This window comes from Vibrio coralliilyticus ATCC BAA-450 (assembly GCF_000176135.1).
GTDB lineage: Bacteria > Pseudomonadota > Gammaproteobacteria > Enterobacterales > Vibrionaceae > Vibrio > Vibrio coralliilyticus.
This window is the reverse complement of record NZ_ACZN01000018.1, coordinates 230,687-346,029: the sequence shown is the minus strand read 5'-3', so window position 1 is coordinate 346,029 and position 115,343 is coordinate 230,687. Positions and strand designations below refer to the sequence as shown.

The 115,343-nt window shown below is 44.4% G+C and carries 100 protein-coding genes and 2 pseudogenes (1 of these 102 cut by a window edge); 65 read left to right on the top strand and 37 right to left on the bottom strand.

Annotated elements, in window-relative coordinates; all coding sequences use genetic code 11:
* Positions 1-15 precede the first annotated feature (15 nt).
* From VIC_RS20980 to cobB, 9 genes and pseudogenes are all read left to right on the top strand, one after another.
* The gene (locus VIC_RS20980) at positions 16-1,677 is read left to right on the top strand and encodes a 4Fe-4S dicluster domain-containing protein (RefSeq protein ID WP_006962297.1); all 1,662 of its coding nucleotides are present in this window, start codon (positions 16-18) and stop codon (positions 1,675-1,677) included.
* 3 nt (positions 1,678-1,680) lie between these two features.
* Positions 1,681-2,319: a TorD/DmsD family molecular chaperone gene (locus VIC_RS20975; protein ID WP_039952427.1), complete on the top strand. Its 639-nt coding sequence runs from the start codon at positions 1,681-1,683 to the stop codon at positions 2,317-2,319.
* Between the two features lie 60 nt (positions 2,320-2,379).
* Positions 2,380-2,580, top strand: coding sequence for a twin-arginine translocation signal domain-containing protein (locus VIC_RS20970; RefSeq protein WP_006962295.1), 201 nt, complete (start codon positions 2,380-2,382; stop codon positions 2,578-2,580).
* Between the two features lie 11 nt (positions 2,581-2,591).
* Positions 2,592-5,447, top strand: coding sequence for a formate dehydrogenase subunit alpha (locus VIC_RS20965; RefSeq protein WP_006962294.1), 2,856 nt, complete (start codon positions 2,592-2,594; stop codon positions 5,445-5,447).
* A gap of 11 nt (positions 5,448-5,458) precedes the next feature.
* On the top strand, positions 5,459-6,067 hold the full coding sequence (fdh3B, locus tag VIC_RS20960; RefSeq protein WP_006962293.1) for a formate dehydrogenase FDH3 subunit beta: 609 nt from the start codon (positions 5,459-5,461) through the stop codon (positions 6,065-6,067).
* A gap of 71 nt (positions 6,068-6,138) precedes the next feature.
* A complete protein-coding gene (locus tag VIC_RS20955) occupies positions 6,139-7,128 on the top strand; it encodes a formate dehydrogenase subunit gamma (RefSeq protein WP_413788338.1) in 990 nt (329 codons plus the stop codon).
* The gene (locus VIC_RS20950) at positions 7,112-7,528 is read left to right on the top strand and encodes a hypothetical protein (protein WP_006962291.1); all 417 of its coding nucleotides are present in this window, start codon (positions 7,112-7,114) and stop codon (positions 7,526-7,528) included. Before VIC_RS20955 ends, VIC_RS20950 begins: the two co-directional genes overlap by 17 nt.
* Positions 7,529-7,820: 292 nt before the next feature.
* Positions 7,821-9,041, top strand: a complete 1,221-nt coding sequence (locus VIC_RS20945; protein WP_006962290.1) for an ammonium transporter — start codon at positions 7,821-7,823, stop codon at positions 9,039-9,041.
* 156 nt (positions 9,042-9,197) lie between these two features.
* Positions 9,198-9,941 (top strand): annotated as a pseudogene (gene cobB / locus VIC_RS20940) (Sir2 family NAD+-dependent deacetylase); the annotation flags it as partial.
* Position 9,942: 1 nt separating this feature from the next.
* Here cobB and VIC_RS20935 read toward each other — a convergent pair.
* The 6 genes from VIC_RS20935 to potA form a co-directional block, all read right to left on the bottom strand.
* Positions 9,943-10,737, bottom strand: coding sequence for a GGDEF domain-containing protein (locus VIC_RS20935; RefSeq protein WP_019274975.1), 795 nt, complete (start codon positions 10,735-10,737; stop codon positions 9,943-9,945).
* 81 nt (positions 10,738-10,818) lie between these two features.
* Positions 10,819-11,856 (bottom strand): extracellular solute-binding protein, encoded by a 1,038-nt coding sequence (locus VIC_RS20930; protein WP_006962287.1) that lies wholly within the window; start codon positions 11,854-11,856, stop codon positions 10,819-10,821.
* Positions 11,857-12,029: 173 nt separating this feature from the next.
* Positions 12,030-13,064, bottom strand: a complete 1,035-nt coding sequence (locus tag VIC_RS20925) for an extracellular solute-binding protein (protein WP_006962286.1) — start codon at positions 13,062-13,064, stop codon at positions 12,030-12,032.
* Between the two features lie 122 nt (positions 13,065-13,186).
* Positions 13,187-13,957 carry a spermidine/putrescine ABC transporter permease PotC gene (gene potC / locus VIC_RS20920; protein ID WP_006962284.1) on the bottom strand — a complete coding sequence of 257 codons (771 nt, stop codon included), beginning with the start codon at positions 13,955-13,957 and terminating at the stop codon, positions 13,187-13,189.
* Positions 13,957-14,817 (bottom strand): spermidine/putrescine ABC transporter permease PotB, encoded by an 861-nt coding sequence (gene potB / locus VIC_RS20915; RefSeq protein ID WP_006962283.1) that lies wholly within the window; start codon positions 14,815-14,817, stop codon positions 13,957-13,959. Before potB ends, potC begins: the two co-directional genes overlap by 1 nt.
* Positions 14,798-15,931: a spermidine/putrescine ABC transporter ATP-binding protein PotA gene (gene potA / locus VIC_RS20910; protein WP_080555960.1), complete on the bottom strand. Its 1,134-nt coding sequence runs from the start codon at positions 15,929-15,931 to the stop codon at positions 14,798-14,800. The genes potB and potA overlap by 20 nt, the downstream gene beginning before the upstream one ends.
* A gap of 366 nt (positions 15,932-16,297) precedes the next feature.
* Between potA and VIC_RS20905 the strand changes: the two genes are divergently transcribed.
* The 3 genes from VIC_RS20905 to VIC_RS20895 are packed head-to-tail and all read left to right on the top strand — an operon-like array spanning position 16,298 to position 18,611.
* Entirely contained in the window at positions 16,298-17,101 is an 804-nt protein-coding gene (locus VIC_RS20905; protein ID WP_006962279.1) for a DUF2189 domain-containing protein, read from the top strand.
* Entirely contained in the window at positions 17,094-17,939 is an 846-nt protein-coding gene (locus VIC_RS20900; protein WP_039952422.1) for a glucosaminidase domain-containing protein, read from the top strand. The genes VIC_RS20905 and VIC_RS20900 overlap by 8 nt, the downstream gene beginning before the upstream one ends.
* A 12-nt stretch (positions 17,940-17,951) precedes the next feature.
* On the top strand, positions 17,952-18,611 hold the full coding sequence (locus VIC_RS20895) for a DUF2987 domain-containing protein (protein WP_006962274.1): 660 nt from the start codon (positions 17,952-17,954) through the stop codon (positions 18,609-18,611).
* A 63-nt stretch (positions 18,612-18,674) separates the two neighbouring features.
* On the opposite strand, the gene ttcA is transcribed toward VIC_RS20895, so the two are convergent.
* The 11 genes from ttcA to ccoN form a co-directional block, all read right to left on the bottom strand.
* Positions 18,675-19,607: a tRNA 2-thiocytidine(32) synthetase TtcA gene (gene ttcA / locus VIC_RS20890; protein ID WP_006962272.1), complete on the bottom strand. Its 933-nt coding sequence runs from the start codon at positions 19,605-19,607 to the stop codon at positions 18,675-18,677.
* A 137-nt stretch (positions 19,608-19,744) separates the two neighbouring features.
* The gene (gene uspE, locus VIC_RS20885; protein WP_006962270.1) at positions 19,745-20,692 is read right to left on the bottom strand and encodes a universal stress protein UspE; all 948 of its coding nucleotides are present in this window, start codon (positions 20,690-20,692) and stop codon (positions 19,745-19,747) included.
* Positions 20,693-20,821: 129 nt separating this feature from the next.
* Positions 20,822-21,571 carry an FNR family transcription factor gene (locus tag VIC_RS20880; protein ID WP_006962268.1) on the bottom strand — a complete coding sequence of 250 codons (750 nt, stop codon included), beginning with the start codon at positions 21,569-21,571 and terminating at the stop codon, positions 20,822-20,824.
* 91 nt (positions 21,572-21,662) lie between these two features.
* Positions 21,663-22,334, bottom strand: coding sequence for a sulfite exporter TauE/SafE family protein (locus tag VIC_RS20875; protein ID WP_006962266.1), 672 nt, complete (start codon positions 22,332-22,334; stop codon positions 21,663-21,665).
* Positions 22,331-22,495: a cbb3-type cytochrome oxidase assembly protein CcoS gene (ccoS, locus tag VIC_RS20870; RefSeq protein WP_006962265.1), complete on the bottom strand. Its 165-nt coding sequence runs from the start codon at positions 22,493-22,495 to the stop codon at positions 22,331-22,333. The genes VIC_RS20875 and ccoS overlap by 4 nt, the downstream gene beginning before the upstream one ends.
* Position 22,496: 1 nt before the next feature.
* The gene (locus VIC_RS20865; RefSeq protein ID WP_006962263.1) at positions 22,497-24,869 is read right to left on the bottom strand and encodes a heavy metal translocating P-type ATPase; all 2,373 of its coding nucleotides are present in this window, start codon (positions 24,867-24,869) and stop codon (positions 22,497-22,499) included.
* Positions 24,870-24,878: 9 nt separating this feature from the next.
* The gene (locus VIC_RS20860) at positions 24,879-25,358 is read right to left on the bottom strand and encodes a FixH family protein (protein WP_006962262.1); all 480 of its coding nucleotides are present in this window, start codon (positions 25,356-25,358) and stop codon (positions 24,879-24,881) included.
* Positions 25,359-25,447: 89 nt separating this feature from the next.
* Positions 25,448-26,428, bottom strand: coding sequence for a cytochrome-c oxidase, cbb3-type subunit III (gene ccoP / locus VIC_RS20855; RefSeq protein ID WP_006962261.1), 981 nt, complete (start codon positions 26,426-26,428; stop codon positions 25,448-25,450).
* A complete protein-coding gene (locus VIC_RS20850) occupies positions 26,425-26,601 on the bottom strand; it encodes a CcoQ/FixQ family Cbb3-type cytochrome c oxidase assembly chaperone (RefSeq protein WP_006962260.1) in 177 nt (58 codons plus the stop codon). Before VIC_RS20850 ends, ccoP begins: the two co-directional genes overlap by 4 nt.
* Positions 26,602-26,616: 15 nt before the next feature.
* A complete protein-coding gene (gene ccoO / locus VIC_RS20845; protein WP_006962259.1) occupies positions 26,617-27,237 on the bottom strand; it encodes a cytochrome-c oxidase, cbb3-type subunit II in 621 nt (206 codons plus the stop codon).
* A gap of 13 nt (positions 27,238-27,250) precedes the next feature.
* Positions 27,251-28,678, bottom strand: coding sequence for a cytochrome-c oxidase, cbb3-type subunit I (gene ccoN, locus VIC_RS20840; RefSeq protein WP_006962258.1), 1,428 nt, complete (start codon positions 28,676-28,678; stop codon positions 27,251-27,253).
* 258 nt (positions 28,679-28,936) lie between these two features.
* Here ccoN and VIC_RS20835 point away from each other — a divergent pair, with 258 nt between their 5' ends.
* On the top strand, positions 28,937-29,299 hold the full coding sequence (locus tag VIC_RS20835) for a hypothetical protein (protein WP_006962257.1): 363 nt from the start codon (positions 28,937-28,939) through the stop codon (positions 29,297-29,299).
* A gap of 131 nt (positions 29,300-29,430) precedes the next feature.
* On the opposite strand, the gene VIC_RS20830 is transcribed toward VIC_RS20835, so the two are convergent.
* Complete coding sequence (locus VIC_RS20830; protein WP_006962256.1) at positions 29,431-32,256, bottom strand: hypothetical protein; 2,826 nt, start codon at positions 32,254-32,256, stop codon at positions 29,431-29,433.
* A 188-nt stretch (positions 32,257-32,444) separates the two neighbouring features.
* On the opposite strand from VIC_RS20830, the gene sctR reads away from it, so the two are divergent.
* The 5 genes from sctR to VIC_RS20805 all read left to right on the top strand — a co-directional run bounded on the left by sctR (position 32,445) and on the right by VIC_RS20805 (position 36,013).
* On the top strand, positions 32,445-33,095 hold the full coding sequence (gene sctR, locus VIC_RS20825; protein ID WP_006962255.1) for a type III secretion system export apparatus subunit SctR: 651 nt from the start codon (positions 32,445-32,447) through the stop codon (positions 33,093-33,095).
* Positions 33,092-33,361, top strand: coding sequence for an EscS/YscS/HrcS family type III secretion system export apparatus protein (locus VIC_RS20820; protein WP_006962254.1), 270 nt, complete (start codon positions 33,092-33,094; stop codon positions 33,359-33,361). Before sctR ends, VIC_RS20820 begins: the two co-directional genes overlap by 4 nt.
* The gene (gene sctT / locus VIC_RS20815) at positions 33,362-34,144 is read left to right on the top strand and encodes a type III secretion system export apparatus subunit SctT (protein ID WP_039952418.1); all 783 of its coding nucleotides are present in this window, start codon (positions 33,362-33,364) and stop codon (positions 34,142-34,144) included.
* 2 nt (positions 34,145-34,146) lie between these two features.
* Positions 34,147-35,199 carry an EscU/YscU/HrcU family type III secretion system export apparatus switch protein gene (locus VIC_RS20810; protein WP_006962252.1) on the top strand — a complete coding sequence of 351 codons (1,053 nt, stop codon included), beginning with the start codon at positions 34,147-34,149 and terminating at the stop codon, positions 35,197-35,199.
* 139 nt (positions 35,200-35,338) lie between these two features.
* On the top strand, positions 35,339-36,013 hold the full coding sequence (locus VIC_RS20805; protein WP_236612199.1) for a two component system response regulator: 675 nt from the start codon (positions 35,339-35,341) through the stop codon (positions 36,011-36,013).
* Positions 36,014-36,082: 69 nt separating this feature from the next.
* Here the strand turns inward: VIC_RS20805 and VIC_RS20800 are convergent, their stop codons facing one another.
* Positions 36,083-36,523, bottom strand: coding sequence for a membrane protein (locus tag VIC_RS20800; RefSeq protein WP_039952411.1), 441 nt, complete (start codon positions 36,521-36,523; stop codon positions 36,083-36,085).
* Between the two features lie 14 nt (positions 36,524-36,537).
* Positions 36,538-39,318, bottom strand: a complete 2,781-nt coding sequence (locus tag VIC_RS20795) for a two component system sensor kinase (protein WP_006962250.1) — start codon at positions 39,316-39,318, stop codon at positions 36,538-36,540.
* Positions 39,319-39,524: 206 nt separating this feature from the next.
* On the opposite strand from VIC_RS20795, the gene VIC_RS20790 reads away from it, so the two are divergent.
* The 15 genes from VIC_RS20790 (at position 39,525) to VIC_RS20720 (ending at position 54,529) form a co-directional block, all read left to right on the top strand.
* Entirely contained in the window at positions 39,525-39,908 is a 384-nt protein-coding gene (locus tag VIC_RS20790; protein WP_006962249.1) for a hypothetical protein, read from the top strand.
* A complete protein-coding gene (locus VIC_RS20785; protein ID WP_006962248.1) occupies positions 39,905-41,359 on the top strand; it encodes an EscC/YscC/HrcC family type III secretion system outer membrane ring protein in 1,455 nt (484 codons plus the stop codon). The genes VIC_RS20790 and VIC_RS20785 overlap by 4 nt, the downstream gene beginning before the upstream one ends.
* A gap of 12 nt (positions 41,360-41,371) precedes the next feature.
* Positions 41,372-42,577, top strand: coding sequence for a type III secretion system inner membrane ring subunit SctD (sctD, locus tag VIC_RS20780; RefSeq protein ID WP_039952405.1), 1,206 nt, complete (start codon positions 41,372-41,374; stop codon positions 42,575-42,577).
* Positions 42,578-42,585: 8 nt separating this feature from the next.
* The gene (locus tag VIC_RS20775; RefSeq protein ID WP_006962246.1) at positions 42,586-42,774 is read left to right on the top strand and encodes an EscE/YscE/SsaE family type III secretion system needle protein co-chaperone; all 189 of its coding nucleotides are present in this window, start codon (positions 42,586-42,588) and stop codon (positions 42,772-42,774) included.
* Positions 42,775-42,830: 56 nt separating this feature from the next.
* Complete coding sequence (locus VIC_RS20770; protein ID WP_006962245.1) at positions 42,831-43,175, top strand: hypothetical protein; 345 nt, start codon at positions 42,831-42,833, stop codon at positions 43,173-43,175.
* Between the two features lie 271 nt (positions 43,176-43,446).
* A complete protein-coding gene (gene sseB / locus VIC_RS20765; RefSeq protein WP_006962244.1) occupies positions 43,447-44,022 on the top strand; it encodes a type III secretion system translocon protein SseB in 576 nt (191 codons plus the stop codon).
* 48 nt (positions 44,023-44,070) lie between these two features.
* Complete coding sequence (locus VIC_RS20760) at positions 44,071-44,862, top strand: secretion protein EspA (protein ID WP_006962243.1); 792 nt, start codon at positions 44,071-44,073, stop codon at positions 44,860-44,862.
* A 9-nt stretch (positions 44,863-44,871) separates the two neighbouring features.
* Entirely contained in the window at positions 44,872-45,345 is a 474-nt protein-coding gene (locus VIC_RS20755; protein WP_006962242.1) for a SycD/LcrH family type III secretion system chaperone, read from the top strand.
* Positions 45,338-46,777, top strand: coding sequence for a type III secretion system translocon protein (locus VIC_RS20750; protein ID WP_006962241.1), 1,440 nt, complete (start codon positions 45,338-45,340; stop codon positions 46,775-46,777). Before VIC_RS20755 ends, VIC_RS20750 begins: the two co-directional genes overlap by 8 nt.
* A 14-nt stretch (positions 46,778-46,791) precedes the next feature.
* The gene (gene sseD, locus VIC_RS20745; RefSeq protein ID WP_006962240.1) at positions 46,792-47,382 is read left to right on the top strand and encodes a type III secretion system translocon protein SseD; all 591 of its coding nucleotides are present in this window, start codon (positions 46,792-46,794) and stop codon (positions 47,380-47,382) included.
* Between the two features lie 68 nt (positions 47,383-47,450).
* Positions 47,451-47,930, top strand: coding sequence for a hypothetical protein (locus VIC_RS20740; RefSeq protein ID WP_006962239.1), 480 nt, complete (start codon positions 47,451-47,453; stop codon positions 47,928-47,930).
* Positions 47,931-47,950: 20 nt separating this feature from the next.
* Entirely contained in the window at positions 47,951-49,129 is a 1,179-nt protein-coding gene (locus VIC_RS20735; protein WP_006962238.1) for a hypothetical protein, read from the top strand.
* A 309-nt stretch (positions 49,130-49,438) separates the two neighbouring features.
* Positions 49,439-51,076 carry an ABC transporter transmembrane domain-containing protein gene (locus VIC_RS20730; RefSeq protein ID WP_039952400.1) on the top strand — a complete coding sequence of 546 codons (1,638 nt, stop codon included), beginning with the start codon at positions 49,439-49,441 and terminating at the stop codon, positions 51,074-51,076.
* Positions 51,073-53,223, top strand: coding sequence for a peptidase domain-containing ABC transporter (locus VIC_RS20725; protein ID WP_006962236.1), 2,151 nt, complete (start codon positions 51,073-51,075; stop codon positions 53,221-53,223). The genes VIC_RS20730 and VIC_RS20725 overlap by 4 nt, the downstream gene beginning before the upstream one ends.
* On the top strand, positions 53,216-54,529 hold the full coding sequence (locus VIC_RS20720) for an HlyD family type I secretion periplasmic adaptor subunit (RefSeq protein ID WP_006962235.1): 1,314 nt from the start codon (positions 53,216-53,218) through the stop codon (positions 54,527-54,529). The genes VIC_RS20725 and VIC_RS20720 overlap by 8 nt, the downstream gene beginning before the upstream one ends.
* Before the next feature lie 113 nt (positions 54,530-54,642).
* Here the strand turns inward: VIC_RS20720 and VIC_RS20715 are convergent, their stop codons facing one another.
* Positions 54,643-65,481, bottom strand: coding sequence for a VCBS domain-containing protein (locus VIC_RS20715; RefSeq protein ID WP_006962234.1), 10,839 nt, complete (start codon positions 65,479-65,481; stop codon positions 54,643-54,645).
* 530 nt (positions 65,482-66,011) lie between these two features.
* On the opposite strand from VIC_RS20715, the gene VIC_RS20710 reads away from it, so the two are divergent.
* Positions 66,012-66,521 (top strand): HDOD domain-containing protein, encoded by a 510-nt coding sequence (locus VIC_RS20710; protein WP_050778646.1) that lies wholly within the window; start codon positions 66,012-66,014, stop codon positions 66,519-66,521.
* A gap of 110 nt (positions 66,522-66,631) precedes the next feature.
* On the opposite strand, the gene VIC_RS20705 is transcribed toward VIC_RS20710, so the two are convergent.
* Positions 66,632-67,774, bottom strand: a complete 1,143-nt coding sequence (locus VIC_RS20705) for a gamma-glutamyl-gamma-aminobutyrate hydrolase family protein (RefSeq protein WP_006962231.1) — start codon at positions 67,772-67,774, stop codon at positions 66,632-66,634.
* Between the two features lie 529 nt (positions 67,775-68,303).
* Here VIC_RS20705 and VIC_RS20700 point away from each other — a divergent pair.
* The 3 genes from VIC_RS20700 (at position 68,304) to VIC_RS20690 (ending at position 71,278) form a co-directional block, all read left to right on the top strand.
* Positions 68,304-69,155, top strand: a complete 852-nt coding sequence (locus tag VIC_RS20700; RefSeq protein WP_006962230.1) for an MBL fold metallo-hydrolase — start codon at positions 68,304-68,306, stop codon at positions 69,153-69,155.
* Between the two features lie 70 nt (positions 69,156-69,225).
* Complete coding sequence (locus VIC_RS20695; protein ID WP_006962229.1) at positions 69,226-70,227, top strand: metal-dependent hydrolase; 1,002 nt, start codon at positions 69,226-69,228, stop codon at positions 70,225-70,227.
* A gap of 172 nt (positions 70,228-70,399) precedes the next feature.
* Positions 70,400-71,278 (top strand): S41 family peptidase, encoded by an 879-nt coding sequence (locus tag VIC_RS20690; RefSeq protein WP_006962228.1) that lies wholly within the window; start codon positions 70,400-70,402, stop codon positions 71,276-71,278.
* 417 nt (positions 71,279-71,695) lie between these two features.
* On the opposite strand, the gene VIC_RS20685 is transcribed toward VIC_RS20690, so the two are convergent.
* Together VIC_RS20685 and VIC_RS20680 are read right to left on the bottom strand one after the other, a co-directional pair.
* A complete protein-coding gene (locus tag VIC_RS20685) occupies positions 71,696-72,739 on the bottom strand; it encodes a type III polyketide synthase (protein WP_006962227.1) in 1,044 nt (347 codons plus the stop codon).
* A 203-nt stretch (positions 72,740-72,942) separates the two neighbouring features.
* Positions 72,943-73,290 carry a winged helix-turn-helix transcriptional regulator gene (locus VIC_RS20680; protein ID WP_412179186.1) on the bottom strand — a complete coding sequence of 116 codons (348 nt, stop codon included), beginning with the start codon at positions 73,288-73,290 and terminating at the stop codon, positions 72,943-72,945.
* Positions 73,291-73,487: 197 nt separating this feature from the next.
* Between VIC_RS20680 and VIC_RS20675 the strand changes: the two genes are divergently transcribed.
* The 18 genes from VIC_RS20675 to VIC_RS20590 all read left to right on the top strand — a co-directional run bounded on the left by VIC_RS20675 (position 73,488) and on the right by VIC_RS20590 (position 89,764).
* Entirely contained in the window at positions 73,488-73,898 is a 411-nt protein-coding gene (locus VIC_RS20675) for a YybH family protein (protein ID WP_006962225.1), read from the top strand.
* 242 nt (positions 73,899-74,140) lie between these two features.
* On the top strand, positions 74,141-74,845 hold the full coding sequence (locus tag VIC_RS20670) for a helix-turn-helix transcriptional regulator (RefSeq protein WP_006962224.1): 705 nt from the start codon (positions 74,141-74,143) through the stop codon (positions 74,843-74,845).
* Positions 74,846-74,854: 9 nt separating this feature from the next.
* Complete coding sequence (gene sctF / locus VIC_RS20665) at positions 74,855-75,070, top strand: type III secretion system needle filament subunit SctF (RefSeq protein ID WP_006962223.1); 216 nt, start codon at positions 74,855-74,857, stop codon at positions 75,068-75,070.
* Positions 75,067-75,384 (top strand): EscG/YscG/SsaH family type III secretion system needle protein co-chaperone, encoded by a 318-nt coding sequence (locus VIC_RS20660; RefSeq protein WP_006962222.1) that lies wholly within the window; start codon positions 75,067-75,069, stop codon positions 75,382-75,384. Before sctF ends, VIC_RS20660 begins: the two co-directional genes overlap by 4 nt.
* On the top strand, positions 75,362-75,667 hold the full coding sequence (gene sctI / locus VIC_RS20655; RefSeq protein WP_006962221.1) for a type III secretion system inner rod subunit SctI: 306 nt from the start codon (positions 75,362-75,364) through the stop codon (positions 75,665-75,667). Before VIC_RS20660 ends, sctI begins: the two co-directional genes overlap by 23 nt.
* Complete coding sequence (gene sctJ / locus VIC_RS20650) at positions 75,664-76,392, top strand: type III secretion system inner membrane ring lipoprotein SctJ (RefSeq protein WP_006962220.1); 729 nt, start codon at positions 75,664-75,666, stop codon at positions 76,390-76,392. Before sctI ends, sctJ begins: the two co-directional genes overlap by 4 nt.
* Before the next feature lie 2 nt (positions 76,393-76,394).
* The gene (locus VIC_RS20645) at positions 76,395-76,973 is read left to right on the top strand and encodes a type III secretion system domain-containing protein (RefSeq protein WP_006962219.1); all 579 of its coding nucleotides are present in this window, start codon (positions 76,395-76,397) and stop codon (positions 76,971-76,973) included.
* On the top strand, positions 76,970-77,620 hold the full coding sequence (locus VIC_RS20640) for a hypothetical protein (protein WP_006962218.1): 651 nt from the start codon (positions 76,970-76,972) through the stop codon (positions 77,618-77,620). The genes VIC_RS20645 and VIC_RS20640 overlap by 4 nt, the downstream gene beginning before the upstream one ends.
* Before the next feature lie 15 nt (positions 77,621-77,635).
* On the top strand, positions 77,636-78,649 hold the full coding sequence (locus VIC_RS20635) for an HrpJ domain-containing protein (protein WP_039952397.1): 1,014 nt from the start codon (positions 77,636-77,638) through the stop codon (positions 78,647-78,649).
* 25 nt (positions 78,650-78,674) lie between these two features.
* Positions 78,675-79,106 carry a chaperone SicP gene (gene sicP, locus VIC_RS20630; RefSeq protein WP_006962216.1) on the top strand — a complete coding sequence of 144 codons (432 nt, stop codon included), beginning with the start codon at positions 78,675-78,677 and terminating at the stop codon, positions 79,104-79,106.
* Entirely contained in the window at positions 79,096-82,821 is a 3,726-nt protein-coding gene (locus tag VIC_RS20625; protein ID WP_006962214.1) for a type III secretion system effector BopA family protein, read from the top strand. Before sicP ends, VIC_RS20625 begins: the two co-directional genes overlap by 11 nt.
* Before the next feature lie 108 nt (positions 82,822-82,929).
* A complete protein-coding gene (locus VIC_RS20620; RefSeq protein WP_006962213.1) occupies positions 82,930-83,286 on the top strand; it encodes a hypothetical protein in 357 nt (118 codons plus the stop codon).
* Between the two features lie 2 nt (positions 83,287-83,288).
* Positions 83,289-85,334, top strand: coding sequence for an EscV/YscV/HrcV family type III secretion system export apparatus protein (locus VIC_RS20615; RefSeq protein WP_006962212.1), 2,046 nt, complete (start codon positions 83,289-83,291; stop codon positions 85,332-85,334).
* On the top strand, positions 85,318-86,637 hold the full coding sequence (locus VIC_RS20610) for an EscN/YscN/HrcN family type III secretion system ATPase (RefSeq protein ID WP_006962211.1): 1,320 nt from the start codon (positions 85,318-85,320) through the stop codon (positions 86,635-86,637). The genes VIC_RS20615 and VIC_RS20610 overlap by 17 nt, the downstream gene beginning before the upstream one ends.
* 4 nt (positions 86,638-86,641) lie before the next feature.
* Positions 86,642-87,034: a hypothetical protein gene (locus VIC_RS20605; protein ID WP_006962210.1), complete on the top strand. Its 393-nt coding sequence runs from the start codon at positions 86,642-86,644 to the stop codon at positions 87,032-87,034.
* Positions 87,027-87,473: a hypothetical protein gene (locus VIC_RS20600; protein WP_006962209.1), complete on the top strand. Its 447-nt coding sequence runs from the start codon at positions 87,027-87,029 to the stop codon at positions 87,471-87,473. The genes VIC_RS20605 and VIC_RS20600 overlap by 8 nt, the downstream gene beginning before the upstream one ends.
* The gene (locus VIC_RS20595) at positions 87,466-88,299 is read left to right on the top strand and encodes a hypothetical protein (protein WP_006962208.1); all 834 of its coding nucleotides are present in this window, start codon (positions 87,466-87,468) and stop codon (positions 88,297-88,299) included. The genes VIC_RS20600 and VIC_RS20595 overlap by 8 nt, the downstream gene beginning before the upstream one ends.
* Positions 88,300-88,525: 226 nt before the next feature.
* The gene (locus VIC_RS20590) at positions 88,526-89,764 is read left to right on the top strand and encodes a hypothetical protein (RefSeq protein WP_006962207.1); all 1,239 of its coding nucleotides are present in this window, start codon (positions 88,526-88,528) and stop codon (positions 89,762-89,764) included.
* 92 nt (positions 89,765-89,856) lie between these two features.
* Here VIC_RS20590 and VIC_RS20585 read toward each other — a convergent pair whose 3' ends face one another.
* From VIC_RS20585 to VIC_RS20555, 7 genes are all read right to left on the bottom strand, one after another.
* A complete protein-coding gene (locus tag VIC_RS20585) occupies positions 89,857-91,212 on the bottom strand; it encodes a hypothetical protein (protein ID WP_006962206.1) in 1,356 nt (451 codons plus the stop codon).
* 3 nt (positions 91,213-91,215) lie between these two features.
* A complete protein-coding gene (locus tag VIC_RS20580; RefSeq protein WP_006962205.1) occupies positions 91,216-91,665 on the bottom strand; it encodes an InvB/SpaK family type III secretion system chaperone in 450 nt (149 codons plus the stop codon).
* Positions 91,666-91,862: 197 nt separating this feature from the next.
* Entirely contained in the window at positions 91,863-93,278 is a 1,416-nt protein-coding gene (locus tag VIC_RS20575) for a leukocidin family pore-forming toxin (protein WP_006962204.1), read from the bottom strand.
* A gap of 1 nt (position 93,279) precedes the next feature.
* Complete coding sequence (locus VIC_RS20570; RefSeq protein WP_006962203.1) at positions 93,280-93,786, bottom strand: hypothetical protein; 507 nt, start codon at positions 93,784-93,786, stop codon at positions 93,280-93,282.
* Between the two features lie 893 nt (positions 93,787-94,679).
* The gene (locus VIC_RS20565) at positions 94,680-95,735 is read right to left on the bottom strand and encodes a hypothetical protein (RefSeq protein WP_006962202.1); all 1,056 of its coding nucleotides are present in this window, start codon (positions 95,733-95,735) and stop codon (positions 94,680-94,682) included.
* A gap of 101 nt (positions 95,736-95,836) precedes the next feature.
* Positions 95,837-97,447, bottom strand: coding sequence for a D-arabinono-1,4-lactone oxidase (locus VIC_RS20560; RefSeq protein WP_006962201.1), 1,611 nt, complete (start codon positions 97,445-97,447; stop codon positions 95,837-95,839).
* 65 nt (positions 97,448-97,512) lie between these two features.
* Positions 97,513-99,354, bottom strand: a complete 1,842-nt coding sequence (locus VIC_RS20555; RefSeq protein WP_006962200.1) for a carotenoid oxygenase family protein — start codon at positions 99,352-99,354, stop codon at positions 97,513-97,515.
* Positions 99,355-99,782: 428 nt separating this feature from the next.
* On the opposite strand from VIC_RS20555, the gene VIC_RS20550 reads away from it, so the two are divergent.
* The 8 genes from VIC_RS20550 (at position 99,783) to VIC_RS20505 (ending at position 108,685) form a co-directional block, all read left to right on the top strand.
* Entirely contained in the window at positions 99,783-101,414 is a 1,632-nt protein-coding gene (locus VIC_RS20550) for a methyl-accepting chemotaxis protein (RefSeq protein WP_006962199.1), read from the top strand.
* Between the two features lie 37 nt (positions 101,415-101,451).
* Positions 101,452-102,669 (top strand): alanine racemase, encoded by a 1,218-nt coding sequence (alr, locus tag VIC_RS20545; RefSeq protein ID WP_006962198.1) that lies wholly within the window; start codon positions 101,452-101,454, stop codon positions 102,667-102,669.
* Between the two features lie 189 nt (positions 102,670-102,858).
* On the top strand, positions 102,859-103,146 hold the full coding sequence (locus VIC_RS20540; RefSeq protein WP_006962197.1) for a hypothetical protein: 288 nt from the start codon (positions 102,859-102,861) through the stop codon (positions 103,144-103,146).
* A gap of 86 nt (positions 103,147-103,232) precedes the next feature.
* A complete protein-coding gene (locus VIC_RS20535) occupies positions 103,233-105,629 on the top strand; it encodes a hypothetical protein (RefSeq protein ID WP_006962196.1) in 2,397 nt (798 codons plus the stop codon).
* Between the two features lie 207 nt (positions 105,630-105,836).
* Positions 105,837-106,352 carry a P-loop NTPase family protein gene (locus tag VIC_RS20530; protein WP_039952395.1) on the top strand — a complete coding sequence of 172 codons (516 nt, stop codon included), beginning with the start codon at positions 105,837-105,839 and terminating at the stop codon, positions 106,350-106,352.
* Positions 106,353-106,770: 418 nt separating this feature from the next.
* Positions 106,771-106,899, top strand: a complete 129-nt coding sequence (locus tag VIC_RS27160; RefSeq protein WP_006962195.1) for a hypothetical protein — start codon at positions 106,771-106,773, stop codon at positions 106,897-106,899.
* Between the two features lie 535 nt (positions 106,900-107,434).
* Positions 107,435-107,797, top strand: coding sequence for a hypothetical protein (locus VIC_RS20515; protein WP_236612198.1), 363 nt, complete (start codon positions 107,435-107,437; stop codon positions 107,795-107,797).
* 414 nt (positions 107,798-108,211) lie between these two features.
* On the top strand, positions 108,212-108,685 hold the full coding sequence (locus VIC_RS20505; protein ID WP_155759870.1) for a hypothetical protein: 474 nt from the start codon (positions 108,212-108,214) through the stop codon (positions 108,683-108,685).
* 44 nt (positions 108,686-108,729) lie between these two features.
* Here the strand turns inward: VIC_RS20505 and VIC_RS20500 are convergent, their stop codons facing one another.
* The 6 genes and pseudogenes from VIC_RS20500 to VIC_RS20480 form a co-directional block, all read right to left on the bottom strand.
* Positions 108,730-110,343: a coiled-coil domain-containing protein gene (locus tag VIC_RS20500; RefSeq protein WP_006962191.1), complete on the bottom strand. Its 1,614-nt coding sequence runs from the start codon at positions 110,341-110,343 to the stop codon at positions 108,730-108,732.
* Positions 110,333-111,355 (bottom strand): hypothetical protein, encoded by a 1,023-nt coding sequence (locus VIC_RS20495; protein ID WP_006962190.1) that lies wholly within the window; start codon positions 111,353-111,355, stop codon positions 110,333-110,335. The genes VIC_RS20500 and VIC_RS20495 overlap by 11 nt, the downstream gene beginning before the upstream one ends.
* Positions 111,356-111,391: 36 nt before the next feature.
* On the bottom strand, positions 111,392-112,609 hold the full coding sequence (dgt, locus tag VIC_RS20490; protein WP_006962189.1) for a dGTP triphosphohydrolase: 1,218 nt from the start codon (positions 112,607-112,609) through the stop codon (positions 111,392-111,394).
* A gap of 333 nt (positions 112,610-112,942) precedes the next feature.
* The gene (locus VIC_RS26900) at positions 112,943-113,098 is read right to left on the bottom strand and encodes a hypothetical protein (RefSeq protein WP_004742751.1); all 156 of its coding nucleotides are present in this window, start codon (positions 113,096-113,098) and stop codon (positions 112,943-112,945) included.
* Positions 113,098-113,376 (bottom strand): annotated as a pseudogene (locus VIC_RS27095) (hypothetical protein); the annotation flags it as partial. The gene VIC_RS26900 and the pseudogene VIC_RS27095, both read right to left, overlap by 1 nt.
* A 48-nt stretch (positions 113,377-113,424) precedes the next feature.
* Complete coding sequence (locus VIC_RS20480; RefSeq protein ID WP_006962186.1) at positions 113,425-114,435, bottom strand: substrate-binding domain-containing protein; 1,011 nt, start codon at positions 114,433-114,435, stop codon at positions 113,425-113,427.
* 254 nt (positions 114,436-114,689) lie between these two features.
* On the opposite strand from VIC_RS20480, the gene VIC_RS20475 reads away from it, so the two are divergent.
* Both VIC_RS20475 and VIC_RS20470 read left to right on the top strand, forming a co-directional pair.
* Positions 114,690-115,022, top strand: a complete 333-nt coding sequence (locus tag VIC_RS20475) for a hypothetical protein (RefSeq protein WP_006962185.1) — start codon at positions 114,690-114,692, stop codon at positions 115,020-115,022.
* A gap of 106 nt (positions 115,023-115,128) precedes the next feature.
* On the top strand, positions 115,129-115,343 hold the 5' portion of the coding sequence (locus VIC_RS20470; RefSeq protein ID WP_006962184.1) for a MerR family transcriptional regulator. 130 nt of this gene lie beyond the right edge of the window; the window shows 215 of its 345 coding nt (coding positions 1-215); the start codon lies at positions 115,129-115,131; its stop codon lies beyond the right edge, outside the window.

Here is a 115,343-nt window from a genome sequence, read left to right as displayed (position 1 = left end):
TGCTGGAACAGAGCAATGCTAAAACAACTATTACAACAATCTCAGTCAGTGAATGGTAAAGCGCGTCTTTATGCGTTTGAGAATACCGTTGAACTGACAAACCTTATTCCTCCCACGGTCAGTTATGAGAGTGGGGGACATACACTTGTCATCGGGCCGACTTCAATTATTGAAAGCGCCGCAGAGCAGTTGTCTCAAATGGGAAGCTTAACACTGCTATCTACTGATGGTGAGCCTGGCAGCCATGGCAATATTTATTACGCCAATCAGGTTCAAGTCTCAGGGTTTCTCGGCGCATTTGATGTGCATACACAAAACCATGGCTTGAGGAGCAATCTGGCTCAGGTCGCCATCAATCAACAATGCTTCGATATCGTATTAGATCTTTGCCTCAATAGCTGTATGGATGAAGAGGTACCCGCTCCGGGTTACTTCCCTGTAGGCAGAGGTTATCCAAAGCTTGCGGATGCTCTGGAAGAGATCCCAAACTTAATGGGGACGTTCGATAAACCGAAGTTTTTTCGATTGGATACCGCTCTCTGCGCGCATAGCTCACGAGGGGTTAAAGGCTGTGAGCGCTGTGTTGACGCTTGCCCCGCAGGTGCTTTGTCTAGTGAAGGGAGTGACAAAACGGGTCATCGAATCGAAATCAACCCGTATTTGTGTCAGGGCGTAGGTACTTGTGCAACGGCTTGCCCGACAGAAGCTATCCACTATGCATTGCCGAACCCTCAAGAGACTCAGAAATTTATTGAGCGTACTTTGGCGAATTATCACCAAGCTGGAGGAGTTGCTCCGGTTGTACTGATATGCAGTGAGCGTCACGAAAACTTTAACGTTATGGCGCTAAATGTGTTGCCGGATAATGTTGTTCCTATTGTGGTTGAAGATCTTCCGTCGGTAGGTATCGACTCTTGGTTTGCAGCTTTGGTCAATGGAGCAACACAAGTGTTGTTTGCCGCAAGCAAGCGTATGCCAGCGACGATATTACGCGTTTTGCAAAATGAAGTTGCCACAGCGCAGGAGTTATTGTCTCAAATCGGCATTGACCGAGACACTATCGATATTCTCTACATGGAATCGCTAAGTGAGAGTCGCCCACAATTGCGTGTTGACTCGTTTGATTTGTCACTGGGTGACTTACAAGGCAATAAAAGGCAGCGACTTTTTACCGCTCTTGATTCGCTTGCCCAGACTCGAACTCCTATTGAAACCCTTGTTGAGCTTCCTGCTAATGCGCCTTACGGCAATATCTCTTGCGAAAGTAAAGACTGCACATTGTGCATGAGCTGTGTTGCTGTTTGTCCGAGCAGAGCACTTCATACTGACGGCCAATCACCATCGCTTAAATTTGTTGAGCAAGACTGTGTTCAATGTGGGCTATGTACCAAAGCCTGCCCTGAAAACGCTCTTACTATGACGCCTCGAATGAACTGGGATGCGGCTGCTCGGCAGTCAGTTACGACGATTCACGAAGAAAAGGCGGCGGAATGTATACGCTGCCACAAACCTTTCGCGCCTCAATCTATGATCGATATGCTTCAGAATAAGTTACGTGGTCACTCTCACTTTAATGATGACAGTGCGCTCAACCGTATCGCGATGTGCGAGGACTGCCGAGTCATCGATATGTTTGAAGCGATGGCTGACGATCCGACCAAACAGCTGAACTATTAGGAGATGAAAGTGGAAGAACAACTTACTTTAAGAGCTGACATCTACTTGATGTTATCAGCGTTGTATCGCCAATGTCCTACCGTGGATTTAGTGCAATTTTTGGCTGATTTGGAAATTGAAAACGCGCCTAGTGATATGCAGTCGGCATGGCAGGCTCTCAAGCAGGCGGCGCTTGACGTAAATGCCTCAGAACTTGAAGACGAATATCACGAGCTGTTTATTGGTATAGGCCGTGGCGAAGTCGTTCCGTTTGCATCGTGGCATCGTACTGGTTCTTTGATGGAGAAGCCGCTTGCCAACATCCGCCATGATCTGAAGTTGTTAGGTCTGGAGAGAGAAGACAGCATCAAAGAACCAGAAGACCATATTTCAGCCTTGTGTGAAGTGATGGCGGTGCTTGTACGCGAGCAAGATTCTCAGCAACAACATTTCTTCAATACTCACATTTCGCCTTGGTTCACCTCTTTTGTTCGTCAGGTTAAGCAGGCTCAGCACGCACGTTTTTACCTTTCTGTGGCTCAGCTATGCGGAGCGTTCTTAACACTAGAACAGGTGCGGTTCAGCGCAAAGGTGAAAGGCGGTAAAGCTCATTCAAGCATTGATATGAAAAACGCCGCTGAATACGAGCAGACTCAGCGATAAAGCATTCACGTCGAGAAGAGAGACAACAGTCTCCAGATACCTTATTGGTAAGGAAGCAAAATGAAAGACAATAAAGATGTTAATACCAGCCGTCGAGACCTTTTAAAGGGGCTGACTACCGCTGCTGTTGCCGGGGCTGTCGTTGCAGGAACAGCCAATGCTGCGACAGCGGCTGAAGCTGTACAGCCGGAGAAAGAAAACGCGAAATCAAAAGGTTATCGCGAAACCCAACATATTCGTGATTTCTACGACACGCTGTAAGGAGCAGAGCAATGAAATTAGTTAAACGCTCAGACAGCGTGAGCAAAGAACGGAACCCGCTTGGCGTATCGCGTCGTGCATTCATGAGAAACTCTTCGTTGGCGGCGGGTGGCGCTGTTGTAGGCGCTGGATTGTTTGCTCCAGGGATGATTAGAAAAGCAGAAGCAAAGTCTGTGGACCCTCAAGCGAAAACCGAAGTTAAGCGGACGATTTGTTCTCACTGTTCTGTTGGTTGCGGTATTTACGCCGAAGTTCAAGATGGTGTCTGGACAGGGCAGGAGCCTGCATTCGACCACCCATTTAACGCTGGTGGGCATTGTGCGAAAGGTGCCGCTTTGCGTGAACACGGCCACGGCGAGCGCCGTTTGAAATACCCGATGAAATTGGAAGGCGGTAAGTGGAAGAAGCTTTCTTGGGATCAGGCTATCGAAGAAATTGGCGATAAGATTCTGGATATCCGAAAAGACTCCGGACCAGATTCTGTCTACTGGCTAGGTAGCGCGAAACACAGTAATGAACAGGCTTACATGTTCCGTAAAATGGCCTCATTGTGGGGAACAAACAATGTCGACCATCAGGCTCGTATTTGTCACTCGACCACGGTTGCCGGGGTAGCGAACACTTGGGGCTATGGAGCGATGACCAACTCGTTCAATGACATGCACAACTGCAAATCGATGCTGTTCATTGGTTCTAACCCCGCAGAGGCTCACCCTGTGGCGATGCAGCATATCTTAATCGCCAAAGAAAAGAACAACTGTAAGATCGTTGTCGCTGACCCTCGCCGAACACGCACTGCAGCCAAATCTGACCATTACGTGTCACTTCGTCCGGGATCAGATGTGGCGTTTATCTGGGGCATCCTTTGGCATGTGTTTGCCAATCAATGGGAAGACAAAGAATTCATTCGTCAGCGCGTTTTTGGTATGGATGAAATCCGTCAGGAAGTCGCGAAATGGACGCCAGCAGAAGTAGAGCGTGTGACGGGGGTGACTGAAGCGGATGTATACCAAGCTGCGAAGCTGCTTTCTGAAAATCGACCGGGTTGTGTTGTCTGGTGTATGGGTGGTACTCAGCATACGACAGGGAACAACAATACGCGTGCATATTGCGTGTTGGAACTCGCATTGGGCAACATGGGTAAATCCGGCGGTGGTGCAAACATTTTCCGTGGTCACGACAATGTTCAGGGCGCAACCGACCTTGGTGTTTTGTCGCATACTTTGCCCGGCTATTACGGCTTGTCAGATGGTGCTTGGAAGCATTGGTCGAAAGTGTGGGGGCTCGATCACGAATGGGTTCAGAAGCGTTTCGATCAAAATGAATACCGCGGCAAAAAGCCAATGAACAATATGGGGATTCCTGTTTCGCGATGGATTGATGGTGTTCTTGAAAACAAAGACAACATCGAGCAAAAAGATAATATCCGCGCAATGTTTTACTGGGGACACGCGGTGAACTCTCAGACTCGTGGTGTTGAAATGCGCACTGCGATGAAGAAACTGGAGATGATGGTCATTGTTGACCCTTACCCAACAGTGGCTGCGGTCATGAACGATCGCACCGATGGCGTGTACCTTCTTCCCGCGACTACGCAGTTCGAAACTCACGGCAGTGTGACGGCATCAAACCGCTCGATTCAGTGGCGAGACCAAGTCGTAGAACCACTTTTCGACTCTAAGCCTGATCACGAAATCATGTACCTGCTGACCAAGAAACTCGGTTTTGCAGAGCAGCTATTTAAGAATGTTAAAGTCGAAAACAACCAGCCAGTCATCGAAGATATCACACGTGAGTTCAACCGCGGGATGTGGACTATCGGTTATACCGGGCAAAGCCCAGAGCGTTTGAAGTCTCATCAGCAAAACTGGCACACCTTCCATAAAACCTCGTTGGAGGCAGAAGGTGGCCCAGCGCATGGTGATACTTATGGGCTTCCTTGGCCGTGTTGGGGCACCCCAGAAATGAAACACCCAGGGACACACATCCTCTACGATACGTCTAAACCGGTTGCGAAGGGAGGTGGTAATTTCCGCGCAAGATACGGTGTTGAGTACGAAGGTCACAATCTTCTGGCGGAAGACAGCTACTCAAAAGGCAGTGAGATTGAAGATGGCTACCCTGAATTCAGCGATAAGTTATTGAAGTCTCTCGGTTGGTGGGATGACCTAACTGCTGAAGAAAAAGCCGCGGCAGAAGGCAAAAACTGGAAGACGGATTTGTCTGGCGGCATTCAGCGGGTTGCGATTAAGCACGGATGTATCCCTTTTGGTAACGCGAAAGCTCGTGCCATCGTCTGGACATTCCCTGACCGCGTACCTTTACACCGTGAGCCGTTGTATACGCCACGTCGAGATTTAGTGGCGGATTATCCGACTTGGGATGACAGTGAATCTATCTATCGACTGCCAACCATGTACAAATCAATTCAGGATCAGGATAAATCTGGTGAGTATCCGATCATCCTGACTTCAGGCCGCTTGGTTGAATATGAAGGTGGCGGTGAAGAAACTCGTTCAAACCCTTGGCTTGCTGAACTTCAACAAGAAATGTTTGTTGAGGTGAACCCGAAAGACGCCAACGACCTTGGTTTCCGCGACGGAGACATGGTTTGGGTTGAAGGTGCAGAGAAAGGCCGCATTCACGTCAAAGCAATGGTGACACGTCGAGTGAAGCCGGGCATGGCATTTATCCCATTCCACTTTGGTGGCAAGTTCCAGGGCGAAGATTTGCGAGATAAATACCCAGAAGGGACGGACCCTTACGTCATTGGTGATTCCGCCAATATTGCCACTACCTATGGCTATGATCCTGTCACTCAGATGCAGGAAACCAAAGTCACCCTCTGTAACATTCGTAAAGCGTAAGGAGTTAACCAATGGCTAGAATGAAATTCCTATGTGATACCAAGCGCTGCATCGAATGTAACGGCTGTGTCACTGCGTGTAAGAACGAAAATGATGATGCGCTTGAGTGGGGTATTCAGCGTCGTCGCGTGGTCACACTAAATGATGGTGAACCGGGCGAGAACTCAATCTCAGTAGCGTGCATGCACTGTACTGATGCACCTTGTATGGCGGTGTGCCCGGCAGACTGCTTTGAACACACCGAAGATGGCATTGTGCTTCATAACAAAGATCTTTGTATCGGTTGTGGTTACTGTTTGTTTGCCTGTCCTTTTGGTGCACCTCAGTTTCCTAAGCAGGAAGCGTTTGGCGAGCGTGGAAAAATGGACAAATGCACTTTCTGTGCTGGTGGCCCTGAAACCGAAGCAGGGTCAGTGGAAGAGCGTCAGAAGTACGGTGCAAACCGCATTGCTGAAGGTAAGCTGCCTATGTGTGCATCTTTGTGTTCGACGAAAGCTTTGCTAGCGGGTGATGCAGAGAAAGTCTCGGACATTTTCCGTCAGCGTGTAGTTGAGCGCGGCGCGAAGGGCGCAGGCTGGACGAACGGTAATGACCTGTCTTACGACGCCACCAAAAGCTAACGTTGGAGATGGTCATGTTTTCAATGTTTAAACGTGCATCTCTTTTAATGCTGTCGATCATGGCAGCATTAATGTTTGCTTTTTCATTGCCTGCTCAGGCAGAGCAAAAAAAAGCTGATGTTGCACAACGAGAAATGTCTCAATTGGCTGGCGCGGATTTCTGGCGTCAGGTTCGTCAGGGAGAAGAGGGCTACACTACTTCTCAATTCCCAGAGCATGGGATGCTGATCAGTGCTCCCGGCCAGACTTGGTACATTCTCAAAGAAAAGTGGATGTCTCCGGCAGGCGCAGTCGCCATCTTTGGCAGTATTGCGTTCGTGACACTGATGTACATCGTGATTGGCCCTCTGATGCTCAGTGCGCCAAGAACAGGTAAAAAAATCAAGCGTTGGTCTCGATTTGATCGAGCATTGCACTGGAGTATGGCGTTTACGTTCTTAACATTAGCCTTTAGTGGATTGATGTTGGTTTACGGTAAACACTTCCTTAAGCCGTACATTCCATCAGAGTTGTGGGGTTTCATCATTATGTTGGCCAAGCAATACCACAACTACATTGGGCCAATCTTCTATGTGCTGCTGATTTGCGTACTAGTGAAATGGTGGCGCAAGTCGATCTTCAAGAAAGTCGACCTTGTTTGGTTTATGAAATTGGGTGGCATGGTCGGTAAACACAAGGGCTCTCATCCTTCTGCTGAGTTTTCCAATGCAGGTGAAAAGGCTCTGTTCTGGCTACTTATCGTAGTTGGAACCGCGGTTGCGCTGAGTGGCTTAGTTCTGGACTTCCCGATCTTCGGACAAACGCGACGTGATATGGAGATGTCGAATCTCGTCCATATGGTTGCTGCTCTGATCCTGATTTGTGGCTTTATTTTCCATATCTACATTGGTTTGTTTGGAATGGAAGGCGCACTGGAAGGCATGGTGACGGGCGAAGTCGATGAAACTTGGGCAAAAGAACATCATGACCTGTGGTACGAGGAAATGAAGGCGAAAGAGCACCAAGGAGCTTCGGAGCATGATAGCGTAAAAGGAGTGCAAACCAATGAACAAATCTCATAAAGGAATTTGGATAGCGTACATCCTAAGTATTTTTACGCCACTTACTTGCTTGATTTCAGGTGTTGTAGCGATTGTCTATGCGGGTTACAGGCTGGATAAAGGTCAGGATGGAGAAGTAATTGATTCACACTATTATGGTTTGATTCGTACTTTCTTTCTCAATCTGATCTATTTCGTTGTTCTTATCATCACTGTCGCAACGTCTAATGGGGTTTTGAAAGGCGTGAATGATTACTGGTATCAGAACCATATTATTGATGATATCGCTTACTACATTCCCTATGTAGGTATCCTCTTTGGGGCAATAGCTATTGCTGTCTGGTTTGTACGTATGTATCAAGGTATGACCAAACTACGGGCGAATCAGCCGTTTTCATTCAATAAAGGGCCGAACCTTTAAATGTACATAGCCCTGTTATCTCAGGGCTTTTTTTGCACCAAGTTAACGCGCTACAGCATGGTGCTCTGTCACCATCTTAGTGCGATTAATTTTAAATCTATCATTTACTATGGGCGTGCTGTAATTATTAAATTTATACCTATCAACTAGATAGGTGCTCTCGACTTCCCGTTGATTTGCTGGCACGGTCGTTGCTCCACATTCGCTTTTCAAATTGATGTCACCACTTTGGTGATTTTATTGTGCTAGTGCACAGGATAAGTGCGTAGCGAATTGATGGAGACACTTTACAATGAGCGTAACTGCCAGTCAGGTTCACGGAGCGGTTCAAACCTTGACCCAGAGTTCCGATACTCTTTTCCTTCTACTCGGCGCCATTATGGTATTTTTAATGCACGCTGGGTTTGCCTTCCTTGAAGTTGGAACGGTGCGACACAAAAATCAGGTTAACGCACTGGTTAAAATACTCGCTGACTTTGGTATTTCTGCAATTGCTTATTTCTTTATCGGCTATTGGGTTGCGTATGGTGCTAACTTTTTTGCTGATGCCCAAACTTTGTCTCAAGGTAACGGTTATGAATTGGTCAAATTCTTCTTTTTACTGACGTTTGCTGCCGCAATACCAGCGATTGTATCAGGGGGAATTGCAGAGAGAGCTCGTTTTTACCCGGTACTTGTTGCGACCTTTTTCACCGTTGGGCTCGTATATCCTGTATTTGAAGGCATGATATGGAACGGAAACTTTGGTCTGCAATCCTGGTTTGAAGACCACTTTGGTTACGGATTCCACGATTTTGCAGGGTCCGTTGTTGTCCATGGTGTAGGGGGCTGGATCGCATTAGTTGCGGTAGTGTTCCTTGGTATGAGGAAAGGTCGAATTCGCGCCGGAAAGCACACTAACTTTGCTCCTTCCAATATTCCATTTCTCGCGCTTGGCGCTTGGATTTTGTGTGTGGGCTGGTTTGGGTTTAACGTCATGTCAGCACAAACACTTAATGGAATCAGCGGCCTTGTTGCAATGAACTCTCTAATGGCGATGGTAGGAGGCATTGTTGTGTCTTTGATTGCGGGTAAAAATGACCCCGGCTTCATTCACAATGGCCCACTTGCTGGTTTGGTTGCTGTATGTGCTGGCTCAGATCTGATGCATCCTATTGGTGCTCTAATTACAGGTGGTATTGCGGGTGCCTTGTTTGTTTACCTGTTTACGTACTTGCAAAATAAAACCAAGATTGATGATGTACTGGGGGTTTGGCCTTTACATGGCGTATGTGGCGCGTGGGGCGGCATTGCCGCAGGGATATTTGGCCAAAGCGCACTAGGCGGTTTGGGAGGCGTGAGTGTCAGTGTACAGGTGCTTGGTACTTTAGCTGGCATCACAGTTGCTCTTGTCGGTGCGTTAATCGTCTATGGGGTCATCCATAAAGTATCAGGGCTACGCTTATCAGAAGAAGACGAGTACAACGGTGCAGATCTAGCTATCCATAAGATTTCTTCTACCAGTGAAGACTAAACAAACAATATTCTAAAGCGGCCTTTGGGCCGCTTTTTTGTTTCACTTCACATAAATACAGTAGAACTTGAATGGGTGCGACCATGGTCTAATTCCAACCGCTTCTGATGCTTAACTCTAAGTGCTAAGCTAGCAAAAAAGCATAAGAGAAAGGAATGTCGTATGAAATTTCCGTATCGAAACGTCGTTGTACTTACTGGGGCAGGTATTTCGGCTGAGTCAGGGATTCAGACTTTTAGAGCTCAGGATGGTTTATGGGAAGATCATCGCATTGAAGATGTGGCTACGCCCGAGGGTTTTGATCGCAATCCAGACCTCGTGCAGGACTTCTACAATCAGCGTCGTTTAAAGCTTCAGGAAGAGGGTATAGAACCCAATGCCGCACATTTAGCTTTGGCGCGCCTTGAGAAAGAACTCGAGGGTACAGTAACCATCATCACGCAAAATATTGATAACCTTCATGAGCGCGGTGGAAGTGTGAATGTGATTCATATGCATGGAGAGCTACTGAAAGCACGATGCAGTGAATCTAATCAGGTTGTTGAAGAGAAGGGTGAAGTTAAGACAGGAGACCTTTGTCACTGCTGTCAAATTCCTTCTCAGATGCGACCTCACGTTGTCTGGTTCGGAGAGATGCCTTTGCGAATGGGCGATATCTACGAATCATTAGAAAAAGCCGATTTGTTTATCTCGATTGGTACGTCTGGGGTGGTATATCCAGCCGCAGGGTTTGTACATGATGCAAAAATGCACGGAGCGCATACGCTTGAAATCAATCTTGAACCTAGTGCGGTTGAGAGTGAGTTTGAAGAAAAACGCTATGGTAAAGCAAGTATCGAGGTACCTAAGCTGGTCGAAGAAATCTTAGCGTTGCAAGAGCCAAACGTTAAACACGCTTAATTCAGTCACTCTCGGCGCCTTTGCGCTGAGAGTTTTTCATTTCATACATAGCTTTATCCGTTTTTATCAGGTTCTCTTTTAAGGTTTCAGGTGTAGAGGCCTCAATGCCGTAGCTGAATAGGATTTGTTCTTCGACCAAGTCTTTTTTGATTCTATCGATGAAGGCTTCACCTTCTCCCGGGCCAACCACAATTACAAACTCATCTCCGCCGATGCGAAATGCTTTATCCGTAGGGCTTACCGATGCATTGACGGCTTGCGCGAAACGGATGATGGCTAAATCGCCACTGGCGTGCCCTTGAGTGTCGTTGATTTGCTTGAGGCCATCTAAGTCGATGTAGATTAAATCAAACTGTTTACGTGCGATCGAGAACAGCTTCTTACGGTTAAAAAGCCCTGTTAGCTCATCTGTATACGCATGCTCGCTCATTTGGCGAAACAACCGGGTCACACCGAAAGCAATTAATAGATAGGCAATTTGGATTCCCCCATCTTCAATCAATGTATGGGTGAATTCGTTATTGTCTGTCCATTGATCTAAAACGGGAATTTCCGTCAAGATATCATAAGCTTGATTGACGACTAGGAGTATCAACCCCCATTTTATGAAGGTGTTGTTGCGGTATAATTCACGCGATACGAAGTATATGAAAAGAAGAACGAATAGAGTATTGGCCTCAAAAAGAAGGTCACTATAGGATTCAGGGTTGGTTTGATAACTGATTGTCGTAACCAGTATCGCAAGCCCAGACAGCACGCAGAAGCCAGACAGGAATCTTTTGTACCTTACAATCATAGCGTCCTCGATCCATGAGAAAACAAATAAAGCGGCTTGAGCCGCTTTATTAAGTATATAACTGAAAACAAGTTTACGTTTTTAGTTGTCAACTTTTAACTTTTGGAAGTACTCGTCGTATAGCACGCTTGCTTCACCAACTTCGTCTTGCCAGGTTCCACTGTCCATCACTTCTTGAGGCGGGAAGATGCTTGGATCGTTTGCAAATTCTTCAGGTAGCAACTTATGCGCTGTTGCAACAGGAGTTGGATAGCCGATTTCTAGAGCGATTTTCGCTGCATTTTCTGGGCGTAGAAGGAAATCGATCATCTTATGAGCTGCATCCACATTCTTCGCTTCTGCAGGAATCGCTAGGCTATCCATCCAGAAGATAGTGCCTTTTTCTGGCCAGATAATGTCAATGGATGCGCCTTCCTGACGAGCCATGTAAGCAGAGCCGTTCCAAAGCATACCTAGAGATACTTCACCAGCTAAGTACGGGTTTGCAGGGAAGTCTGAGTTGAACACCAGTACATTTGGCATTAGCTTCTTCAGTTCTTCGTAGGCTGCTTTAATCTCGTCTGGGTTCGTTGTGTTTGGTGAGTAACCCAGTTTAGTTAATGCGATATGGAAAACTTCACGTGAGTCATCCATGAGCATCAACTGGCCTTCCCATTTGCTGTCCCAGAAGTCGTCCCATTTGGTGACAGAAGACTTGTCCAGCATGTCAGAGTTAATACCAATGCCTGTCGCACCCCAGATATAAGGGATAGAATAATTGTTGTTCGGGTCGAAAGGCTTGTTCAGGAAGTTTGTATCAAGATCAGCGAAGTGCGACAGTTTTTTCTTGTCGATTTCTTGCAGCATACCTTCTTTACGCATCTTAGAAACGAAATAAGTAGACGGTACTACTAAATCGTAACCCGATCCTTGAGTCTTAAGCTTGGCATACATGCTTTCATTTGACTCGTAGGTAGAGTAAATAACCTTGATTCCAGTTTCTTTCGTAAAGTCTTCAAGAACTTCATTTGGAATGTATTCAGACCAGTTGTAGAAGTAGAGTTCTTGATCAGCAGCCATTGCAGGTGAAGCGATCAGAGACGCTGCGCAAAGTGCACTTGCATAGAATTTACTTTTCATTCTTTTTCCGTTTTGTTTTTGCTGAATCAGTAAACCGTCAGCCCTGACGATGTTTGGAGATAAAGCCGTGAGTAAAGATGTTTATCGTAACGACAAACCATACAGAAAAGAATTATATCAGCCAATAACGAAAATAGGCAGCTAATGCTGCCTATTTCGAAGAAAATGAATGCTTATTGACCTGCTTTGAGCTTCATGAAGTAATCTTCATATTTCATCGTCAGATCACCAACCGCATCTTGCCATTCAACACGATCTAGATCTTCTTGAGAAGGGAAGAGCGGGGCAACATCTTTAAACTTCGCGTTCGACGCTTCAACGGCGGTTAGGTAGCCAGTGTCACGAGAGATTTGCTCCGCTATTTCAGGCCTTAGAAGGAAGTCGATCATCTTATGCGCTGCGTCTACGTTTGCTGCACCGGATGAAATCGCAAAGTTATCCACCCAACCAATTCCTCCCTCTTTAGGGAATACCAGTTTAAGGTTCATACCTTCACTTTGAGCCGCCGCTGCACTGCCATTCCAAAGCATGCCTACGCCAACTTCACCTGACATATAAGGCGCACCCGGATTATCAGAGTTAAACACTAGAACGTTAGGCATTAACTTTTGCAGCTCAGCGTAAGCTTCGTCGATTTGTTTCGCATCAGTTGAATTGCCCGAATAACCTAATTTTCGTAGCGCAATATGGAACACTTCACGTGTGTCATCCATCAGCATGACCTGACCTTCAAGCTCCGGATTCCACAAATCTGCCCAGCTCTGAAAGTCATTAGGGTCATACATATCGGCGTTAACCGCTAGACCGGTAATCGCAACTACGTGGGGGATAGAGTAGTCATTGTTAGGGTCATAAGGTTTATCTAGATAGTTTTTATCCAGATTATTGAAGTTGCTTAGTTTAGATTTATCGATTTTTTGCAACATACCTTCATCGCGCATTTTGGCGACGAAATATGTCGAGGGTACAACCAAATCGTACCCTTGATTGTGTGTCTTTAGCTTGGCATACAAGGTTTCATTTGACTCATAAGTCGAGTAAATAACCTTAATACCTGTCTCCTTGGTAAATTGCTCCAGAAGGCTGCTACTGATGTATGGCCCCCAGTTCATAAATACCAATTCTTTGTTTTCATCGGCGAGCACTGAACTTGAGAACAGTGAAAGCGCGTATGCACTACCAGCTAAAAAAGTAGCCCATTTTTTCATTGACGTTAGCTCCAAACCAAACGTTGCCGAATGCTATTGAGTAATCGCGTAAGCATAAACGGCGGTCGATAGAAAAACAGAATGGCATCAAGCCATTCTGTTTCATGAAAAAAGATTCAAATCTATTTAACTTTTTCTCTCGCCAGTAACTGAGAAATCACGACTAAGATCAGTGAAACAATCAGCATGACAGTGGCCAGCGCATTCACCTCAGGAGAGATTCCCACTTTAACCATTGAGTAGATCTTGAGTGGCAATATCTCATAGGTTGGCCCGGTCACGAACGAGCTGATGATGACATCGTCCAGAGAAAGCGTAAAACTTAGCAACCAACCTGCGGCCACTGCAGGTTTCGCCAGTGGCAGAATGATTTGTTTGAGAATCACCCATTCGCTAGCACCAAGGTCTTTAGCGGCTTCAAGCATTTTCACATCAAAGCCATTTAAGCGGCTGTAAACCGTAACCACAACAAACGGTAAACAGAAGGTGATGTGTGCAATCAACAAGGTGAAAAAACCCAGTTGTGCACCTAATACCAAGAACAGCGCGAGCAGAGAGATAGCCATAACAATGTCTGGTGACATCATAACAACGAATAACATGCCATTGACTGCACCTTTTCCTTTAAACGTATAGCGGAACAGGGCAACGGCCGTTAGGCTGCCGATCACAGTCGCTGCTGTCGCAGAAAAAATAGCGACATTCAGTGAGTGCCAAGCGGCTTGCATCAAGCTGTCATTGTTAACTAATGTTTCGTACCATTTAGTGGTAAAGCCTCCCCATTTCATGCCGAATTTATTGGCGTTAAACGAGTTAACGATCAATACGATGATTGGCAGGTACAAGAACGCATACACCAACGCCATAAAGCTAAATCTAACTGTACGTCCCATCAGTCTAGCTCCACTTTCTTGTTCAATAACTTGCCTGCTCGATAGTAGGCATAAAGCATGATCGCCATGGCAATAGTGAGCGCGATACTTGTCGCCGCTCCAAACGGCCAGTCTCTGGCATTGAGAACCTGACTTTTAATCACGTTACCAATAAGCAGGTTTTTCGCCCCGCCGAGTAGATCAGCAATGTAGAACATGCCTAACGCAGGAAGAAGCACTAATAAACATCCGCCGATGATACCTGGCATGGTGAGCGGCAGAATGACTTTAGTGATTGTCTGAAACTTGTTTGCTCCAAGATCCTTCGCTGCTTCAATGTATGTATTATCGAGCTTCTCAATAGCAGAGTAGAGCGGCAAAATCATAAATGGCAATAGGATATAGACTAGGCCGATCATCACCGCCGTCTCTGTGTACATCAAACGAATAGGCTTATCGATGATTTCCATTGCCATGAGTGATTTGTTCAACACACCTTGCGTCCCAAGCACAATCTTAAGACCATACGTTCGGATGAGTGAGTTGGTCCAAAAAGGCACTATGACCAAAAACAGCATGATAGGTCGCCATTTCTCAGGCATCTTCGCAACGATATAAGCAAAAGGATAACCAATCACCAAACACAATAGAGTTGCAATGATTGCCATATAGAAAGAGTGCCAAAGCACCTTCGCATACAGCGGATCCATCAGACGAATGTAGTTGTCGAACGTGAAAGTGAGTTCAATTAGATTCGCTTCATCACGAGTCAGAAAACTGGTACCAATAATCATTAGGTTGGGTACAAGCACAAACAGCGCTAGCCAACCGACGACCAGTGTGATGATGGCGTTCTGCAGATTAAGCTTCTTGCTTATCATTGAGAACGACCTCCCAGCTTTCAACCCAAGTAATCGCCACTTTCTGTCCCAATGAATGGTCCACATCAGGATCATCTTCGTTAAAGAACTCGCTGACCATGACGCGCATGCCTGATTCCAATTCAATCACAGAATCTAGAGTCATACCTTTATAAGTACGTTCTGTTACGTGGCCAACAATCCCTTTTTGCTCGGACTCTTTGATTTCTTCTAGGCGAAGATCTTCTGGGCGGAGCAGAACTTGTAGCTTGTCACCGGTTAGTGCTTCTTTATCGTAGTAAACGATCGATTCTACACCTTCGATTTCAGCGCGAATTCGTTTGTCATCCATGCGTTTAATCATGGTTGCATCGAATACGTTAATTTCACCAATGAAGCGAGCAACGAACAAGTTCTTAGGTTCTTCGTAAATCTCTCGTGGAGAGCCATCTTGTTCAATAACGCCATCACGCATAACTATAATGCGATCTGACATGGACAAAGCTTCTTCCTGATCGTGTGTCACGAAGATAAAGGTGATGCCAAGCTGGCGCTGAAGCTGTTTAAGCTCAATTTGCATCTGTTTACGGAGTTTGTAATCCAGTGCAGACAGAGACTCATCAAGCAGTAACACCTTAGGTTTATTGACGACAGCGCGTGCGATGGCGATACGCTGCTGTTGACCACCTGAAAGCTGGTGTGGTTTGCGCTGAGCCATTTTCTCAAGACGAACCATTTTCAATGCTTCCATAACACGCGGTTCGATGTCAGCTGCCGGCACTTTTTGCATACGCAAGCCAAAAGCAACGTTTTCAAACACGGTCATGTGTGGAAACAGGGCGTAACTTTGAAATACAGTGTTGACGTGCCTTTGTTCAGCAGGGACTTGAGTAACATTCTGGTTATCAAGAATGATGTCGCCATTATCAGCGGCCTCAAAACCAGCAATCATCCTCAATACCGTAGTTTTACCACAACCGGATGGGCCTAAAATCGTTAGGAATTCACCGTGGTTCACATCGAGGTTAAGATTTCCGATAATTTCTTTACCATCGAAACTTTTGCTAATGCCAGTTAAACGGATAACTGGTTGTCCTGCTTTTGGTTTAGCGTTCAACGTCTGTTTTTCTCCCACTCCGGCCAACAGAAAATGACCTGTAATTACACAATTTCGAGGCGCGCATCATAATCACCAAAAGTGTGAAATCAAAGCATTTTCTTACCTTGAAACACAAAAAATTTTGCAGGTAAAAGTAAACATTCCTTACCATACTGTTTTTAGACAAATTTAATGCCTGAAACATAGAAAATCTAAGGCAACTTTTGGCTTTACTTACGCATTTAATGGTCAATTATCAACCATGTAGGCAATAAAGCAAGCGGATGAGCGTGAATCGATTTTGGACTTGGAAAGGATTCAGTATAATGTCGGGATATCGCAACATAACTCTTAATCAACAAGTTAGCTTAGTGAAAGATTCATTAAGCACCGGATTCAATAATGAATAATGACATTGAAAAAGATTTCAATTTAGGTGGAAGTGTCGAACGTGCTCTTTCCGGTAACTACGAAATAAAAGCAGGTGAAGTTTTCAGAGAAGCGTGGGGTCATACGATCAAAAACTTCTTGTCGTTTTCTCCCGCTATTATCATTCTGCTTATCGTCCAACTCGCGATTTTCTATGTTGCATTAAAACTGCAACTTGGTGACCCTTCAATCATTCTTGATGCTGTGACAAACCCTGAAGGTATTGATCCAAGAATCATCCAGGCAATATTTGTCGCAAACTTCAGTTATGAAGTAGTGAGCGCACCTATCTATGCAGGTATTAGCTTAATGGCAATGAGCCATGCCGCTGGCTTATCAACAAAGCCTCGCCATATTGGCAAAGGGCTTCAATATACGGTTCCTGTTATTTTGGCGACCTTGTTTAGCTTATTGCTTCAAGGAATTGCAGGCATGCTCCTGCCGTTTCTGTCTATGTATTTGTCTCTTGCATTCAGCAACTCCATCCTTCTCATTTGTGAGAAGCAGATCCCACCAATGCAATCTTTATTACTGTCTTTACGTGCGGTGAATAAAAAGATTTTTGTTTTGGCAGGGATCTATTCATTGGTTATGTTAATGTTCGTGGCAGGAGCCATGTTCTATGGTCTGGGGTTAATCTTTGTTTTACCGTTCTTCTTCCACGTGAAGGGCATCATCTATCGCAATATGTTCGGTATCAAACTCAAGGTTGTCGCAACGGACAGACCGAAAGATGAGGATGACAATGACGACGATTCACAAGTGTTCAATGCGTAAAAGTGAATTCATTGCTATCGCTGCAGCTGGCCTAATCGCCAGCTGTAGTTTTTATAGCTATGAGAAAAATGAAGCTCAGGAACGCGAGCGTAGAAAGCAGGCCCAAACGACAGAGCAATCTATATCGTTTGATGGTCATTCTGTAGGTCAAGCGCCTGACTTTTCAGCTATCACCAATGTGACGGAAAAGAAACAAACGTTTTTCGACTATCTGCGCCCGGGCATTGCTTTGGAAAATCAACGCATTCTTAATGAGAGAAGTCGATTAGATAAAATACAAGCTAACTTCAAATCTGATCAGCTTTCCAATGATGACACGAGTTACGCAAAGCGATTAGGAAAACTTTATAACGTGGAGCTGCTGGGCTCCAAGGGAATTAGCCAGCAATGGCTTGATCAAATGTTTCATCGTGTAGATGTTATTCCAGAAGCGTTAGTACTAGTGCAGGGTGCGAATGAGTCTGCTTGGGGGACATCGCGATTTGCCACCCAAGCCAACAATTATTTCGGCCAATGGTGCTATAGCTCGGGTTGTGGTCTCATTCCGTTACAGCGGGGAGAGGGTATGACACATGAAGTCGCAAAATTCAGTTCTGTACAGCAGTCCATACAGGGCTACTTTATGAACGTTAACCGTAATCGTGCTTACGAAGAATTGCGTGAAATTCGCTACCAACGCCATCTAAGAGGTGAAAGCCTGACAGACACTGATGCCGCTATTGCTTTGACTAATGGCTTGCTGAAATACTCTGAGCGAGGTGAGGCATACGTCAAGGACTTACAAGCGATGATCAGGCACAATCAGGCGTTCTGGGAAGACACCCTTACTAAAAAATAAGTATTACATTCAATGAAAAAATTATCGTTAGCCCTTTTAACTGCCGCGGTGACTTCTGCTGCGGCGTTACCTGTCTCTGCGCAAGAATACATGTTTACCTATTCAAAGCTCTTCACTCATATGAAGCAGAATGTGAAAGAAGGGCATGAAGATGTAAAAGTCGGTTTCTTCTTCCTTAATGCCGATACAAAGCAAAACTGTGTTATTGAGAAAGCATGGATGGAAAAAGAAGAACACTATGAAGAGCTGAAATCTTCGCCATACCATGAGTTGATTGTTCCACTGGACAACAACCTTAAATCAGCTAACCCACTTGTTTTTGTTCAAACGCCAATGGATCAGCGATGTGACTTCTCTATGGTTGTGATGACGAAAGAACCCTTTAACGGTGAGATCGCGTACGCTGATGTAGAAAAGCTGATGCCGCAGATGCAGGCCATGCTTGAAGATTTGGGGGGCATGTTTGCAAGCTGGTTTACTCCAGATGTAGAAGGGGTGACGCTTGAGTTTGCTAACAAATTGAATTCAAAAGTAGAATTCTCTAACGGTTCGAGCAAAGACATCGTTGATGGAAAAGTGCAGGTCGCACTATCAGATATCGGTGAAGGCGGCAAGATGACACTGCCTCAAGAAACAGCTCGTGTCCTGCCTTACCTGCCTAAAGCTAACTAATCCGCTGGGTGTTTATGCAAAAAGGGTCGCTGTTGCGACCCTTTTTTTTAATTCTAAATGCGTTTAGATGTTGGTGACATCAAGTTGTAAGCTAGGATCAAATTCCTGAACCATATCTTCATCAACAATAGGCTGCTTTGGCATTTCTTCTTTGTCGAAACCGATATCGCCACCGTTAATAACACCTGAGTCTTTGTCGATCGATTTAAAATCGAAAAGCTCATGGTCCGCTAAGTGACTTGGAACAACGTTTTGCATTGCACGGAACATACTTTCAATTCGGCCTGGGAAGCGCTTATCCCAGTCGTTTAGCATTTGTTTGATATTCTGACGCTGCAGGTTTGGCTGAGAACCACAAAGGTTACATGGAATGATAGGGTAACCTCGCATGTCAGAGAATTTAATGATGTCCTTCTCACGACAGTAAGCTAGTGGGCGAATCACCACATGCTCACCGTTATCTGATACCAGCTTAGGCGGCATGCCTTTCATCTTTCCGCCGTGGAACATGTTTAGGAACAGTGTTTCCAAAATATCGTCACGGTGGTGACCTAGAGCAATCTTAGTTGCACCAAGTTCGTTCGCGGTACGGTATAGAATGCCGCGACGTAGGCGAGAACATAGAGAACAAGTCGTCTTACCTTCAGGGATCTTATCCTGAACAATCGAGTAAGTATCTTCCTCTACGATTTTGTATTCAACACCTAAAGATTCTAGGTATTCAGGAAGAATATGGCCCGGAAACCCCGGCTGTTTTTGGTCTAGATTAACTGCAATTAGCGAGAAATTAATTGGCGCGCTTTTCTGCAAACTCATCAGAATATCAAGCATAGTAAAGCTATCTTTACCGCCAGACAGGCACACCATGATGCGATCGCCTTCTTCAATCATGTTGAAGTCTTGAATCGCTTGGCCTGTATTACGACGAATACGCTTTTGTAACTTGTTGAAGTTGTATTGTTGAGCTTTTGTTAGCTCTTGAGTTTGCTCAGTCATTCGCTTGCAGTCTTAATCAATCATGAAACCAAAATGAAGTGCGTATAATACGGATAAATGAGTCAGATGCCAGTTCTAATAATAGAAGACTATAAAAAATCCCCTCAAGTTGCCTTGAGGGGATTCGAAGTCCTAAGTTATACCGCTGTTTTAGGGTCTAATGGGCTGATATACCCTTTAGGTTTCAGAGCCAGAACGTCACAGTTGATCTTATCAATGACGTGCTCCGCGGTATTACCGATAAACACAGCAGACAAACCTGTACGGCCTGTTGTGCCGACGATAACCATTGCTGCATTAAGCTTTTCAGCGGATTCTGGAATGACGTCTTCAGGAAGGCCTTGCTCTACAATGGTTTGTTGCTCGTCGTAACCATGCTTTTGGCGCAGTGCTTTCATTGCGGTTAGGTGGTGGCCGCGTACTGCATCGCTATAGGTTGTCGGATCGAACTCAGGCAGTTCGATTGTAATGTTAGCAGGAGTCACAGGGTAGGCGTTAACCAGGTAAGGTTGGGCTCCTAAGCGTTCGGTGAGGCTTTTAAGCTGTTCGACCATACTGTCGTTTAAGCCTAAGTGGGTGTCATTTTCAGAGCCAACATGGACAGAGGCGAGAATGCTGGCATCTTCAGGCCAATCGGCATTTTTCACCAATAACACCGGGCAAGGGCATTTACGTAGCAAGTGCCAGTCCGTTGGCGTGAAAATCACTGACTCTAGAACATCGTGCTTACGCGTGCCTTTAATCACGATGTCATGGCTACCCGCGAATGTCTCAGCGACGATGGCTTCATAAGGGCGATTGTGCCACACGACTTTTACTTCAAAATCAATGTCTTCGTTAATGTAGGGTTTAGCGACGTTTTGCATCCATTGCTCACGTTGGCCAATGACACCACGGCGCATTGCGTCACGCTCATCGATAGAGAGCATTGACGTCATGTCATAAGAAAAGTCGTAGATGGATAGGAAGAAAGTCACGTGACTACGAGAACGACTTTTCGCAGCAAGCTGCATGGCACGGGCTAAAGCGGGTTGTTCATCTTTATTGATGTCAGCAACAACTAGTATTTTGTTATAGATACTCATAGTAACTCCTTGGGAGTGGGAGAGTTATATGATTAATGTAGCCTAGCTAGATGAAGATTTTTAGAAAAACAGTGAGGAAGGTGAAAAAAGTATGACGTAGCTCAGTTTTGAGCTACGTCATTGAAGTTATTAAGATTCTGTCGAAACGCCAGCCAGTTCCATGAGGGTATCATGATCAAGAATCGTGATGTACTTGCCCTTAACGCTGAGGATTTCTGATTTCTGGAAACGACCTAACAAACGAGAAATGGTTTCAACTGTTAGACCTAGGTAGTTACCAATGTCACCACGCGTCATGGTTAAACGGAACTCACGAGGGCTGAAGCCGCGTTGAGAGAATCGAGTTGACAGGTTGTATAGGAATGCCGCCAAGCGCTCTTCTGCATTCTTCTTAGATAGAAGCAGGATCATTTCTTGGTCGCCTTTGATTTCGTTACTCATCAAACGCATGATTTGCTGACGAAGTTTAGGCATTTTACCTGAAAGGTCATCTAAGATTTCGTATGGAATTTCGCATACCATCGAAGTTTCAAGTGCTTGCGCGAAACTTGGGTGTAGGTCGCCAGTAATGGCGTCAAAACCAACCAAATCGCCAGCTAAGTGGAAAGCGGTAATTTGCTCGTCACCTTGTTCTGTGATGGTGTAGCTTTTGATTGTGCCAGAACGAATCGCGTATAAAGACTTAAGATCATCGCCCGCTTTAAAAAGCTCTTGTCCTTTTTGGATTGGCTTTTTGCGTTCAATAATCTGATCTAATTGGTCAAGCTCAGACTCATTCAGTGTAAATGGAATACACAGTTGGCTGATACTACAGTCTTGACAGTGAATAGCACATCCGCCGGATTGGATGCGTTTTGTTGCAGGCTTTTCAGAAATCATAACAACCTTTCACGATTTGATATACATCAATATTTTAGCACTCATTAATACTAAAGGGTAGCTAAAAAAGCCGCAGAAAAACAGGGGTATATCATGTTAGTGATAATATAGTTACCGCACCGTAAGCCGTGTAGATCCCGTAAGATAAGATCAATAACGCCCCGAAGTTACGAAATATCGACGATTGTTGCAACTTGTGTAAATAGGTTGCGCCAAAACCCATGAGCAGCATAGCAGGTAGAGTACCAGCGCCAAACGCTAACATGATTAGAGCGCCATTCAACGCGCTCCCCGATACCGCAGACCAAGTTAATGTGGAGTACACTAACCCACATGGTAACCAACCCCAGATAAAGCCAAAAGGAAGTGCATGGAGCGGGGATTTTAATGGCAGTAAGGATTTACCTGCTGGCGAGATGAACTTCCACAGCTTCTGGCCTATCTTCTCAACATAAAGTAGCCCTTGCCACCATCGCCCAATATAAAAAGCCAATAGAATCATAAACACAGCGGCAGCTAACCTTAGCCATGTTAGCGCATTGTTCATTGTACTGACTTCAGCGATGGAAGAGATGGCGCCACCAACAATAGCACCTATGATGGCATAGCTTATTAGTCTACCGAGGTTGTAGAAGACAGGGACTAGCTTCGAGCTATTGGTTTGACCCATAGTAAGCATGGAGGCAATACCTCCACACATCCCCATACAGTGACCTGCGCCGATGACACCGATTAGCAAGGCACCTAACCAGTCTGGCGTCATTTGGTCTTGCTCTCGTTTTTCTCGTCTTCGTCGAACAAAATATTGTGACCCTGTCGCTCCAAATCCTCAAACTGATCGCTTTTTACCGCCCAGAGGAAGATTGCAATGGCGACACAAACCAAAACGATAGCAATTGGGATAAGAATATAAAGGCTTTCCATCTTATTTACCTTGTTCTTTGAGCAAGCGTAGAGAGTTAGATACTACAATAATTGAGCTTGCAGACATACCAACAACTGCAAAATAAGGAGCGACAAATCCTGCAACGGCCAATGGCAAGATCAAAATGTTGTAACCAAGTGACCAAGCGAGGTTTTCGCGGATAATCTTACGTGTTTGCAGAGCGAGCTTACGAGCTTCAAGAATGCGGTCCAATTGGTCGCCGAGCAGGACCATATCAGCAGACGCTTTAGCCACATCAGCACCGCCGCCCATCGCGACAGATAGATGGGCACCCGCGAGGGTAGGGGCGTCGTTGATTCCATCTCCAATCATCATGGTCACATCGTTGTCGTCGACGTTTTGCAAGTATTCCAGTTTGTCTTGAGGTTTTGCGCCTGCAACCACTGTTTCGATACCGATCTCTTTGGCGACTACGTCTGCGTTAGATTGGGAATCCCCAGTGAGCAAAGTGACTTTGATACCCGCCTGCTTAAAGCGCTCGATGAATGTCTTAGATTCTGCACGAATTGGGTCTTGGTAAATGAAGGTGGCGACATGTTGACCATCCAAGGACAGATACACGGAGTTAGGTTCCGCTTCTGATTGCTCCCCCAAGATGAAGCTTGCACTGCCGATCTTAACGCTTTGGCCTTGGTAAGTACCTTGAATGCCAGAGCCAATAATGTTTTCTACATCATTTACCTGAACTTCCAAGCTTTGATATGACTTAAAAGCTCTCGCGATTGGGTGGTTTGCGTGGGATTCAAGTGAGGCCGCAATCGCTAAGGCTTCTTCTTTTGAGGTATCAGAGAAGGTGTTTACTTCGCTGATCATTATGTCGCCATGAGTCAGCGTGCCAGTCTTATCAACGATAAGGTGGTTAATCTTACAGAGTGTTTCGAATACGTGCCCTTTACGCAGAAGAATGCCTAGGTTACCCATTCGAGAGGTAGCACAGGTTAATGCTGTTGGTGTTGCTAGAGATAACGCACAAGGGCAGGTAGCCACTAAGACTGAAAGCATGATCCAAAATGCGTCATCCGGCTTAGTCTGGTGCCAGAAAACCCACGTACCTGCTGCAATTACTAAAATAATCGCGACAAAGTAACGGGCGACAACGTCTGCAATTTGAGCGATTTTTGGCTTCGACAACTGAGCTTCGTCTTGTAAGCGGACAATGTTGGAAATCATCGAGTCTGCTTTAGTTGAAGTTACTTCTAGCTCGAACGACTCTTCGCCATTTAATGTGCCAGCATATACGTAATCATCGACATTCTTGACCACTGGCACTGACTCACCAGTTAACATGGATTCATCAATATGGACACGTCCTTTGATGATCTTCCCGTCTGCAGGAACATGCTCGCCCGGAAGAACGCGAATTTGGTCGCCGAGTTTAAGCGTTTTAACAGGAACCTGATCGCCATCTAACTTAGTCGCAATGGCTGGGATGAGCTTGAGCAAGTTTCCGCTTGCCGCTGCAGCTTTGCGTCTAGCACGCATCTCAAGAAAGCGACCTACGAGGAGGAAGAACGCAAACATAGAGATGGATTCAAAGAAGACTTCACCTTGCTCGGTGACTGTTGCTACCAAACTGGCAAAGTAAGCGAAGATCATGGCCAATGAGACAGGCACATCCATGCCTAGCGTTCGACTGCGAATACTACGCCATGCATTGAGGTAGAATGGAAGGGCAGAGTATAGCATCACCGGCGTTGCGAAGATTAAACTCACCCAGCGAAAGTAGCTTTTAAATTCAGGCTCCAAGTCACCAAATACTTCAAGATATAGTGCAACAGCCAGCATCATTACTTGCATTGTTGCTAAGCCAGCAATACCTAGTCGATATAGGTATTGCTTCATGGACTCATGATAAGCGGCTTCTTGTTTGTCTGCTTCAAAAGGTGCAGCTTTGTAACCGAGTTGATGAATGCTAGAGAGCAGTTCGCTAAGTTTAGTTTGGGTTTTATCCCATGCCAGAATTGCTCGGTTTGTCGTGGTATTGACTCGAATAGAAAGAACACCAGTGCGAGTGGAAACTTGTTTCTCTATCAACCATGCACACGCGGCACATGATACACCTTCTAGTGACAAGGTAACTTCGGCTTTGTCTTCGGCGTTTCTAACAAACTCGGACTGGACTTCTTCGTTGTCATAATGAATAAGTGCCTGAAGTTGCTCAGGCACTAAATCGGCTTTTTCTGCAGGGGCTGTTCGATATTGGTAGTAGGAAACCAGTCCGCTATCGACGATAGTCTGAGCTACTGTCTCACAGCCTGGGCAACACATATCTCGTGTTTGACCCAAAATTTCGACTTTGAAATCCGTGTTGGCTGGTACATCTTCACCACAGTGATAACAGGATTTGCACATAGACGCTTCTTAATTGGTTAGTTGTACTGCTGACGATGTTGGGAACTCTACACGGCCTTGGATTAGCCACTTCTCGTCGTGCGGGGTTAGCTCTATAAACCATGGACCTTGAAGCTCACTATCAAGCTTAAGTCGGTACTGACCACTTGCGTCTGATGTAACAAGCTTCGTGAAATCATGGTCAGGAAGGGTTCGGTGAGCAAACATAGCGGTAATTGCTGGGTAATGCTTTAGCTGGCCTTTATCAAACTGAATCACCACAGTGTCGCCTTCGGAGCGAACCGTAGCGTCAAGGCCTAACTCTTTAGTGACTTTGACTCTAGTGATATCGACGTTAATACCTTTACCTTTCTTGTAATAATCCTCAGTCACTAAGTGAATTGAGTGGTTGGTAAGTATTGCGACTCGAACCAAAGTTAATATAGACACTCCGACCGTTAAGGAGAGTATAAACCAGGGCCAAAACTGCTTATACCAAGGCTTTTCCATACAAAAGTTCTCAATAAAAAAATTAAATAAATTAGGGCTTTAACTGTAAAGGAAAGACGGCCCCTTCAAAAGGGGCCGTTATTGAAATGTTACTTATTATCTGAGTTGCTTAAGCTCCAGACATAAGCTGAAACAAGTTGGACTTTATCTTCGCCCAGAATGTCCTTCCATGCTGGCATTACACCGGAACGGCCATTCATTACAGTTTCAGTTACGTCAGCGCGCGAACCGCCGAACAACCAGTCCTGATCGGTCAGGTCTGGTGCACCAACAGCAGGGTTACCCTTACCATCAGTACCGTGACACGCAGCACACACAACGAAGCGAGCTTTACCAGCTTCGGCTTCACGTGCGTTAACAGAACGTCCAGAAAGGCTTAGCGTGTAGCTAACCACTTCTTTAACGCCTTGTTCGCCTAGCGCGTCTTTCCATGCTGGCATCTGACCGATACGACCTTGCATTACAGTCGTTACGATTGCTTCAGGCTCACCGCCGTATAGCCATGCGTCATCAGTTAGGTTAGGGAAACCTCTCTGACCACGAGCATCAGAGCCGTGACACTGAGAACAGTTCTGTAGGAACAAGCGTTGACCTACTTTTACTGCTTCTTCATCAGCGGCAATTTCTGGAATAGGGCGTAGTTCAGAAGAACCATCAACATACGCTAGACGCTTGAAAGCTTCACCGAAGTAAGTTTCTGCATCGTCTAGTTCTTTCGCGTATTGCACAAGTTCTTTGTTCTCTTGAGCTCTAGCGATAGACGCTTTTGATTCTTCAAGCGTTGTTACCAACTGGTCAGAACTCTGCCAGCCAAGTACACCTTTGAAACTACCCATACCTGGATAAAGTGTGAAGTAAACTGCTGCAAATACGAAAGTACTTACAAACAGATACGTCCACCACTTTGGCAGTGGGTTGTTTAGCTCACGAATACCATCGTATTCGTGACCCATATCTGCACCTTCTTCAACGCCCATTTTATCTTTAAGGCACCAAAACAGTAGTGCAGCACAGCCGACCAGTGTACCGACTGTGATGATGATTATCCAAAGACTCCAAAATGTAGTCATTGCTTAGTCACTCCTTGTTCTTTTGAGGGTGCTTGCTCTTCATCGGCAAAAACAAGGTTCGCAGCTTCATCGAAGCGAGCTTTGCGGTTTTTACCGTAGGCCCACCAAACTACACCTATAAAGCACACGAAAAGCACTATGGTCCAAATACCATGAATAGTACCGATATCCATAATTTCACCCCTTTATTACTTCATTGCGTGACCAAGAGACTGAAGGTAAGCGATGATGGCATCCATCTCAGTTTTACCTTCTACATCTTTAGACGCGTTTGCGATTTGCTCATCAGTGTATGGAACGCCAAACTGATCGCGGAAGATTGTTAACTTCTTCTCTGTGTTCTTACCATCAAGAACATTGTCAGCCAGCCATGGGAAACCAGGCATGTTTGACTCAGGAACAAGCTCACGCGGGTCAATTAGGTGAACGCGGTGCCACTCATCAGAGTAACGACCACCAACGCGTGCTAGGTCTGGACCAGTACGCTTAGAACCCCATAGGAATGGGTGTTCCCAAACACTTTCACCAGCAACAGAGTAGTGACCGTAACGCTCAGTTTCAGAACGGAATGGACGAATCATCTGGCTATGACATACGTTACAACCTTCACGGATGTAAACGTCACGACCTTCCAGCTCAAGAGCTGTGTATGGGCGTAGGTTGTCAACAGGCTCAGTGGTTTGTTTTTGGAAAATAAGCGGGGTGATCTCTACAAGAGCACCCAAGCTGATTGCAAAAACAATAAGAATCGCTAGCAAACCGACATTGCGCTCAACAATTTCGTGGCGATTGTTAGAATTAGAACTCATTCTTTTAATCTCCTTATGCCGGCTGCGGGATAGCTTTTAGGCTATCTTTTGGCGCTGTTACAGTCTTGTACGTGTTGTATGCCATTAAGAACATACCAGTTAGGAAGATGAAACCACCTAGGAAACGTACGAAGTAGAACGGGTAAGAAGCCTGTACAGATTCAACGAAGCTGTAAGTCAACGTACCGTCAGAGTTAACTGCACGCCACATCAGACCTTGCATTACGCCAGAGATCCACATTGCAACGATGTATAGAACCGTACCGATTGTTGCCAACCAGAAGTGCGCGTTGATCATGCTCACAGAGTACATACGCTCTTGACCAAACAGGCGAGGAACTAGGTGGTATACAGAACCGATAGAAACCATTGCAACCCAACCAAGTGCACCAGAGTGTACGTGGCCGATAGTCCAGTCAGTGTAGTGAGACAGTGCGTTAACTGTCTTAATTGACATCATTGGACCTTCAAACGTAGACATACCGTAGAACGATAGAGATACGATTAGGAAACGAAGAATTGGGTCATAACGAAGCTTATGCCAAGCACCAGATAGCGTCATGATACCGTTGATCATACCACCCCAAGAAGGAGCGAACAGTACCAAAGACATCACCATACCAATTGACTGCGTCCAATCTGGTAGAGCAGTGTAGTGTAGGTGGTGAGGGCCGGCCCAAATGTATAGAGATACAAGCGCCCAGAAGTGAACGATAGATAGACGGTAAGAATAAACAGGACGTTCAGCTTGCTTAGGAACAAAGTAGTACATCATACCTAGGAAACCCGCAGTTAGTAGGAAACCTACCGCGTTGTGTCCGTACCACCATTGAACCATCGCATCCACCGCACCTGAATAAATCGAGTACGATTTACCCATAGACACAGGGATAGCCATGCTGTTAACGATATGAAGAACCGCTACTGTGATGATGAAGGCTCCGAAGAACCAGTTCGCTACGTAGATGTGAGACGTATTACGCTTGATCAATGTCCCGAAGAACACGACAGCGTAAGAGACCCAGACTACCGCGATAGCGATGTCGATCGGCCATTCCAGTTCAGCGTACTCTTTGCCTGAGGTCATACCTAAAGGCAGAGTGATAGCTGCTGCTAAGATGATTGCTTGCCAACCCCAAAAGGTGAAGGCAACAAGAGGGCCACCAAATAAACGAGTTTGACAGGTACGCTGCACAACGTAGTAAGACGTTGCGAACAGAGCACTTGTACCAAACGCAAAAATAACCGCATTAGTATGCAGAGGACGTAAACGACTGTACGTCAACCACGGCGTATCAAAGTTTAGCTGTGGCCAAACTAATTGAGCGGCAATCAAAACACCAACGCCCATACCGACAATACCCCATAGAATGGTTACTAGGGTGAACTGACGGACGACCGTATAGTTGTAGTTTTGTTCAAGCTGCTTTTCTTGGCTCATTTGCATGCTTCCAATTTCTAATTAACTACACTTTACTTCCAACACGACACATGTCGTAATGCCACCCAAACCATAAAGAAAATGACGCCGAAACAGTCGGTTAAACTTTCTTGCCGATTTTAATAAAAAAGTGGCATTTTCAGCCGCCAACTATACTGCATTTAACAATTCAATGACAGGGTAGTAACCTTACAGTCGGTCAGGTTTTGACCTTTTATTTTAAAACTTTGAAGTTTGTTACACGGAGAACCGTACCGAATGGCAGCCGAAAAACTCACACGTGGTCGTTTTGCTCAAATAATCATCATGTTAACCCTTTTAATTACTGCGTTTATTTGGCGAACAATGGCCTACAAAGAGCAAGGAAATGTGGAATGTGAGTTGAAACCAAGTTGTACTTTTAATGTTAAAAATAGTTCTATCAATGCCGTTTTGGAAGGCTCAAAACTGGTAGTGGAAAAACCGACAGGAAATTGGCAGTTAACCAGTGAAAATTCCCTGCTAAAAGTCGAAAGTAAAGAGAAAAGTTGGGAGGTTGAACTCTCATCAAAAGAAGATTTTGAACTAACACTTCAAGATCTCGAAGAAGCAAATATTATTGGTGTTAAGTTCCGCCTTTAAATTTTATATCAATCTAATATACCTAGATTGTCTTTTTGTTTAGATATATTTACTGTTTCTATTTATGGCCATTCGCCCTCTATATAAGAGCGAATGGCCTTTTCTTTGAGGATTTCTAAGTCAGCAAATTATTATTCACTTTGTGTGATTTTTTCACTGAAATTATCGTAGCTAACGTTAGCTGGTTGATTGGAATGAAAAGCCACCTTTAAGTTCTGTGTTGAGTTATACGGAATAGTGATCAGTGTTGATTCGGCCTCATACTTTATGTCTATAGCGTTAACGAACGATTGGATTGCGTGACTGTTTCTTAATGGCAGTATCAAAGAGACAATTTTAAATGACTCGCTTGTGCCAAGTGATTTTGAAGCGCTAAACCATTCCCTTTCTTCATTGTCCCAAATGTTTCTGCTCAGTTTCACCTCAACGTCTTCATCGGAAGCTTCAAACACCAATAAGGTATCGAGTTGCTGTAGCTCTCCTGAGGGTAAGTCTGTTGGTAGCATTTTTTGTTGCCCTTTAAGAAGAACCCAGTTGTTACCTTGTGACGATTTTAGTTGCGGTAATACCTGATAAAGGGCGCCGCCGATATGATCTCCTGAGTAGGTTGGTGTAGTAGATAGCGTGTCCAATACCACTAAAACGCCATTGTGGAGTAACACGGTTTCACGCTTAGCAACTACATCTTCGTATTGGTAGCGGCGATATTTAACTACGCCATAGGCTGCGTCATCAGAGAGTTGTTGTGCACTATATTCTTCAATCTCATAGCCAGATGAAGGTTCATAGTTCATGACTTGCTTAAACCGTTCATTATCTCCGGGTGCTGATACTTCCTTTGAAGGATAAGGTGCTGAGGGATATTCATATTGAGTAGGATTGATGTATATCCCATTGGTTTTATTGGCTTCAGCCCACCGTTTCATTCTGGTTACAGTATGAGCACCATTGAAGTTGTGATTATCGATACCAGAACGATGGTCATGTGCGGCTTTATGTTGGGTATAGCTCAAATCCATCAACATATAAGGTGCTCTTGGGTGATGCCCAGTTGAAAGTACCAGCTTATCTTGGACATCTACGTAGTTTGTATCACCGCGGCCAAGTAATAGTCCGTCATACTCACAACAAGAGGTTATGCGAGGAGTAGTACGAGACAGTACGTCTCCAGTGTTTGGTTTAGCTAACTCGATATTGAATGCATCAATGCCCGCCGGCCAAAGATCTGGTGAATAGTCACTGCCTGAAAATGGACCATGGTCTTGATAAAGAAAAGCCTGGTATTTGCGCGCCATGTAAAGGTAATGAGGATGATGCCACAAGCGGTAGCTCATTTTTAAAACCCACGGAAGGTTAGCCCCAGCAGATATTTTTATCTGACCGGAAGAAATACTCTCCATCGATTTTCCCCATTTCGCAGATTGACCACTCGGCATCACTGTTCTCGAAATACGATCTATGATTCTTAGCAGATGCTCAGACTGAATTACATCCTGTTCAAGGCCATGCCTTAACGCCATATTCAAAATGATTTGGAAGCCGGTGCTGTTGTCGTAGTGTGGTGAGTTGTCACCGTCGTATGACATTTGGGTGACGTTGTGCCAGAAGGAATGAAAAGCTTCTTTCATATTTGGAAACTTGCTCGTGCTTTTGTAGAGCAAAGCTACGGTTGATGCTACGTCCATGGCAAACACTTCTTTATTGTAACCAGTGGTGTAATACGCCCCCTTATAGTAGGGATCGATCCCTTCAAGATAGCGAGTAACGAAGTCCTCGAATTGGGTACGGAAGCGTATTGATTCTTCGGTATTATCATGAAATGCTCCAAGCATATAGAGTCCCCAAGCGTAGTCCATGTATCGACGAATGGGAGTGACTTGCTTAAGGTCGTTGACTTTGCCGTCACTCTCAACAATGACTCGCTCAGCTTCAACGCGCGCAAGTTCCCCCTCTGCATAGAGTCGACTAACTGTGTCACCTCTCCAATGGGGGAAAAAAGATTCATCAGTTATCAACATGATTAGAGTTCGAAGCGCAGATTTTGAATCATCCTGTTCGTTATTCTTGGCGATCAGCGCATCGATCAGTTGTTGGCTATGACCAAGCCTGTCTTGCTCAAATAAGTAAGCAATATATTGATTACGAATATTCTTGAGCTTTACTTCACGTGCGAGGATCTCTTCATCGCTTTCGAAATGAGGTACATAGTCCATTGGAAATAGGTGGGGGACAGATTCTGGTTTCTGCTTTGGCGAATTTACTAACTCATCAAGTTGATTTCGATCACCATCTTTTGGCGTTTCTTCCATATCTAAATCGTGGTCGAGGCTGAAGATAAAGCGATCAAGTGCGAAACCTTTTTCCCGGTCTCGGATTGAAAACGTAAGAACCCTTCCTACGTCTTGCTGAGTGACGGTGAAATCATTGTTGACTCGATACCAAAAGAATTTTCCCTCAGAAGGGTTGCTCTCTGGATTGGATTCACCATCACTATCCTGAGATTGACGGCTGCCATGTTGAACAAAACCTCCTCCATCAAATTCGTTCGCGTAGAAAAATGAATCTTCTCCGCCGTAGGAAGACCCATTGTCTTTTTCAAACATAGAGCGTCGGTAATAAAGGCGATAAGTTCCGGGTGTTTGAAAAACGACTTGGTACTCAACGGTTGATTGGTTCATGTCATACTCGTAGCGAAAATCGGCTAGCAAAGCGCGGTTTTCTGAAGCGGGATAGGCTGAATTTTCGGGTAAGACTGAAGTGCCAAATTCGGAGGTGAATTCGTCGATTGAGACAACGTTGAAACCGTCATTGTCTCCGTTGTGCCGAATAATGTTGTGGTAGTCCTCCGCTTCGAAAGCGAGGTAGTGCGTGTCAGTATCCTGATAAGAAGGGCTTGCATTGGTCAACCACGCCATGGTGGTTGCGACTAGCCCTAGACTAAGCGTACGTATATTCATCTTCATATGTCCTCTAAGGTTTACTTAGCTTTAAAGGATATGTCGAAGATTCAGAAGTGATTGATTATAAAAACTTATATCTCCATTTTTATTCAATTCCATGTCACTTATATCTCAGGTCCTGACCTGATACTAAGCAATGGCTATCTAGTGCAAACTCACCATGTAACCATCGTTGGGAGGTGTTTATGGCCTTACTGGATAATCCAATTCAACTGATCGCAGTATTATTTTTCATGTCACTTTTGCCATTGTTTGCGGTCATGGGCACATCATTTTTAAAACTTTCGATCGTGCTGTCCATGTTGCGAAATGCTCTGGGTATTCAGCAAATCCCGCCTAATATGGCAATTTATGGTTTAGCGCTAATTCTGACGATGTTTACGATGGCGCCTGTTGGTTTAGCTATACGAGATAATTTGGCCGCGCATCCTGTGGATTGGGCGTCACCGGAAGTGTTTAGCCAAATCAGTGATCAGATCATCGCGCCATATCATCAATTTCTCAGCCACAACACTAGTGATACCCAAATTCAGTTCTTCTCTGAGATTGGGCACAAAATCTGGCCTGAACAATACCAAAGCGAGCTATCCAAAGATTCACTGCTGGTCATGGTCCCGGCGTTTACCATGAGCCAATTGATTGAAGCGTTCAAAATTGGTTTCTTGCTTTATTTGCCGTTTGTCGCCATCGACTTGATCGTTTCTAACATCTTACTAGCGATGGGCATGATGATGGTATCGCCAATGACGATTGCTTTACCGTTCAAGCTATTGATTTTCATACTAATGGGTGGTTGGGACAAACTGATTGGTCAACTGATGGGGTCTTTCTCATGAACGAAGCGGTGATTATCCATTTTACGTCTGAGTTGCTTTGGTTAGTACTGATCCTTTCTTTACCTGTGGTCGTCGTGGCTTCTGCGGTGGGGATTCTGGTGAGTTTGTTTCAGGCACTGACGCAGATACAAGACCAGTCTTTACAATTCCTTATCAAGTTGGTGGCTGTCTGCATCACACTTGCTGTGAGCTATCACTGGATGGGGAGCACTCTACTTAACTACGCTGGATTGGCTTTCGATCAGATTGGATACATAGGGGGCTAAATGGCAACCCTGATGCAATATGTTCCGATTCTTGCACTTTGCATGATGCGACCACTGGGCATGATGATAATGCTACCGCTTTTCAAAGGTGGAGCGATGGGAAGCGGGTTGATTCGCAATACACTGGTACTGATGTTCGCACTGCCCATCATCCCGATGATGCAAGCTCACCCAGTTAACTTTGCAGCTAAACCATTAACAGAACTAATATTCATTTACGGTGAAGAGCTCTTAATTGGCCTGATTGTTGGTTTCTGTGCTGCCATTCCATTCTGGGCGATTGATATGGCCGGATTTGTTATCGATACAATGCGTGGTGCATCGATGTCGACGGTACTCAACCCGTTGATGGGGTTACAATCCTCAGTGTTTGGTATGTTCTTCACACAGATACTCGGAGTGTTATTTCTGGTATCTGGTGGTTTTAACGCCTTGTTAACCGCTCTATACCAGTCCTATACCGTGTTACCTCCTGAGTCAGCCTTGTCTTTTAATCAGGACCTGCTGTCATTTATCAGCCAACAGTGGCAGATGATGTCTGACATGTGCTTGAGTTTTGCACTGCCTGCAATGGTCGTCATGATCATGGTGGATGTTGCACTTGGCTTGGTTAACCGGTCTGTTGAGCAACTCAACGTGTTTTTCCTATCGATGCCCATAAAAAGCATTTTAGTCGTCTTTCTACTTTTGGTGAGCATGCATTTCGCACTGTCTCACTACCTCAATCAAATAAATCAGTTTGAAAGCAACATCTCAACACTGTTCCAATTATTTAAGGGCTAGGTATGGCTGAGAAAACCGAAAAACCAACCCAAAAACGCTTGCGTGATGCGCGAAAAAAAGGCCAAGTCATCAAAAGCAATGAGATTGTGACAGGCTTTCAGATGGCAGTGATTCTTGGTTACTTCATTATTGAAGGACAAGGCATGATGGAGGCGATTTGGAAAATGATCGATCTCGCCATCACTTCTATCGATTTGCCACTTAAAGTAGCGGCAGAAACCGTTGTTGCGGCGTTTGTTTATATCCTTATTCGATTTATTGCGGGGTTGGTCTTTATTCTGGTAATTACCGTCGCGTTTAGCTGCATGGTTCAGACAGGACCTGTTTGGGCATCTGAAAGCTTAAAACCAAGTTTTAACAAAGTGAATGTCATCAACAATGCAAAGAACATCTTCTCAATGAAAAGCTTGTTTGAGCTGTGTAAGAACATGCTCAAGATTTTGGTGCTCAGTTTGGTCTTTTATTACCTGCTGCATCAGCATGTGAATATGTTCCAGTATTTACCTACATGTGGTGTAGATTGCGGTGTTGAGATCATTTTTACGCTGATCAAATGGCTGTGGGGCGCCTTCCTTGTTTGTTACCTTGTCTTTTCCGTTGGGGATTACGCTTTCGTTCATTTCCAGACAATGAAACAGCTCAAGATGTCGAAAGAAGACACTAAACAGGAATACAAGGAAACAGAAGGTAACCCTGAAGTGAAGCAAAAACGTCGCGAACTGCAAAGAGAAACAGCGAACGGCTCGTTGGTTTCTAATGTGAAAAAATCGACAGTCATTGTCCGAAACCCTACGCACATTGCGGTATGCCTCTATTACCAACCGGGTGAAACACCGTTGCCATTGGTTTTAGACAAAGCGCAAGAACATATGGCTCTGCATGTTGTTGAAATGGCGGAGAAACATGAGGTTCCGCTGGTTGAAAACATTCCGCTAGCACGTGCCTTGTATCACCAGGTAGAGCCCGGTCAGGTCATTCCAGAATCATTGTTTGAGCCTGTTGCTGAGTTACTTCGCGTGGTGATGAACGTCTCTTACGACGATGGAGAAGACTAAACGCGCCCTGCGATCTGCCTCGTTATGAGAACCCATGTCACTTAAATGAAAAACGCCCTTGATAACTTCACGTTGAATGATAGATTGAATATCGATAACAACAATAAATTCGTAGCAGTTTGGTTATATTGAACCTTATATGCATCGATTTCTGACGTGGAGAATGACGATGACATTTGGCGAGTATTCACATTTAAAAATCTTGGTCGTGGATGATCATGACCTTATATTCGACGGTTTAAAAAGCTGCCTTTCTCCATATCCAAATTTGGAGTTAGTAGGATTCGTGACAGATGGGCTAGGGGTATACGAGGAGTGTCTTAAGCTCAAGCCTGATATGGTCTTCATGGACCTTAACCTACCGGGCATGTCCGGTGTCGAGGCAATTCGACAGTTACGTAAACGTTGGCCGGATATAATGATCATCGTATTGACGGCCTCTGAAGAAGAGCGCAAAGCACGAGAAGCGTTAGATGCCGGTTCAAACGGTTACGTTTTGAAAAATGGTTCTAAGAGTACATTGCTCGCTGCAATAAAGAGTGTGACACGAGGCAAGAGTTTCCTCGACCCAGCTTTGGATGCCAAACATATTGAGGCATTAAGTGGTGTTGAAGAGGGGGATATCCCGGTTTTAACTCCGCGGGAAAAACAGGTACTCAAATTGATCTTCGAAGGCAAACGTAATCGAGACATTGCTGAAGCTTTGTTGATTGGTCTGAAAACCGTAGAAACCCATCGGATGAACATCATGCGTAAGCTAGACGCCCACAATGTTGCCGATTTAATGAAATGGGCGCATAGGATGGGTATCTAATATAGATAAAGTTTAACGAAACGGCGAACTCAGCATTTACTGAGTTCGCCGTTTTTTATGCTTAATTGGTTAGGCACAAGGTTGTGTGTTTAACCCTTTTACAAGCCGAGTCTGACAAAGCCAAAGCACGGGTAAAACGCAGAGTGCAGTCGTGATGATATCTGAAAACGTATGATAGTGTTGGTACATCATCAAAATGGCATAGGCGATCATAGACGCCACGCTGACCCATTTTAGTGCTTTGCTATGGGTAAACAGATAGGTGACGAACACCAGTGCTAACGCAGTGTGGGTGCTATAGTCCATCCCGAATGAAGGCCAAATTTGGAAATAGTTATCTGCAAACATCAGTGCATAGATGTACAGCGTTGATACTAAAGTTGCGAGCAGCTGCTTAGTACCGGTTCTCAAACCAGACCTAAAACCCGTAATCAGGATTACGATTAGGCTAATGCAACCTATAAGTGGAATGTAGGCATCAGCAATTGCGTCCCATTGTTCGTATGTCATATTTTCCTACTTCGCTATGAACGTGATTGATAGTTTTCTAAAGCGCGGAGCAGCGGATCAAGTTTTTCGCTTTCAATATGATTGGTTTGCTCCAATTGCTTTTCTAGATCGGCAGCAGCGCTCGAAACATCATTGATACCAGCAAGACCAGCACTTCCTTTTACGTTATGTAATATGTCTCTGAGTTCTTGCCAATTCTGATCCGCTAAGCTCTCACGGGCAGCTTGAGCCATATCTTTGAAATGATTAGCGAGTCGTTGGGTAAATTCGTCTTCGGCGAAATCCATAATAGGGGTATCTGAGTCTGTATTGATATCTGGCTGCATGTCACGATCTATCTGAATTTCTGCCGCAACATCAAGAGCTTTTGCCAGCTCCTTCAATGAAACAGGTTTGGTGAGATAGCCGTTCATCAGGTGCATAGACTGATCGTGTTCCGAGTGATTGGCGTTCGCCGTTAATGCCATAATAGGGCAGTCGGTATCGAGAATAGTCTCGCTTTCACGCCAGAGTTGCGTCGCTTGATAGCCGTCGATGCCTGGCATACGAATATCCATTAATACTAGATCGAAGATATGGCGCTCGCCGGTTTGCAACGCTAGCTCACCGCTCTCCACACAAATCACTTCTTGGCCTAGTTCAACCAACATTTTGGTGATGATATCGCGATTGGTTTCAACATCATCAACCAAGAGTACTTTCAACTTCCAAGGCAACATCTCCTTGGCGGGAACGGTGGTTTTCTCAGTTGAAATACCATGCTGAATTTCGTACAAACGCTTCCAAAGTCGCCAAGGCAGATAATTGAGTTCATCATTTTGAAGTGATTCCGAGTGTTTATTGACACACTCTCCGCCCCAAAGTGAAATCTGTGTATGTAGATTTTCTGGCGCATCAATGACGCCTTGTTTAAGGCGTAGTCGCATGCCAGGCTCAGTCAGTGGCATAGCGAAAATAAATGTTGAACCCACACCAAGCTCACTTTTCAAAGACAAACTACCACCCATGATGCTGGCAAGTTTGCGAGAAATAGGTAGCCCCAGTCCGGTGCCAACCTGATGCTGGGAAGATTGTCTGAATGGTTCGAAAACTTCATCCAGCTTATTAGCTGCAATACCGGGCCCTGTATCTTCGACAGTGAAATATAACATGTCATCTTCGCTATCAATGTAGAGAAAAATGTGTCCTTGCTCTGTGAACTTTGCCGCGTTGCCGAGTAGGTTAACCAGTACTTGCCTTACTCGGATTGGATCGAATATGCAGCTTTCAGGAATGTTATCGGCAACAACGGTTTTTAACTCAACAGGCTTGTTGATGACATTAGACTGAATCGTCAGCATAGCTTCATCGACCACTTTGAGAAGGGGATTGCTAGCAAGATTAAGCTCAATTTGATCTGCTTCAATTCTGGAAAAATCGAGCAGGTTGTTGATGATGCTGAGTAGGGATTTAGCACACGTATAAGCCGTATTTCTTAAGTCAGCTTGTTGTTCATTCATCTGAGTATTGCGAAGTAACTCAAGCGAACCCGTGATGCCATTCAAAGGCGTACGTAGTTCATGGCTGATGTTTGTCAGATGCTCGCTTTTTCGCGCGGTCGCCTTTTCAGCCAGTTGTTTTGCATGAGCAAGCTCAACGGTTCGTTGTTCAACTTTAGACTCAAGCTCGTCATAGCTGGATTTAATCGTATCGAGCAACATGTTGTAAGCGCGAGCGATATCGCCAAGTTCATCTTTCCTAGATTCTGGTAAGCGTCTAGAAAACGTTGGCTGACGGTCACTTTTAATGATGCCGACAAATTTACGGATGGTTTGGGCTAGTGATTTCCACAAGATCCACAACATGACTAGAATCATTACAGCAAAAGAAACCAGCGACCATTTGAGCTCGTTGTAGAACGGTGTGTAAGCCATCTTCTCAATTCTTGATTTGGGCACCATGGAAATCTGCAACCAATCAGGGCCATCGATGAACTTACTGACGACATAATAATTGTCGGTTTCAAAAAACTCTCCAACATTTTCTACGCCACCGGCTTTCATGATTTGGTTATTCAACTGAGCTTTGGTTGGTTCGTCCGGTTTAGACTGACCATGAAACGGTACAACGCCTTCTGGTGTAAGAAACACATTTTGGTCGCCTTTGGTATAAACATTGGAGACAGTGACGACGTCTTTAATGTCAATGGCGAAGCCAACCTGACGCGCCATTTCATCTTCCGGATTTAAGGTGTAACTAAGGAGAATGTAGACGCTGTTTCTACTGGCATCGTATTTGGGTTCACTCCAGCGAAAACCGTCTTCCGTATCAAGTTGAGAAAGGTCGATGATCTCATTGACTCGTTGATCAAGGTGAGAACGTTCAATTTCTGAAGCAGCATAAATAGAGACTTGCCTGTCCGGCTCAATAATAAAGCTATCTACATAACGCTGCTGGCCTGCGATGCCAAAGGTTTGTAGCGCCCAAAGTTGTTTGCGTTCTATAGGTAGGTTGGTATCGCCGATATTGAACTGATGGGCAACTAATTCAGCGTTAGAGTCCACTTCCATGGTCTGGAACTGCTCAAGGCGCTGCTCAAATTGCTCGGTATCATCCTTCGCTTGAGCAAAAAGACTGCGATTCATCTGCGCTCGAATCTCACTGATTTGGTCGTAACTCTTCAGCGTTTGCTTTAAGGTTCCGTTGTAGGTGTTATCGAATGCATTTATCTGAATCAGTACCCATAGACCGACAAACACCGATATAAAAGCAATGGTGAGTTTGGTCACCAGTGAAGAATTCCAACGAGTTTTCATGTCTACTCCTGTAGTCATTGATTTTTAACGCAATCATTTCAAGATTCGCTCTTTCTACCTTAGCGTGAAGCATCACGTAAGATCCATCTTTACCTTGATGTAGATAATAAAACTTTTCCCCTCAGGTGAGACTAAGGTGTTCACCTGATACCGAACAAAAACCTCTCGATACATACTGAATTCGAAATCAGAGAAAGAGGTTCTCAATGATCGAACGTTTAATTGCTATGGGGTATCTGGATAGCGCATCAGATGACAGCCAGTGGCAAGGCCAATGCGCAAGCAGAAGACTTCGATGGCTGCAGTCAGAGCATTACGTGACGATCGGTATGCAAATTGAGCCACCACAAAACCGCCTTTGGTCAACGCAAGCGTCTCTTGTGCTCGCTGTATGTGAAGAAGGCTGGGATTGCAGCCTAGAAAGTCGTGATGATGAGTGGGTATTGTGGCGCTGCTACCCAAATAAGCTTGACGACGAAGCACTGATTTCCTCTATAAAAATGCAACTGGCACTGTCCAGATATCTGGAGCAAGAGTTGTTGAAGCCTGTTCCAGCCAGCAAACCTCGTATTTGGAGGAGCAAACTATGAAGAAATTACTATGCTGGTTACTTCTTTTAACGATCAACTTTGCTCATGCTGCGCCGATATCAGCGGTTCAATGGCATGGTGAACCGTTTGTATTCTATAGCCGTGGAACGCCTTTGAAGTCAGTGATTGAAGAAGTGGGCAAGAACTATGGAATCCCGATGGAAGTCAGCAGCCAGATTAGCGAGTCTTTCAGTGGTCAAATAGATGGTCAGACACCAAAGCAGATCCTAACCATGCTTGCGCAGCAGTACGGCTTAGTCTGGTACTATGACGGGGATTTATTGCATGTAAACAAGGCGAGAGAGGTCACCAATGAGGTAATTTCTCTGTCTTCACTCTCTAATCAGGAAGCGACGCGCTACATCGCGAAAGCGGGTTTCATTGACAAAGTAGCGTGTGAGGTAACATCTATTTCAGGCTTGCACGCAATCCAAGTCAATGGGGTTCCGGCATGTGTAAATACAGTGAGTAAGTATGTTCAGCAACTGGACAACGATTCTAAGCAACATGCGCAATCACAGAAGTCGGTCAAAATCTTCCCACTGAAATACGCGTCTGCAACAGACACCGTATATAGCTACCGTAGCCAAGACGTCACGATACCAGGTGTGGTCTCTGTGCTTAAACAAATGGAGCAAGATGAAGGACCTGATGCCAGTAATCAAGGCACAACCAGTTTTTCAGCAGACTCACGGCAAAACGCTGTGATCATTCGAACCAACAAAATGGATATGGCGATGTATGCTTCTCTGATAAAGCAATTGGACATCACGCCAACCATGATTGAAGTTTCAGTCACCATTATTGATGTTGACACTTCGGACTTTAATCAACTCGGTATCGATTGGTCTGCCGCCGCGAAGTTTGGCGGAGGGAGTGTCACCTTCAACCAAGGTAGCTTGAGCAGCGATAACTTCTCAACGGTGATTGGCAACACTGGCAACTTCATGGTTAGACTCAATGCACTAGAGCAGAACTCAAAAGCAAAGGTGTTATCAAGACCTTCCGTTGTCACACTCAACAATGTTCAAGCGGTGTTGGACAAAAACGTAACCTTCTATACCAAGATTGAAGGAGAGAAGGTGGCTAAGTTGGAATCCGTAACTACAGGTTCGCTTTTAAGAGTGACACCAAGACTGGTCAATGAGAATAACTTTAAAAAAGTGATGCTGTCACTAAACATTCAAGATGGCCAACAAGCAAAGCCCGTGAGTAGTAAAGATCCATTACCTCAGGTTGAGAACTCAGAGATTGCAACGCAAGCCACGCTAAAAACCGGTGAGAGTCTATTGTTGGGCGGTTTCGTTCAGGACAAAGACCATACCGTAGAAAACAAAATTCCATTACTGGGTGATATCCCACTACTAGGAGGACTTTTCCGTAGTACAGACCACAGCAAGCAAAGCGTTATGCGTCTGTTCTTAATTAAGGCAGAACCCGTCAATCAATAAGTGGGAGTGGCTATGGAAAATAGTACCAAGCTCTTATGGCTCACAGGCCCAATGCAAGGTAGAGAACTGAGATTACCTCAGGGCGATCTATCAATGGGGCCTAGCGGCGACATCATGGTGCCACTTGCTGAGCGTGAGTTATTGAATATCAGGGTTGATGAAAAAGGTGTGTTTGTCAGGGATACAGTTAAAGTCTGGGCAAATGGCTCTCTGGCAAATACCGAAGAAGCCTTACCGATGGGAGAACCGATAGAAATTTGTGGTGTCGGCCTGGTTATAGGAAAGGCAGAGCAAGCATTAGAGTGGCAAAAGTTACCGGCGCATGTAAAAAACAGCCAAAGCAGATGGAGAAAGGTGGTGTTGCTGGCAATGACACTGATTACCATCGTTCTAATGGCATTTACCTTGATGTTACCGGCTAAAACACAACCCGTGTTCGACCCGCAATTATGGTTACAACACCAACTCAATGTTCCGGCATTACATCAGGTTGAAGGAAACTGGAGCCCTGATGGAGTAGTGACGCTGACAGGTTACTGCGACAACTCAACCGCCATGGCCAAGTTAAAAGAAGGGTTGAAACTGCATTCGATACGTTTCACCAACTCCGCGGTTTGTACCGATACATTGATCAGCAACGTTGAGTCGGTATTGAGCGCAAATGGTTATCAGAACATCAATGTTCTTCCATCACGAAGAATGGGTGAAGTCAGAATTTCAGGTGCGATTCAATCTGGTGAAAAGTGGGACAAAGTGACTCGTGAATTAGAACAAGTTCAAGGGCTTAAACACTGGCAAGTGGCAAACGATATTGGTGGCTATGTGCAAAAATTCATTGAAGCACTTAGAGACAAAGGGCTACTTCAAGGCCTGATGGTGGAACGTCGTCAAGACAGCATCATGGTAACGGGGCAGTTTCAAGATGATGTCCGCAGTCAGATTCGCCAGGTGAGTAGTGAGTTGATGGCGAACACAGGCCAAAGCATTGATGTCCGATTTGAGAACATCCCAGTAAGGGACAATTTATCCCGTTATCTGTCTGGGCAAATCGTCAGTTTTGGTGGTAACAGCAGCCACCCATTTGTGGAGCTTAGCAACGGAACTCGACTTAAATTGAACAGCAAACTCGATAGCGGTTATGTGGTAAGTCACATTGATTTGAAAGGGCTAGACCTCAGTCGAGATGGCGAACTTATACACATACCATTCATTTTATAGGAGGCGTTATGGCTCGAATTACACAACTGGAATCCACGCTTAAGGAGAATCCTGAAAGCAAAGACGAATTGATTTCTCAGTTAGAAGCGGCTCGAAATGAGTTGAATAAAGGATCAAAACAGACTGCGGAAAGTCTCTACCATGCCATTTACGCTGCTCAAGACGTGATCAGTATTTTGGCTAAGCGATATCAGTAACAAGCTCTATACATCAAACGAACTCTACCGTACCACTTTAAAAACCGGAGAAAATTATGGATACATTCAACGACATTAAATCCGTAATGGATGACCTCAACAGCCGTCGCAGTATGCTTGCTGAACAAATGAAGGAATTCGAACAACTGCAGAGTGAAATTCAGGTTTTGGCCGAAAAATCTGCGCACGATCCAGATGCACGTAGAAAATTAGAAAAGCTGAATCAGGCATTTCCCGAGGGTTTTCAAAACTCTCAGCAAGCCATTATGTCGAAAGTGACCCAGCTTGAGAGCAACTTTAAAAGCTTGGAGGAAGGGTTCAAAACCATGGGAGATTCCGAAGATCAGCAGCCGGAATCATCTCCTAAGCCCAAAAAACGAGTGTTAAAGAAATATATGTAACTCTCTAAAGTTCATCTCTTATTCGTCAATGACCACTGTGGTCCCTTACCGGTATAGCGATATTGTTATGCCGGTTTTTTTGTAACTGTTTTAATATTTGAAAATATATTCAACAAACTGGTCGAACCACCAATTTGTACTGGTTGGGGATATTAGAAATAAAAAGATCAAACGGGCGGTAATATAGAATTACAAACTGAGATGCTAAATGGTGATTTTCCAATTTAGAACCCAGCTTGTAGTAATAACCTATTAATAAGAGGAAAATATTATGGCTGTTAATCTTAATGATACATCAGGTACTCAAGGTACTAGCATCATCAACTCTCAACAAAGTGAAGATATTAAAAATACTATTGCATCACGTGGTGACACTGTACTTTCCGGTGGTATCGCTGTGCTGTATATGTTCATGAATCTACTGTCTGAAATGGCTGACGCCAAATACTCTCAGATGCAGAAAAAATCTGAAGTGTCACGTACCGCTCAGGACATGGCAAACCGTGTCGATGAAAAAGTCGCGGAAGCTGCTAAAGAAGGCGATAAAGCGACAAGACAACTGTCTCCTGAAGTAATTAACTACATGAGAGACAACGGGTTCACCGTCGATGGCAAGACCATTGATAAATACCTAGAAGCTAACGGTAAGGACCTAGATCAGGGCAAACTCAAAGCGGTTAAAGCCTCGCTAGAAACCGTATCGAACCGAGCGTCAGATTTCGTTTCACAATCTCAACTTCAATTACAAAAATTGATGCAGACATACAACGTGACCGTCAGCCTTTTAAATAGCATGCAAACCATGTTAGCTGAAATGAATAAATCCATCGCTCAGAATATTCGTTAATTATTTAAACGATAAATCTGTTCAATAAAATAATAGTAAGGAGTTGTTATGCTTCAAGTCGATAACAGCGTGAGTGCTCCTTTGTCTAAAGAAAATGACAAAGTAGAAATTGAAAATGCTATTAAAGGCGATAGCGTATTATCAGGTGGCGTTGCGGTATTATATTTATTCATGAATCTTCTGTCTGAATTAGCTGATGCTAAATACGGTCAGATGCAAGCCAAAGCGGATGTATCTCGCTCTGCTCAGGACATGGCTAACCGTGTAGACGAAGTGATTGCCCGAGTCGCTAAAGAGGGCGACAAAGCAACAGGTCAGCTACCACCTGAAGTCGTGAAGTATATGAAGGACAATGGTTTCTCAGTTGACGGTAAGTCTATTAGTGACTACCTCAAAACCAACGATCCATCAGCTAAATATCTCGACAAACTGAAAGCAAAAATTGACGCCAGTGGCCCAGAGGGTATGCAGTCATACAGCTGGCAGGACGTTGTGACTTATATGGATCAACATGGCATTAAGGTCGATGGAAAGCGGGCTTGCGATTACATCTGGAGCCTACCTGAAGTGGGCTATATGTCTGGTCAGCGTATCAACAAAGAACACATGCAGCACATCGCAGACACTCTGCAAGCAGCCGGTGGACTGGATCAGGGCAAACTCAAAGCGGTAAAAGCGGCACTCGACACAGTCTCTAACCGTGCGTCCGATTTCGTTTCCCAATCACAGCTACAGCTTCAGAAAATCATGCAAACCTACAATGTCACTGTCAGCCTGCTGAACAGCATGCAAACCATGCTGGCAGAGATGAACAAGTCCATTGCTCAAAACATCCGATAGGGGGCCGTTATGGTAGAGAAAGAATTTGAAACCTTGCAGACATTCTTGCAACAAGGCGGCTCGTTAAAAATGTTGGCTGACGTTGAAGAGAAAGATCTCGATCTTCTGTATCGATACGGAACCCAGCTAATGAACTACGGGGACTACGAAGGTGCCAAGCGAATCTTCTATTTACTAATGAAAATTGATCAGTGGAACTTTGATTACTTCTTTGCACTAGGCACATGCTGCCAGCAACTCAAAGAACACGAAGAAGCGATTTTCTGTTTTGGTCGTGCAGGCATCGTCAAAGTGGAAGACCCTCGTAGCCCTTACTATGCAGGCAATAACTATCTTGCCGTTGGCAATAAAGAGTACGCCATTAAATCTTACAAAGCGGCATTACGCGTATGCGATTGTCACCCAGACGGGGTTTGGGATGAAATAGCCGAGAAGGCCAACAAAGCCTTAGCTCAATTTACTCAGGAGGTGCATCATGACTAGTGTTAACTTCAATACCCAAATGCCAGTAACGGGCACTTCGGAAACTGAGCGTCTTGATAAAAGTAAGGAAACCAAAGCACGTTTGCCTTCGTCTGGAACACCGGGTGGTCTTGTTGATGTAATTGACCGCGAAACAAAAACGGGCGTGGTCAGCTCAGACATAGCAAGTCAGGCATTGCAGCGCGTACTATCGGCATTTCATAAGGGTGACAACGTCACAGTAAGTCAGCTAGAAAAAGCTTCCATGAACGACATGGTTCTTATGGCAGCCAATCTAGGACTTAAAACCTTTGGTGATACAGCGAATGCAGCAGCTAAAGCCAGTCGACTAATGACGGATACTCAAGCCGTACTCCGTGATCAGCAAGTCAAAGAGTTCCAGGAACAGCTCGCTAAGCGAATCGAGCAAGCAGAGAAAGCCCATAAAGGCGGTATCTTCGGTGCGATCTTCGACTGGATTGTCGGTGCTGTGGAAGCCATTGTCGGCGTATTCAAACTGATTGAAGGTGCCGCGCGAATAGCCGTAGGAGATGTTGCAGGTGGGGCATTGGATATGGCTAGTGGCGCGGCTTACCTCACTGCAGGCATTGCCGGAATGGTCAAAGCCGCTGCGGAAACGGCAATTCTGTGTGGAGCGGACAAAGAGAAATGTCAGAAAGTCATTGATGTCGCCGGTAAAGTGCAGTTGGGTGCCGAGATCGTGGGCATGGCACTGGATATCTTCCAGGCAGGCCGAGCTATTTCAGCCACTCGCTCTATCGCCAAAGGCACTGAAACCGCAATGAAAGAAGCCGCACCGAAGCTAGTCGAAAGTATCGGTAAAGGCTCGACTCAAGAAGTCACAAACATTGCGCAGCAAGTCGGTAAACAAGTCTCCGAACAAGTGGCAGAGCAGGTCAGCAAACAGTTGATGAGCGGCGTGAGCAAAGGAGTAGAGCAAGTCGCTGAACGGGGTGGCCAAATTGCTAAGTCTTTAGGTAAAGCGTTCAGTGAAGAGGCGATTCAGCAACTCGTGACTAAGTCGGTAGAAAAAGCGGCAACTGCGGCCATCGAGAAAGGTGCCCAGATTACCGCCCAAGAGATCACTAAACAGGTCACTACTATGGTGCGCAATGAAGTCATTAAAACGGTCATCAAAGCGTGTACCTATACCTCACTTGATCTTATTCGTGCATCAGCCGGGTCTGGCAAAGCCATCACCAGCGGCATTGTGACTGAAGAAAAAGCCAAACTTCAAAAACAAATTGAAGATTTGATCCTGAAACAAAACCTGATGGAGTTCTGCTACGACTGGTACGACAAAGCCAAAGAACAGCAATCCAAAACCATCAAAGATTTAGTTGATAAACAAGGCGACACCTTAGATGGTGCAAGCAAAGTGATCAATGAAACAGGCATGTTACAGGCTCGCATTGCCACATCAGCAGTGTAGCTAAGGGGGAAATTATGAGTGAAGTACAAGTTTCAAATAACGCACCAGTGAATGCAGCAAGCTCTACGAGCTACGACCATGATGTCTCTGGCAGTGAAGCGATGGATGCGATTGCTCAGCTTAACGAACTGATTGTAAAACTGGCAGAGATCTTTAAAAAACTGCGCAACGTGCTCCAAGAGTATAACCAGAAGCAGCAATTGCTTGGATGGGATGTGCAAAAAGCGTCGATGGACACTAAACGAGATGCAATTAAGAGTGCTTTTGAATCTGCAGCTTGGTCCGGTGGCTTACAGATCCTGTCAGGGGTCGTAGGTATGGTCGGTGTGGGTGCAACGTCAAAATTTGGCGAAGGTGCGACACACCTAGGTCAGGCACTCGGAAAAAGTGTTGATGGCGCTGGCTCTATGGTTTCAGCTTCCATTACTAAAGACGCTGAGATGGAAAAAATGGACGGCGAATTCAAAGCAATGAACGCCCAAAACTACGCCAAAAATGTAAACGAACTCAGTGATAAAGCACGTCAAATCTCAGAGCAGATGCGTTCATTGGTCAAAGAGTTAGTTGAACTTCATGGGCGCATCGCATCAGCGGTTCACAACTAATCCGTTCTTTACGTAAACCAAATGTAGGGCACCGTTCATTCGGTGCCTTACCGATGATGGAATATCTCATGACAAATACAAATTTCCTTCCAGTCGACATTAATCAAGTTGCCGAATCCATCCAGGACGTCGTTAACGGGCATAAAACTCTGGCGCAATTAAATGGTGTTGAAGAGTCAGAATTAGATCAGGCATATCAAAGCGCACTGGAGCAATATCAAGAAGAAGATATGTCCGGTGCTCTGACACATTTTACTTATCTGGTGATGAACAATCCTTGGCGACGCGAATACATGTTTGGTATGGCCTCCACGCTGCACGCGTTAGATCAATTTGAACATGCGCTGATCTTCTACGGTTATTCGACCTTAATGAATGCATGTGACGCTGGGGTGACCTTCAGAATGGGTCAATGTTATCTATCGCTGGAAAAGCATTCAGAAGCTGTAGATGCGTTGCACACCTGTATTGAGCAAAGCTTTATTATTCCGGAGCAACCGGAGATTCGTGCGCTTGCTCAGTCATTACTCGATGAGATTACTCAATAACAAGTAGTAGGAGTATTACCATGCCAATAGAGATTTCTTCTCAACAGCTTGCTGGCCTCAATTATTTAGACTTAGAGATGCCGAAATCTTCCCCAAAGCAAGAGGCAAGAAGCTTTGATATTTCACAAGTGCCTTTACAAAGCCAAGCGGATACGGTCGATCATCTAGATTTAGCCATCACACCAGCTCAGAAAGAGTATTTAAGCAATCATGAAACCTCGACGACAGAATCAAAACAACTGCTCGAAAAATCGACGGCTCTCTATGATCAGGCTAAGAAAGCTGGGGTAGACGTAGCAAAATGTACATTCTTTAAAGAGCTGTTTAACGTTGCGATAGCGGGAGTGGGACTAGGGTTGGCTATTGCGGCAACTGTCTTTAGTGGTGGACTAGGAGTGCCACTTGTCGCTGCGGCGGGAGTGGCATTTGCGCTAGCGGTTTCCGATGCAGGCTGTGCAGCCGCAGATTGGTATAGCAAAGCACATGGTGGTGAAGGGCTGAAAATGGGCTCAGATACCATCTCGAATTTAACGTATAAACTGCTTGAAAAAATGGGCATGAATGACGACAGAGCGCAGTACTGGTCCAAAGCCACCTCGGCTGTACTAAGACTTGGGCTGACAGTAGGCACACTATTCGCTGGCACTGTTTCTGTGCCGTCCGTGCTTGGTACCGCTGGCAGTGTTATGTCGACGACTAAGCTAGCCAAACTTGGGGCTGGTGCAGCAGGGGACAAGATACTGGGCTTTAACTTAGACAATACCAAGAAGGCGAAGGAAAAAGCGGACAACGAACTCAAACAGCATAAAGATAAGATCAAATCCCAACTTACAGTTGAAGTGATGTCTGGTGCGACGTCTATGAGGACGTCAGATATGTCTAGCAAAATTTCCGGCCTGTCTACGAAGGTGTCTGGTTTGTCTGATGAGCTGACCTCAGTTAAGCAAGAGCGGGATGATCGTACCCGTGAAGTTCAAGACAAAGACGAAAAACTTCACCTAGCTAGTGAGAAAGCTAAGCAACAGGAGCAGTCTCACGCAATGTTGTTGGCCGCGAAAAATGCGGCTAATGCTTCGTTAAGAAAGGATTTAGAAAAGAGAAATCAAGTCATTGATAACTTTCAACAGAAACTAAATCAATTGATGCTTTCAGATGATGTGAGCCCTGATATTCGTCAACTTGCTCTTCTGCTTCAGTAAACAGTCAACGATAGGAAATCAATCTGGGCTTAGAATAATCTAGCCCAGATATAATCCCGACAGGTTTCTCTAACTCATCTTTGAGCAAAATCATTTAGGATAAAAGTTTACTCATAACCTGAAAATATGAGCTATACAAACATTCTTAATCAATAAGAAGCTCTAATAATAATCTTTATTTGATCTAAATTTTGATGGAAACAACTGAGTTTTACCAATATCTTAAAACTAAATTAAATCAGCACCTTACCTTGCACAACTAAATAGAATATACCAATCTTATTTCATAAGCTCGGATAAGGATTGTGTATGCCCGTTACATCAGTACAAAGCAAAGGGGTTGTAAGGAAAGTCTTACTGCCTTCTTTACTTATTAACCTCTTGTCATTAGCCGTTCCATTAACGGTCCTCCAGATCTACGATCGCATTCTTCCCAATCAAAGTTATGGTACGGCTACACTGCTTTTAGCGGGGGCGACACTAGCCGTAGCCATGGAAGCACTCATACGTTTTGTTCGTACTTGGCTTTTGTCTGCGGCGGCCAGCAATACCGAAAAAGCCACTTACCAAACTTTAGTTGAAAGGGTCACGACTGCATCATCAGGACACCTTCGTAAGCTCGGTGTGGGTGGTGTCGAAGAGGGGCTAGGATCGGTATCCAAAGTTAAGGATTGGTACTCTGGTGGAATAATCTCTGGATTTATCGATCTGCCTTTTGCATTGATCTTTCTGGGTCTGGTGGCTTATATCGGCGGTGAGCTGGTGGCGATACCTGTGGCAGTTTGGCTTGTCACGCTCGGTATTGTTTGGCTGTCTTCTATCCGCGTGAAAAGTTTAAGTGAAGAAGCTTCTAAAGATGAGCAAGAAAGAAAAGCCTTCTTGATCATTCTTAGCCAAACTATTCAGGGTATTAAACGTCAGGCTGTTGAATCTCGAATTTTTAATCAGTTTAAATCGCTCAATAATGTCCGATCTCAATCCAAAGCCAAAGAAGAAGAGCAGAATGCTTTCGCTCAAGAGTGTATTCAGCTTGCTGCGCTTGCGACTTCTGTTTTGTTGGTGATTACCGGGAGCTTGTGGGTATTGGATGGCCAATTGACCACGGGGGGGTTAGCAGCATGCTCCATCTTATCGGGTAGAGCTGTTGCGCCTCTGAGCGCTCTGGTTGGGGTTCGAATCAAGCTTAATTCAATCCATAGTGCTAATCAGGCAATTGAAAAGTTAGGGGACTTGTCACTGCGTGATTCTGATGGTTCTGAGCTGAACTTCTCTGGCTTTGAGACTTTAGAAATCAAGCAAGCCACTGTTGAAAGATATGGTGAACTCGCTAGTGCGGATGTGACGCTAAATAAAGGTCAACTGGTGCTGTTAGAGAGTGAAGATCGCCATACCAACAGTCACTTACTCTCTTCGATAGCAGGGGTTGATGATTTAGCCGCGGGTGAGTGCTTCATTAATGGCGAAGCTGTTTCTATTGCGTCTGTCGCTCAAGCTACAGCTTACTGCGGGGTTAAAGGGCAGTTAGTCTCAGGTACGATTCTGGACAATTTGTGTGGCTTTGATCCTGAGAGAACACAAAGCGCCAATGCTTACGCTGTCCGCTTGGGATTAACCAAAGAAATTACCCGTTTACCTGATGGGTTAGAAACACAAATCGGCCATACAAGTGCCTCTTTGTTGAGTATGGGCAATATTAAAATGCTCAATATTGCGGCTCAATTAGCGAGTGGCAAGCCCGTTATCATGCTAGAAAGACCGGATTCGTCGCTCGACCTCAATGCTCTCGGTAACCTGGTTAAGGTGCTGGAAGAAGAAGTATTGGCAGGGCGAACCATATTGATGGTGAGCTATCATGCAAAACTTCGCGAAATAGCGAGTCGAACAATTAGAGTAGAAAACGGTTCGATTGCCGAAGACAGTTCTACTCAGCAGGAGGTCATTGCATGAATCGTTTAGATGCTAATCGCCATGGCGAAATAGACGGTCAACATGAGCCGATGAACCGACTGGAAACTGAAAGCCTTTCTGTGCTCAGGGAGTTGGAAGTAAATGCGAATATCCAACTGTTCGCGCGCCAATGGGTTGATGAGAACGGAATTGAATCAATAGATGATATGTTTGCCCTGTTTGATAGGCTTGCCTTGCCATATCGCTTGGTTGCTAACCTAGATGAAGTCGGCGATCACAAATTAGTTCTCCTAGTTCTTAGTGAAAGTGAATTGGTTTCTGGTTACTTGGAGTCAAAACAGTTTGTGGCTGTTGATGGCAATGAAGACGTTTCAGAAGCTCCTCAATTTTGCATTGTGATCGAAGGGGCGCCATTGGAGAAGGCTACTCCGGATTGGGTTGGTGAACGGTTACATGCTTTTCGTCCTATCATTCCTAAATTGCTCTTGGTCAGCTTTGTCACCAATCTATTTGCTCTCGCAGTGCCATTCATCACGATGTCGATCTATGACCATGTAATCGGTGGCGATGCTGGGCACGAACTGCAAGGTATTGCCATTGGGGCTGCTTTGTTGTTTGTGATGATGGGCTGGTTAAGAACATTGCGTAGTCGAGTGTTTGCTTCTGTGTCCAACCGAGTCAGCCGCGAGATATCTCAATCCCTTGTGCAGCGATTATTAAGAAATAGCTATGCGCAAAACCAGCAAACTGCCTCGTCTAGTCAGCAAAACCAAGTGATGTTATCTGAGCGTATTTCAGGTGTGTTATCAGGACCACTCGGTAATGCGTTGTTTGATTTACCTTTCATTGCCATTTTTGTCCTTGCTATAGGTGTGCTAGGTGGATGGCTGGTACTGGTTCCAATCGTCTCTTTGGTCCTGTATTACCTGTTAGCTAAGCGCTCAATACGTTCGAGTAGTAAGCGCTCAATGCAATCGACGGTAGCCGGCACGAATCGTCAAAATATGGCGAATGAGTTGTCTTCCAAGCTTGCCTTTATTCGTAGTGCTGGGTTTTCAGAGCACTGGATCCAACGTTTCCAAAAGGCCAATCTGCTTGCCTCTACAGTGACGTTCAATCAAGCGGTTCTGCAAAGTCGATACACCTCGATATATTATTTCATCGGAGTGGGCTCAACATTGGCTGTCATGGGCTTAGGTATTGGACTTATTTTCGAGCAAGTGATGACGCCCGGTGGTTTGATTGCATCAATGATGTTGATTTCCAAAGTGACAGGGCCTGCGCAAGTGCTGGCAAACAGCGCGATGCGTTTTAATAGCTTTAATCAATCTAAGCTGCAGGTAAATCGTATTCTGTCTCAGCCGTCTGAACGTGAATTCAGTTACCAGCATCACCCATTGCCAACGGTCGCTCCGAACTTGAAGTTAGATCAAGTGACTCTCCGTTACCCTAAACAAAGTCGCCCTGCATTGAATGGGGTAAGTTTTGATGTTGAAGCGGGCGATATTGTGGCGATCACCGGCCCTTCAGGCAGTGGTAAATCGACACTAATTGAAGTGTTGTCCGGTTTACTGCCTATTCAAAACGGCATGGTTGAGCTGAAAGGGGTAAACCTTGCTCAGTATGATCCACAGCTTTATCGACACTGGTGTTTCATTCGCGCGGCTTACCCCGACTTACTCACCTTGAGTATTCGAGAGTGGTTAAGCGATGGGCATAAAGTTGAAGAGCAGAAAATGATAGCTGCCATTGATATGGTTGGGGGCAAGCGCTGGTTCTCCACATTACCTGACGGACTGGATACCTCTATCAGCAGCATCCAGCCGGATAGCCTGTTTGACATGTTGTCAGGTACTGTCGCTCAGATCCTCATTGACGCCAAAGCTTTGGTGTATGACTACCCCATGTTCCTAATGGATAACCCGGTGCCTGATGGCCATCCCAATGCTAAACGTGTATTTGGTGAGTTCTTAGCAACGAAGAAAGGAAAAGCAACGGTGATATATACGTCACATGATCCTGACTTGATTAAGCTTGCTGATAAAGTCGTGGTGTTAGACGAGGGGGCTGTGGTTTATGCAGGTCCTCTGGAGCAGCCATCCGAGTCTCAAGAGCAGCAGTTATCTGACACACAAGAGTTACCAAAGCAAAAAGTAGAGTCAAAGCAAGGAGTCGCTAATGGCTAAAAAACCTATCGAGACTGGCAAGCGTTACGGCGAGCTTGTTGAATCACAAAATACAGCTCGAACATTGGCGTTAGCGACATGGTCAGTTGCCTTGTGTGTCATTGCTTTTGTCACTTGGTCTGTGGTCACTCAAGTGGATGAAATCGCTAAAGCAAAGGGGGCGGTGATTCCTGAAGGGGAAAAGCAAGTGTTACAAAGCGCCATTGGCGGCAAGTTAAAGCAAATTCTTGTTAAAGAAGGTCAATTGGTAGAGAAAGGGCAACCACTTGTTGAATTTGACGCTACCTTCCAGCGCACAGCCCTAGAAGAGTTGAAATCTCAACAAGTAACCTTACTTGCGAGTATCGAGCGGATGAACGCTTTGCTAGATGACCGTGAGCCGAATTTTGGAGAATTTGAAATTGATTTCCCGGAGATCGTTAGCCAACAAAAGGCGCAGTTAAATGCTCAAAAAGGGCTCTACTATCAAAAGCGCATTGTGTTGGAAAAGGACAGTGAGCAAATTGCAGAGCAGCTTCGTGTCGTAGAAAAGTCTCTACCTAGCTACGACAAAGAGCTGAATGCGACTAAGCAAGAGCTGAACATCTTGGAAAAAGGCAATAAAGCCGGGAACATCTCTCGTTTACGTGTACTTGAAATGCGTCAAAAGTTGGCCAGCATAGAGCAGAAAATTGAAGAAGCTCGCGGCAAGAAGTCGGTTCTGATTAAACAGGCAGACAGCAATGAGCAAAAAATCGAACAACTTCTTGCAGAAGCCAAAGCAAAAGTAAGTGACGATCGATCCAAAGCAGTATCAGATTTGTCGGCACTTAATGCACGAGTGCGTTCAAGCCAAGCGAAATTGACGAACACCATGTTAGTGTCACCACTACAAGGCTTAGTGCAAAGCCTACCAAGTACGCAGAACGGTGGCGTTATTCAACCGGGTGGCACTGTAGTTGAGATTGTCCCTGTCGGCGGAAAAGCGGATTTTAAAGCTCGTTTATCACCGAGGGATATTGGTTTCGTGAACGTAGGTCAGCCAACTCGAATTAAGATTGATGCGTTTGATTACAGCCGTTTTGGTGCTTTAAAAGGGGAGGTTGAGAGTATTTCACCAACAACAAGCCAAAGTGAACGAGGTGAAATCTATTATGAGGTTGTGGTGTCTGTTGAAACGCCATACTTCCGTGATAACCCTGAAAGCTTTTCTATTCTTCCCGGTATGACGGGAGAGGTAGACATTACGACGGGCGAGAAGTCAGTATTCCAATACCTTTGGAAGCCGATCTATACCAATATTAGTGTTGCATTCGGAGAAAGGTAACTTGAAGAGTCACAACTCTTCTTTGTTCAGAACGATACAAGAAACAATCATTAAAAAGGGAGCACATAGCGTGCTCCCTTTTGTTTTCTTCACTAATGATTAATCACCCACCATTAGTTATTTGGATCTATGTCTGGTAGTCCATCTGCGTCGTTGTGATGATGGTGTTCATCATCTTGGTTGTGGTTATTGGCTGCATCATGGTGTTCAAGTGCATCCGACATATCCAAATGCGTTTGATCGTAATCTGCAGCATGTTGTTGGTCGACTTGTGCAAGCACTATGTCCATGTCAGCAGGCTGATCGTGCTCGGTGGTATTCGATGCATTCGGCTGAATACCTAGGGCATCCAAATAAGCCGCAGCACCAACAGGGTGTTCATGACTGACTTGAGCATGATTATCCAAAGGTGCGTCCGCACTTAACGAGTCGTCTAAAGTGACCGTAAAGTCCTGTACGCTATCTAACGGTGAGAAGTCTGGCTCATCGTGTTGAACTGGCGGTGGTGGTGGAGACGGCGGATTTACATGGCTTTGAATATGTCCGTGCAGATCTTCTGTTGTTACAGCGGTAACGCCTGTTACTGAGTTATGCGTAGTTACCTCTGTTTCAAAATAGTGATGCCCGCTGCTGATTGGGTGTGCGGAGATGACAACCAAATGCCCATTGGTTGGCACGGTGTAACTACCATCCTGATTAGCATTGATGTTATGTCCATTGCTTTGTAGCGTTAACCCTTGTTGTAGGTGAGTAAGTCGAATACTCGAAACCGATTCATCACTGGAAGATAAATGGGCTTGGATATTCACTGGCACTTCATAGTGATCGTGTCCGATAGAAGGGAAGTTAGGTGGCAAGTGACCTTTCAATACCGTTCCGTCACCCAAGATAATATTTTCGATACTTTCTATTTCCATATTACCTATTTTGTCACTGTGCAGTCTTGGTGCATTGTTGCGGTTGTAAGCACCTAGAATGAGCGTATCACGACCACTCCCACCTTCGATTTCCTCGTCGGTTAATCGACCTCCTATATACAAGATATCATTACCACTCTTCAGTTCAGCTTCTTCGTGAAGGCTGCCTTGCACAATGAATATTTCACTGTGCCCATGACCTTCAATCTCATGGTGACCTGACACTGTTCGAGCGGATTGTCCGATGCTATGGGCATAAGCTTGTACTGTGCTTGCGGTAATACCCGCAGTCACATGGTGAGCATTTCTTGTATCGACAGTGACACTGATGGTTGGTGGCGTGTAGGGTATAGGATCGGTGTGACCATTGATGGTCATGACAATCTCTTTCGAAACCTTACCTCCATGTCCGTCATCGACAAGCAATGTGAACCTATCGGTAAGTGTATCGCCGTCGTTTAATGCATCAACTTGAGGGTTGGCATTGTTTAAGTGATAAGCCCAAGTGTTGGTTTGGCTGTCAAATTGAACAGAACCAAATTGAGCACTTTGGCCTGGGTCTACAGTTACGCTAACTGCATCACCATCAATGTCACTTATATCAAGTTGCCCTCTAGCGTTCGGGTTAGTGTCTTCGTTTACTGAGTGACTGCTACCCGGGGTGTGTTCTGAGACAGTAGGTGCGTCGTTAGTACCTGTTATCGTAATGACGATGTCATGCGTTGTACCATCTTTTGCTTGTACGGTGATTGTCTCAGTATCAGTTTGTCCTTGTTTCAACTGTTGAACAATCGTGTGGTTGTTATAGAGGTTGTAGGTCCAATGTCCGTTGCTGTCTATGTGGGCGTGCCCGTATCCTTTGCTTCCCACAATGCCAGCGCCACCTTGAACGGCAATGAAACCTTGTGTGCCATCAGGATCAGTCACACTCAATGTGCCAGAGGCTTGGGTATGAGTATCTTCTTGAGTGCGACCTGTGGAATCACCGCTGAATGTGGCAGGGTCATCGACAGGGGCAATATTAATGAATATAGATCCTTCTTTCGAGTCAGTGTGGCCGTCATTCGCTGTAAATTGGACAGCTCCTAGTCCGTTTAAACCGGCACTGGAGTAGTTGAGTGTTGGAGTGAAGACTAACGAAGAAACATCTGCAGCGGAAACATCATCGCCAACACTCACACTATGCCCATTTAAACTCAGTGTCCCGTGTGCCACATGAGTGATGGTGATATGGCTCAGTGCATCACCATCGACATCGGAATATTTGAAATCGGCTTTCGTAAAGCGCATAGGCGTATCTTCGGGAGAACTCTTGAAGCTAGAACCTACAGTTGGATCGTCATTCACTGCATTGACGTTCAATGTCATTGTCGCACTTGCTGAATCTTGTTGGCCATCATTGGCAGTAAACGTAAAGTGCGCATAGTTGGTACCGTTTTCGTTGTGGATTGGAGTGAAGGTCAAATGACCGGCGTCTAAGTCAGCTTTACTGATTTGCTGGTTGGTGGTTACCGCTTTGCCATTGAGAAGCAATAAACCATTTGCAGGCAATTGGCCAACGGTGATGAAGTGAAGGGCATCGCCATCTTGATCGGTATAGCCAAATTCGGCGGTAGAAAAAGTATGAGTTGTATCCTCATTCGTTGAAACGGAATGGGCAGTGACGACGGGAGTATGGTTATCGTCGGTGCCTTGGATGGATATCGCAAGATGCGCTGTCGCTTGGTTGCCATGGTTGTCGCGCGCAGTGTAGGCGATACTATCGACGAGAGGTGATGAAGTAGAATCAAGCTGCTGAATTACGCTCAGTTGGTTGTTTAAGGTGTAAGTGTAACGACCGTCTGAACTTAAATGGAATGTCCCGTAAGTACCCTGAATGTCACCTGTTGTGGTAACAGTAGTCGCATCAGCATCGTTGCTTAGTAGGTTGCCTGAGACTGGTGTCGTTGAGTCTTCAACGGCTGTGTTGCTATCATCGCTAACGCTAGCGGCTGTGTCTAATACATAATTCGAACTTGCTGATGATTGAGCAGTGACGGTATTGCCTGCAGCATCTGTGCCTGCGACTCGAATTGTTAAATGACCATCCGGTAACGAAGATAAGTCTATGCCAACAAACTCTTGATATTGATGGTCAGGGTGACTAACACTTGTCCCCGTCCCTTGTCTCTGCACCGTTTTCAGGTCGACAAGCAGAGGCGCGCCACCGCCGTCACTGGTAATTTCGAGAAGCGTGACTTCTGAATCCTTAGGTAAGTACACTTGCACCATCATGCCTTGACCATGTTGGTCGACCTGAGCGGAATTCACTCGTATGTCGGTTTGAGTGTCTAAGGTGTAGGTGAGCGATGTAGAAGGAGATACGTTACCCGACACATCAGTCTGTCTAACTTGAACGTTATTAACACCCTCATTTGGAGTGAACTGAGTACTCCAATGCACACCATTGTCAGTAGAATATTCCACTGTTGCACCTTGTTCGATGCCTCCAACGTTCAGATCTCCAACGTTAGTAATATTATCTGAAGAGGAACTCCCTGAATCTGAGGTAAGGGAAACGCTTGGTGCTGTGGCGGTGTTATCCAAAGTGAAAGTTAAAGAACTGCTCGCGGAAACATTTCCGGCAATATCAGTTTGTCTCACGCTAACGGTATTTGAGCCTTGTTGAGGGGTGAAACTCGATGTCCATGTGTGTCCGTTGTCGGTCGAGTACTCAACGGTTGCGCCTGTTTCTTGTCCAGTGATAGTCAGTGAACCATCGTGAGTGATCAAATCAGACGAATTGATTCCTGTGTCGTGGGTTAACGAGACTTGAAGCGGTGCGACTACAGTATCAACATGCAATGAAAGAATGGATGATGTTGCTGGTAAAACTGAAGAAGGAGCCAACGCTTTGGCAGAAAGATTATGATCGCCATTCGATAAGCTGCTTACCGTCACACTATACTGCCCCGAGCCATCAGATACCGCATGCCCAATAGGTGTGGAGCCATCATAGATGGTGACTTGTGAGTAAGGAATATCCGTATGCCCGGTGATTGTTGGAGTGCTGTCTTTAGTGAGGTTATCGGTATCGGAAGTACCAGTATCACTAGATGCCGCTATGTCGACGGTGACCGCATTATTTGGCGGAGTGTTTGTCCCAGTTGGTAAACTTGGCTGTGTGTTCGTTACCAGTGGATTGGAAGGCACAGAGGTTGAAATCGTCGGTGATTGACCTGACACAACTGAAACATGACCGTTGGCATCAAAGGTGATGAACTTTGACGATTCACCACCGTGATTGTCAGCCACTTTGACTTCAAACACATCGGTGCCGTGATATGTGTGTGTCGCCGCGTTGTAACTCATCCCAGCAACCGAACCGTTGGCTGTATACACATACGCGCCTGAATCTGGGTCGACTGATAGCGAACCGAATTGACCTGTTGAATTGACGACAGAGAAGGTATGCGTGTCGTTCACGTCAACATCAGTTTCGGTCAGCGTGCCCGTTGTTGGAGTGGTTTGGGTTACCGATAAAACGGGATCATCATTGGTGCCATTAATAGTGAGAGTAATCACATGTGGCGTGCCATCTTTAGATTGGATAGTGACGGTATCCGTGAGCGTTTCACCTACGCCTAAACTTTGAACTTCAGACTTACGATTATCGATGTAATAGTGCCATCTTCCTTGTTGATCGATTTCTAACTCACCACCAAGTGCGGATCGGTAAGGTGCCCAGTTAGGATGCGAGGGAGCGCTGATCAGCGTGTGGTAATCAAAGCCTGATTCTCCAGCATCAGGGTCGATGGCCGTAAGGTGTCCCTGAGCTTCTAATTTATTAGAGTAGTTGCCTTGTACTGAAGGATGGACATTCCTATCTTCGGTGACACTACCTGTGTCTACACCTGATATGGTTGCAGCATCTCCAACCGCATCGATATGTAATGTGTTAGTTGCTTCTGCAGAGCTAGCATGTCCGTCGTTAACGGTAAATTTAAACTGAACATCGCCGTTAAAGTCGGTGGCTGGGACAAACTGAAGCTTAGCTATATCGGCAGTCGCGATACTTTGACCAGCAGTGATATAGTGTCCATCGAGTACAAACTTACCTTGAGTCGCTGGCGGCAGGTCAGTGATCGCGATTGAGTGCAGCGTATCGCCAGTGTCGACATCAGTGAAACCGAACTGACTGGCCTGCATTTGATAGTGTGTATCTTCCGTGCCATGGGCAAGAGTGGTTGCGGATACGGTTGGTATATCGTTGGTTCCCACGATCTTAATATCAATGACATGATAATCACCGCCAACAGTATGTACGTTGTATTGGACATGCTCCTCTTGCCCAGCTGCCAATTGCTGAATTTGGCTGTTGTTAACGGTATAAGTCCAAGAACCATCTTTGGAAATGTGAAGACCACCGTGCACGCCACTGTTAAATGGATCATGGCGTTTGCCCACATCCGTTGAGAATGCTGCTTGGTCGTGGTCAGGATCGAGGGCACTCAGTTTACCTGATATGATCTCGACGGGCGTTGAAGAGCGATCTTCATACACATCTGGGTTTGAGGTGACGGATATCGTTGCCTTGTCATTACTCCCTTGAACTAGCACTTCAATATGTTTAGTTGCGGTTGAGCCGTCAGTCGATATCGCTGTGATATCAAAGCCTTCTGCCTTTGTCTCACCTTGTTGTAGCGCATTGGCCTTTGAGTGGTCTAGGTCATAATGCCATTGCCCATTGCTATCCACATGAAGCGTACCGTAAGCGCCAACAGAGTTACCTGCGGTAAAGGTGACGGAATCTTTACTGTCGGAATCGTGCGCGAGTAAGGTGCCTGAAATAGAGGTAACCTTGTCCTCAACAGCCGTTCCCAATGCAGCTGCTAATGCGTCAGGCGTATCAATAATCACATGATCATCGGTACCTAAGATTTTGGCTGTCAGCGGGATTCGTGTCCCATCTGCGGTGATTAGAGTGATCGTATCAGTCAGTGAATCGCCGTGACTTAGTGATTGAACTTCAGTATGACTATTGTCCGCACTGTAGCTCCATTTATCGTGGCCATCGGTTGAATGAGTGAAGTTGAAGGTACCGTGGACGCCTGCAAGGTTCATCGCGAAGTTTGCTGGTACCGTATGCTTAACACCGTTGACCTCTATTTGAGTAACTTTCGCTTCCGATGGCGAGTCAATATCCTGAATATCGAGGTTTTTCCAACCTGACCATAACGCATTGGTGCTGGTTCCCGATTTAAGATGATCTTCAGTTACAAAGTTTGAGGCGAGTGTCGGTTGCAGTGTGGCAGCATCATTGCTCGGCAACAGCGTGGTAGACGCGCCAGTATGAGTAACGCCACCATGAGCATCTTTGACGTCATAAGTGAAATGCACTTTACCGTTGAAATTATGGTCTGGAGTGAAGGTGAATGTACCATCCTTATTATCGACGAGAGTGCCGTGATCCGCATGCAGATTTGCGATAGAGAGTTGCCCGGCATCGTTAGTATCCACATCGACAGTATTTGCAAGCAACTCAGTTGTTGTGATGGTTTGTGCGAGATCTTCTTTTCCGCTGTTGAGCTGAACTTCTGAAGAGCAGTACGGACGGTCATTGTCGCCATGAATGGTGATATGAATGTCGTGAGTGGTACCATCAGCCGATTTGACGGTAACAGTATCGGTTATCGATTCACCTTGACCTAGATGATCAATTTTTCTACCCGTCGCGTCTTGACCTATGGAAGCGTAGTAGCTCCAATCTCCGTTACTCTGGAGTATCACATGTCCGTGTGTACCCTGGTAAGTGCCTGTTTTAGCATGGCTCTCACCGGAGTCTGGATCAACGATGCTCAAGTGGCCATCAGTGTGTATTTCATCGTTCCATATTTTACCGATGTTTCCATGCATATGATCTGGTGAACGATCATCGACGTATCCGCCAGACATAGAACCGTCTGGCGCTGTATAGGTATGTCCTTCATGAACATCTCCCGTATCGCGGCCAGTGAACTGTGCAGCATCGCTAACCGCGTCAATATGCAGAGTGTTGGTTGCTTCTTGTGAATCGACATGTCCATCATTCACCGTGAATTTGAATTGAACATCACCGTTGAAGTTCGGGGTAGGGACAAACTGAAGTTTAGCGATATCGGAGGCTGCAATACTCTGACCTGCGGTGATGTCGTGTCCATCGAGTAAAAACTTACCTTGAGCTGCTGGTGGCAGATCAGTGATCGCTATAGAGTGAAGCGTATCGCCTGTATCGACGTCGGTGAATCCGAACTGACTCGCCTGCATTTGGTAGTGTGTATCTTCTGTGCCGTGAGCCAGTGTCGTTGCTGTAATTGTTGGCTGATCGTTAGTACCCATCACCGTAACAGTGATGTCATGAGTATCACCACCACGCGTTCTAACTTGATAAATTACATCCACTTTCTCACCTTGAGCAAGGTGTTGAATGTTGGGGTTAGGTACTGAGTATGTCCAATCCCCGGCTTTACCTATCGATAAATTTCCTCCGAACGGATCGCTTACAGCATGCACATTTCGGCTGTGAATAAACTGCGCCTCTCCTGCATCAGGGTCAGTAACAAGGAGTACACCAGACACTGCAACGGTATTAGGCGAAGTACCTTGAACATGCACATCTTCTTGAACATGTCCTGTGTCTTGTCCCGAGAATGTTGCGGCATCTTTAACGGCAGTCAATGTCATCGTCGCCCCTGCATGGGTAACCCCACCATGTGCGTCTTTTACATCATAGGTAAAGTGAACTTGGCCGTTGTAATCTTTATCAGGCGTGAAGGTATAAGTGCCATCTTTATTATCAAGAATAGAACCATGGTCGGCATGCAGATTGGCAATGCTCAGTTTGCCTATATCATTATGGTCAACATCAATACTATTGGCGAGTAACTCAGCCTGAGTAAGGGTTTGTGGTAAATCTTCTTTCCCGGAATTAAGTTGAACTTCACCAGAAACATAAGGCGCGTCATTGTCGCCATGAATCGTGACCACAATGTCATGGGTAGTACCATCTTTGGTTTGAATTGTGATGGTATCGGTTAGAGTTTCTCCAGCCCCGAGCTTGTCGATGGTTGAGCCTGCGGTTGTACTAACACCTTGGTGTTGCCAATCCGTTTGTCCCGCTGCGACTGCATAGTCCCAGTGTCCATCGCCTCGAAGTAGCAGGTGCCCATATTGGCCATGATAAGAGTAAACTCCGCCCTTGGTATCGAACGTTGCTTCATTTGTATCTGGGTCAACAATTGATAACTGACCTGAGGTGGTGAGTGCATCATGACTAATTTTCGCCATGCCCGGTTGGGCGTAGTCAGGCGACATATTTTTCCCAGCCTGATTCTCATGCACATCACCAGTATCCACACCTGACACCGTAGCTGCATCGTTGGTGCCTGTAATTACAATCTCAAGATTCTCAGTGGTACTTGCGCCATGCTCGTCTGTGACCGAGACGGGAATAGTGACTGTTTGCGTCTGCCCTTTTGAGAGGTGTTGATAGCTGGCATTTGTTGGATCAAAACTATAGCTACCATCCGCGTTAAAGGTTAATCCATCAACGGGTTGAGCAATGGAATAAGTTAGAGTGGCATCGTGGTCGATGTCACTCCCAACCATCTGTCCTGATAACAAAGAACCATCTTCCGTTACAGAGTGGTGTTGGGCGGTTAAGGTTGGCGCATCATTAGTGCCGTGTATGCTCACTTTTATGGTGAAAGGGGTGCCATCTTGCGATTTCACCACACACTCATCAGTGATGGTTTCACCCTCTTTCAGGTTCTGCACCAATGGTTGATGATCTCGGATGGTATAGGTGTAGCGACCATCCTGCATTATCAGGATATGACCACCGAGCTTGGTGTCGTAGCCAATACCTTGATAGGTTTGTGGACCAATATTCGGATCAAACTGAGCCTCTCCCGCATCAGGGTCTTGGATGTTTAGTTTGCCGTCGTAATGCAGTTGGTAGTGGGTATCTATGTAACCACGATCTTCAGTCACTCCCCTTAAGTCTGCATTGGTTTGTGCGTCTGTAATAATCGCGTTATCTGGAGTTGCGGTAAGGTCAAACTTAGCTTGAGTGCTGACGCTACCACCATGGCCGTCAACGACATCATAGGTGAGTCGAATCTCACCATTGAAGTCTTTGTCTGGCGTGAAGGTATAAGTGCCGTCTTTGTTGTCGACCAGGTGTCCGTGAGTGACTTGCAGATTCGTCACATGCAAAACATCGCTACTATCAACATCGCTTGCATGCGTTAGCAAATCAGAAGCTTTTATGGTTAAAGGTTGATCTTCTTTGCCCGCAGGAAGCTGAGTCCACGCACTGACAATCGGTTTGTCGTTGCTACCTTGTACATCGATAACGATTTTATGAGGGACTGTTGCTCCAGCTGAATCGGTAGCGGTGATCCAGAATGATTCAGACTGATGCTCACCAGCCGCGAGCTTATCCGTGGCACCACCGGTCGAATTGTCTAGCTGATAGTGCCAATGTCCATTCTGATCAATCGACAACATTCCCCATTGGCCTTGGGGTTGGTTAATTGCCCACGTAATGGTGTCAGACTTGTCTAAATCAGTTACTCTTAAACTCCCTGCCGCATCGGGTTTTCCTGCCGTATTCAAACCTTGTTCGATCACTGCGCCACTTGAGGTGCCGGAGATAGTAGGGCGATCATTGGTGCCGTTAATGGTGACTGTGATTTGATGTGGCGTACCATCTACCGAATGAACGGTAATCGTATCAGTCGCCGTCGAGCCTTTACCCAAGGCTTGCACGGTTGGATTGGTGTTATCGAGGTCGTAAGTCCATGCTCCATCTTTGCCGATGGTTAACGTACCTAGATGGCCATTAACTTGAGAGGCTTGAAAATGGTCTTCTCCAAGGTCTGGGTCTGTTACTGAAAGTTGTCCTTGTACTTGAGTAGTTAGATCCTCTAAGACCGAGCCCGCGTCCACACCGGTGATAACCGCATTGTCATCGTTGCCCCCAATGGTCATATCAATGGTTTGCGGCGTGCCATCTTTAGTGTGGATCGTGAAACTTTCATGCAGTGAAGTCGCCCCGGTTAATGCTTGAACGTTAGAAAGCGAGTTGTCTACTTGATACTGCCAGTGTCCATCGGCCTCTATGTTTAATGAGCCATATTTACCTGAAATAACTTCTGGAGTGACTGAACTTTCATTTTGGTCAGGGTCAATGACGTCAATTTTACCATTCGCATGCAGCAAGCCTTGTGAATCGATATTGTGATCTTCGGTAACGACCCCTGTTAAATCGCCAGAAATACTTGGTAAGTCTTGCTTACCAGTTACCGGTATCTGAACAACGATGCTCGCGCCATTAGAAAGATGCAACGCAAAGTGATCAGTACCTTGTTGGTGTTGATTCAGCAAGATGTATTGAGGTGAGTTTGGGTTTAATACGAACGTGTATTGGCCGTTTACATCAACATGAAGCTCTCCGTACGTCCCCTTGATCACCTCTGGAATAAAAGTGACTGGTAAAGTTGGTGTAGGGGGCGTGTTTGAATGAGTTGGCTGACCGTTACCTCCTGCAGAAATGGTTGGCATGGAGGTCGAAGGGATGTAATGAACTTGCGGGTGTGAAAGCGTAGATAGGTGGTGGGAAGGAACTAAATGCGTGCTTGCTCCATGAGGGCCCTCACTTCCAGTGGTATTGGGGTTTTCTTGGCGCTCATTTATTTGAGTGCTTTGATGAGTGGCTTCTAAGGGTGCTGCATTTTCTTGTTTATCGACGATGGTTTCATCTGCAACACTGTTTGTCGTTGTTACATCGTTGTCATGGGTAGAATCACCTGACCCCTCGGTAGCTTCTGCGTGCTTAGCTAATGATGGTAAGATCATCATGAGAGACTGGAAGAGTGGGATGTTAACCCTCAGGTGTGAATGCAGCCTGAGCTTCTTCTTTTTTGTTCTTTCTTTTGGCTTTAGTTCGCTGCTTTTTTCAATCTCTATTTTGGTATTTTTTTTATCTGTATTGACGTTGTTGTTTTTAGCCATCTTCTCATCCGCGAATCTTGGTTGCTCTCTGTTAAGTAAAATACACAGATAGGGCTTTCGCTAGCTAATTAAATAATTTTTAAAGAAAAAATTAGAGTTAAGGTTGTTCTTCTTAAATGTGCGCCAGTGTATCCAAATATATTACTAGTAACTATTTAGTGGACGCTTCGAATTATTATTTAACCGATCAGTTTGTGAGCGTATAGATTGGATTAAAAGTATTGGGCAGTCGCAGATTGGTATAGCAAAGCGCATGGTGGTGAAGGGCTGAAAATAGGCTCAGATACCATCTCGAATTTAAGCTAGAAAAAATGGGCATGAGTGATGACCGAGCGCATTACTGGTCAAAAGCCACCTTGGATGTGTTAAGGCTATTCGCTGGTACTGTTTCTGTGCCGTCCGTGCTTGGTACGGCTTGGTACGGCTTGGTAGCCTGACGATTAGACTTATCCATATCAAGCGGTTTGTACTTATTTGCGTCTTAACTATTCTTAGAGGATTGGATACGTTAGTGGGAACGGGAAGACAAGATGATTGATATTGATGAAGGAAAAATGGCATCGGTGATATCTAGTTTTCAAGTACCTGCTAAGCCTAAAGCGTTGTCGGAATTGCAGGAAATAATGAAAGCATCAGAGCCTGACATCAATCTCGTGGCGGATTTAATTTCAAGTGACATTGGACTTTCATCTGCCATATTGAAGGTAATTAATTCGCCATACTATGGTATGAGCAGAACGATATCTGAGATAAAGCAGGCTGTCATGATTATCGGGCTCACAACAATTAATAGCCTTGTCACCTCTTTACTACTTAAATCAGCCCTTCAAGGAAAAGCCTCAATTTCATTGGAACGCTTTTGGGATGACTCTTTGGACGTCGCAAATGCCATGCTATTTATTGGTAATAGAATTAAAGACAAAGTTCCTATTGATATGCTTTACACCGTTGGGCTATTTCATAATTGCGGCATTCCTTTGTTGGCTTTACGGTTTGACGACTACGATGACTTATATACACAAGCCAATGGCGACATATAGCTTTAGGCAACACTTTTTAGGTTGGTTAGTCTCACGCCATTTAAGGCGTACCTTTCCAGTTAACTTGCTATAGGGAGAAGCTTACATCACCTAACTAACTGTCATCGACCTTAGTTTGGTGACTCTTCCAGTTTTAACAGCTCTTGGCGAAGCCTTTTCATTCTAGGTGTCCACGTATCTGGGCGAAGTGTTGTTTCAGCCTGTTTTATTGCCGTACGTCCATTATCGAAATCTTTATTCGTGTACAGACCTTTGGCCGTTTTTAGGTGTTGGTAGGCGGCATGTTCTTTTCTTACCTCGTCGGCGACTGACTGAACGCCTTTTTGCCTGACATAGGCTGCCCAAACCATGAAAGAGAATATTGCCTGACTTTTCAAGGCTGTCTGATATGCCTCATCAGTTGGCGTATCGGGTAAACCGGGCATAGTGGGTAAATAAGATTCTGGATGCCACTGGATTCCTAAAACAGGCGTGCCATATAAAGATTCAAAGGCTTCGACCGTTTTCGTATCCTGACATACAGCGCTGATTTCTAAATGCCGACTGGCTTCAGTTGTGCCTGAGTCACGACTTTCTAATAGGTGATCTCTTGTTACGGCTACAGCCCAATGAGTGGAGTTTACTTTCGCTAAATCTGAAGGGCTGACTCCTTTTTTGTGCATGAGTTGAGTTAGCATTTTACCACCAAGTAACTTAACGGCATGAGAGATACTCCAAGGGTTTTTGGGGTTGTGGTGAACCGCTCTCTCATTGAGTTCCATCGTTCTGACTTTGCCACCGTATGCTTCTAATAAGCGCCAAGAACCAGCACAAACAGCAAGAATAGGAATACCACGCTGTCTGGCGTAACCAATCATCTTGAGCTCAAACTGAGTGCGGAATTGGTGTTCTTTGTGCTTGCGAATATCAGATGCTTTAGTCGGGCTTGGATTCACTCGATTAAAGTCTTTTTCTTTTAAATGGTCAGTAGATGATTCTTCGGATGTGGCCACTTGGGTGTCGTTTGCAAAAGGCCCGCCTGGAATATAAAGCATATCGATACCATCGAGATCCGTCCATGAAGCATCATGGATTGGAGTCTCAGAGCCAGAAACGCCTTTTGGCAAAGTAACAGCTTCCACCGTAAAAGGAAAAAGGGGGTCTCCCTTGTCATTTTTTAACAAGTTGATACTGTTGATAGCGACACAGTCATAGTCAGAATGCGCTTTACCTCTGTTGTCAGTCCTGAATGTAACCCCGATTTTTACTTTCATGAGAACATACCTGTTTAATTGCCTTTGACGTATCGATATCTCAATCACCTCAGCAAAGTAATATAGCAGTATCAGTACCTTGAAAAATGTGTGATTTTTCTTACTTTAGCTGCGGCTATATCGCAGTATTCCAATAACTTTTAGAACTGTGATCAACTTTAATGAGGAGTAGATAACTATTAGGGTGATCAGTCAGCAATATGGATAGATGTAGAACTGCTTAATTGGAATTGATTAAGGTATACCTCAGCCAGAATCGCTTGTGAATGATTCTTAGACGTTTTTATAAATTCTGTCTTTCTATGACATTTTGTCATTATTCCTTTAGTCGATAATTTTCATTTGGTGTACGAGCAGGGTGTGGTAGTTAAGCGCCATACCAAGTCATTGAATGTTCAGCTAAATGCATATAATAGCGTGCTGTCTGTACATCCAGTATGGTAGTCTGCCAAACTAAACACCAGCGTTTAATTCTAAAATGGCAAAGGCGGTGGAACTTTGGCTATTGATTGGCATTAGGGAGAAAGGAATGCGCTTAGTTCTATGTTTGATGACAGTGTTTTTGTCAGCATCAACATTTTCGCAAACGAGTATACCTAAGATGAGTGCTGAGAACGGCTATATTGAGCCGTTTAAGATGTTCGACAACGTTTATTACATTGGCGACAAATGGGTTTCTTCCTATGCGATAGATACGTCATCTGGCTTAGTGATTATTGATACCCTTGATTTTCCGTACAGTAAATGGATTCCCCAAAACTTACAGAAGTTAGGGTTAGGTGATAAAGCAGTGAGCTATATTATTGTAACGCATGGACATTCCGATCATGTGGGTGGGGCAGAGTTTCTCCAATCCATCTACAATTCAAAAGTGATCATGACAGAAAAGGGCTTAGAACTAACTAAAAAGCAATCAGAAAAGAGTAAAGGTGAAAATAAATTCATGCCACCGAAAGTCTTTAAATTTGCTGAAGATAAATCTGAAGTTTTGTTAGGCGACACAAAGTTTACGTTTTACATCACGCCAGGGCATACCGAAGGTGACTTGTCGATTGATTTCTTAGTTAAAGATAGCGGAAGCGAATATCGCGCTTTTGTCGTTGGTGGGCATGGAGTCAATTTCCAAAATCCTGCTCTCGCTAAGCAATACTTCGCGAGCATGAAAAGAATCAAAAAAATCGCCGAGAGTAGCCCAGTTGTAACGGTTAACTTGTCTAATCACCCTCATAAAAACAACCTGTTCTCCAACCGAGATAGAGTGAAAGAGGCAAGTCCAAATAACCCTTTTATTAGCGAAGATAACTTTTTTAACTTTGTTGACCAACAAGTAGACTTAGCGACAAAGGAACAACAGAAAGCGAGCAAACCGCAAGTTAACTAAGCATTATCCAATTGAAACTCGGACAATTTCCGATGATTCGATTCTTAAAAGAGTACAGGTTTGGAGAAACATGGATCCATTAACGCAGGGGTTAATTGGGGCTGCTTTGCCTCAGTCAGTATGCAATAAAAAGCACTTACTTGTTGCCGGTGGTTTGGGCATGCTTGCAGGGATGTCACCAGATTTGGATGTCCTCATTCGCTCTTCTAACGATCCTTTATTGTTTCTGGAGTATCATCGACAGTTTACTCATTCTCTTCTATTTATCCCTTTCGGTAGCTTGCTTTGTGCTTTGGTCTTGCATTGGCTCTTCGCTAGAAGGTGTGGGCTAGCGTTTGGTCAAAGTTGGTTATATTGCGCACTTGGCTTTAGTACCCATGCGTTGCTTGATGCCTGTACGTCCTACGGCACGCAGTTGCTTTGGCCTTTTTCTCAAGAGCGTTATGCATGGAACATGGTGTCCGTGGTCGACCCCATTTTTACTTTACCGATTTTGATATGCCTTGCCGTTACGTTCCGAAAGCGAACACCTTGGGGAGCAAGGATCGCTTTGCTATGGGGGTTAACCTATCTATCCCTTGGAGTCATACAAAAAGAGAGAGCTTACAATGAGGGCTGGCAATTGGCCGAAGAGCGAAATCATTCTCCAAACCGAATGGAGGTGAAACCGAGCTTTGCTAATATACTGGTGTGGAAAGTGATTTATGAAACAGACGAACACTATCACGTAGACGCCATTAGGGTAGGCAGCTCTACCAAAGTTTATAGCGGCGAATCAATTGCCAAGTTTGACATCAATAGAGATCTTCCATGGCTAGAGAAGAATTCACAACAGGCTAAAGATCTTGAGCGCTTTCGCCACTTTTCAAACGGTTATCTAGCTATCCACCCAAATGACAAACTGAGCGTTATTGATGTCCGTTATTCCATGCTACCAAACCAGATTGACCCAATGTGGAGTATCAAACTTTCCCCTGCAGCGACTTCGGAATCACACGCGCAGTACATCACACACCGAGACAATTCTCCCGCGACTAGACAACGATTTTGGAACATGTTGGTTGATTTTTAATGGCTTTGATATCGCAGTAGTGAAATGAATGTTATCTTAAAACAATAACTTGAACGCCAAATCCGAGTGTGTTTTCGCGATCGCTTGTCGTCCTGATTTACTTAAATAACACGTTAGAACAAGTTTTTGAAAGCGATTCGAATAAGTAAATTAATAATATGCAGGAATTCAGATGCAAGAAATAAATAAGCAAAAGATAGTAGATTTGTTAGCCCGTTTGCTTGAGGAAAATTATGTATTTCCTATTGTTGGCAAAGAGCTAAGTCTAATGCTGAGACAAAACTATGATCGAGGCTTGTATCTGAGTGAAGACTTAGTTGAAGGCTTCGTTGAAAAACTAACGCAGGACATATTTGCTTTATGTAAGGACAAGCATTTCAAGATCATATTTAATGATTCTATAGTCCCACCTGAGAAGCGATTTAAAAGCATCAACTATGGCTTTGAAAAGCTAGTTTTTATTACTAATAAAATAGCCTATATACAGCTGTCCCGTTTCTGCTCACCTTCTTTTGCATCGAATGTTGCTCATGAAATATTGGGTCAATTGAAAGGTATCGAACACCTCATTATCGATGTTCGAAACAACGGTGGGGGGCATCCTGATATGGTTAAGCTAGTTACGTCATATTTCTTCGATAATAGTGAGTCTGTTTTGTTAAACACAATTCGCTGGCGAGGTGACTCTTGTCTAGAAGAGTTCTGGACTGATAATAGTAGTCATTGTTACCCTGATTTGAGCCTATATGTGTTAACAGATAGAGGCACTCTGTCTGCTGCCGAAGAGTTCTCCTACAACCTTCAGTGTCTTGAGCGAGCGGTGTTGATTGGGGAAGCAACGGGTGGTGCAGCTCACCCTTGTAGGTTGTTTGAGTTAACAGCTGAGTTATCAGTTGCAATCCCTATTGGTGAAGCAATCAACCCTATTACTAATAAAAATTGGGAGCAGGGCGGAGTTATCCCTGATATTAATACAAATTCGGATAATGCACTTAAAGTAGCGTTAAAAAGGTTGGGTTTGCCAGAAGAAGCTCATACAGCCATTCAGTGACGTAACTAAAAAACCTTTTGACGCGAAAAACTTGGTGTACTTAGCCCAGCATTGAGGTGTTCTATTGTTCTCACCCTAATGCTGCGAGCTAAGAACATAGACTGTACTGAAAAATACAGTATTAACGAGCTTATATTGAGTAGCTTGGCCATTCATAAGAGCTGCTAAATACGATAAACATTATTGCTACTTCGACTTCTGACTATCCCTCACAACGTAATACAACCAGCCTAAAACTAACCCTCACAGTATTGAATTAATTCAGAAGATACGTACTCCGAAAGGGTTACAACAACAGTGAGCAGAGTAGCCTATTTTGAAAAGTAAGCGTGCCATAGCGCCATCTCATTACCTGAGTTATGTTTGATGTCGTAGTAAATGACACACTTGTTATTCATAAATATCTATAGCATTCGCTTAACTTTGCCATTGACCATACAATACTTCTGACGTGAAACCTGGGCCAAATGCTACAACGATACCTTTTTCACCATTTTGGGAGGTCAGGTAGTGGCGATGTAGTACATCAATGACTGATACGCTTGATGTATTTCCATGTTCTCTTAAAGATTCTCGCGAATGTTGCAGCTTATCTGGCGATAACCCTAAGTGCTTTTGCAGTTCATCCAGTATTCTTCTTCCCCCCGTATGAGCGATGATGAAGTCAAAGTCTGTACTATTGCCTATTGAAGTCGTAGCAAAGTGATGTAAGTAAGGAGCTACCTTTTCTATTGAATACATGACTTTTTTATCCAATGAAAATTGGAAACCTTTGTCGGTCATCTGATATTGAATGTAATTTTCTGTATCCTTTAAGAAAATACTCTCTGAGTTTTGTATTTGTAAACCCTCACCAAAGCCATCTCCTCTCATCACAACACCAGCAGCTCCATCTCCAAAAATAGCATCAGAAACAAAGTCTTGAAGCTGATTTGCTTCGGGATCAAAGCATAGAGAGGAAGTTTCTAGAGCCACAATGAGAGCATTATTGCTCTTCGACAGTTGGCAATGTTCGTAAGCTCTATTCATGGCATAAGCACCAGCGACACAGCCCATTTGTGCCACCGGAAGTTGGATTGTACTCTGGTTGAGATCTAATGCATTGATCAAATGGGCCGTTAAAGACGGCATCATAAACCCAGTACATGAGACAGCTATGACCATGGTTATGTCTTTAGCGGTTAACCCAGAGTTTATGATTGCTTGCTCTGCGACTATCTGTGAATAGTCTCGGGCAAACTGCTCGTAAATGTTTTGCCTACTTTCAAAACCTTTCAAGTCTAAAATAGCATCAAAAGGTATACAGGTTTGACGTTCTTGAATCGTGGTGTGCTTTATCATTTCGATAGCGATTGAGCGGTATTTGGAGTCAGGGTGACAACTCTCTATAAAATGGACAATGTCATCCGATGTGAGGGTGTATTCGGGATATATAACTGAAGGTTTGGTTAAAATGCTCATTGAAATACCTCGTTTGATTGTAGTTACCAGTAAACGAGGAGGGATGCTTTACTAAATTAATTTCATATATTTTTCTAGTATATCCAAACTTGAACGATCGTTCACGTTATTGATTAGGGGTATTGATATGATTGATGTTATCAGACTCTTTTTGCTTCTTAAGAACAGTGAAGTAACATTTTTATTAGTTTCAAGAAGACTGATTACATGGCATCCCAGTCATCGGCTTTTTGCACAATGATATCGACAACATGTGCTAGTTCTTTTCCTTTAGAGGTAAGGCCGTAGCTCACCGTAACAGGGATAGTTTCTTCTTGTTTTCTCCATACAAACCCATGATGTTGCAATAGTTTCAAACGCTCAGTAAGAACTTTGGTGGATACCAAAGCCAATTGTTTACGAATCTGACCAAAACGCATTTGTTCATGCTCACTCAACAGCCAGACAATATGTGCAGTCCATTTAGTTGAAATAAGAGTTAAGTATTTATCTACACTGCAATAGTCATCAGGTTGGAGTTGGTGCTTTGTTTCTGACTGCAAAGTTTTCACGGTTCGTTATTCCAAGCGCTTTTTATATCTATATGAGTGTAACTGCCAATTTCACTTCAGCCCACTAGTTACCAATGGGTAACTAGTTACTTTTCAGACCCTAATTTTAGAAAGTGAACAATTTCCTTAATGTAATTTGTCAGGGGTTAAGTCAACGTACTTGGCCCATATTCACGATTTCAGTTTAAGGAGCACCCATGCGTTTGATCTTACTTTTAGTCTCTCTTTGCTCGTTTAGCTTCCAAGCAAATGCTGACTACATAAAACCACAATCACCTTCAGAGCTGCACTCTCTGTTTGGACAATATTTTGCGCAACAAGACTTGGAAGGTTTAGGCACGCTCTTTCATGAAAATGCCGTTATGATCTTGGATGAGAACGGCAACCAAGCTAAAGGCCATAAAGAGATAAAGCTTGCACTTAAAAGTTTCATGCAAGGTGATGTAGAAATCATCACACGCAGTGTTTCAATCCATATAAATGGTGATATAGCCATGATTCGTTCTGATTGGGAGATTCCTAATGTCACAAAAGGAACGGCGCTTGAGACGATGATATATGTCGACGGTGGTTGGTTATACATTATCGACAACCCCAATGGTTTTTAATTTACTAAAGTCAAAGCAAGCACGATAAACCAGAACTATCTATTAATACCCACAACTCGCCTTGAATGTCAGCAGATATTCAAGGCGAGTTTATGTTGTAAGGATACGGCGCAAAGTCGTTCAACTCCTTATAAATAAACACTTTCCACACTCCTAAAGCAGAACTCAGGTGTTCACCTGATACCGACCTTAGCTTGACCTAGGCAAACTAAACACAACAACAAAAACAGAAGGTCGTTGATATGAAAGCATTACAAGTGGTGTTGTTTTATAAGCCTGGTCATATCGATTATCAAGGAAAGCGAACAGAGGTGGCAGCAAACCAGCTCGTTATGGTCGGGGAAGAGGCCGAAATACATGCGGCAAATCGCAATGACTGGATGAGCGTATTCTTTTATCCGGGTGAAATTTGTTTAGTTTATCCATTACTAACGGACCTTATTAAATCCAGCGATACAGCTACTCAACCTGCAGTTGGCGAAGTGAACGCGGTTCCTGTGTTTGATGAACTGGTGAATGTCATTCAGCAGCTTCACAAAGTAAACAAAGCCGTGATGTTGCGGTTCGTCTTTACCTATTGCCTTGAGATGGACAAGCCTTACTTCTCCAATCTTCTTAACCTATACGCGAATTCTAACGATAAAGTTTTTGATTTTGTAAACAAGCATCTATACGAGCAATGGACAGTATCTCGCTACGCCGAAAAGCTCGGGATGGAAGTGACTAAGCTCAACACGGCTTTTTACAAATACTACGGCCAATCAACTAAAACCTGGCTGACCGAGCAACGCCTAAACTACGCAAAACAAGTGATTTTAGAAACGGATCGTAAGATCGCAGACGTCGCTTTTGATGCCGGTTTTAGTAGCCACTCCCACTTTATTGGTGCTTTCAAAAAGCGCTACCAATGCAGCCCATCCGAGTTTCGTGCGGGTAGCAAAAGATAGGAGGTCGATATGGATCTTAATGCGATTATCAACCAATTGTCCCAGATGTCTGCACAATCAGCACAGGACATTAAAACCAAAATGGCACAAGCGGACCCCAACAACCCAGATCAAATGCTGCAAGCCCAATTTTCAGTGCAGCAATATTCCAACTTTCTAGGGTATGAGAGTGCCTTGATCAAAGCAGTCAAAGACATGGTGCAGGGGATTATAGCGAAGATATGAACAGTTCAGACAAACAACTGCTTGTTGAAGCAGCACTGGCAGCGGCAAACCACAGGCTAGAAAAACATGCACTTAGCATCGTAAATGTTTTCCCTTTACTGATTGAAAATGAAGAAGACAGACGAGTTTGTGCCAGCTTGATCTATTTTGCTCTCGACAAAAGAGCTCAGGCAATTCGCTCTTTGAACGGGTTACATACGCCTCAAGCTGAAGGTTTGCGTTATTTGTACGTATCGACCACTGAAAGTGCAGACACACAGAAAATTTGTTCACTGATTACCGGAGGTCAACATGGAACTGAGTGCAATTGCTAAAGCAACCTATTCGGCTCTGGATAAGCAGGCTGAAACAGTCAACCCAGATAAAGCCATGGTGGATAAGTTCAGCCAACTAATGCAACAGGGAACACAGGAAACAGCCAAGCTCAATGACATTATCGGCCCAATGCCTAACTCGAGCGCTCCTATGGGGATTTCACCCGATCAGGCTATTCAGAGCCAAACTATGGTGACAAGAGCTTTAGTGGAAGTCGATCTTGCAGCAAAAACGGCTGGTAGCCTTTCTCAATCGATCAACAAACTGGTGACAATGCAATGAAAAAGTTCAAATGGCTAGCCTTAGTAATGGCTTTGCTGTTGACAGGTTGTAAAGTCGAACTCTACCAAAACCTGCCGCAGTCTGAAGCCAACCAAATGGTGGCGTTGCTTATGCTCAATCATATTGATGCAAGCTCAGAAACTGACGCAAAAACGGGCAAGGTAACACTGAAGATCGAAAAAGATCAATTCATTAATGCGGTTGAATTGTTAAGACAAAATGGTTATCCGAAGGCCGAATACGTTGGTATCGAGCAGCTATTTCCTTCCGGTCAGCTTGTCTCTTCCCCAGCTCAGGAAGACGCCAAGATGAGCTATTTAAAAGAGCAACAATTGGAGAGAACACTATCTAGCATGGATGGTGTTATCAGCGCACGAGTATCAATTGCTCAAAGCGATAAGAGCACCAATACAGGACGTGCAGCACCCAGTGAAAAATCGGCTGCTGTGTACATCAAGTACTCTCCGGAGGCGAACTTAGGCAACTCAGAATCCCAGATACGGAATCTGATTAAAAATGCGGTTCCTGATTTGCAATACGAAAACATCAGTTTGTTCTTACAACCCGCAGACTTCCGTTATCAGCCAGTCGTTCAACCTAGCTCCGATTGGGACGATGTCCAGAACTGGCTCGTCGCAAACAAAACTCCGGTAACCGTTGGTTTAGGTAGTGTGCTTATTGCCGGTGTAGCTGGGCTGGGGTTAAGCCGAAGAAAAGAGGGCTGAAGATGATTGTTGACACGATATCGCAGAACAAAATGCTGAGGGAAGTCAGCTCAAGATTGCACCCTCAATGGTGGTCAAAGCTGGATCTGGAGACTATTCAATCTGTTCGAGAAAACAATCAATTGGTAAGTAAGCGCCTTGATAAGGTCATTTTAAGCCGTTCTGGGTGTCAGTCAGTATGGTTAGATGAATGCTCAGAGGAAATGAATAAGTGGCTGTCTGTTTTGCCAAGAATCTCTCTACTTGCGACAGCCGCTGGGTTGTTGTCGCAAAACTGCCCAGATTACTTGTGGGATAGCAGCTACCGAAGCGTCTTACGACAGAAATTTACTCAACCTCAAATTGAACAGTTGATAGCTCTATGGCCAGCGGGTAGCGAACCTCCAGCATGGTCAGCAAACAATGTTCTGGAACAAGCTGAGCTTTTTAGTGCCAGCGCCATCTACCACCTTTGGAGCGATCAACCTTTTTGGTCGCTGTTTCGCCTGAGCTTACCGGTATTCGATACACCGATTGCACTTGCTCAAGACGACATAGAGCGTGTCGAAAGCTGGATATTCAGATTGGAGCGTTTTTTATGAAGCCATTTGTTATATCAGTAACGCATTGTGACTTAGACAAATCTGGTGACACGGTTTCCAAACAACAAATTGAATCAGCCATCCGCAGAACACATTGTGAAACGAATGCCCGTCAACGAATAGCTGCAATCATTCGTCAAGCACGTCTGAAAAGGGACGAAGCCCATCACCAAGCCGAACGTATCCTTCAAGTAGCACACCAAAACGCGGAGCAATTGGAATCGACATGGCGAGAACAAGCCCAGCAACAGGCAATAAAGGAGTCGGTTAGTTGGCTTGTCGAACAAGGGGAGCTTGAACGTAGCCTAATCGAAAACTTGAAAGGGCGAATTCGTCAGCAAGTACGCAATGTTATTGAGCAATGGTCCGCAGAGCAGGACATCAGCCAATTTTTGGTCAAGCGAATAAGCGATCAAATCGCTGCTCAAACAACCAAACAGAGCCTGACGCTTTTTGTTCCTCAAGAACATTATTCGACGATGGAACATGAGTTTGGGGAGAATTTAAATGTGCAGGTCAAAACTGAGTTGAATCGAGCTCAAGCAGAGCTGTCATCAAACAGTTTGGTTGTCAGAATCGATCTTGATCAGCAATTGCGAACGCTACTCGATTCGTTCTCCCATCCTAATCAGCAGTCGACAGCTTAAGAGAGAGTTTAGCAGATGAGAGTTGATGGAAACGCCAGTGCAGAGTTTCATGCATTCCCTCAAAATACGCCCAACACCGCGCCAGCCAATGAGTCAACCGCCTCGCTAGCGAGTGCAGCCCTTGCTGAAGTAAGAGCCGAAGCTATGGAAGAAACCATGGAAGGGTTAAGCCTTGGGCTGAGTAGCATGATGAAGCGTTTGAACCTAGCCGCTAAAACGCAGGATCCGATGATGAATGGCATGGAAAAGCTTCTCCAGCAAATGGATGAGATGGCACGCCAGTCAATCAATCGAATCTCAGAGCAGCTTTCGCAAATGAAAGACGCTTCTCAGGTGTTTTCTGCGCTAGAAAAGTCAGGCTTAGACAAGGGAAAGATCGCCTTGGTTTTGACGTCTCTTCTTGGTTTTAAGGGTTTAGACCCAGCGATGAAGAAACAGCTCAAGAAACGCCTTGCTGAACTGCTCGCGGAAGAAGAAATCGAGCTAGAAATCTTAGCTGCCGCGCAAGGGATGAATGTTGATAAGAATGGTTTACGCGCCGTTCGCCAGCTCTATCAACATGCCAAACGAGGTGAAAAAGGCCTAGCGCATTGGTTTGAGCTATTAGAGCAGCATGAAGATAGACGACAGTATATTCGCATCCTTATTCGCTCCATGGCTGAACCGCTTGATGAAGGCCAAAGACGTGACGATATGACCAAAGTTGCGGCCACAATTGAAGACTTAAAACGGTTATTGCTGTTTCTTACATTTGAGGACCATTGCATCTCTCTGGCTAAGGCGATGGTGTTGGAGCCTCATTCTGTTATGTCCGCCACGATAGAGTTGCTTGAGCAGTCCTGGATATATCCAGACGCACTATCACTGATTATCAATCGGTTAGCGCTGGTTGATGAACGTAAAGTGGTGTTCCTGCGACGCTGGAAAGACTTAATGGCGGTAATGGCTGAAGCCTGTTATCGAGATCCAGAACAAAAAGAGCACGTTCAGGAAGCCATGCTCGAACTTCTAGACCAATGGAACGAATGATCAATCCGTTAAGGGGAGAACGACAATGAATCATGAACTACTGCTAAACCGCCTTGGTGAAAAATTAGGGCTGCCTTTGGTGTTTGACCAGTCAAGCCAATGCATGTTGCTGCTGGATGAGCATCTTATGGTATCGATGGCGCCAAATGATCAGGATTGGATGCTGAGATGCATGCTGACGACAGTAGAACCTGAAATTGAGGGTAAAACTTTTAAGCGAGCACTTCAGCTTAACCATACATTAAATGAGCTGGGCATTGGTCATATCTTCTATGAAGAGAGCACCCGTGCGCTTCTATATCAGGTTCGTATTCATTCTCCTCAAAACGGTGACGAGATTTTTGAACAACTCACTGAAGTGGTTAGTCAATATGAGCAACTACACACCGACTTTCATCAAAATAATTTGTCCAATGAACACGTTACATCACTAGGAGGCGTTTATTATGCCGATTGAACTGAACCAATTTACAACCAGTGTCGAAAATGGCCAGCTAACACTGGCTGATAGCGTTTCTGGCGACCCCGTTATCGTAACATCTCAGTTCAGCTTTGCAGAAAAGGTGATGCAATGGTTAACCCAGATTCCTTTACTAAGTGATCTAAATGCAGTTCAGGAGTTTGTCCAAAAGCAAACTGAGGGAAACCTTAAAACACTAGGTGTATTCCTGAGCGCGCTAGCGCATGAATATGGTGAAGAGTTTGCAGGCAAGGTAGCCAACAAGATGGACTTTAGCGGTCAGACACCGCTAACATCTCGTTTAATCAAACAGTTGACGCAGGATTCTGTGACTGTTGAAAAGAAAGACGCTAAGTCGGTTAACAGCGCAGATAGACAGATTGAAACTGATAATAAACCAGTGGATGCGTCAACTTCGCCTAAAACTATCCCGATGTCTAACTTAGAGCAAGCAGCACAGTCTATCACTGGTTATATCCGCCCAGCACCGTTGCCTTCGCCAAGCTCTCTCTCTTACATGAGTAGTTTCTTTTATAGTGAAACTGCATCGATGCAAAACCTTCAAAAAGAAGTCTCTGCCTATAATCAAGCAATTAAGGAAACCACTCTTGCTGATGAAGCAGATAAGCTCGCTCAGATTTTTCAGAAACCACTTGCTGTTGAAGTAGTAGCAACAAGTATTGAAACTTTCTCAGCGAAAGCACAAGAGCTAAAGGAGGCGTTAGCAACAGTAGAATCGGCTATTGAGCGGCTCCCTAAAGTACAACAAAATGACGTAATTCAGTTAAAGCGATCAGTGTTCAAAGAGAACGATAGGCTTGACGTAATCAAATCATTGGCGAGTAGTTACAGCCAAGCTTGGAACTTGGAATCTACGGGGTACCAAGCATTTGAGAAATTCTATGCAACTTGTTCACCTTCGTTGAAATCTGCTCTTACCCCAGAGCTGACAAAACTAAGCTACGAACTCATTTCTAATTCGCCAAGCTTAGATAGTGAGGCTTTAGCCAACCGTCTGTCAGATAAACTTGTTCAATATGCCTCAGATATGTCGACCGTCAATCTTCGAGTATTGTCTGAAGTTTTGGCGGAGAAGGTGCCATCATTAGCCAATGACGTGCTAACGCCGTTTCCTAAAGAGGAACAAAAGGCACAACTTGGTGCGATCAATCTGATTAGACAAGCACTTAGCCAGAGCAGAGCTGAACTTAAGGAAGAACAAAAGGGCATCGAAGCTCGATTGGATATTCCTAGTAAAATTATCCAGCTTCGCCACGGTGCGGCTGTATTTGCCAAAGAGATGCAGCAGTTTATTGAGTCTGACTCGACGGTGGAAGACCAGTTTGCCGCTACTTTAGCAGCGTTGACAGGAAACGTCTGGTTAGTCGTAAAGGGTGATAGCTTAATGCCCGATGACTTGACCGATTACGATGACTTAGATCTGACGGAACAGGTTAGAAATGAGCTTCCTCATGTCGAAATCAGTGATAAAACACGTAAGCTAGCCGAAGATGTTATTCAAGCGCAGCATCGTCTTTCTTGGTTAGACAGAAAGAACAGCATCACTCATGAGCGAAACAATCGAGCTGGTGTTGATATCTATGCAGATATTCAAAGCAAGCAGTTGGGTGATAACATCACTCGAAACTTGCCTTTATACACCGATTATCTTGATGAGAAGATTAGTGCGGCAAAAGCCTATGTTGCCTCGTTAGAAGCACTAGCGAGCCTTGATATTAGTGACGGCGTCACCAATCAAATTACAGTAATGCATGAAGATGCCAAGCACCAGCTTACTCGTCTCACAAAACTTGAAGCGCAATGCAGGACTGTACAAATAGCGCAAGATACTAAAGTACTTCTTGGAAACAAGTTGACGCGTCTGGATACCATGTTAGATCAAACCATCGACGCCAATACGAAACGACTTAACCTGCAAGGGTTCTTGTCTTTCTTATCACCTTTGAGAGCTAATAACGATCAGGTACGCACTCTGGTATTAGAGCGTAAAGAGCTACAAGTCGAATTAGACAAGCAAGAAAAATACGTCGTTGATCTACATGGAAAGGGCTGGCGAAGTAAGCCTGAAGTCGAGTCAGTAAAAGAAGTAGCTCAATTGAAAAGTCTTGAGTTGAGTATGGCGTCCCTCGTGAAAGATATCGAGCTGCTGGATGACGAGTATGAGAAGTCCATGCTCGAGCTAACTCATTTTGACCGTCAAGTAACAAAGGAAAAAGGGTATCCTGGTGTAAGCGGGAACAGCCTAGAATCTTGGTCTGCGTGGGTAAAGCAGAATGTAGCAGGCAATTGGTCAGGGGACTATCGTCCTGATTTAAGTACTTTGATTCTGGAACGCCAAATGGCAAAGGTAGGCATTAATAGTTATACAGAGGCTTACCAGAAGCTTTATAACACATTGTCTTCGGGTGAACTTAGTTCTAATTATCAGGGTGTTATGAATACACTTGGACAACTGCATAACTGGGCAATGGTACATCCTGTAGAGTCACAAGCACTTGCTGGTAACTTGACACATGCCTATCAGATAATCAGTTCGAACAGTGGTTGGTTTGGCAATGATCTTGCTGCTATGGCATCAACGGTCTGGAAAACGGGCACAGTAGAAAATCAAGTTAAAGACATCCTGCAGGGACGTCGAGAGTTTCTGCCTAGCCACGAATCTATGTCAATGACAGCAGAAATGATTGCTTTACTTCATTTGGCACAGTGTGCGCCATACATGGCTGGTGCAGCGAAGGGAGCTGCAGGAAGTGGCCTTGTTGCAAATGGAGCTAGTCAACTTGTCTCAGCTTTAGTTCCGGGTTCCACACTCGTAAAACCGATGGCTAGCATGTTCGGAGGTTTGGTACAAACATGGTCAGAGCGCAAAATGGCCAACGTTGTTAACCGACATCGTTCCACTGAAGTTATGGTCAATGCTTTGATGGCAGGTATTCGTAAGCAAGGCAGCTTCAACGAGCGTGCACAAGCTGTTGCGTCCTATGCGATGCAACGTCAAGCACTTCAAGACGTCGGTACGCTTTCCAGAGATTGTTTCGAAACCAGCAAAGCGGGTGCAATGAGCCGGATGTGGCAGGACGCTAAAAATACCTGGCAAGAGATGAACTGGAAAGCGAAAGCTTTTTCCGTCGCGACCACAGCAGCAGTAACACTGAGCGGGGCTTCGATTGTAGCATTAATTGTCTTCGCTATTGTTGGAACAGGGGGACTTGCCATTGCCGCTATTGCGGGTGTTGGTACAACGCCAATTAGTGCTTATTTTTCCAGAACAGCAATGAACTTAATTGCTTCGACTAACTTCCTCGGAATGAATGATGCGCACAACCGAGCAAAAGAAAAAATGACTCAGCAGCGTGTCGATGAAGCGTTAAGGCGGCTTGCAAACAAAACCAAAGATGATCAGCGATTGGGAGACTTACTGGGTGATTCACTCAAAGATGCTGGTCAACTGATACAACTTAGTCATTTACCTGAGGACCAACGAGAAAAATCATTTCGTTATCAGATCTCGAGTATTGCTTCTGAACGTGAGCAACAGATGATTGAACAGAATGCACGCAATAAAGCCGAACTGATAGAAACAGCCAAATCATATGTACCTGAAGCACTGCTTAAGGATGAGAATGGCGCTATTGATTGGGGCAGTTGTTACCAGCAAGTTGAACAAGCGTTAGTCAAGCAGGCCGCTTAAAACTCATGTCGCCCCGGAACAATCCGGGGCTTATTTCAGGTGTAGACCTGATATCCCCATCACCATAATCCTCGCATCATAGAACCATAGGTAATTTATGGAACGATTATGGATCTGCAAATCACGAGAAACATTGAACAGCTTATTGCGTTGCTCAGGCTGCCAGTAGTTCAGGTTTCAGACATCATAGAGATTCACCAGAAGCCTTTTGGCTTAAGGCTGGAAGTGCAGGGCACTCGACTCATGCTGACTTCGTGGCTATTGGAGAGTAATAGTCATGATTTGGACAGTGCACTTAAGAGAAACCAGCCCGAACGATTCAATGGATTACCTCAACGTATTTTTCCGATTAAGAGCCAACTGTTTATTAGCGCACTATGCCCTGAACAGTTTGATGCACATCAGTGGTTTCGTTTGTGTCAGAAGCAACGTCAGTTTCTGTCACAATTAGGTGGAGGAGAGTAGCTATGTCAATCGCAACACGTTGGTTAGCGAAGGTAGCCGGAAGACAAGACATCATCCTCAGCGCAATGCTGGTGATCGCTGTATTTATGATGATTCTACCTTTGCCGACAACCTTGGTGGACGTACTAATCGCCGTCAATCTGGGGATGTCTATCATCCTGCTTATGATTGCAATCTATATTCGTGATCCGTTGGAGTTTTCAGCGTTTCCTTCCATGTTGCTAATCACCACCTTATACCGCCTCGCGCTTACCATAAGTACCAGTCGACTGATTTTGCTTCAACATGACGCCGGTGAAATCGTGTATACCTTTGGCGACTTCGTGGTCGGCGGGAATCTGGCCGTTGGTATTATCGTCTTTGCCATTATCACAATTGTTCAGTTCATCGTGATTACTAAAGGTTCAGAGCGTGTCGCAGAAGTCAGTGCACGATTCTCGCTTGATGGTATGCCCGGTAAACAGATGAGTATTGATGGAGATATGCGTGCTGGGATCATTGATGCGAAAGAGGCCAAACGTCAGCGATCAGTGGTTCAAAAAGAGAGCCAGCTTTACGGCGCAATGGATGGGGCGATGAAATTCGTAAAAGGTGATGCCATTGCGAGTGTTATCGTGATTTTAACGAACATCTTCGGTGGTATTGCTGTTGGGGTCCTTCAGCACAATATGTCGGCGTCAGAAGCGCTAAATACTTACGCTATTTTATCTGTTGGTGACGGGTTAATTGCTCAAATTCCATCACTGCTTATCTCAATAACTGCGGGTTTAATCGTGACTCGTGTTCCGGGTGAAACCAAAAACAACCTTGCCAATGAATTGGTTCAACAAGTTTCTCGTCAGCCTTCATCACTCCAGATGGCAGCAGCAGTGATGTTTGTGTTTGCGATCATTCCGGGCTTTCCTTGGTTCGTATTTGGTCCTCTAGGTTTAGCGGTGTTGGGGGCATCTTTTTGGTTAACTCGGAAAGAGAAAAGCAAAGAGGATCATCAGGGCTTTGTTGCCAATGAGAATGTTGAAGCCAGTGGTGAACAAGAAATGACGCCCGGAGCTGTGCCTCTTATGTTGGCGATTGGTGAAGACTTGATTGAAGAAAATCTAAATAAGTCGCTGCAAACGCTTAGATGGAAGATGTTTGAAAAACTGGGTTTACCTCTTCCTGAGATTCAGATGCAAGTGCTACGCAACGGGCGTCAAGGTGAGTTTGAACTGCTCTTATATCAAGAGCCGATCATCAAGTTGAATTTGGCGAAGCAGAACATCCTGACACTGAAAGGCATCGATGGGTTAGACAGTGAGCAGAATAAGCTGGCGTTTAATCAGCAAATCTTACATTGGCATCCAGTCGAGGCATTAGAAACCATTCGACTCTCAGGGCAGGAATACTATCAGGGTAACGATATTGCTATTCGCCTTGTCGAGATAGCGGCTCAGCATTACGCCAAAGAGTTTTTAGGCGTGCAGGAAGCACGTTATCTGATGGATTCCATGGAAATGCGTTATGCCGAACTGGTCAAAGAGCTTCAGCGTTTATTGCCTGTTAGCAAAGTGACTGAGATTCTTCAGCGCCTAGTTGAAGAGAACATCTCAATCCGAGACTTACGTACCATCTTCGAAACGCTTGTGGAGTGGGCGTCGAAAGAGAAGGACACCATTATGCTGACGGAGTACGTGCGTGTCGCCCTGCGCAGACATATCCGGCGCAAGTTTACTGTTGAAGAGGGCTGGATCCCGATGTTGCTGATTGGTGACAGTATCGAAAACCAAATCCGCGAATCTATTCGTCAGTCAGCGGTTGGGGCATATAGCGCGTTAGATCCGGAAGAAGAGCAGAAGATCATTACGTTGATCAAAGATAAATTGCCCAGCCACATGCCTTGTGTGCTGCTGACGTCATTGGACGTACGACGCTATTTGAGAAAGATCGTAGAGCCAACCATGCCAATGACGCAGGTGCTCTCTTTTCAGGAGATAGGCGACGATGCCAGCATCAAAGTGATCGCGCAAGTCGACACATTAGCGGAGGTGCCAAATGCAATTGCCGGATAAATCGAATTTAGCCGAAGCGCTCAATCAGCAACTGTTTCCTGATCTGCCTCTGGCACCGACATTTCGCCGATTTGGAAAAATTCTGGAAGTTACGTCGACGTTAATTCGTTCCACCTTACCCGGAGCAAGACAAGGCGAGCTGTGCATGATTGGTAACGATCTCAAAGCAGAAGTGGTGGCCATTAAAGGTGAAGAGGCGTGGCTATCACCTTTTCGCTCAACAACAGGGATCGGGACTGACATGAATGTAGAGCCCATGGGGCATGGTCACAGAGTGATGGTCGGTGAAGAATTACTCGGGCGTGTGGTAGACGGATTGGGTCACCCGATGGATGAGAGTAATTGGGTTGGTAAATGGCGAGAAAATCACGGCGAAGCTCCCGATCCATTAAAGCGTAAGTTGATCAGTAAAATCATGCCGACTGGGATCAGAGCTATCGATTCAACGCTCGCTTTAGGCGTGGGCCAACGTGTGGGTATTTTTGCCGCAGCTGGTGGCGGTAAAAGTACACTGCTTGGCATGCTAGCGGGTCACTGTGAAGCGGATGTTATCGTGTTGGCCTTAGTTGGAGAGCGGGGAAGAGAAGTCCGTGAGTTTATCGAATATTGCCTTCCACCAGCCGCGAAAGAAAAAACAGTATTGGTTGTTGCGACGTCTGATAAGCCACCTCTGGAACGGATGAAAGCAGCAGTAACAGCAACGACGATTGCAGAGTATTTTCGTGACCAAGGTAAGAATGTTCTGCTTATGGTTGATTCATTGACACGTTTTGCGCGAGCGGGGCGTGAAATTGGCCTTGCCGCAGGTGAACCACCAGTAGCTAACGGGTTTCCGCCAAGTGTGTTTGTTCAACTTGCTTCTTTACTTGAGCGAGCGGGACCAGCGCCTGTCGGGAGCATTACCGCTATCTACACCGTGCTGGTGGAAGGAGACAATATGAACGAGCCTGTTGCAGATGAAGTACGCTCAATTCTTGATGGTCACATTGTGTTATCACGCAAGCTAGCCGGCGCGGGGCATTATCCAGCGATTGATGTTAATGCAAGTGTAAGCCGCGTTATGGATCAGATTGTCACTGCCCAGCACAAAGATGACGCCAAGCACTTAAGGCATTTGCTCTCGCTCTATCAGGAAGTGCAGTTACTCATTCGAGTTGGCGAATACCAACCGGGTCAGGATCCTGCCACAGACGAGGCAGTGGCTAAGTTTGACTCAATTGAACGCTTTCTCTGTCAGAGGGCGAACGAACCTTCACCGTTCAAAGAGACACTTCAGCAGTTAAATCAATTAAACGGAGGGTAAGTGAATGGCACTATCCAGTCAGGAAATTGATCTTATCGAACAACTGCTTCATGTGCGTAAACGTAAAGAAGAGCGGCTACAAGCCCAATGGAATCAGCTCAACGAACAGCAAGATAAATGCAAGCATGAAAAACAACGCTCGTATCAAGAGTGGCTTATTTCACGGGAGGCGTTAACAAACCCTCTGCAAACTGAAGATGTTATGGATCGTAGTCAACTGAACCAACTCCTAGGAGAAAAGCGGAGTCAGTATATTGAAGAGCGTTCTAAAGCCGATTCAGTCGAGGACTGGCATAAACGAATCGAGCAGTTGGAACGTGAAAAGTCAGAACTATGGAGCCAGAAAACAAAGCTGATAAGAGGTCAGGAAAAGCTAAAAGAGGTACTGGATGAATAACAAAATTGAACATGTGAATAGTACTGCTTGGCGTGTTGAAGGCGTTGCTGGTCGTCATGAAGCCGATCCTGAGCTTAGACAGCGATTTACGACTCTTTTCCATACACAACAAGATGTAGAAGCACAAACCGATACACCAGATACCTCCGCGCGGGTGCCACCTTCGATTTTAAATGAATTATCCGCAGTGAATCATGTAACCAAATGGGGCAATGCAGAGCTACACAGAGGTGAAAATAGTCTTTCGTTTAAATTGCTCAACGGCCCGATGTCGGGTTTAGTGATCTTTGCTCAATGGGACGCGCAAGGCGTTGCGTTAACTCTGAAACCCAAGAACCAAAAACAGCAAGACGCACTGAATCGCATCATGCCGAAAATAAAAAGCCATCTCAATGAATCCGCGTTAAAAATGACAATAGAGGTAAACCGCTATGACTGATCTAATTGAAATGAGCAAGGTGATTGGCACTGGTTTAGAAAACCAGCAGTGTCAGATGTCGTTACAGAAAGTTTCGGGGGAAGGTCAGTTTTGGTCATATCGAAGTGATTCAAAGAGCGGCATATGGTGCAGTCACTCCGATTGGAATCAGGGTGTTACTGATATAACTGCTATCGAATCATTAAGCATGATCCCCGAAGATCTTTTTCCCACACTCGTCGCTGCCATGTTTTCCGCGGTGAGCATTCCGTTTGTCAGAGATATCAGTACGCAAGGCGCAGAATGTTGCTTGCTCGATGGAATCTATCCGGTCGTACAGTGTCAGGGTTATCAGTTTGTGTTGGTTGGGTTTAGCGCCGCATGGCTACAGCGCCTGACTACGCATTGGACGCGTTGTTCTGCGCAAAGCATTAAAGTTAGTGTGCCGTTGGTTGCAGGATACACAACGGACATTAATTCAATCTCACAGGGCAATGGAGTGTGGTTAAAAGAAAGCGTAGACCCTGATGAAGGAAAAGCGATCTTGTGGTGGGATAAACCGCTGGCAATCGTTCAGTTCGAGGGAGAGCAAACATGGTCTGTGGAGCAGGTATTCGCTCCATACTCATTTTCTGAAGCGGTCAGTTATGTTCAGGTTGCCTCACTCGAAGTTGATTTACCTACGTTGCTGCAATTGGTTGAGGGGCAAACTATCGAAGCACCACTGACGTGTGAAACCGCGTGTAAACTCGTGTCCGGCAACCATTGCATTACCTCAGGCGAACTCTTAGTCAGTCATGATGGGGTGGTTTTCTACGCGAACAATACGTATACAGAAGCCGCTTAAATCTAACGGAATTTTGGGGCTGAGCCGGTTGGTCTGACTTATCGGCTTTTTGCATAATAAGCCTCAACGCCAAAGAGTCACATCTGGTCAAACCACATTTCTCGTCTATTTTTCCTGTTTTGATATTGAACGTTTGAAAGCCATTTCATAGTTATTGCGACAGCATAGGTACTCCTTTAGTTACCCGTTTCAAGGCTCCGTATGTCAATCTAGAGGAGAGGTTCTTATGTCACTCAATATTAGCGGCACTTTTGACCGCACCATTAGCGATGCTCGCATTGAACATGTAAAGCAAGCAAATACAAAAGAAGAAGCTACCTACATGGGGCTTTGGGATAAAATCAAAGATTGGTTTTGTGGAACAGATAAAGCTCAAGCGCTTGCGCATCTATATGAAATCACACATGAAGTTGATGTTGAAACTTCTGAGTCAACCTCTAAGAAAATGGAAGCATTCTGCAAGCTGAATCAATTGGCGGGTAGTGGCTTTACTAATCGCTTTCAAGGAGAAGTTATCGATAACCATGATGGCACATACAGTTTTGAGTTTGAAATCACGGATGTGTTGGAAAAAACACGTGTGAATTATGGTGAAACATCGAAAGAAGCGGATTGTATCCTTGGGCGAGAGCTGACGAATCACTCACAATATTTGCTTGTGGATAACGTCAGTCGCAACGGGCTACAGGACGCATTGGATCGTGTATCATTTAACGATGAGAACGATACGTACCAAGGTGTTACGTCTTCCAAACAAAAACAACTAGCGACGGAACGCCTCAGCCCACAGGCAAAAAATCAGATGTCTAGAGACAGCCAACTTGCTCAAAATTGGGTAGCAGTGCAAATGAAATGTGTGGATCACTTCTCTGATCAACGTGCTCGTCTAGAGCAGTTAGAAGGGGCGGGGAATGGTACTCCAAGAGAATGGGTGCAACGAGGGTTAGCCTCACTCAATCAAATTCACGACTCCGTCAACAAGTACTTTGCAGGCCAACAAGAACCCGTTGAACCTATGTCACTAAGCCGAACATCAATAAAAGAGATAGGTTTGAAGTCAAAACCTTTACCACCAACTCAGGTAGAGAGGTTATTGCCAACACTGACTCTACCACCAAGAAATGACGAAGCGTGGAATATGGGACGCGATGAAGACGGAGAAAAACGCTACCGTGATATTGGGCTAATTGTTCATTTACTAGAATCGTTGAAGAATTATCAAAATACTCGCTGCGAATATCAGGCTGAGCCAAACTTTCAATACAAGGCTGAGAGCGGCGGCGTGCGATCAGATTTTCATCGTGCTGGAGACATAGCAAGAGAGCAATTTTTTAACGCTGCAGCCGCAGCAGGATACGACCTCAACAACCAAGAGATTTATCGACAAGTCGATCATATCGCTGGAATGTATCATTCACTGAATTATGAGTCGCTGTTGACTACAACTGGTACTTTACTGAGCTAACCAAAATAAGAAAACGGAAGGCGCTGCCTTCCGTTTTTAGTTTATTTCAAACAATTTTAAAAACTAGGTTTCACTTATTTCTAGTTATTAGCTTATCGCGAGTCAGACTCTGCTGTAATGTGTTCTAAGTCAATGAGATAGGGAGGAATGGTATAAGCAGAACCGTTAGGTATGTCCCCAATCAAACTTTTGTTCGCCAGCATACCAGATGGAAGTTCTCCGCTTTTGTTAGCAATATCAGGACGAAGCAGCTCAATCCCTTCAATAACATTAGGGTTCTGGGCGCTTGTTGCAATAATCCCGTTTAACATGCCTGACATCATCATCGCCTGTTCTGCTACCTGAACAACAGAATTACGGTAGCTTTGATCGGAAAGATCCTGCGGCTTACTAGGATGAACAACTTGTAAGTGCTCGTTGATTCTGTCTCTACTTACAGATGTAGTTGCTCCCATTAACGGAACGGTGCCTTTTTCATCATTGTGATAGTAACTTTGCTCGAAGTTCATGTTTCCTAAGCCAAAGTCCACATCAAAATGATGGCCGCCTTTTTCCTTTAAGTAAATCAAGCGGGAGATGTCCGAAAAATGCTTGATGCCGTCCCACTTATCACTACCACCTTTTTGTAAATGGTCACATGCTTTTCTAACCATATTATTCAGTTCAGATTTAGACAGTACACCCGGCTCCGGTTTTGGTAGCGGTTTCTTTCTTAAACGATCGAACGTGCTTTGTGTTGGGTCTGGCTTAAACATCGTATCAATATCACAAACCTCGTACCCGTTAGCACGCAGTATGGTCCTTTGCGTATCTCGTTTGTCGATTTCTTCCTCTATGATCGCGTCACGTTTCATGAGTTCAGCTTCTAATGAAGAAGAGTACCACATGCTGTGCTTAAACTGGCTCCCCTTAGATTTGTCTGCAGACTCGAGCAGGACATGCATCGCTTCCTGGCTCATCGCGCCACCGGACCAAAAACGATGAATGGTTTGTGGAATAGGTTTGCTCTTATTCGTACCAATCTCTACACCCGCTACTGTAGAAAGTATGTCTAGTATAGGTTGGCGTCGATGATCTCCTTGTGAAGTGAGATCTATTTTCGCCTCCATATCTCCAACGACATTAAAGTTGTTTTGACCTGCTTTCGGCTCGTAATTCTGTACATTTGCCTGCTCGTGTTTATGTTGCTGAAACTTCGCTTTATGATGAGCGCTGCGACCGATGATTGGATCGTTCTCTTTACTTTGACTCGCTTGTAGCGGTTTGCTCCCTATCACCTGAGGAATACTCTCAGTTATAGGTGAAGCACCTTGCGGAGGTTGAGAGGAAGACATACTCAAGTTGCTTGTGGTTACTCCTGTTACTTCACCGTATTGTGCGCCTGATGATTGACTGGTAGAAGCAGTAGAGGAGGTAGCAATACTATGATTAGCTTGAATTTCGGGCATAACTTATCCTCCCAATTGAAGTTCATGGTGAAGTAACGCTAACTTGCTAGTAAATCCTCGGAAAACAGTCTCTAAACCATTTTCCTCAACTAACGTTTGTGAACTGACCAAAGCTTTGAGCTCGTAACCGTCGTCACCTAAACCCAAAGTGACTTGACCACCTTCAACGCCTTCTAGCGGAGGTATAATTAGAGAGAGTACGGGAGCTGCGTAATCCATCAGTTTGGAGTTGGTCAGATCTGGTAATTGGCTCCAAAACCACAGGCCGCTATTCATCCTCGATAACATGACATCAGGCAATCCCTGAATCTGAATCGCCAGTGTATTTTCGGCGTGCAAATCACGCAGTGTTTCCGGTGACAATCCTATATTCACCAAAAAGTGACTGATCAATGTATCCAGTTCCTGATTTAGAACAGGTTGTGAGTTCATCGAGTGAATTGGAGGAGGCATAGGGCTACTCTCGTGTTGAAATATGACCTATTCACGTTATAACGTGCCCAGCAAACTCAATATCTAAACTCATGTGACTTTTATTAAAGCTGGTCTGACCTAATCCATTAAAAACTCAGCATTACTGCAATTTCTTATGCGGTACTTACAACAAAAAAACGGAAGGCAATGCCTTCCGTTTTTGCTTCATTACAAACTTAAAGTTTGATTTGCTGTAGCGTTGGTTTCCATCTCGCGTGTGTTGCTTCATCTTCAGGTGTCACGCCAACGTTGCGACCATCCAGAATGTTAAGCACATAACGCTTGTTGGTGCCATCGACGTAGCGACTGATCAGCTTGTCGTCTTCCCAGAACCATTTTTGAGCAAGGTTAGAGCTACATGACTCAACGGTTAGGTTCTTATCATCAGAAACCGTCAGACAACGATCTGGTGCAACACGGCTACGGTAGCGCTCATCGCTATCTAGACCCCAAGTCTGGTTCCAACTTCCGTGACAGCTCCAGCCATCCACTTGGCCACCCTCGGCTTCTTTATCACCATTGGTACCATAAACGTCTAGGCACAAGTCGTTGTTGCTTAGCGACTGCAAGGTCACATGAGCCTCAGCTTCAAACAGTGGGTGACTCCAGTCTATACGAACTGTACGTGGAATTGACCATCCTGTCGTTGCCCAACCGCCAGGGCCATACACAGAGAACAGTGCTGATGGGATAACATCACCATAGCGTGCTTTAGCAATGAACTTCGCGCCAATCTCGAAATCCGTAGTTCCGGTCTGAGAGACAGGAGCTTCGTATATGACGTCATAGTTAGGCTTGAAGTTAGCGTAAGAGATTGGATTGAATTTCGATTTATCGAATACCCATCCGCTTCCCCAGTGTGCTGACGTAAAGTAGCAGCCAAGTTCTTCACGGCGTAGCTCTTGACACTCATCAAACTCACGCTCAAACGCAATTTCAAAATCGCTTAAAGAAGAACGGTTGTTCACGCGGTAGTCTTTGGTATCAAATACCAGTGTTTTTTCATTCTTATAGCTGAATGAACCGCTCACTTCTGCACTGACTTTAGGGCCATCTTTGCCAACTTCCGCACCGGCTGAGCCGTTAATACCGATCGAATAACCGTGGGTATCACGGTGTTGGTAGTCTTTGTTTTCGTTATGAGGGAAATCGCTGACTTTCTTAGGTACGTAACCAGACACTGGTTTAACCCATAACTCATAGCTACTCGCAAATGGGCCAATGTACGTGCGACGATTCGCCCAGCTTTGGAACCAGCTGTGATCTTGTTGAAGATCATCAACGAGGTGGAAGCCTGTACCCGCTTTATCCGCCTCAACAGTAAAACGTACGATCTTAGCGTCTGGTGTGAAGCCTTGCGAAGTAGAAGACTGAACCGAGCGCATCTGTGATACGTTGACGCGAATATCAACCGATGCGCCTGCGTTACACCAATCTCGCTTCGTATCGAAATCTTTACTCGTATAAAGATTACACGTTAGCTTTGAGCTGGTGATGTAGTAGACCTTTTCAACAACAGGGACGTAGTCGTCCGCGAACGCATTGACAGAAGCAGCAAGCAAAGAAAGAGTGAAAATTGTAGAGGTTTTCATATTACTCACCTCCAAAGCCAAGACGGTCAAGGGCATGAACCAAAGACTGGTTAATACTATCCAACTCAGCCGCTGGGTTATTCACTGGGTCACCATTCTCATCGCGGACGTCTGCAACAATGGAGTTGATGATGTTATCGCCTTGATACATGCCAGTAACCACAACAGGTGCATCACTGCCAAGCCCAGTTAACGATTGGCTAAGGTCAATCTTGGCATCTTCACCTGAGACTTGTCTCAGGTCAATGACGACCGTATCACCTTTAACGACATGTGATTTTGCCAGCGCAATATCATCATCTGATGCAGTTCCTACATTGATGTAGAGCGCATCGGTTTTAGCCAAATTTCCGTTGTAAAACTGAGTTGATTGCTGATAGTGCTCAGTGATTGACTGTGAAACTTCACTCTCACTTCCAAGTATCTGAATATCAGCAAATGCATGTGCAGCAAACAAAGAAGAGAGTAGGGTAAGTGTCCCTAACACTTTAGTTTTGTTATTGTGCATACAAAAATCCTCGTAAAGAGTTATTACTTAATAACAATTCAAACGTCAGTTAACTTTCCATGATATTTTGTTGTCATCCTTGAACGAGAATAAATACCTCTTGGAACCAAGCTATATTCCAAATCAATCCCCGTGTTTTATTTAGTAACATGATAAATAGATTTCCGAAAAGAGATTTTTTAGATGGTTTTACTGAATTCTTATGACCATCAACTAACACATAATGTGATCTCCATTCAGTATGCAAGTGTTATGAACCCTCCTCGTGATTGCTCACAAATGATACAGATATTGTTCTGTTAATGATCTAAATGCGATTTTTATTATTTAGAAAAAGAACCTAAAAAAGTAGATTTAAAATTGAATTTATCACACCAATTTATTTATAAATCATTGTTATAAAACAATTTTAAATCCATGCGCAAGTTTTAGATTCCGATTATCAAAACAATCAATAGATCTTAATCTAGTCATAAATATAATTTCATCACTTACACGTCTCAAAAGTGATAATATTAAACACAACAATAAAGTATTTACTCTAATTAAAATTCAAACATCAATTTGATTTTTAGTTAAAAATCAAAACATAGATCACAAACGTTTCTTATAGGAAACTTTAAATATTTTTCTTTTTTATCGTCTGCTCTAATAAGCCAGATGGATTTTTAAGGATGATTATTTAAATACGGTGTTCAGTTAAAACCAATACTTTAAAATCAACTAAATTAACAGGTTCTAATTTAGTAATTTTATTTAATATAAATATTAACAAGAAAAAGGGTTGAACAAACTCAGGTCAATACCTGATATTGAGGGGTACCTAGAACGAGGAGATAAGAGAGGTGAAACTTGGCTGGACGAAGCCCAACCAAGTAGATAGGCGTTAAGGTCTATTCGTTAGGCAACTCATCGCAATAGAAAGGGCCACTAAACTCTAGTAATGCTTGAGGCATGTGTATCGATTCTTCCAATTGGCCGAAATCATACAGAGAGAATTTTACATCCGCTTTCATCGACTTCATGTACTTTTGTTCACCACCAAAAATGATTACGGAAGGAAATTCAAGAGGATAGAAATCATCTAAATTAGATTTTGCTTCCATAACCATTTTGTACCTGAGTTTGTTCATTTCAACTTTTAGGTAGCCAGCACAAGAATCATATTCACGCTTGACTGATAGATTTCCAATGGCGGGATAAAAAATAAGGTCGTAGTTGTCTGAAATGTAGCGTCCAGCCCATAGCTCTATGTTGGAGTTACCAATTTTAGCGCCTGTGAACATGTAGTAGAGATCATCGGAGAGTCCCATACTATAAACCATGCCTGCACTCGACTCTTTGTCATACCAGCCTTTATCAACCTGAGCATAACCGCTTCCAAAAAGAGACACGTCACCATCAGAGAAGCTGTATTGAATTGGTGTTCCTACAGTATAAAGAAACCATTTGCCTCCGACACCGGGCAATTCTGGAATGATACCAAATGGGGTCTGCCCTGGGTTTAATCCTCGCCAATAATGAGCATGCTCGCCATCCCAACGCATTGAGAAATGGAAGTCATTGTAGGTCACTTCAACCGAGTCTTGATTAGCGACGACAATCCCCGGGATTTCATAGTGAAAAAGCGTCGCATCATCAAAACCTTTCATAATGAGCTCGTCACGGAAGATATCGTACTTAATGGTTTTTCCATTGAGTGGGGTAAAAGCAAGGTGAACGTACGCTTTGGGCGTTGGCTCATCAAAATCAGGCGCTATATAGCTCTGGAGGCTGATTTTGAAATAACCCACATCCGGTACCGCAACATTATAGAACCACTGTTCTGCCCAAGTTTTATCTGAGCTTGGTACATGTGGCCGAATATCATCTAAGGTAGTCGCAGACACAGTTAGACTCAGCAGAGAAAACGAAGCTGTGACGGCAAGCAAAATCGATTTGAGATTCATCGTCTGGTGTTCCTTTAAATCAATAGAGGATGAGTAAAGGGAAATAAGTATTGATGCTGAATCGGCCACAAGGAGTTCTCCCCGTGGCCAATTCACAATAGCTAGCGACAAATACGAGCGTCGGTGAAATACAGCCCAGCCTGACATTGTGTTCCAGACTGACAGTGCTCATCTGTCTGGCAGTAGCATTCCCCACGGACGTTACATCCCGGCGTTAAATAGTCATCCATAGGGATATCACCACTCACGCGTTCCCAGAAAGGATTAGTAAACACGTTGTAAGGGTCGAGCTCGGCTTTAGCTTGTAAGAATTCTTGCCACATAGGGAATCGAGAAGGCATGTCCTCGAAGATCGCAACCGAGTTCTTGCCCCAATGAGGTCGCGCATCATACTTACGCAGTGACATCTGCTCTATCTCCAGATTCACAAAGTAATTCTTCGATTCCTTTTTACCTTCTTGGCGTAATGTGTACTCGATACCCACAAATGCGGTTTCGCGACCAGCACTCATACCAATATAGCTGTCTGACGCTTGACCAAATCGGAAGTAAATACCATTGAGGGGGAAGCACGTTCTTGGGTGAGCCGCGACAATCTCTCGTACGTCACGAATCCAGTCAGGCAAGCGCTCAATATCAATGGCTACTTCCTGAAGTGCGATAGGAAGCCTGTCCCAAATACATTTGTTGGGATCTTTGCACTTGAAGTACTGCATTTGATCAGAGTAACCAATAGGTTCACTCACTTTTTTGCCCGTATTACTATCGCGGAAGTAAGACTTCGCTCTGGCGTTATAGCGCGCAACGGCGGCTAGACATTGCAATCCAGTACCCGGAAATTCGTGGGCTGCATTAAATAGCAAACCGAAGAAAAATTCCTCTGCATCAGACACATCCGCCTGAGCATTATAAGCTTCACCTTGCGTCTCCAATGGAACAGGGTTGTACAAGGTGGTGGTATAGCGGCCAAGGCCCGGGAACCAAGCTATATTGGCGGAGTAGTTGCTGCGAGCGATGTCCAGAACAACATCTTCCAATCCGGAATCGTCACGATACCCTGTCACTTCTGCTTTGACTTTGAACGCTTCCTCGATAGCCAGCGTGACTTCAACGACGACACCCAGCACGCCCAAGTTGACGCGAGCAGCGTTGAGTAAATCGCCGTTTAATACACGAACGTCTCCCTGACCATCAACAACTTTAAGCTCAGTCACATAGTCCGCGAGCATATTGCTAGGTTTTTCCAATGTTGATCCATGTGTACCACTGCCAAGCATACCGCCGACGGTGAAGATGGCTAACTCAGTGACCATATTGATCGCGTAACCTTGTTCACGAAGAAAATCGTTTAAATCGTTAAACCTCATACCCGCTTCAACCGTCACACGTTTGTTCGCGGCGTCGAAATGGACGATCTTATCCATGTTCTTGAGCGTGAGTTGAACTTGATCATCACCCGCGCAGGCGGCATCGATCTGGCTGGCAAACTTACGATTACCCGTCATCACTTTCTTGTCGCGTATCAGTGCATCTTTAACGATGGCCTGAACGCCTTCAATGGATTGTGGGTCATAAACCGCTTCAGGGTGACAGGTATAGGTCCCTTGATAGTTGGAGATTTCGCGTTCGGGCTCGCTCGTTTGAAGCGCAAAGGCTGTTCCTAATGCAGCCGATATTAAAGTAGCGCCGAGCGCGAGAGTTCTTATTCTCATTAAATATTCCTTATTTAAAAGCATCGTGACATTGAGCTTCATCAGCTCGAAATTGAAATTAGGTATCAGCCAAATCGTGGCAATATTTGTTGTTCGATAACTTCCCGAACGGCACGTCGATGTTGAGGAGCTCGACTGCGGAAGAACTCGCCAACATTGGCTTGGTATCCGTCAAGCGGTCTTGGCCCTATCTCTGGAACCCAAAGCGCATGATTCGTTGTCGCAAAATTGAGTTGGGAATGACCTAAAATGGCAAGCGGGCCTTGAGAGAGGTTTTTCGCATCAAAAATCCAGATTTCTTTACCGTTGCCAATGGTGTTGGTTGGCTCCTTACGAACTACCGCAGTAAAGACGTAACCGTCATCTTGAGCGTAGCTACCGGGTCTCGACATAAACTGAGGCGTTCGCATTACACAGTCAGCAGGAAATTGATAAGCATCGGTGACTGTCATCTTTTGACAATCCATATGGACGAGTGCGGAAGGCTGGTCTTCTTGAGGTAACGAGTCATTGGTAAACAGGCGGTTAGGGTATTGCTCGTACGTATCCGCGACACGCTCAACAACATGGTCTTTTCTGTAACCCACAGCGGCCCAGTAGATATGGTCAAACTGTTCAGGGAATTGGAAATGACCTCGGTAAGCGGGATCGTTCATATCCCAGAAAAGCTGGTCATCTCGAATTAAACGAAAATCACCCGTAATTTCACGTACTGAATCAGATTGAACTTGAATGCGCGCGCGAACGAGGCCACCCACATCCACCGGTGCGGCAGGATAACCTGCGAGCGAATCACTGACTCTTCCGCCGAAGAGCAATCTATCTCGAGTATATTGCGGCTCAGATTTATCCATCGCGCCCAGATATTGCCCATAGAGCGTAATTTCGTTCTCATGGTCATCGTAATTGCACATGACATCCGAGGTATCAAAGTTAAGCTCAATGTAATCGGCGGTGACAATGTCACGATTTGAGAGCAGGTCTTTCTTGCGGATAACCCATACAGGCGTGCGATGTTGCTGAGCGTAGACTGAACGGATACCAATCATTCTTAGCGGCTCAACTTGTGCCGCTGTTTCAAATATCAGGACATGATGGCGGGTGACACCCAGTGAATGCGCAGTCGCAGCGATAAATGCTGGTCGGCCATCTCGTCCGACGATATCCCAACCTTGAAGGGCGCTTTTTTTATCCCACTTCAAGAGTCTGATAAATCCATTCTTGGTCCCCGTATTTGAAACGTTACCCCCATAGTTGATGGTAAAACACTCGTCTGATTCGAGGTCAAAGTATGGGTGCCCAGTGGTCCGTACCTGAGGAAATAGCCATTTTTCCGGCGTCAGTGCGTCCATCCATGGTGGTAAACTGCTACGCCATTCATCGTAATGACCGATGGGCGTAATGAGATCTAATGTTGTCGCATCAAATTCATAAGGAACGCCGCCTTCGTAACTTAAAGCGAAGCGGTTATCACCAAGGTAGTTGGGTGCGGTATTACAGTAGTTCACAAATCCCATAGAAGGGCTGTAATACGCCATACCACCGAGTAATTTGAATCTATCAGGCCAATAGTGGATGTGCTGTTGCATGATAGCAGAAGGGGTGTCGATCATTTTGCGCATAAACGACACTTGCCCAAGGGAGAAATCCAAGCGGGTCAGCGCACCACGACCACTCGGGCTAAGGTGATCCCGTTCGAGTGGAATGCCTTCAGCAAAGAACACATGGCCCATAATGTCATTGGGTAATTGCCCGTAAAGCAAGTTTAGGTTGCCCGAAGAGGGCGTGAAGTCTGCTTGCATTATCGACTCTGGGAAAAGTGAGTGATTCACAGTCGGTGAAGCGAACAGCTGCCCAGGCACAAGAGTAACACCCGCTAATCCCTTTAAAAAAGTACGTCTTTCCATAGCTCTCATCAATAAGTAATTGGATGCATATATTGGAAAGTAGATGAGATTTATAAAGTGTATTGAGGAATGTTAGAAATTATGAATTGTGGCAGAGAAGTGGTGCAATGACTCTAGTCGGTTACACAGTGAAGCATCAATAACATACTGAAAATCTGTTACTTTTATCATTATTCAATTTCTCAAAACCATTAGTGACAACGTCACAAAATTTATTCTAATCACTATCTTTTCATATGCACCGTCTATTACTACTCGCTATTCACATTATCCTTGCCTATCTTTATTGAGTGTTAAAACAGTATGAGCATTCAGCTGTGACTGGCTGTACTCGTGCTGAATAAAGAGTGCGTGTACCCCAAAGTCCTTGAAGAGAGAAGGATGTCATACACAGGGCACTCTTAACTTAGATGTAAGGTACCTAACGTATGCATGTGAAGAACCTTTCGATCGGCAAAAAAATTGCCTTAGCGTTTGTCGTTATCGCCGTAATGAATTTGGGCTTCGGCTTTTTAATGCTGAGTGAACTAAGGAACATTAAAGCCGAACTCCTCAACTATACCGACGATACACTGCCTGCTGTCGAGAAAGTCGACTCTATTCGAGACCAGATGTCGTTATGGCGAAGAGCTCAGTTTGCCGCCTTTGCGATGAGTGATCCTGCAAAAGTTCAATCCACCATTTCAAGCAACGAGAACATTCGTCAGGAAATTAATAAAGGGCTCAGCGCCTACGGAAAGACCGTTTGGCCTGGTGAAGAAGAACAAACCTTCAAGCGACTAGATAAGAAGTGGCAAGGTTATCTGGCGACGATGGACTCATTCAATCAAGCCATGTCCAACATGGACAAAGAAACCGCTTACCCCATATTGGCTAACTCACTCGGTGAGTTTGAGAGCATAGAGGCTGACATTAATATATTGGTCGACATTCTCAAAGGTGCAATGAACAGTAATCGGGAAGCGATTTTATCGTCAGTCGATGGCTTAAGCCGTTCAGCAATGATCATCAATGTTTTGATCGTCGCAGTCATGGTGATTATGACGATGTTTCTGACCCGACTTATATGCGGTCCTTTAGTTGTCGTTGTTAAGCAAGCCAATGCAATCGCCGAGGGGGATCTGTCTAGAACACTGGATCGCTCAGCGATCGGTAACGATGAATTAGGTGAGCTGGCTGATGCTTCGACCCGAATGCAAAGCAACCTCAGAGACTTGATCAACCAGAGCGTCACAGTGGTTCGCGAGCTCGGGCGCGCAGTCGATGACATGACGCATACATCGAACAAATCAGCGCGTGAAATGCAAGATCAGCAATCACAGGTCACCCATGTTGCGACGGCGATGGGGGAAATGAAATCCTCTGTGGCAAATGTAGCTCAAACCACAGAAGTCTCTGCTGAAAAAGCCAATGACGCGAATGGCAAAGTTCAAGAAGGGGCACGTAATACCAAAGCAATGGTCGGTTCTATTCAAAATGTCGCACAGATCATGGGGGAAGCGGGTGAGAGTGTTGCCGAGCTTGAACAACAATCGAACCAGGTTAATACCATTGTCGATGTGATCCGAGACATTGCCGATCAAACCAACCTGCTCGCACTAAACGCCGCTATTGAGGCAGCACGAGCGGGTGAATCTGGACGAGGTTTTGCTGTTGTAGCAGACGAAGTTCGTACACTCGCCGGGCGTACACAGGCTTCCACAAGTGAAATCACCGCAATCATCGAGAAACTTCAGGCTATTGCCAGCCAGGCAAAAGAAACAACCGATCGTTCGCGTCAGCAAATCGAAACGTGCGTCGAGCAAGGTAATCAGTCTCAAGAACTTATGACCGCGATTCGTGGCTTCATCTCAGAAATAGCTGACATGGGAACGCAAATAGCCAGCGCGTGTAATCAGCAGGATAGTGTGGCTGAGGAGCTCAGTTCAAATATTGAGAGTATTAACATGTCTGCTCAATCTGTTTCTGCTGGCTCTGAAAGCACCGCACAGGGTTGTCAGGAGCTCAGCCGCCTGTCCGCCTCGCTCCAGCAAGCGATGGGTAAATTCAAATTGGATTAGTGATTCAGACGAATACGGTCTGGAATAGGGAGGTTTTATGGTTTTCCGCGCAACACTGGTTTCACTTGCAGTCGCATCTGCACTATTTCCAATGGGTTCCATGGCTGCACCTATAGCCTTGCCAGACACTCCGCCAGCAATGAATCAAGTACAGCAATCGAACGCATGGCTTGAGATTAGCCTGGGTCAATTCAAACAAAACATGGCACTATTTCGCTCCCACCTCAGCAGTCAAACAAAGCTTTGTGTGGTGATGAAGGCCGATGCCTATGGCAATGGAATACGCGGCTTAATGCCGACCATTCTTGAGCTCAATGTCCCTTGCATCGCAATCGCTAGTAATGCTGAGGCGAGGACTGTTCGAGATAGTGGGTTTGAAGGCCAGTTAGTTCGTGTTCGATCTGCTGACATTCAGGAAATTGAACAAGCCATGGATCTTGATATTGAAGAGCTTATTGGCAGCTTGGAGCAGGCGAATCAGATCAAATCTCTAAGCACAGACAAAACAATCAAAGTCCATTTAGCGTTGAATGATGGCGGCATGTCTCGAAATGGGATTGATATGAGTACCGAAAAAGGTAAGCAAGAAGCACTTGATATTGCGAAGCACCAAGGCATCGATATCGTGGGCATCATGACGCATTTCCCAAATTATGATGCTGACGAAGTGAGAAGCAAACTCGCAGATTTCAATCAAAGCTCAGCATGGCTGATCGAAAACGCTAACTTGAATAGGGATGATGTTTTACTCCATGTATCAAACTCTTATACAGCATTGAACGTTCCTGAAGCGCAACTGGATATGGTGAGACCCGGCGGGGTACTGTATGGCGATCTGCCAACTAACCCGGAATATCCCTCAATTGTTAGTTTCAAAACTCGAGTCGCGTCTTTACACAATGTTCCTGCCAATTCTACCGTCGGCTATGACAGTAGCTACGTGACTAAACGTGACAGTGTATTGGCCAATTTACCCGTAGGGTACTCTGATGGTTACCCGAGAAAAATGGGTAACCGAGCCCATGTAATAGTGAATGGGCAACGTGCTCCGGTTGTAGGGAAAACATCAATGAACACGACGATGGTCGATGTTACTGATGTTAAAGGTGTAATTACGGGACAAGAAGTCACACTGTTTGGCCAACAAGCGAATGCACAAATCAGTGTCGGAGAAATGGAAGAACATGCTGAATTGATATTCCCAGAGCTTTATACCGTTTGGGGAACGGCCAATCCAAGGCTTTACATACCGTAACCAAGATCACATAAAGCAGTTCAAAGCCAGCGTTAGTGAGCCATTTAGATAAACTTCAAATTGGCTATAAACGCTGGCTATATATAGGGTTGGCGACATCATTACTTCTTTTTAGACTTTTTCATTTTATATTCAATCATTTTGATATGAGAATAATGCTTCTTTAAACCTATTGTCAGGGAGACAAATATGGAAAATGAAGCAGCTGCAATTATTGCTAAAAGCTCACCTCAACAAATCGCGACTGGCGAGTTAGTTGTCCTCAAAAACACCATCAAGAAATTCTGTAAAGGCCCTATGCGTTCTGAGCTCATGAAGTTGGCTAACTCAGAGCTCGGGGCAATCTGTTCTAAGATCACTGCGGAGCGCATGCCGGTTTATCAAGCGAAAATCACCCACCTTAAAGAACTTGCCAAGTGCAACAATCAGTTAAGACTAAGAGACGAACTACGAGAAATCAGAAGTACAGGCATTTAACTCAGTTTAATTGAGCAAGGCCGTTAACTGCCTGATAAAAGAAATATTACAACAATAAACAACCACAACATCATAGGCTAATTAGCATGTATTACGAGAATAATAAGAAAGTCGTGAGAGCAGGGTATGCCCCAATTGAAGAAGAGCAAGGTGGCACCAATATCCAACCTCAACAACCTATACAAGAGACGCCGGATCCCGAACCAGAATATGAAATCAATGTAAAAATCCATTGCACGAACGAGGAACTTAATTCACTCCAGACTGGACAATGGTCTTTGGGGAGCACTGAGCTTGAAGCGCCAGTGTCACAATGGTCAAAAGAGGAGACACATGAGAAAACAAGCGTTCTGACCGCTCATTGTTTTCAAAGTGAAGAAAAGGTGCTCCACCATGAACTCTTCGCCAAACATCATACGACTTGCTTCGACGTTATACCTAAACCCAAAGGTACCGAACACATTAACGCCGAATTTATACCGGTAAAGTTAGCAATCAAAGCACACGAGAGTAAATTGGCATTTCCGACAACGGGCTACTTTTATCACTTTATTAGTGGGAAGCTAAGCCGTGAATATTGTATAGCTGGAGAAGGGCGTTCAACGTTTCAGGCAACCTTGTCTGAAGCATCGAAACTGAATGACGATCTGTTATCGCCAAACCAGTTAACGAGTGTCTTACTGCCATATAAACGAGAAGATGCACCAGCACCCGATCAACATTTTCTATATCGCTTGGAAAAACTTAGCCAAGATCAGCTAAATGCGGCGACCACTCAATGGCTCGACGAACACGCACTTAAACTGGAAATGGACGACATTGTTGCCGCAAGAACGTCAGCATTAGAGAAACGACCTGAAGCAGAGCAGGGCGCTGAAGTATGGCCCCCTTTAAAGCAGTTTAAAGCCGTTCACCCATTTGGCGATATATGGGGACAATTCAAACAACATAAGCTCAGTGAAACCATGGTTAATGTCATGCAGAGTCATTCTATTCCTGACAATGTTCCAGTATTGATCCTCCCAGTCACGAAAGAGGAACAGCTACGCCAATACTGTACAAAGTTTGACAACTTTATTTTCTTTTTTCCAAACTCCCCTAACTTTGGTGAGCAAGGAATTAACCTTAGAGCCATTAACGAATTCAAAAGTTACTTCAATAAACCACCAAGATTTATAATCCTCACGGACGATGACGAGGAAAGTACAGGCTTTACTCAGACGGTGAGCTTCAAAGCCAAATGGAAAGACGACTACAAAATAGACAGTCAACTACAATCGTTTTATCAAGAGTTTGGCGGTGAAGGGGCCATAGTCCAGAAAAACGCAAAAAATCAAACCGTACTTAAGCTCGCATCTAACATTGAAGGTTGTCCAACCAATGCGTCTGAGCTAGGTGAGGCGCTAACTGCATTTAGTGAAGGTCAAGCGGTAGTTTACACAATGTCCGATGATACCCACGGCCCAGAAAAGACCGGGTTATTTGAAAACTATTCGGAATACCCACTTGAAGGCACTTTTACTTTCGTTCTCACTCAAGAAGGTAAAGATACCGCACAAGATAAGTTTAAAAAGCTTTGCCCTGACTGGGAGCAGCAGTCGTTTGACTTTGAAAGGCTTATCGATAAAAGAACTCATCGAGGTAAAACCCTATTATTGTCTGGTGCAAGGGATTCTTATGCACAGGTTGCAGACTATGATTCCGGTGAGGTTACTGAGGTACACATGAGGGATAAGGATCACAAGCCCGATAAGCGTACAATCTATGAAAATGGCAAAGAAAAAGAATACCCGTGTGGCATAGATGACAACGCAATTTATCGAACACTGATCTCCGACAACGCGATAAAAGAGTCTGAGTTACCTCAAGCTATCCAGCATGGACTTAACTCGATACTGAATAACGATCAACTCTACCTAGTTTACAACTATGGTTACCATCAGGTACCAGCAGAACATCGTCAAGATCTGATTGAAACACAACACTACGCATTCGAAAACTTGAGTAAGAAAGCCGTTGTACTTGTTGTGGGAGACAAACACATCCCTGATTTGGGCTCTTATGATTCTATCTCTATTGATAGCCCTGATTTGATTGAAACTCTCAACAGTCCTTCAAATAGGGCTCTATTTGTAACAGTAGGTAGATTGCCGGCTAGTGTAAATAACTACCTGATAAAGAAAGTTAACCTAGTTTTAGCTGAAGGAAAAGGCTCAATATCAATAGCTCAAGAGTTTGGTGTCAACTATGTCATTCTTCCTCAAGAAAGCGGTCTAAAGACAGACTACCATTCCTCTGGAAAAGAGTTAGTCGAATGTTCAAATAATTTATATACCCCTTGTGACGGCGCCAAGTTACTTAGAAAAATAGCAGAGGGGGCTTACGCTTCATCATATAAAGCAATGTGTAGCGAGCAAAGCCTAATATTAGAAACCTTCTCGGGCTTGTATCAAAGTAGTTTTGGACCTTTAGACAAAGCTTAATTTTTGAATAACGAACACATTGACATTGCTCAGAGTGTATACGAGGATGAAAGTATGAATAGAGATCTTAAGCGCCACTCAAACCGAATTACCATCATTCCATAGGAATGGTGGGAAGCAGTACGCGTTAGATTTTTAAAACCCACCGAATCGAGGTGGGTTTTCTGTATCTGCCTCGTGGGTTCAGTCCTACAATAAGGAGGTAAAATGAAGAAAATCGCAGTTTTCGGCAAGCCAGGAAGCGGAAAATCAACGCTGAGCAAACAATTGGCACGCGAGACAGGCATTGAATTGCATCAACTTGATTCGATCGTCTACAAGAAAAATGGTGAGCATGTTGATGCAGCAACGTTCAAAGAAGCCCATAACAATATCCTTGAAGCGGAAAGTTGGATAATCGACGGGCTTGGACCTATGGAGTCATTCAATCAGAGATTAGATGAAGCTGATACCTTGGTGTACATCGATCTTCCATATATCACGAGTTATTGGCTAGTCACCAAGAGGCTTTTAAAAGGGTTAATAGTTAAACCTGAAGGTTGGCCAGATGGAAGCTCAGTCTGGAATGGCACAATCCAAAGTTATCGATTCTTAAAACTCAGTCCAAAGTTTTGGAACGACAAGTTCATACAAAGGTTAGAATCCATTTCAGAAAAAAAATCTCTACACGTCATCCGATCCATTTCCGAGTTAAACAGGTTTGCGCGTGACCACATCAAGTAATGAGTTTAAGAAGACTCGTAATATGCAGCTTAATCATCGATAGATGGTTAAGTTGTATATTAGGTATTTTATGGTAAATACAATTATGTTTAATGGTTTCAAGAAAGAGAGGAGTAATGGCAACAAACGAGTCAGATTTCACGTAGATTAATACTTTATTTAACATAATATACATAATGCGCACTTATAACATTAATTTAGTCAGGATCACGTTCATTGTGTAATTCGCTCATTGAATTGCTTTTAAGTTGTTGTTTAGATAATACACGCTGCATTTTCGCGTTTCGATTAGTTGTTTAAAAACATTACTTATCGCTCGCTGCGTGCAAAATGTGCGTTGATTGGCGCTGCCGATGAGTTTGGAAATAAAAAAGAAAATAACTATCAACCTCCTCAACGGGTTTCGAAGGAAGATCACATGTACAGCATCCATTCATTTCGTCAGTTACTGCACGCTCAATTTATGGTTCTCAATGAAGCCGCCGCGTTTTTTCACGTTCAACCGTATACCGTGACACGTTGGATCAATGGCTATTCATCTTGTTGAGTTACACGGTCATATTGATAATCCCAAGAAGTATCCGCCTAAGGAAAATAAGTGGCCTTTTTCTGGTGGCGGCTACCGGCGTAAACTGCGGCTTTGGGTGCCTAGCAAGTTTAAGTAACTCACATCAGGCAAATTTTGCAGTGATTCTTCCTTTGTCACTATACTCATGTCTCGCTCACGAGTCTGTATGAAGATTTACTTTCTATATACCGTGTCTGTAAGAAGAATTCATGGAACAAACAATGCCGTTATATTGTTGTCACCAATTGGCACGACTATTCACTCATCACTGCCAAATCGCCGATGGCGGCCATTCAATCCCTCTATGGCTGTCATTACGAACTTTTAGACAATGAAACACTCACGCAAGCCTGTGTGGTGCATGTAATGTGCTGCGAATATCAAGGGTATGTCGAATCGATCCTAGAGCACATGCATCGTGATATTGACCGCGTACTGTGGCTAGACATGTACCAAAATACGTTACGCTTTCAGTCTACTTGCAAATCCCTATCTAATTATGCAGTTTAGATATGTGAAAACTCACGTTGGCCAACGTGTCGATGATAAGGGTCAGGATCACCGTGGTCGCACTATCCAAGTGCCCTGCTTGCTTAGAGATGGGACGACCAAAGAATCCCTATTTCGCGGCGCCATTGATGTTAATGAATGCGACAAGTACCAACGGGTCAAGCTGGTTGGTTTCACGAGTTACAGCCCGGATGATGGTCAAACTTGGGTCGAACTTGAAACCCACTCGTACCTAGTAGGCGTTCGGGTCTGGGATGAGCATTACATCGTGCTATACGACGGTTTACCCAAAGCCTTCACCTACGAGCCTAAAGGTCCAACACGCTATTACAACAATATAGTTCCTTTCCCAGTGAATAAGCCCTAGCTAATCACACTGCCTTGAGACAATTGTGTGATGACTCTTCGTCAAGCTTGATCTTTATTCCTAATCCTCACCATGAGATAGTCAACGGTTTGCATTGCTGCTATACCAACCCTTCATGACCACACACTAAGGACTGCAGTGATGGCGGAACTGGGTTACTGCTCAATCAACAATCTGCAACTGTCGTCGGAGTCACTTGACGCTGTTGCCGAGATAAAAGACATCATGGAAGATGGTAATATGCTCGCGTAGTGCCGTTGTTCGATCTCTTCCTCGGTAAGCAAAAGCCGGCTGAGACGTTAATTAGCATCGCGGGCTATGATTGGGTTGAGTTTTCTGAGGTGTTATCCTCAGTGAATAGCATCGTTAAGAACCGAATTAACGGTATTGCTGAGCCGTTAAGCTGGCGAACTCATGAAGAAGAAGGTGAATTTTGGAGGTGTGTATCCCGTGCGACGTTGTAGCTCCCTACTCTGCGCTTTACTCATCAGCACTGGTGTAAACGCTGACGCGTTCCAGCAAGCAATGATTGACTATGGTAATAAGCTAGAAGAATGCCGCGCCATAGCCAAGTCCAACACTGCAGATTTTCCCATCACTGATTGGTTTGCTGCACTCGATGTCCAAAGCAAAAAAAACGTGGTGCTGTATCTCTCGTTAGACAATAGCGCGCGTTGTTCTTCCCGAGAAAAAGCTCACTTAATTAAAGCTGCAGAAACGGCCCCCGCCCCCGCAAAAGAGCCGTTACGCTTCTTACTTGAAGAGAAACCTTACCAAGAATATATTGAGGATCTTAACCAGAATGAAATACATCGAATCCAGCGGCAATATCCAAAACCCTTTGACTTATTTCGTATAGGTGAAAGTCTTGGCTTAACTAATCATTGATTAGCACCTTGAATGGCAAAATTTTCTCGCTCACAGGAACGACTTTAAACGATTATTCCCTCAAATTCGCTTAGAATATCTAAGAATTTTGTTGCCTCAGTACTATTCAAAACCTTACAGTCTTCATGTCCACTATAATCTATATCATTAATCCTGGACGCAGTGTGGTATTTATTTTCTCGATATTCTTCCTGTTTAACTGTTGATGTGAGTATTACTTGTTTCCCGAGCGAACAGTATACTTCTAACATCTTGTCTTCTTTTTCTGAAGAAAGTTCTCCATCTCTAAAAGAATCAACGATTATTGGAAAATTGTGGTTAATCACTTCGTTTAGCGAGAGCAACTTACAAAAATAGAACTCTTGTTCCTCGCTTCCCGAAAAGGTTGAACTTTTCGTCGTAAAGATATCCTCAAAAACCAAAATTCCATTCGGATCAACGTTTTTGTAAAACTTGTTCATTGAGTTAGTAATTTTTTGGTCAAGTTCTCTCTTACTGTCGATTGAAGCGGTGTTCAAAGAGTTAGCATTGTAGAGCCTTGTGTTTAAAAGGCTGATCTCACCTTGTAGTCGAAACGATTCAACATCGGCCGTTTCAGATGCCAAGATTTCTTGCTGATAAACGACAATATCTCTGAAATCAGGTGGCGTATCTTTCAGCTCTTCAAGTAACCTACTCTGTTGGAAGTTTATTTGGCTAGTTAGATCCCCAATGATGGATTCTTTTAACTCAATGTTTTCTTTAATAGAGTTTAGTATCTTATTTCTTACAACTACATTGCTAACGTCAAAAGTCATAGTATCATTTACAAACACTATATTCTGGCCATTACAATCTGCACATTTTACATTACCTGCAGTAATCTCTCTATTTAATGAATTCAGCTCTTTAATTAAATTTTCTAACTTGTTCTTTCTATTTATTTCAGATTGTCGAGACCGTTGTATTTTAGATATTTCTGAATTAATTTCCGCGATAGCTTTTGATTTTTTATTAACTTGTTCACTATCATACATTCTCGAAGTGATTTTTGACACTGACTTACTTTCATTATAAATAGATATCCTTTTTTTGACTCGTTTCAGGTCATCTTTAAGTAAATTTAGTTTCTTTTTTAAAGAGTCGATATCTTCCAAATCTCGGTTATTATCATCAAATCCATACAACTGATAAATCATATTTTTAAAATCAGCTTTCTTGTAATAGTTAGTACTTATTAAAGAGGATGGCTTCCTTTGATCCTGACCGATAAAGAACAACTCGTACAATACTGTAAGATCTACTAGAGTCTCTCTTCCATCTTTTATTATTTTAGGAATGTTGAATATGTTTTTACTTATGAAGTACTTCATTTCTCCAATTGAGTTAAATATCTGGAAAAAATCCTCTCCACGAATCGATACGTTGTTACTTTTCCTCAAAAATGAATACTTTTGATTGTCAATTTCTACTTCTGAATAGAAGTATTTGTCCTTATATGAAAAAGTACTTGGAAAGATCGATTCATACCCCATCGAGTACATTAGGCCTTGAATTACTAGGGTTTTACCACGATTGTTATCGTTGCTATAGATTACATTAACACCATCAGTAAAGCGGTCTTCAATAAATGCTTCATCTTTATTACCAAATGCTACTTTAAGTATTTTAAACTTCATTTTCGAAACCTTCTTTCACTAATGAGATCATGTATATCAGAGTCATGTCAGTTAGATAAACTACATTTATTTTTACGTTCTCTTTTAATTTTTCCATAATGTTAACAGATGTATCTCTAGGAAATTCTTTTACTAATCTAATTATATGCTCTGACACCTTCCAAAACGTCTTACAACCATTTTTGTCGAAGAAAGCTCTACTAAGATTTTCGTTACAATCTTGCAGTATATCTTTTACCTGTTCACCATCATAGGGCTTAAGATAATCAAACATTGGCTGAGGTATTCCTTTAGAGCTGAAAACATCAACTCCCAACAGCCTGCTTATTATTAATGTATTAATATCTGACTTAAATATATGCCTATTATATTTTTTAACCTCTTCTGGATGATTTATAATCTCATTCTCAATATATGAGTTTTTTAGAGATGATTGTATATCTCTTATTTCATCAAATATTTTGTTGTATAGTTCATTTGAGAATGATTTGTTTTTCCTGAATTTAGATAAGCTTTTAATGTATGTAGATTGCTGTTTATTATCTTGAACAAAAACAACTGAGTGAAGAAATTCTTCAAATTTAAATGGAGTATCTCCAGAGTCGTCATTGTTTATTTTTTGTTTTAACTTCTTTTCTATTCCCTTTTTCTTTTTTACATCTATGTTATTATAACCATATATATTCTTGCTATCATCAATAAGATATTCTTTCTTTAACTTAGGTATAAAAAGTATGTATTGATAAAAGTCAAAGTTAGATACGTAGTTGGTGTATAACGTATATAGACTTTCACCAATTTTTGAAGGTGGCAAACTAGAATGATTCTTACTTTGTACATCCCATAACTTAGAAAACTGACTATCGATCCCTGTTACATCATTAAAACAGTCTACGGTAATGAGTTCGATACTTTCACTATCCTCTCTCATACCAAGTAAATAAAGCATAGATTTGGTCTCGAAATCAGATGCTTTTTTGTTATTTATCTCTGTATTCTTAAAGGTATACAAAATCTGCTCCAAGTAGACATTCTTAGTACACAAAAGCTAGTTAGTTTTTTGAATATACAATCGTTCAGCGCTACCAATTCCAAAGAACTTCTCATACTCTTTTGCAGCGAACGAGTCCATCATTCCTGATATATAGTCAGTTACAAGCCGTTTATTGTCGCTCTCTATGGACCTTAGCTCTGGAGGAAGTAATATATTCCCCTTGTTATATTTATTGTCCGTATATACCTCAAAAAGACCTCGAATTATTTTTTCCCCTCGTCTCTCATATAGCTGTATGTCTTTTTTACGTAGAATAGCTTTAAACAATAGCTTTTTAAGACCTTCAGCTAATTTTGCATGAGTTCTGTAGCCCAATTGACCACCTACAATTGCAAGGTCTGAACAAAGGGTATTGACAATAATAGAGGTTAGTTCTTTCTTTAGAACAATTGCGTATTCTTCAGACGTTTGACTTCTGTTGGCCTGCATCGCCTCCTTTTGGGCTGCTTGAGCAATATCAGTCATAGCCTGGTAAGCAGAGTTATAATCTTCACTTATTTTAAACTCGTGAACAATTTCTCCTAAACTTAGCATCCCAAAACTTAAAGCATCTTCTAGATCATGGGCGGCATACGCAATTTCGTCTGCTAGATCCATTATCTCTGCATCAATACTTTTTGCTATAGAAACTCCGGCGCTATTTTGTTGCTCCATTAGAAATTGATAGTCATCGTCGTATAAGAACTTTTTGGGATTTTTATCTTTATTGAAAAAATATTTAGTGATACCCATTAGAGTCCTTATATTCAAGTTTAATCCTGAGTAAGCATGATGCTTTTTCTCTAAGGTTCTTAGAATCCGGAAGGCTTGAGCATTGCCCTCATAGCCTCCACAATCGGCACTTAGCTCATTGAGAATAATTTCTCCATAATGTCCGAAAGGCGGGTTACCAATATCGTGTGCTAATGCAGATGTTTCTGCAACAATCGTGTGATCTAGTTGTAGGTCTGAAGCAATCGAACGAGCAATCTGAGCGACCTCTAGGCTATGAGTTAATCTATTTCTGTTAAACTTACTCGAATCTACACCCAAGAGTTGCATCTTCCCCTGAAGACGTCTAAAAGATGATGAATACAATACCCTCGCATAATCTCGCATTAGGTCTTGTCTACCCTCAGACCGACCATCGTCATGATTGTGCACCCTATATTCTAGTTTTTTAACGAGCGCTTCTTGCTCTTTTGCATACTCTACCGCTTCTTTATTGTACATTTATTAGCTCTACTTTATATACATTCAAATGCATTACAAAGGGTGGATATTAAACCAAGACAATATGTACAACTACAACAAGATTCAGTGGTTTGAAGAGATTTTGATTTACGTCAATCTAGTGATGTTGATTCCACTTATTTTTTCAGTTTGTTGCAGCAAGTCTCTTAGATGAGAAGTATACAAGCATGTTCACTTTCTATTTGACGAGTCACCATAGATTACTTTCTACGTTTTCGTTTCTTTCCAGCTTTCACTACTCTCCCACCTCGGAGCGTATACCCTTTCTTAAGTTGACCGTTTTGTTTACGGCCTTTGCACTTGCAACATCGTTTAGCCATGACTGTCCTCCAGTTTGCGAATCCGTTGTTCCTGGTCTTGCTGCACCTTCTTAATCCAGTTGATGTCAGTTTTGAGCGCTGCAATGGTGCCCGCGCTTGAGACCACGCCGGTGATTAGTGAAATGAGCATGGCTTCGAGTAGTCCCATCACAACCCCCTGAATTTGCCTGAGAAAAACTCCAACAAATAGCGAACCATCGCGCGCATGCCAAGCGTATCGATGACGACGGCGCCGAGGTTCGGGTATGTTCTGTAGCGCCTCGAAACCTTGCGCAACATGGGGCGCGTAATCGGGAATGAATAACAAGATGAGCGGGGTGAACACCACAAGCAGGACAAATTCGTCTTTGAAGCCAGCTCTAATGCTGACTTCCTAGAGGCTTCTGGTTGGGTTTCACCTCTTCTTAAAGCCGACTGATGTTTCTCCTAGTCTCGTTTGGCGTTATATAGCTTTAACTACTGCATCCCCTGAGGCTAATTCTTGGTACAGCTCTGATAGTTGTCGGGCGTGCAGTAAGTCATCGGTATATACATCACCTCCTCTACAACTTGTTTGTTCACAAGTTTGTAGAGGGTCAATATTGCTTGCTTGCCCATCTCATAAGGATTTTGACCAACATTGCCGTGCGCTAGGTTGTCTTTTAAATACACGAGTTGTTCTTGGGCTGTGTCTGCAGTGATGATAACGATGTCTTTGTCGAGTATGGCCTGTTTGTGAGGGGTAACGACATCTCTATACTCTTCTAAAAACTGAGTCCAGCCCCCTACGGCCACAATGGCGTTAATTTCGCGTTCCTGATAAGAGTTGAGTACGTTTTTGAGATCCTCAAGGGCCCTATCAAACTGACCGAAATTGTGAAGTGGTTTACTAAACTCCGTCCAGCCGTTCTCTCCTTTTAGGCGCTCACCAGGAGGTAGCGCGTATTCTTTACCTGATAAGGCGGAGCGTATTCCCATCACTCTGAGATTTAAATTCGGTGAATCAGGTCGACCGCTTTGAATAAGGATAGTCCCGCCATTCGGTAGTTGAGACTTAAGTTGCTCACCCAGCGCCTTTCCTAAATCAAAGTCGTTAGTGCCTATATAAGCCGCTCTTAATTTCGGATACCTAGCTAAAGTTTCTGTCGAGAAGTCAGCATCATAAGTGATCACCGGAATATCGAGTTCTTGCACTTTCTGCATACTGTGTTCAAGCATAAACTTACCCTGAGGAACCGCAATAGCAATACCGTCTACGCCTTCATCCAGCAAGTCAGAAATGATTTTGTCTTGCTTCCGTATATCTACGCTTTTAGGGCCTCGATAAACGCATTCTACATTCTTGAGCTCTTTTGCAGCAGCCATGCAGCCTTCTCGGCTTGCCTCAAAAAATGGGTTGTTCTCTTCTTTGGGGACGACGGCAAAACGCAATAGCTTTGATTCAGAAAGGCTAGCAAAGCTGAGTAACAGAGTGAAAATAGTCATGTTTCTTATATAGCTGATCATGCTAACCCTACCCTTAATATGCTTTAGAGTTTTACCTATATTAAAAAGTTAGCTCATAAAGCGAATTTTGGGAGTGAACTTAGGTAGCTATTGCACCAACCTTCCCTATGTAAATCTATGTAAGCATGACTTTTTCATATTCAATTATTTTGATAAAGTTCATTGTTATTGCGTTCATGTATGCATAGTGACTCACAAGATGAGTAAAAAATGCGCATGACTATGTTGCATCTATAGACAACGGATTATTTCGAATGGATACCATTAACCAGCCAGACAGTAAAGCCATTGCTTGTGAAGATCATTTGATCATCTGGTTCTGGGAAGCCCATATGCATAAGAAAGGCTTGGCACAAAAGGCCATTTTGGCGGAGCTGAGAAGGCTTGGAGATCTGTTGGTTAAAATCAGGCATGATAAAACCAATTTTTTGCTGCCAAGTTCCCGACTTGAGTTAGTGAATGACGTCGTACAGCACACCTTATTGCTCGGTGACAAGTTTTACGAAAAGCATGAGTATTTTGTTCAAGAGATACGTGAGCTGATTGATGAGCATTATAAGAAGCATTTATTTGTAGAGTATGTTTGATTTCTCTAGTTTGGTAACGATGCGTCATTGCCCTACTTTGTGAAAATTCGCCACTACATATTCATCATCGAAGACTCTTATAAATTCATACACTCCCAGAGGTTTCATGTTTATAGGTGAAGTTTCCCGCAAAACGGGCTTGTCGATAAAAGCCATCAGGCTTTACGAAGAGTTAGGGCTTATCCAAACGCCACAGCGCCAAGGGCGCTACAGAATCTACAAACATTCGGATGTGGACATTCTTAACCTAATCGTTCAGGCAAAGCTTCTCGGAGTTAAGCTTTCTGAGCTTAAGGGCATCATCGTCTACAAGAACAATCA

Excerpts from the sequence above, each read along its gene's own strand:
- VIC_RS20980 (WP_006962297.1), top strand. The coding sequence starts at position 16 with ATGCTAAAACAACTATTACAACAATCTCAGTCAGTGAATGGTAAAGCG.
- VIC_RS20975 (WP_039952427.1), top strand. The coding sequence starts at position 1,681 with ATGAAAGTGGAAGAACAACTTACTTTAAGAGCTGACATCTACTTGATG.
- VIC_RS20970 (WP_006962295.1), top strand. The coding sequence starts at position 2,380 with ATGAAAGACAATAAAGATGTTAATACCAGCCGTCGAGACCTTTTAAAG.
- VIC_RS20965 (WP_006962294.1), top strand. The coding sequence starts at position 2,592 with ATGAAATTAGTTAAACGCTCAGACAGCGTGAGCAAAGAACGGAACCCG.
- fdh3B (WP_006962293.1), top strand. The coding sequence starts at position 5,459 with ATGGCTAGAATGAAATTCCTATGTGATACCAAGCGCTGCATCGAATGT.
- VIC_RS20955 (WP_413788338.1), top strand. The coding sequence starts at position 6,139 with ATGTTTGCTTTTTCATTGCCTGCTCAGGCAGAGCAAAAAAAAGCTGAT.
- VIC_RS20950 (WP_006962291.1), top strand. The coding sequence starts at position 7,112 with ATGAACAAATCTCATAAAGGAATTTGGATAGCGTACATCCTAAGTATT.
- VIC_RS20945 (WP_006962290.1), top strand. The coding sequence starts at position 7,821 with ATGAGCGTAACTGCCAGTCAGGTTCACGGAGCGGTTCAAACCTTGACC.
- VIC_RS20935 (WP_019274975.1), bottom strand. The coding sequence starts at position 10,737 with ATGATTGTAAGGTACAAAAGATTCCTGTCTGGCTTCTGCGTGCTGTCT.
- VIC_RS20930 (WP_006962287.1), bottom strand. The coding sequence starts at position 11,856 with ATGAAAAGTAAATTCTATGCAAGTGCACTTTGCGCAGCGTCTCTGATC.
- VIC_RS20925 (WP_006962286.1), bottom strand. The coding sequence starts at position 13,064 with ATGAAAAAATGGGCTACTTTTTTAGCTGGTAGTGCATACGCGCTTTCA.
- potC (WP_006962284.1), bottom strand. The coding sequence starts at position 13,957 with ATGGGACGTACAGTTAGATTTAGCTTTATGGCGTTGGTGTATGCGTTC.
- potB (WP_006962283.1), bottom strand. The coding sequence starts at position 14,817 with ATGATAAGCAAGAAGCTTAATCTGCAGAACGCCATCATCACACTGGTC.
- VIC_RS20905 (WP_006962279.1), top strand. The coding sequence starts at position 16,298 with ATGAATAATGACATTGAAAAAGATTTCAATTTAGGTGGAAGTGTCGAA.
- VIC_RS20900 (WP_039952422.1), top strand. The coding sequence starts at position 17,094 with ATGCGTAAAAGTGAATTCATTGCTATCGCTGCAGCTGGCCTAATCGCC.
- VIC_RS20895 (WP_006962274.1), top strand. The coding sequence starts at position 17,952 with ATGAAAAAATTATCGTTAGCCCTTTTAACTGCCGCGGTGACTTCTGCT.
- ttcA (WP_006962272.1), bottom strand. The coding sequence starts at position 19,607 with ATGACTGAGCAAACTCAAGAGCTAACAAAAGCTCAACAATACAACTTC.
- uspE (WP_006962270.1), bottom strand. The coding sequence starts at position 20,692 with ATGAGTATCTATAACAAAATACTAGTTGTTGCTGACATCAATAAAGAT.
- VIC_RS20880 (WP_006962268.1), bottom strand. The coding sequence starts at position 21,571 with ATGATTTCTGAAAAGCCTGCAACAAAACGCATCCAATCCGGCGGATGT.
- VIC_RS20875 (WP_006962266.1), bottom strand. The coding sequence starts at position 22,334 with ATGACGCCAGACTGGTTAGGTGCCTTGCTAATCGGTGTCATCGGCGCA.
- ccoS (WP_006962265.1), bottom strand. The coding sequence starts at position 22,495 with ATGGAAAGCCTTTATATTCTTATCCCAATTGCTATCGTTTTGGTTTGT.
- VIC_RS20865 (WP_006962263.1), bottom strand. The coding sequence starts at position 24,869 with ATGTGCAAATCCTGTTATCACTGTGGTGAAGATGTACCAGCCAACACG.
- VIC_RS20860 (WP_006962262.1), bottom strand. The coding sequence starts at position 25,358 with ATGGAAAAGCCTTGGTATAAGCAGTTTTGGCCCTGGTTTATACTCTCC.
- ccoP (WP_006962261.1), bottom strand. The coding sequence starts at position 26,428 with ATGACTACATTTTGGAGTCTTTGGATAATCATCATCACAGTCGGTACA.
- VIC_RS20850 (WP_006962260.1), bottom strand. The coding sequence starts at position 26,601 with ATGGATATCGGTACTATTCATGGTATTTGGACCATAGTGCTTTTCGTG.
- ccoO (WP_006962259.1), bottom strand. The coding sequence starts at position 27,237 with ATGAGTTCTAATTCTAACAATCGCCACGAAATTGTTGAGCGCAATGTC.
- ccoN (WP_006962258.1), bottom strand. The coding sequence starts at position 28,678 with ATGAGCCAAGAAAAGCAGCTTGAACAAAACTACAACTATACGGTCGTC.
- VIC_RS20835 (WP_006962257.1), top strand. The coding sequence starts at position 28,937 with ATGGCAGCCGAAAAACTCACACGTGGTCGTTTTGCTCAAATAATCATC.
- VIC_RS20830 (WP_006962256.1), bottom strand. The coding sequence starts at position 32,256 with ATGAATATACGTACGCTTAGTCTAGGGCTAGTCGCAACCACCATGGCG.
- sctR (WP_006962255.1), top strand. The coding sequence starts at position 32,445 with ATGGCCTTACTGGATAATCCAATTCAACTGATCGCAGTATTATTTTTC.
- VIC_RS20820 (WP_006962254.1), top strand. The coding sequence starts at position 33,092 with ATGAACGAAGCGGTGATTATCCATTTTACGTCTGAGTTGCTTTGGTTA.
- sctT (WP_039952418.1), top strand. The coding sequence starts at position 33,362 with ATGGCAACCCTGATGCAATATGTTCCGATTCTTGCACTTTGCATGATG.
- VIC_RS20810 (WP_006962252.1), top strand. The coding sequence starts at position 34,147 with ATGGCTGAGAAAACCGAAAAACCAACCCAAAAACGCTTGCGTGATGCG.
- VIC_RS20805 (WP_236612199.1), top strand. The coding sequence starts at position 35,339 with ATGCATCGATTTCTGACGTGGAGAATGACGATGACATTTGGCGAGTAT.
- VIC_RS20800 (WP_039952411.1), bottom strand. The coding sequence starts at position 36,523 with ATGACATACGAACAATGGGACGCAATTGCTGATGCCTACATTCCACTT.
- VIC_RS20795 (WP_006962250.1), bottom strand. The coding sequence starts at position 39,318 with ATGAAAACTCGTTGGAATTCTTCACTGGTGACCAAACTCACCATTGCT.
- VIC_RS20790 (WP_006962249.1), top strand. The coding sequence starts at position 39,525 with ATGATCGAACGTTTAATTGCTATGGGGTATCTGGATAGCGCATCAGAT.
- VIC_RS20785 (WP_006962248.1), top strand. The coding sequence starts at position 39,905 with ATGAAGAAATTACTATGCTGGTTACTTCTTTTAACGATCAACTTTGCT.
- sctD (WP_039952405.1), top strand. The coding sequence starts at position 41,372 with ATGGAAAATAGTACCAAGCTCTTATGGCTCACAGGCCCAATGCAAGGT.
- VIC_RS20775 (WP_006962246.1), top strand. The coding sequence starts at position 42,586 with ATGGCTCGAATTACACAACTGGAATCCACGCTTAAGGAGAATCCTGAA.
- VIC_RS20770 (WP_006962245.1), top strand. The coding sequence starts at position 42,831 with ATGGATACATTCAACGACATTAAATCCGTAATGGATGACCTCAACAGC.
- sseB (WP_006962244.1), top strand. The coding sequence starts at position 43,447 with ATGGCTGTTAATCTTAATGATACATCAGGTACTCAAGGTACTAGCATC.
- VIC_RS20760 (WP_006962243.1), top strand. The coding sequence starts at position 44,071 with ATGCTTCAAGTCGATAACAGCGTGAGTGCTCCTTTGTCTAAAGAAAAT.
- VIC_RS20755 (WP_006962242.1), top strand. The coding sequence starts at position 44,872 with ATGGTAGAGAAAGAATTTGAAACCTTGCAGACATTCTTGCAACAAGGC.
- VIC_RS20750 (WP_006962241.1), top strand. The coding sequence starts at position 45,338 with ATGACTAGTGTTAACTTCAATACCCAAATGCCAGTAACGGGCACTTCG.
- sseD (WP_006962240.1), top strand. The coding sequence starts at position 46,792 with ATGAGTGAAGTACAAGTTTCAAATAACGCACCAGTGAATGCAGCAAGC.
- VIC_RS20740 (WP_006962239.1), top strand. The coding sequence starts at position 47,451 with ATGACAAATACAAATTTCCTTCCAGTCGACATTAATCAAGTTGCCGAA.
- VIC_RS20735 (WP_006962238.1), top strand. The coding sequence starts at position 47,951 with ATGCCAATAGAGATTTCTTCTCAACAGCTTGCTGGCCTCAATTATTTA.
- VIC_RS20730 (WP_039952400.1), top strand. The coding sequence starts at position 49,439 with ATGCCCGTTACATCAGTACAAAGCAAAGGGGTTGTAAGGAAAGTCTTA.
- VIC_RS20725 (WP_006962236.1), top strand. The coding sequence starts at position 51,073 with ATGAATCGTTTAGATGCTAATCGCCATGGCGAAATAGACGGTCAACAT.
- VIC_RS20720 (WP_006962235.1), top strand. The coding sequence starts at position 53,216 with ATGGCTAAAAAACCTATCGAGACTGGCAAGCGTTACGGCGAGCTTGTT.
- VIC_RS20715 (WP_006962234.1), bottom strand. The coding sequence starts at position 65,481 with ATGGCTAAAAACAACAACGTCAATACAGATAAAAAAAATACCAAAATA.
- VIC_RS20710 (WP_050778646.1), top strand. The coding sequence starts at position 66,012 with ATGATTGATATTGATGAAGGAAAAATGGCATCGGTGATATCTAGTTTT.
- VIC_RS20705 (WP_006962231.1), bottom strand. The coding sequence starts at position 67,774 with ATGAAAGTAAAAATCGGGGTTACATTCAGGACTGACAACAGAGGTAAA.
- VIC_RS20700 (WP_006962230.1), top strand. The coding sequence starts at position 68,304 with ATGCGCTTAGTTCTATGTTTGATGACAGTGTTTTTGTCAGCATCAACA.
- VIC_RS20695 (WP_006962229.1), top strand. The coding sequence starts at position 69,226 with ATGGATCCATTAACGCAGGGGTTAATTGGGGCTGCTTTGCCTCAGTCA.
- VIC_RS20690 (WP_006962228.1), top strand. The coding sequence starts at position 70,400 with ATGCAAGAAATAAATAAGCAAAAGATAGTAGATTTGTTAGCCCGTTTG.
- VIC_RS20685 (WP_006962227.1), bottom strand. The coding sequence starts at position 72,739 with ATGAGCATTTTAACCAAACCTTCAGTTATATATCCCGAATACACCCTC.
- VIC_RS20675 (WP_006962225.1), top strand. The coding sequence starts at position 73,488 with ATGCGTTTGATCTTACTTTTAGTCTCTCTTTGCTCGTTTAGCTTCCAA.
- VIC_RS20670 (WP_006962224.1), top strand. The coding sequence starts at position 74,141 with ATGAAAGCATTACAAGTGGTGTTGTTTTATAAGCCTGGTCATATCGAT.
- sctF (WP_006962223.1), top strand. The coding sequence starts at position 74,855 with ATGGATCTTAATGCGATTATCAACCAATTGTCCCAGATGTCTGCACAA.
- VIC_RS20660 (WP_006962222.1), top strand. The coding sequence starts at position 75,067 with ATGAACAGTTCAGACAAACAACTGCTTGTTGAAGCAGCACTGGCAGCG.
- sctI (WP_006962221.1), top strand. The coding sequence starts at position 75,362 with ATGGAACTGAGTGCAATTGCTAAAGCAACCTATTCGGCTCTGGATAAG.
- sctJ (WP_006962220.1), top strand. The coding sequence starts at position 75,664 with ATGAAAAAGTTCAAATGGCTAGCCTTAGTAATGGCTTTGCTGTTGACA.
- VIC_RS20645 (WP_006962219.1), top strand. The coding sequence starts at position 76,395 with ATGATTGTTGACACGATATCGCAGAACAAAATGCTGAGGGAAGTCAGC.
- VIC_RS20640 (WP_006962218.1), top strand. The coding sequence starts at position 76,970 with ATGAAGCCATTTGTTATATCAGTAACGCATTGTGACTTAGACAAATCT.
- VIC_RS20635 (WP_039952397.1), top strand. The coding sequence starts at position 77,636 with ATGAGAGTTGATGGAAACGCCAGTGCAGAGTTTCATGCATTCCCTCAA.
- sicP (WP_006962216.1), top strand. The coding sequence starts at position 78,675 with ATGAATCATGAACTACTGCTAAACCGCCTTGGTGAAAAATTAGGGCTG.
- VIC_RS20625 (WP_006962214.1), top strand. The coding sequence starts at position 79,096 with ATGCCGATTGAACTGAACCAATTTACAACCAGTGTCGAAAATGGCCAG.
- VIC_RS20620 (WP_006962213.1), top strand. The coding sequence starts at position 82,930 with ATGGATCTGCAAATCACGAGAAACATTGAACAGCTTATTGCGTTGCTC.
- VIC_RS20615 (WP_006962212.1), top strand. The coding sequence starts at position 83,289 with ATGTCAATCGCAACACGTTGGTTAGCGAAGGTAGCCGGAAGACAAGAC.
- VIC_RS20610 (WP_006962211.1), top strand. The coding sequence starts at position 85,318 with ATGCAATTGCCGGATAAATCGAATTTAGCCGAAGCGCTCAATCAGCAA.
- VIC_RS20605 (WP_006962210.1), top strand. The coding sequence starts at position 86,642 with ATGGCACTATCCAGTCAGGAAATTGATCTTATCGAACAACTGCTTCAT.
- VIC_RS20600 (WP_006962209.1), top strand. The coding sequence starts at position 87,027 with ATGAATAACAAAATTGAACATGTGAATAGTACTGCTTGGCGTGTTGAA.
- VIC_RS20595 (WP_006962208.1), top strand. The coding sequence starts at position 87,466 with ATGACTGATCTAATTGAAATGAGCAAGGTGATTGGCACTGGTTTAGAA.
- VIC_RS20590 (WP_006962207.1), top strand. The coding sequence starts at position 88,526 with ATGTCACTCAATATTAGCGGCACTTTTGACCGCACCATTAGCGATGCT.
- VIC_RS20585 (WP_006962206.1), bottom strand. The coding sequence starts at position 91,212 with ATGCCCGAAATTCAAGCTAATCATAGTATTGCTACCTCCTCTACTGCT.
- VIC_RS20580 (WP_006962205.1), bottom strand. The coding sequence starts at position 91,665 with ATGCCTCCTCCAATTCACTCGATGAACTCACAACCTGTTCTAAATCAG.
- VIC_RS20575 (WP_006962204.1), bottom strand. The coding sequence starts at position 93,278 with ATGAAAACCTCTACAATTTTCACTCTTTCTTTGCTTGCTGCTTCTGTC.
- VIC_RS20570 (WP_006962203.1), bottom strand. The coding sequence starts at position 93,786 with ATGCACAATAACAAAACTAAAGTGTTAGGGACACTTACCCTACTCTCT.
- VIC_RS20565 (WP_006962202.1), bottom strand. The coding sequence starts at position 95,735 with ATGAATCTCAAATCGATTTTGCTTGCCGTCACAGCTTCGTTTTCTCTG.
- VIC_RS20560 (WP_006962201.1), bottom strand. The coding sequence starts at position 97,447 with ATGAGAATAAGAACTCTCGCGCTCGGCGCTACTTTAATATCGGCTGCA.
- VIC_RS20555 (WP_006962200.1), bottom strand. The coding sequence starts at position 99,354 with ATGGAAAGACGTACTTTTTTAAAGGGATTAGCGGGTGTTACTCTTGTG.
- VIC_RS20550 (WP_006962199.1), top strand. The coding sequence starts at position 99,783 with ATGCATGTGAAGAACCTTTCGATCGGCAAAAAAATTGCCTTAGCGTTT.
- alr (WP_006962198.1), top strand. The coding sequence starts at position 101,452 with ATGGTTTTCCGCGCAACACTGGTTTCACTTGCAGTCGCATCTGCACTA.
- VIC_RS20540 (WP_006962197.1), top strand. The coding sequence starts at position 102,859 with ATGGAAAATGAAGCAGCTGCAATTATTGCTAAAAGCTCACCTCAACAA.
- VIC_RS20535 (WP_006962196.1), top strand. The coding sequence starts at position 103,233 with ATGTATTACGAGAATAATAAGAAAGTCGTGAGAGCAGGGTATGCCCCA.
- VIC_RS20530 (WP_039952395.1), top strand. The coding sequence starts at position 105,837 with ATGAAGAAAATCGCAGTTTTCGGCAAGCCAGGAAGCGGAAAATCAACG.
- VIC_RS27160 (WP_006962195.1), top strand. The coding sequence starts at position 106,771 with ATGTACAGCATCCATTCATTTCGTCAGTTACTGCACGCTCAATTTATG.
- VIC_RS20505 (WP_155759870.1), top strand. The coding sequence starts at position 108,212 with ATGAAGAAGAAGGTGAATTTTGGAGGTGTGTATCCCGTGCGACGTTGT.
- VIC_RS20500 (WP_006962191.1), bottom strand. The coding sequence starts at position 110,343 with ATGAAGTTTAAAATACTTAAAGTAGCATTTGGTAATAAAGATGAAGCA.
- dgt (WP_006962189.1), bottom strand. The coding sequence starts at position 112,609 with ATGTACAATAAAGAAGCGGTAGAGTATGCAAAAGAGCAAGAAGCGCTC.
- VIC_RS26900 (WP_004742751.1), bottom strand. The coding sequence starts at position 113,098 with ATGGGACTACTCGAAGCCATGCTCATTTCACTAATCACCGGCGTGGTC.
- VIC_RS20480 (WP_006962186.1), bottom strand. The coding sequence starts at position 114,435 with ATGATCAGCTATATAAGAAACATGACTATTTTCACTCTGTTACTCAGC.
- VIC_RS20475 (WP_006962185.1), top strand. The coding sequence starts at position 114,690 with ATGGATACCATTAACCAGCCAGACAGTAAAGCCATTGCTTGTGAAGAT.